Annotated in this window: 104 protein-coding genes and 1 riboswitch (1 of these 105 running past the window's edge); of the genes, 37 read left to right on the top strand and 67 right to left on the bottom strand. The window is 34.8% G+C overall.

Annotated elements, in window-relative coordinates; all coding sequences use genetic code 11:
* From FVB9532_RS14910 to FVB9532_RS14815, 20 genes are all read right to left on the bottom strand, one after another.
* Nucleotides 1–4,177, bottom strand: partial view of a CusA/CzcA family heavy metal efflux RND transporter gene (locus tag FVB9532_RS14910; RefSeq protein WP_150545975.1) — the 5' portion only. The gene continues 155 nt to the left of window position 1, outside the view; 4,177 of the gene's 4,332 nt are visible here — the first part of the coding sequence; the start codon lies at nt 4,175–4,177; its stop codon lies off the left edge, out of view.
* Between the two features lie 269 nt (nt 4,178–4,446).
* Nucleotides 4,447–4,761 (bottom strand): DUF6660 family protein, encoded by a 315-nt coding sequence (locus FVB9532_RS14905; RefSeq protein ID WP_150545974.1) that lies wholly within the window; start codon nt 4,759–4,761, stop codon nt 4,447–4,449.
* A gap of 42 nt (nt 4,762–4,803) precedes the next feature.
* The gene (locus FVB9532_RS14900; protein ID WP_150545973.1) at nt 4,804–5,274 is read right to left on the bottom strand and encodes a heme-binding domain-containing protein; all 471 of its coding nucleotides are present in this window, start codon (nt 5,272–5,274) and stop codon (nt 4,804–4,806) included.
* Nucleotides 5,275–5,306: 32 nt separating this feature from the next.
* Nucleotides 5,307–6,623 carry a DUF3570 domain-containing protein gene (locus FVB9532_RS14895; protein ID WP_150545972.1) on the bottom strand — a complete coding sequence of 439 codons (1,317 nt, stop codon included), beginning with the start codon at nt 6,621–6,623 and terminating at the stop codon, nt 5,307–5,309.
* A 7-nt stretch (nt 6,624–6,630) separates the two neighbouring features.
* Nucleotides 6,631–6,843 (bottom strand): DUF4266 domain-containing protein, encoded by a 213-nt coding sequence (locus tag FVB9532_RS14890; protein WP_150545971.1) that lies wholly within the window; start codon nt 6,841–6,843, stop codon nt 6,631–6,633.
* Complete coding sequence (locus FVB9532_RS14885; RefSeq protein ID WP_150545970.1) at nt 6,840–7,820, bottom strand: FAD:protein FMN transferase; 981 nt, start codon at nt 7,818–7,820, stop codon at nt 6,840–6,842. Before FVB9532_RS14885 ends, FVB9532_RS14890 begins: the two co-directional genes overlap by 4 nt.
* 1 nt (nt 7,821) lies before the next feature.
* The gene (locus tag FVB9532_RS14880) at nt 7,822–8,259 is read right to left on the bottom strand and encodes a thioredoxin family protein (RefSeq protein WP_150545969.1); all 438 of its coding nucleotides are present in this window, start codon (nt 8,257–8,259) and stop codon (nt 7,822–7,824) included.
* A 69-nt stretch (nt 8,260–8,328) separates the two neighbouring features.
* A complete protein-coding gene (locus FVB9532_RS14875) occupies nt 8,329–9,222 on the bottom strand; it encodes a diacylglycerol/lipid kinase family protein (RefSeq protein WP_150545968.1) in 894 nt (297 codons plus the stop codon).
* Nucleotides 9,209–11,179: an LTA synthase family protein gene (locus tag FVB9532_RS14870; RefSeq protein WP_150545967.1), complete on the bottom strand. Its 1,971-nt coding sequence runs from the start codon at nt 11,177–11,179 to the stop codon at nt 9,209–9,211. The genes FVB9532_RS14875 and FVB9532_RS14870 overlap by 14 nt, the downstream gene beginning before the upstream one ends.
* Before the next feature lie 71 nt (nt 11,180–11,250).
* The gene (locus FVB9532_RS14865; RefSeq protein ID WP_150545966.1) at nt 11,251–12,633 is read right to left on the bottom strand and encodes a sensor histidine kinase; all 1,383 of its coding nucleotides are present in this window, start codon (nt 12,631–12,633) and stop codon (nt 11,251–11,253) included.
* The gene (locus tag FVB9532_RS14860) at nt 12,630–13,298 is read right to left on the bottom strand and encodes a response regulator transcription factor (RefSeq protein ID WP_150545965.1); all 669 of its coding nucleotides are present in this window, start codon (nt 13,296–13,298) and stop codon (nt 12,630–12,632) included. The genes FVB9532_RS14865 and FVB9532_RS14860 overlap by 4 nt, the downstream gene beginning before the upstream one ends.
* Before the next feature lie 37 nt (nt 13,299–13,335).
* Nucleotides 13,336–13,932, bottom strand: coding sequence for an HD domain-containing protein (locus tag FVB9532_RS14855; protein ID WP_150545964.1), 597 nt, complete (start codon nt 13,930–13,932; stop codon nt 13,336–13,338).
* Nucleotides 13,933–14,029: 97 nt separating this feature from the next.
* Nucleotides 14,030–15,688, bottom strand: a complete 1,659-nt coding sequence (locus FVB9532_RS14850) for an efflux RND transporter periplasmic adaptor subunit (RefSeq protein ID WP_150545963.1) — start codon at nt 15,686–15,688, stop codon at nt 14,030–14,032.
* Nucleotides 15,689–15,706: 18 nt separating this feature from the next.
* Nucleotides 15,707–18,427 (bottom strand): heavy metal translocating P-type ATPase, encoded by a 2,721-nt coding sequence (locus FVB9532_RS14845; protein ID WP_150545962.1) that lies wholly within the window; start codon nt 18,425–18,427, stop codon nt 15,707–15,709.
* Between the two features lie 69 nt (nt 18,428–18,496).
* Nucleotides 18,497–19,057, bottom strand: coding sequence for a helix-turn-helix domain-containing protein (locus FVB9532_RS14840; protein WP_150545961.1), 561 nt, complete (start codon nt 19,055–19,057; stop codon nt 18,497–18,499).
* Nucleotides 19,058–19,059: 2 nt separating this feature from the next.
* On the bottom strand, nt 19,060–20,280 hold the full coding sequence (locus tag FVB9532_RS14835) for a permease (protein WP_150545960.1): 1,221 nt from the start codon (nt 20,278–20,280) through the stop codon (nt 19,060–19,062).
* Nucleotides 20,281–20,336: 56 nt separating this feature from the next.
* Nucleotides 20,337–20,864 carry a DUF3347 domain-containing protein gene (locus FVB9532_RS14830; RefSeq protein WP_150545959.1) on the bottom strand — a complete coding sequence of 176 codons (528 nt, stop codon included), beginning with the start codon at nt 20,862–20,864 and terminating at the stop codon, nt 20,337–20,339.
* A 3-nt stretch (nt 20,865–20,867) separates the two neighbouring features.
* On the bottom strand, nt 20,868–22,202 hold the full coding sequence (locus tag FVB9532_RS14825) for a TolC family protein (RefSeq protein WP_228482362.1): 1,335 nt from the start codon (nt 22,200–22,202) through the stop codon (nt 20,868–20,870).
* A 57-nt stretch (nt 22,203–22,259) separates the two neighbouring features.
* Nucleotides 22,260–25,997: an efflux RND transporter permease subunit gene (locus tag FVB9532_RS14820; protein WP_150545958.1), complete on the bottom strand. Its 3,738-nt coding sequence runs from the start codon at nt 25,995–25,997 to the stop codon at nt 22,260–22,262.
* A gap of 242 nt (nt 25,998–26,239) precedes the next feature.
* Nucleotides 26,240–26,659 carry an HYC_CC_PP family protein gene (locus FVB9532_RS14815; protein WP_449405562.1) on the bottom strand — a complete coding sequence of 140 codons (420 nt, stop codon included), beginning with the start codon at nt 26,657–26,659 and terminating at the stop codon, nt 26,240–26,242.
* Nucleotides 26,660–26,740: 81 nt separating this feature from the next.
* Here FVB9532_RS14815 and FVB9532_RS14810 point away from each other — a divergent pair, with 81 nt between their 5' ends.
* Together FVB9532_RS14810 and FVB9532_RS14805 are read left to right on the top strand one after the other, a co-directional pair.
* Nucleotides 26,741–27,121 (top strand): S24 family peptidase, encoded by a 381-nt coding sequence (locus FVB9532_RS14810; RefSeq protein WP_150545956.1) that lies wholly within the window; start codon nt 26,741–26,743, stop codon nt 27,119–27,121.
* Nucleotides 27,118–28,380 carry a Y-family DNA polymerase gene (locus FVB9532_RS14805; protein ID WP_150545955.1) on the top strand — a complete coding sequence of 421 codons (1,263 nt, stop codon included), beginning with the start codon at nt 27,118–27,120 and terminating at the stop codon, nt 28,378–28,380. The genes FVB9532_RS14810 and FVB9532_RS14805 overlap by 4 nt, the downstream gene beginning before the upstream one ends.
* A 117-nt stretch (nt 28,381–28,497) precedes the next feature.
* On the opposite strand, the gene FVB9532_RS14800 is transcribed toward FVB9532_RS14805, so the two are convergent.
* From FVB9532_RS14800 to FVB9532_RS14775, 6 genes are all read right to left on the bottom strand, one after another.
* The gene (locus FVB9532_RS14800) at nt 28,498–30,720 is read right to left on the bottom strand and encodes an NADP-dependent isocitrate dehydrogenase (protein ID WP_150545954.1); all 2,223 of its coding nucleotides are present in this window, start codon (nt 30,718–30,720) and stop codon (nt 28,498–28,500) included.
* A gap of 489 nt (nt 30,721–31,209) precedes the next feature.
* Complete coding sequence (rplS, locus tag FVB9532_RS14795; RefSeq protein ID WP_150545953.1) at nt 31,210–31,566, bottom strand: 50S ribosomal protein L19; 357 nt, start codon at nt 31,564–31,566, stop codon at nt 31,210–31,212.
* 107 nt (nt 31,567–31,673) lie between these two features.
* Nucleotides 31,674–32,354, bottom strand: a complete 681-nt coding sequence (trmD, locus tag FVB9532_RS14790) for a tRNA (guanosine(37)-N1)-methyltransferase TrmD (protein WP_150545952.1) — start codon at nt 32,352–32,354, stop codon at nt 31,674–31,676.
* A gap of 11 nt (nt 32,355–32,365) precedes the next feature.
* Nucleotides 32,366–32,968 carry a hypothetical protein gene (locus FVB9532_RS14785; protein ID WP_194716560.1) on the bottom strand — a complete coding sequence of 201 codons (603 nt, stop codon included), beginning with the start codon at nt 32,966–32,968 and terminating at the stop codon, nt 32,366–32,368.
* A 176-nt stretch (nt 32,969–33,144) separates the two neighbouring features.
* Nucleotides 33,145–34,590: a glyceraldehyde-3-phosphate dehydrogenase gene (locus FVB9532_RS14780; protein ID WP_150545950.1), complete on the bottom strand. Its 1,446-nt coding sequence runs from the start codon at nt 34,588–34,590 to the stop codon at nt 33,145–33,147.
* A 132-nt stretch (nt 34,591–34,722) separates the two neighbouring features.
* Nucleotides 34,723–36,141, bottom strand: a complete 1,419-nt coding sequence (locus FVB9532_RS14775; protein ID WP_150545949.1) for a S1C family serine protease — start codon at nt 36,139–36,141, stop codon at nt 34,723–34,725.
* Between the two features lie 123 nt (nt 36,142–36,264).
* Here FVB9532_RS14775 and dapF point away from each other — a divergent pair, with 123 nt between their 5' ends.
* Genes dapF through mltG form a run of 3 tightly spaced genes read left to right on the top strand, consistent with a single transcriptional unit; the run spans nt 36,265 to nt 38,601 of the window.
* Nucleotides 36,265–37,044: a diaminopimelate epimerase gene (gene dapF / locus FVB9532_RS14770; RefSeq protein WP_150545948.1), complete on the top strand. Its 780-nt coding sequence runs from the start codon at nt 36,265–36,267 to the stop codon at nt 37,042–37,044.
* Nucleotides 37,038–37,568: a GNAT family N-acetyltransferase gene (locus FVB9532_RS14765; RefSeq protein WP_150545947.1), complete on the top strand. Its 531-nt coding sequence runs from the start codon at nt 37,038–37,040 to the stop codon at nt 37,566–37,568. The genes dapF and FVB9532_RS14765 overlap by 7 nt, the downstream gene beginning before the upstream one ends.
* The gene (gene mltG / locus FVB9532_RS14760; RefSeq protein WP_150545946.1) at nt 37,558–38,601 is read left to right on the top strand and encodes an endolytic transglycosylase MltG; all 1,044 of its coding nucleotides are present in this window, start codon (nt 37,558–37,560) and stop codon (nt 38,599–38,601) included. Before FVB9532_RS14765 ends, mltG begins: the two co-directional genes overlap by 11 nt.
* Before the next feature lie 155 nt (nt 38,602–38,756).
* Here mltG and FVB9532_RS14755 read toward each other — a convergent pair whose 3' ends face one another.
* Complete coding sequence (locus FVB9532_RS14755) at nt 38,757–39,272, bottom strand: hypothetical protein (protein WP_150545945.1); 516 nt, start codon at nt 39,270–39,272, stop codon at nt 38,757–38,759.
* A 62-nt stretch (nt 39,273–39,334) separates the two neighbouring features.
* Nucleotides 39,335–40,948, bottom strand: coding sequence for an ABC transporter substrate-binding protein (locus FVB9532_RS14750; protein ID WP_394349669.1), 1,614 nt, complete (start codon nt 40,946–40,948; stop codon nt 39,335–39,337).
* Between the two features lie 115 nt (nt 40,949–41,063).
* Between FVB9532_RS14750 and mtaB the strand changes: the two genes are divergently transcribed.
* On the top strand, nt 41,064–42,419 hold the full coding sequence (mtaB, locus tag FVB9532_RS14745) for a tRNA (N(6)-L-threonylcarbamoyladenosine(37)-C(2))-methylthiotransferase MtaB (RefSeq protein WP_150545944.1): 1,356 nt from the start codon (nt 41,064–41,066) through the stop codon (nt 42,417–42,419).
* A 103-nt stretch (nt 42,420–42,522) separates the two neighbouring features.
* Here the strand turns inward: mtaB and FVB9532_RS14740 are convergent, their stop codons facing one another.
* Genes FVB9532_RS14740 through FVB9532_RS14730 form a run of 3 tightly spaced genes read right to left on the bottom strand, consistent with a single transcriptional unit; the run spans nt 42,523 to nt 43,997 of the window.
* Complete coding sequence (locus FVB9532_RS14740) at nt 42,523–42,969, bottom strand: DinB family protein (RefSeq protein ID WP_150545943.1); 447 nt, start codon at nt 42,967–42,969, stop codon at nt 42,523–42,525.
* Between the two features lies 1 nt (nt 42,970).
* Nucleotides 42,971–43,270: an N-acetyltransferase gene (locus FVB9532_RS14735; protein WP_150545942.1), complete on the bottom strand. Its 300-nt coding sequence runs from the start codon at nt 43,268–43,270 to the stop codon at nt 42,971–42,973.
* Nucleotides 43,271–43,280: 10 nt separating this feature from the next.
* Complete coding sequence (locus FVB9532_RS14730) at nt 43,281–43,997, bottom strand: pirin family protein (RefSeq protein ID WP_150545941.1); 717 nt, start codon at nt 43,995–43,997, stop codon at nt 43,281–43,283.
* A 116-nt stretch (nt 43,998–44,113) separates the two neighbouring features.
* Here FVB9532_RS14730 and FVB9532_RS14725 point away from each other — a divergent pair, with 116 nt between their 5' ends.
* From FVB9532_RS14725 to cls, 3 genes are read left to right on the top strand one after another with little or no spacing between them, the layout of a single operon-like run.
* Nucleotides 44,114–44,803: an alpha/beta hydrolase family protein gene (locus FVB9532_RS14725; protein ID WP_228482361.1), complete on the top strand. Its 690-nt coding sequence runs from the start codon at nt 44,114–44,116 to the stop codon at nt 44,801–44,803.
* 2 nt (nt 44,804–44,805) lie between these two features.
* Nucleotides 44,806–45,771: a lytic transglycosylase domain-containing protein gene (locus FVB9532_RS14720; protein WP_150545940.1), complete on the top strand. Its 966-nt coding sequence runs from the start codon at nt 44,806–44,808 to the stop codon at nt 45,769–45,771.
* On the top strand, nt 45,764–47,218 hold the full coding sequence (gene cls / locus FVB9532_RS14715) for a cardiolipin synthase (protein WP_150545939.1): 1,455 nt from the start codon (nt 45,764–45,766) through the stop codon (nt 47,216–47,218). Before FVB9532_RS14720 ends, cls begins: the two co-directional genes overlap by 8 nt.
* 3 nt (nt 47,219–47,221) lie before the next feature.
* Here cls and FVB9532_RS14710 read toward each other — a convergent pair whose 3' ends face one another.
* Entirely contained in the window at nt 47,222–47,932 is a 711-nt protein-coding gene (locus FVB9532_RS14710) for a TlpA family protein disulfide reductase (RefSeq protein ID WP_194716559.1), read from the bottom strand.
* A 112-nt stretch (nt 47,933–48,044) separates the two neighbouring features.
* The gene (locus FVB9532_RS14705) at nt 48,045–48,560 is read right to left on the bottom strand and encodes a DUF2892 domain-containing protein (protein WP_150545937.1); all 516 of its coding nucleotides are present in this window, start codon (nt 48,558–48,560) and stop codon (nt 48,045–48,047) included.
* Nucleotides 48,561–48,703: 143 nt separating this feature from the next.
* Between FVB9532_RS14705 and rpmH the strand changes: the two genes are divergently transcribed.
* Nucleotides 48,704–48,862, top strand: coding sequence for a 50S ribosomal protein L34 (rpmH, locus tag FVB9532_RS14700; protein ID WP_027883745.1), 159 nt, complete (start codon nt 48,704–48,706; stop codon nt 48,860–48,862).
* Between the two features lie 112 nt (nt 48,863–48,974).
* On the top strand, nt 48,975–51,830 hold the full coding sequence (gene carB, locus FVB9532_RS14695) for a carbamoyl-phosphate synthase large subunit (protein ID WP_150545936.1): 2,856 nt from the start codon (nt 48,975–48,977) through the stop codon (nt 51,828–51,830).
* 59 nt (nt 51,831–51,889) lie between these two features.
* Here carB and FVB9532_RS14690 read toward each other — a convergent pair whose 3' ends face one another.
* A complete protein-coding gene (locus FVB9532_RS14690) occupies nt 51,890–52,642 on the bottom strand; it encodes an NUDIX hydrolase (protein WP_150545935.1) in 753 nt (250 codons plus the stop codon).
* A 557-nt stretch (nt 52,643–53,199) separates the two neighbouring features.
* Here FVB9532_RS14690 and FVB9532_RS14685 point away from each other — a divergent pair.
* The 5 genes from FVB9532_RS14685 to FVB9532_RS14665 all read left to right on the top strand — a co-directional run bounded on the left by FVB9532_RS14685 (nt 53,200) and on the right by FVB9532_RS14665 (nt 62,792).
* Nucleotides 53,200–55,470: a TonB-dependent receptor gene (locus FVB9532_RS14685; RefSeq protein ID WP_150545934.1), complete on the top strand. Its 2,271-nt coding sequence runs from the start codon at nt 53,200–53,202 to the stop codon at nt 55,468–55,470.
* Between the two features lie 63 nt (nt 55,471–55,533).
* Entirely contained in the window at nt 55,534–57,849 is a 2,316-nt protein-coding gene (locus tag FVB9532_RS14680; protein ID WP_150545933.1) for a glycoside hydrolase family 3 protein, read from the top strand.
* Between the two features lie 2 nt (nt 57,850–57,851).
* On the top strand, nt 57,852–58,733 hold the full coding sequence (locus FVB9532_RS14675; RefSeq protein WP_150545932.1) for an alpha/beta hydrolase: 882 nt from the start codon (nt 57,852–57,854) through the stop codon (nt 58,731–58,733).
* Nucleotides 58,734–58,739: 6 nt separating this feature from the next.
* The gene (locus FVB9532_RS14670; RefSeq protein ID WP_228482360.1) at nt 58,740–61,088 is read left to right on the top strand and encodes a beta-glucosidase; all 2,349 of its coding nucleotides are present in this window, start codon (nt 58,740–58,742) and stop codon (nt 61,086–61,088) included.
* A gap of 30 nt (nt 61,089–61,118) precedes the next feature.
* Nucleotides 61,119–62,792, top strand: a complete 1,674-nt coding sequence (locus tag FVB9532_RS14665; RefSeq protein ID WP_150545930.1) for a sulfatase family protein — start codon at nt 61,119–61,121, stop codon at nt 62,790–62,792.
* A gap of 84 nt (nt 62,793–62,876) precedes the next feature.
* Here the strand turns inward: FVB9532_RS14665 and FVB9532_RS14660 are convergent, their stop codons facing one another.
* Nucleotides 62,877–63,572 (bottom strand): nitroreductase family protein, encoded by a 696-nt coding sequence (locus FVB9532_RS14660; RefSeq protein WP_150545929.1) that lies wholly within the window; start codon nt 63,570–63,572, stop codon nt 62,877–62,879.
* 98 nt (nt 63,573–63,670) lie between these two features.
* Between FVB9532_RS14660 and FVB9532_RS14655 the strand changes: the two genes are divergently transcribed.
* Complete coding sequence (locus FVB9532_RS14655) at nt 63,671–64,030, top strand: winged helix-turn-helix transcriptional regulator (RefSeq protein ID WP_150545928.1); 360 nt, start codon at nt 63,671–63,673, stop codon at nt 64,028–64,030.
* Here FVB9532_RS14655 and FVB9532_RS14650 read toward each other — a convergent pair whose 3' ends face one another.
* The 3 genes from FVB9532_RS14650 to FVB9532_RS14640 all read right to left on the bottom strand — a co-directional run bounded on the left by FVB9532_RS14650 (nt 64,031) and on the right by FVB9532_RS14640 (nt 66,032).
* Nucleotides 64,031–64,588 carry a sugar O-acetyltransferase gene (locus FVB9532_RS14650; RefSeq protein WP_150545927.1) on the bottom strand — a complete coding sequence of 186 codons (558 nt, stop codon included), beginning with the start codon at nt 64,586–64,588 and terminating at the stop codon, nt 64,031–64,033.
* Between the two features lie 125 nt (nt 64,589–64,713).
* Nucleotides 64,714–65,421, bottom strand: coding sequence for a DUF3307 domain-containing protein (locus FVB9532_RS14645; RefSeq protein WP_150545926.1), 708 nt, complete (start codon nt 65,419–65,421; stop codon nt 64,714–64,716).
* A complete protein-coding gene (locus FVB9532_RS14640; protein WP_150545925.1) occupies nt 65,418–66,032 on the bottom strand; it encodes a transcriptional regulator in 615 nt (204 codons plus the stop codon). The genes FVB9532_RS14645 and FVB9532_RS14640 overlap by 4 nt, the downstream gene beginning before the upstream one ends.
* Before the next feature lie 203 nt (nt 66,033–66,235).
* Here FVB9532_RS14640 and FVB9532_RS14635 point away from each other — a divergent pair, with 203 nt between their 5' ends.
* Genes FVB9532_RS14635 through FVB9532_RS14625 form a run of 3 tightly spaced genes read left to right on the top strand, consistent with a single transcriptional unit; the run spans nt 66,236 to nt 68,965 of the window.
* The gene (locus FVB9532_RS14635; RefSeq protein WP_150545924.1) at nt 66,236–67,537 is read left to right on the top strand and encodes a cytochrome ubiquinol oxidase subunit I; all 1,302 of its coding nucleotides are present in this window, start codon (nt 66,236–66,238) and stop codon (nt 67,535–67,537) included.
* Nucleotide 67,538: 1 nt separating this feature from the next.
* A complete protein-coding gene (locus tag FVB9532_RS14630; protein ID WP_150545923.1) occupies nt 67,539–68,558 on the top strand; it encodes a cytochrome d ubiquinol oxidase subunit II in 1,020 nt (339 codons plus the stop codon).
* A gap of 5 nt (nt 68,559–68,563) precedes the next feature.
* Nucleotides 68,564–68,965: a DUF423 domain-containing protein gene (locus FVB9532_RS14625; protein ID WP_150545922.1), complete on the top strand. Its 402-nt coding sequence runs from the start codon at nt 68,564–68,566 to the stop codon at nt 68,963–68,965.
* Between the two features lie 130 nt (nt 68,966–69,095).
* On the opposite strand, the gene FVB9532_RS14620 is transcribed toward FVB9532_RS14625, so the two are convergent.
* The 7 genes from FVB9532_RS14620 to FVB9532_RS14590 form a co-directional block, all read right to left on the bottom strand.
* A complete protein-coding gene (locus tag FVB9532_RS14620; RefSeq protein WP_150545921.1) occupies nt 69,096–69,485 on the bottom strand; it encodes a lipocalin family protein in 390 nt (129 codons plus the stop codon).
* Between the two features lie 71 nt (nt 69,486–69,556).
* Nucleotides 69,557–70,108 carry an acyl-CoA thioesterase gene (locus FVB9532_RS14615; RefSeq protein WP_150545920.1) on the bottom strand — a complete coding sequence of 184 codons (552 nt, stop codon included), beginning with the start codon at nt 70,106–70,108 and terminating at the stop codon, nt 69,557–69,559.
* A 311-nt stretch (nt 70,109–70,419) separates the two neighbouring features.
* Nucleotides 70,420–70,785: a 6-phosphogluconate dehydrogenase gene (locus FVB9532_RS14610; RefSeq protein WP_150545919.1), complete on the bottom strand. Its 366-nt coding sequence runs from the start codon at nt 70,783–70,785 to the stop codon at nt 70,420–70,422.
* Nucleotides 70,782–72,107 (bottom strand): DNA recombination protein RmuC, encoded by a 1,326-nt coding sequence (rmuC, locus tag FVB9532_RS14605; RefSeq protein WP_150545918.1) that lies wholly within the window; start codon nt 72,105–72,107, stop codon nt 70,782–70,784. Before rmuC ends, FVB9532_RS14610 begins: the two co-directional genes overlap by 4 nt.
* Before the next feature lie 171 nt (nt 72,108–72,278).
* On the bottom strand, nt 72,279–73,061 hold the full coding sequence (locus FVB9532_RS14600; RefSeq protein WP_150545917.1) for an ABC transporter ATP-binding protein: 783 nt from the start codon (nt 73,059–73,061) through the stop codon (nt 72,279–72,281).
* Between the two features lie 56 nt (nt 73,062–73,117).
* On the bottom strand, nt 73,118–74,140 hold the full coding sequence (locus tag FVB9532_RS14595; RefSeq protein ID WP_150545916.1) for a FecCD family ABC transporter permease: 1,023 nt from the start codon (nt 74,138–74,140) through the stop codon (nt 73,118–73,120).
* Between the two features lie 172 nt (nt 74,141–74,312).
* Complete coding sequence (locus FVB9532_RS14590) at nt 74,313–75,455, bottom strand: ABC transporter substrate-binding protein (RefSeq protein ID WP_150545915.1); 1,143 nt, start codon at nt 75,453–75,455, stop codon at nt 74,313–74,315.
* A gap of 74 nt (nt 75,456–75,529) precedes the next feature.
* Nucleotides 75,530–75,748, top strand: a riboswitch (cobalamin riboswitch).
* A gap of 31 nt (nt 75,749–75,779) precedes the next feature.
* On the opposite strand from FVB9532_RS14590, the gene FVB9532_RS14585 reads away from it, so the two are divergent.
* The 3 genes from FVB9532_RS14585 to FVB9532_RS14575 are packed head-to-tail and all read left to right on the top strand — an operon-like array spanning nt 75,780 to nt 80,371.
* Nucleotides 75,780–77,606 carry a TonB-dependent receptor plug domain-containing protein gene (locus FVB9532_RS14585; protein ID WP_150545914.1) on the top strand — a complete coding sequence of 609 codons (1,827 nt, stop codon included), beginning with the start codon at nt 75,780–75,782 and terminating at the stop codon, nt 77,604–77,606.
* 2 nt (nt 77,607–77,608) lie between these two features.
* A complete protein-coding gene (locus FVB9532_RS14580) occupies nt 77,609–79,261 on the top strand; it encodes a BSAP5a family pore-forming toxin (RefSeq protein ID WP_150545913.1) in 1,653 nt (550 codons plus the stop codon).
* A 21-nt stretch (nt 79,262–79,282) separates the two neighbouring features.
* The gene (locus FVB9532_RS14575) at nt 79,283–80,371 is read left to right on the top strand and encodes a YncE family protein (RefSeq protein WP_150545912.1); all 1,089 of its coding nucleotides are present in this window, start codon (nt 79,283–79,285) and stop codon (nt 80,369–80,371) included.
* A 105-nt stretch (nt 80,372–80,476) separates the two neighbouring features.
* Here the strand turns inward: FVB9532_RS14575 and FVB9532_RS14570 are convergent, their stop codons facing one another.
* Nucleotides 80,477–81,124 carry a SanA/YdcF family protein gene (locus FVB9532_RS14570; protein WP_228482359.1) on the bottom strand — a complete coding sequence of 216 codons (648 nt, stop codon included), beginning with the start codon at nt 81,122–81,124 and terminating at the stop codon, nt 80,477–80,479.
* 96 nt (nt 81,125–81,220) lie between these two features.
* On the opposite strand from FVB9532_RS14570, the gene FVB9532_RS14565 reads away from it, so the two are divergent.
* On the top strand, nt 81,221–82,030 hold the full coding sequence (locus FVB9532_RS14565) for a sugar phosphate isomerase/epimerase family protein (protein ID WP_150545911.1): 810 nt from the start codon (nt 81,221–81,223) through the stop codon (nt 82,028–82,030).
* Here the strand turns inward: FVB9532_RS14565 and FVB9532_RS14560 are convergent.
* The gene (locus FVB9532_RS14560) at nt 82,027–82,503 is read right to left on the bottom strand and encodes a nucleoside deaminase (RefSeq protein WP_150546035.1); all 477 of its coding nucleotides are present in this window, start codon (nt 82,501–82,503) and stop codon (nt 82,027–82,029) included. The two genes, FVB9532_RS14565 and FVB9532_RS14560, sit on opposite strands and share 4 nt — an antisense overlap.
* A 126-nt stretch (nt 82,504–82,629) precedes the next feature.
* On the opposite strand from FVB9532_RS14560, the gene FVB9532_RS14555 reads away from it, so the two are divergent.
* Complete coding sequence (locus tag FVB9532_RS14555) at nt 82,630–83,118, top strand: hypothetical protein (protein WP_150545910.1); 489 nt, start codon at nt 82,630–82,632, stop codon at nt 83,116–83,118.
* Nucleotides 83,108–83,314 (top strand): helix-turn-helix transcriptional regulator, encoded by a 207-nt coding sequence (locus FVB9532_RS14550; RefSeq protein WP_150545909.1) that lies wholly within the window; start codon nt 83,108–83,110, stop codon nt 83,312–83,314. Before FVB9532_RS14555 ends, FVB9532_RS14550 begins: the two co-directional genes overlap by 11 nt.
* A 61-nt stretch (nt 83,315–83,375) precedes the next feature.
* Here the strand turns inward: FVB9532_RS14550 and FVB9532_RS14545 are convergent, their stop codons facing one another.
* The 6 genes from FVB9532_RS14545 to FVB9532_RS14525 form a co-directional block, all read right to left on the bottom strand.
* Entirely contained in the window at nt 83,376–84,419 is a 1,044-nt protein-coding gene (locus FVB9532_RS14545) for an endonuclease/exonuclease/phosphatase family protein (protein WP_150545908.1), read from the bottom strand.
* Nucleotides 84,420–84,464: 45 nt separating this feature from the next.
* Nucleotides 84,465–85,373 carry a mechanosensitive ion channel family protein gene (locus tag FVB9532_RS14540; RefSeq protein ID WP_150545907.1) on the bottom strand — a complete coding sequence of 303 codons (909 nt, stop codon included), beginning with the start codon at nt 85,371–85,373 and terminating at the stop codon, nt 84,465–84,467.
* 16 nt (nt 85,374–85,389) lie between these two features.
* A complete protein-coding gene (locus FVB9532_RS14535; protein ID WP_150545906.1) occupies nt 85,390–85,884 on the bottom strand; it encodes a Dps family protein in 495 nt (164 codons plus the stop codon).
* 103 nt (nt 85,885–85,987) lie between these two features.
* Nucleotides 85,988–86,299 carry a phosphoribosylpyrophosphate synthetase gene (locus FVB9532_RS14530; RefSeq protein ID WP_150545905.1) on the bottom strand — a complete coding sequence of 104 codons (312 nt, stop codon included), beginning with the start codon at nt 86,297–86,299 and terminating at the stop codon, nt 85,988–85,990.
* Nucleotides 86,300–86,382: 83 nt separating this feature from the next.
* Entirely contained in the window at nt 86,383–86,511 is a 129-nt protein-coding gene (locus tag FVB9532_RS19935) for a hypothetical protein (protein WP_262714403.1), read from the bottom strand.
* On the bottom strand, nt 86,508–86,975 hold the full coding sequence (locus FVB9532_RS14525) for a thiol-disulfide oxidoreductase DCC family protein (RefSeq protein ID WP_150545904.1): 468 nt from the start codon (nt 86,973–86,975) through the stop codon (nt 86,508–86,510). Before FVB9532_RS14525 ends, FVB9532_RS19935 begins: the two co-directional genes overlap by 4 nt.
* 76 nt (nt 86,976–87,051) lie before the next feature.
* Between FVB9532_RS14525 and FVB9532_RS14520 the strand changes: the two genes are divergently transcribed.
* Nucleotides 87,052–88,995: a M1 family metallopeptidase gene (locus tag FVB9532_RS14520; RefSeq protein WP_150545903.1), complete on the top strand. Its 1,944-nt coding sequence runs from the start codon at nt 87,052–87,054 to the stop codon at nt 88,993–88,995.
* An 87-nt stretch (nt 88,996–89,082) separates the two neighbouring features.
* On the opposite strand, the gene dnaN is transcribed toward FVB9532_RS14520, so the two are convergent.
* Nucleotides 89,083–90,201 carry a DNA polymerase III subunit beta gene (dnaN, locus tag FVB9532_RS14515; RefSeq protein ID WP_150545902.1) on the bottom strand — a complete coding sequence of 373 codons (1,119 nt, stop codon included), beginning with the start codon at nt 90,199–90,201 and terminating at the stop codon, nt 89,083–89,085.
* Nucleotides 90,202–90,335: 134 nt separating this feature from the next.
* Between dnaN and FVB9532_RS14510 the strand changes: the two genes are divergently transcribed.
* Nucleotides 90,336–93,239, top strand: coding sequence for a S8 family serine peptidase (locus FVB9532_RS14510; protein WP_150545901.1), 2,904 nt, complete (start codon nt 90,336–90,338; stop codon nt 93,237–93,239).
* Nucleotides 93,240–93,642: 403 nt separating this feature from the next.
* Here the strand turns inward: FVB9532_RS14510 and gldG are convergent, their stop codons facing one another.
* From gldG to FVB9532_RS14490, 4 genes are read right to left on the bottom strand one after another with little or no spacing between them, the layout of a single operon-like run.
* Nucleotides 93,643–95,328 carry a gliding motility-associated ABC transporter substrate-binding protein GldG gene (gldG, locus tag FVB9532_RS14505; RefSeq protein ID WP_150545900.1) on the bottom strand — a complete coding sequence of 562 codons (1,686 nt, stop codon included), beginning with the start codon at nt 95,326–95,328 and terminating at the stop codon, nt 93,643–93,645.
* Complete coding sequence (gldF, locus tag FVB9532_RS14500) at nt 95,325–96,056, bottom strand: gliding motility-associated ABC transporter permease subunit GldF (RefSeq protein WP_150545899.1); 732 nt, start codon at nt 96,054–96,056, stop codon at nt 95,325–95,327. Before gldF ends, gldG begins: the two co-directional genes overlap by 4 nt.
* A gap of 9 nt (nt 96,057–96,065) precedes the next feature.
* Nucleotides 96,066–96,362, bottom strand: a complete 297-nt coding sequence (locus FVB9532_RS14495) for a putative quinol monooxygenase (RefSeq protein WP_150545898.1) — start codon at nt 96,360–96,362, stop codon at nt 96,066–96,068.
* Nucleotides 96,352–97,197 (bottom strand): SAM hydrolase/SAM-dependent halogenase family protein, encoded by an 846-nt coding sequence (locus FVB9532_RS14490; RefSeq protein ID WP_150545897.1) that lies wholly within the window; start codon nt 97,195–97,197, stop codon nt 96,352–96,354. The genes FVB9532_RS14495 and FVB9532_RS14490 overlap by 11 nt, the downstream gene beginning before the upstream one ends.
* Before the next feature lie 99 nt (nt 97,198–97,296).
* Between FVB9532_RS14490 and FVB9532_RS14485 the strand changes: the two genes are divergently transcribed.
* Nucleotides 97,297–98,250: a PhoH family protein gene (locus FVB9532_RS14485; protein ID WP_150545896.1), complete on the top strand. Its 954-nt coding sequence runs from the start codon at nt 97,297–97,299 to the stop codon at nt 98,248–98,250.
* A gap of 15 nt (nt 98,251–98,265) precedes the next feature.
* A complete protein-coding gene (locus FVB9532_RS14480) occupies nt 98,266–99,213 on the top strand; it encodes a phosphoribosylaminoimidazolesuccinocarboxamide synthase (RefSeq protein ID WP_150545895.1) in 948 nt (315 codons plus the stop codon).
* Nucleotides 99,214–99,638: 425 nt separating this feature from the next.
* Here FVB9532_RS14480 and FVB9532_RS14475 read toward each other — a convergent pair whose 3' ends face one another.
* The 3 genes from FVB9532_RS14475 to FVB9532_RS14470 form a co-directional block, all read right to left on the bottom strand.
* Nucleotides 99,639–100,430: an L-dopachrome tautomerase-related protein gene (locus FVB9532_RS14475; protein ID WP_262714402.1), complete on the bottom strand. Its 792-nt coding sequence runs from the start codon at nt 100,428–100,430 to the stop codon at nt 99,639–99,641.
* A 131-nt stretch (nt 100,431–100,561) separates the two neighbouring features.
* Nucleotides 100,562–100,735 carry a hypothetical protein gene (locus FVB9532_RS19765; protein WP_228482358.1) on the bottom strand — a complete coding sequence of 58 codons (174 nt, stop codon included), beginning with the start codon at nt 100,733–100,735 and terminating at the stop codon, nt 100,562–100,564.
* Between the two features lie 2 nt (nt 100,736–100,737).
* On the bottom strand, nt 100,738–101,337 hold the full coding sequence (locus FVB9532_RS14470) for a nitroreductase family protein (protein WP_150545894.1): 600 nt from the start codon (nt 101,335–101,337) through the stop codon (nt 100,738–100,740).
* A gap of 94 nt (nt 101,338–101,431) precedes the next feature.
* Between FVB9532_RS14470 and FVB9532_RS14465 the strand changes: the two genes are divergently transcribed.
* From FVB9532_RS14465 to FVB9532_RS14445, 5 genes are all read left to right on the top strand, one after another.
* Nucleotides 101,432–101,779: a winged helix-turn-helix transcriptional regulator gene (locus tag FVB9532_RS14465; RefSeq protein WP_150545893.1), complete on the top strand. Its 348-nt coding sequence runs from the start codon at nt 101,432–101,434 to the stop codon at nt 101,777–101,779.
* Nucleotides 101,780–101,909: 130 nt separating this feature from the next.
* Entirely contained in the window at nt 101,910–102,767 is an 858-nt protein-coding gene (locus tag FVB9532_RS14460; RefSeq protein WP_150545892.1) for an AraC family transcriptional regulator, read from the top strand.
* A gap of 78 nt (nt 102,768–102,845) precedes the next feature.
* Nucleotides 102,846–103,253: a hypothetical protein gene (locus FVB9532_RS14455; RefSeq protein WP_150545891.1), complete on the top strand. Its 408-nt coding sequence runs from the start codon at nt 102,846–102,848 to the stop codon at nt 103,251–103,253.
* Nucleotides 103,254–103,312: 59 nt separating this feature from the next.
* The gene (locus FVB9532_RS14450; RefSeq protein WP_150545890.1) at nt 103,313–104,266 is read left to right on the top strand and encodes a cation diffusion facilitator family transporter; all 954 of its coding nucleotides are present in this window, start codon (nt 103,313–103,315) and stop codon (nt 104,264–104,266) included.
* A 64-nt stretch (nt 104,267–104,330) separates the two neighbouring features.
* A complete protein-coding gene (locus FVB9532_RS14445; RefSeq protein ID WP_150545889.1) occupies nt 104,331–105,125 on the top strand; it encodes a cation efflux transmembrane domain-containing protein in 795 nt (264 codons plus the stop codon).
* A gap of 634 nt (nt 105,126–105,759) precedes the next feature.
* On the opposite strand, the gene FVB9532_RS14440 is transcribed toward FVB9532_RS14445, so the two are convergent.
* The 3 genes from FVB9532_RS14440 to FVB9532_RS14430 all read right to left on the bottom strand — a co-directional run bounded on the left by FVB9532_RS14440 (nt 105,760) and on the right by FVB9532_RS14430 (nt 108,583).
* The gene (locus FVB9532_RS14440) at nt 105,760–106,161 is read right to left on the bottom strand and encodes a DUF4174 domain-containing protein (protein ID WP_150545888.1); all 402 of its coding nucleotides are present in this window, start codon (nt 106,159–106,161) and stop codon (nt 105,760–105,762) included.
* Nucleotides 106,158–107,255 carry a DNA topoisomerase IB gene (locus tag FVB9532_RS14435; protein ID WP_150545887.1) on the bottom strand — a complete coding sequence of 366 codons (1,098 nt, stop codon included), beginning with the start codon at nt 107,253–107,255 and terminating at the stop codon, nt 106,158–106,160. The genes FVB9532_RS14440 and FVB9532_RS14435 overlap by 4 nt, the downstream gene beginning before the upstream one ends.
* Nucleotides 107,256–107,494: 239 nt before the next feature.
* Nucleotides 107,495–108,583 carry a M42 family metallopeptidase gene (locus tag FVB9532_RS14430; protein ID WP_150545886.1) on the bottom strand — a complete coding sequence of 363 codons (1,089 nt, stop codon included), beginning with the start codon at nt 108,581–108,583 and terminating at the stop codon, nt 107,495–107,497.
* Between the two features lie 113 nt (nt 108,584–108,696).
* On the opposite strand from FVB9532_RS14430, the gene FVB9532_RS14425 reads away from it, so the two are divergent.
* Entirely contained in the window at nt 108,697–109,416 is a 720-nt protein-coding gene (locus tag FVB9532_RS14425) for a DUF4294 domain-containing protein (RefSeq protein WP_394349667.1), read from the top strand.
* A gap of 6 nt (nt 109,417–109,422) precedes the next feature.
* On the opposite strand, the gene FVB9532_RS14420 is transcribed toward FVB9532_RS14425, so the two are convergent.
* The 3 genes from FVB9532_RS14420 to FVB9532_RS14410 are packed head-to-tail and all read right to left on the bottom strand — an operon-like array spanning nt 109,423 to nt 115,035.
* Nucleotides 109,423–111,465: an OmpA family protein gene (locus FVB9532_RS14420; protein WP_150545885.1), complete on the bottom strand. Its 2,043-nt coding sequence runs from the start codon at nt 111,463–111,465 to the stop codon at nt 109,423–109,425.
* Between the two features lie 9 nt (nt 111,466–111,474).
* Nucleotides 111,475–112,407 carry a PorP/SprF family type IX secretion system membrane protein gene (locus FVB9532_RS14415; RefSeq protein WP_150545884.1) on the bottom strand — a complete coding sequence of 311 codons (933 nt, stop codon included), beginning with the start codon at nt 112,405–112,407 and terminating at the stop codon, nt 111,475–111,477.
* Nucleotides 112,408–112,422: 15 nt separating this feature from the next.
* Complete coding sequence (locus FVB9532_RS14410; RefSeq protein ID WP_150545883.1) at nt 112,423–115,035, bottom strand: T9SS type B sorting domain-containing protein; 2,613 nt, start codon at nt 115,033–115,035, stop codon at nt 112,423–112,425.
* Nucleotides 115,036–115,113: 78 nt separating this feature from the next.
* Between FVB9532_RS14410 and FVB9532_RS14405 the strand changes: the two genes are divergently transcribed.
* Entirely contained in the window at nt 115,114–115,206 is a 93-nt protein-coding gene (locus tag FVB9532_RS14405) for a putative porin (RefSeq protein ID WP_150546033.1), read from the top strand.
* The last annotated feature ends 137 nt before the right edge of the window (nt 115,207–115,343 follow it).

Genomic DNA, 115,343 nt, shown 5'->3' with positions numbered 1-115,343 from the left:
TTTGCTGTTCTTGAGCTAACGGTAATGCTTCCTGCAGATAGAAATCTTTCGATTTTTTCCACTTCATAAAGCGTTGTAGACTTTGTTGGTATTGTGTTTTAAGCTGTTGCTTAACAAAATCTGCTTCATTTTGAGCGATTTGTTGCTGAATTTCGGCCGTTTTCACCCGAGTTTTTTCACTTCCCGAAAATAACGGAATTGAAACCCCAGCTTGATAGGTATAAAATCCACTTTGGTTTTGTACTTCTTGTATGCCGTATTGCACATTAAATTTTGGCAGTAAATCGGCTTTGGCAGCTCGGTAATTGGCTTCGGAAGTTTGCATTTTTTGTTGAGCTACTTGAAGTGCCGGATGATTTTCTAAAGATTGTTCAATAACGAATTCATCAGTTGTTAAAATAATCTCATCATCGACACCAAAGGTATTTTCAGTGTTCAACCATAAATTTAGTTTTTGCAATTCAATTAAATAATCGTCGTGTGCTTGCTCTTTCTTAATCGCAATTTGTAAAGCTTGATTTTTAGCAGAAGAAAATTCAAGTTTAGAAATGGCTTCTACTTCATAATTTAATTCAACTGCAGTTTTAAATTTACTATAAATAGAATCTAAACGTTGGTAAAGCTGGAATTTTTGTTTTGCGCTAAAAGCCGATGTCCAAGCTTTTTTTACTTCCCGTTCTACTTCTAATTGAGAAAGAGTTAATGCTTCTTCGGCTAATTTTACTTGAGCTTTCAGTTGTTTGCTTTTAGCCGAAATGCCAAATAGATCGATGTTTTGCTGTCCTATATTGATCCACGTGTAAACACCTTGGTTGTCTTTTACTTCTTCTCCGCTAGTGAAAATTTTTGTGGCTCCTAAATCCCAAACATTAGCTTTTTGCGCTTGTTGTTGGCTTATTGCTAATTTTTTGTTTTTTAATAACGGATAATTCTCTTTAGCGAGCTTAACAGCTTCGTCCATCCCAATTTCAAGTAATGGTTGTTCTTGAGCATTTGCGTTGAAAGGAATTATAAAGAAAAGAAACATTCCCGCAATTGCGGTGGTTTTAAATGAATTTAATTGCCGTTCTTTTCTACGTTCAATCCATTGGTAAAGAATAGGAAGAATAAAAAGCGTGAGTAGGGTAGAAGTAATTAATCCGCCAATCACTACGGTTGCTAAAGGTCGTTGTACTTCAGCCCCTGAAGAAGTAGAAATCGCCATGGGCAAGAAACCTAACACATCGGTTAATGCGGTAAGCATAATTGGGCGAACACGACGTTTGGTTCCTTTTAAAATTCGTTGCGTGAGATTTTTTTCACCTTCTTCTTTTAATTCATTTAACCCGTTGATCATTACCAGACCGTTTAATACGGCAACACCAAAAAGCACGATAAAACCAACTCCGGCAGAAATACTAAAAGGCATATCGCGTAACCAAAGGGCAAAAATTCCGCCAATGGTAGCCATAGGGATAGCGAGGTAAATCATTAAAGTTTCTGAAAAAGATTTTAAGGCGAAATAAATCAAGATAAAAATCAGGACTAATGCAATGGGAACTACCATTTGAAGTCGATTGGAGGCTCGTTCTAAATTTTCAAAAGCACCTCCATAACGAATGTAATAGCCGGAAGGTAAATCGAATTCTTTGTCTAATTTTTGCTGAATATCTTCTACCACCGATTGTACATCCCTGTTTCGAATGTTAATTCCTACATAGGTTCGTCGGTTGGTATTGTCCCGACTAATTTGCATAGGTCCGGGTTGATAGCTAATACTAGCGACTTCCCGTAATGGAATTTGGTTCCCGTTAGGTAAATCTATGTAGAGGTTCTCTACGTTCTGAATGTTTTGACGATGATTTTCATGAAGACGAACTACTAAATCATAACGTTTTTCCCCTTCAAAAATAACTCCGGCTTTTCCACCGGCAAATGCTGTTTGGATAAGTGTATTTAAATCACTGATTTGTAAACCGTATTGTGCCAGTTTATTTCGATTGTAATTCACTGTAATTTGTGGCAATCCTGTAGTGGCTTCTACTTTCATATCTGCCACGCCATCAACGGTAGCAATAATTTTCCCCATTTCTTTGGCCTTATCTGCCAAGACTTGTAAATCTTCCCCAAAAAGTTTGATGGCTACGTCTTCCCGAACGCCCGAAAGCAATTCGTTAAAACGCATTTCGATAGGTTGGGTAAACTCGTATGAAACACCGGGAATCGCGCTAATATCTTTCTTAATTTTAGCGATAAGTTCTTCCTTAGTGTCTGCGGAAGTCCATTCAGATTTTGGTTTTAGGATAATAAACGTATCTGAAATATCCATCGGCATCGGGTCGGTAGGAACATCTGCCACGCCAATCCTACTAATCACAGATTTTACTTCAGGATAATTTGCTTTGATGATTTTTTGAACTTTGGTGGTTGTTTCAATCATTTCTGAAAGTGAACTACCCGGTTTCAAAATCACGTGAAAAGCAATATCACCTTCATCGAGCTGCGGAATGAATTCGCCTCCCATTTTGGTAAAAGTAAAAATGGCTAAAGCTAGAATTAGAACCGAACTAGCCATAATCCATTTTCCTTTAGGAAGACTTTTTTGCAAAGCTTTTTCATAATTACGTTCTACCCAAAATACAAGCTTGTCGCCCCAAGAAGGTTTAGTTTTTTTGGGAACTCTAATAAATAAAGCAGAAATTATTGGAACGTAGGTCAAGCAAAGAATCATTGCTCCAATCATCGCAAAAATAAAGGTAAGTGCCATTGGGCGGAACATTTTACCTTCAACACCTTCTAGTGCTAGAATCGGGATAAAAACAATCATGATAATGAGCTGCCCGAAAAAAGCTGAATTCATCATTTTTTTAGAGGCTTTTGCCGTAATCTTATTTCGATTTTCTGTTGTAACTTGAACTTTATTTTTCTTCACATAAGCGTAAAGGAAAAAGACAGTACTTTCTACTATAATTACGGCGCCGTCTACAATAATTCCAAAATCGATAGCGCCTAAACTCATCAAGTTGGCCCAAACATCGAATATGTTCATTAAAATAAAGGCAAACAATAAAGCTAACGGAATTGTGGAAGCCACGATTAATCCACCACGCCAGTTTCCCAATAAGAGTACAAGAATGAAAATAACAATGAGTCCACCCTCGATAAGGTTATTTTTAATGGTTCCTGTGGTTTCCGCTATGAGATTGCTTCGGTCTAAAAAGGGTTTGATGTGCACACCTTTAGGTAGCGATTTTTCAATTTGCTGCATGCGTTCTTTTACCCGGCTAATCACTTCATTGGAGTTGGCGCCTTTCAGCATTAAAATCATTCCTCCAACCGCTTCGCCTTTTCCATCTTTGGTTAATGCTCCATAGCGAACGGCATTTCCAATTTGCACTTCGGCAACATCTTTGATTTTGATGGGAATTCCGTTTTCATTTTTAATTACCATTTGGCGAATGTCGTCGAGGTTTCTGGCTAAACCTTCACCTCGAATAAAATTAGCTTGATGATTTTTTTCAATATAAGCACCACCGGTATTTTGGTTGTTTTGCTGTAAAGCCGAAAAAACTTCAGAAATACTAATTCCAATCGCTTTGAGTTCTTCAGGATGTACGGAAACTTCGTATTGTTTTATTTTCCCACCAAAAGCATTTACTTCAACTACACCGGGAACGAGTGACATTTGCCTACGAATAATCCAATCTTGAAAACTCCGTAAATCGGTACTGGAATATTTTTTTTCATATTCTTTTTCTACTTCTAGAGTGTATTGGTAAATTTCTCCAAGTCCGGTAGAAATTGGTCCCATGGAAGGTTTGCCAAAGCCTTCCGGAATTTCTTCCTGTACTTCTACTAGTTTTTCAGATACTAATTGTCGCGGAAGATAGGTGCCGGCGTCATCTTCAAATACGATGGTGACGACGGAAAGCCCAAAGCGTGAAACAGAGCGGATTTCTTTTACCTGCGGAAGATTGCTCATCGCTACTTCTACGGGATAGGTAACAAATTGCTCAATATCTTCGGTGCCTAAATTAGGTGCTTGGGTAATTACTTGTACTTGATTATTGGTAATATCAGGATTGGCATCGATAGGAACTTGGCTCATGCTCCAAATTCCAAAACCAATCCACGTAACCATAAACAAACCAATAATCATTTTATTCCGAATGGAAAAATCAATGATTTTGTTAATCATGAATATGTTGTTTTTTATTTTTTAAACTAAATAGGAGGGAAGCAATGTTATTCTCTATTTACATTTTTCTTTGTTGTAAGGTATCGTCAACCTGAACTTGTTTCAGGTTCTCATCCTCAATTTTTTTATTTTAAACCAAGTATGAGATTCCGGATCAAGTTTGAATGAAGAAATTTGTATACAGTTAACACTTATAAAGGCTCAGTATTACAAATTAAGTTTAGAAAAATATTGCTTCTTGGAAAAGAATTTCAGTGAAGTACTGAAAATTAGGAATTCCGTGGAGGTTGTAAGATGCGGTTTTGAATTTCTTCTCCTGTATTTTCAAAATGTGGAAAAGTTTGGTTGAATATTTCAGGGGAAATAGCTTCAAAATCGGTTAGTTGAAGATCTATTACATGAATGTGACAGCAATGACATTGGCAAAAGGGAGAACATAAATCTGCTTCGTGATTGTGATCTTGATGATCTTCAGAAGTGAGGTGAATTCCGTTTTGTTCCTCTAAATCGGTCACATTATCGCTGTAGGGTATAAAGTTGAGCCCTAAAATATAAATGGATAATATGGCAACTAAGATTTTCATTTTCTCAAAGATATGAAAAATCTAAAAGCTTATGTATAAACTTTAGTTTTTTGATTTACTAAGGTAATCTTTTACCCAATTTGTAAGTGTTTTTGCTTGTGCTTCAGATAGTTTGGCATCATTGTGTAACCATAGGTATGAACGTAAAGGCATTTCTCCTTTTTCAATCATTTCTTCGGTTTCTTCCATTTTATGGTTCTTCCGTTTTTGTGATAGGTTTCCCCATTCAGAATAATTTAAATGGCGTTTTCCATCTTCTACATGTTCAGCTAAATAATAGTTGACGGGAGTTATTTTGTCGTACCAAGGATATGTTGTGTTATTGGAATGGCAATCGTAACAAGAAGTTTTTAGAATATTCATAACTTCAGAAGGAACATTTTCAACTTTTGCAATATCCGTATCGGGAACTTGTTGGTAAGTGTTTTCTTCTGGACCAAAAAACTGCGCAATAATGAATACAGCTATTAAGATAATTATGATGGTGTTAAAGGTTTTTCTTTTTGAAGCCATTTGTTAGTTTTTTAGAATTCTTTTTGATGCTCCTAATATACTATAAATTTAAATCCTCCTGAAATTATGCTGGCATTCAATCCTGTGTTCCTTTCATAATAATGATAATTCAGGTCGATGCTTTTTAAGGCTAATTTCCAAAGGTGGAATCCAGTAAAAATATCGGTATAAATAACTCCTAAGCCATACTGATTGGCATTGAATTTTGATAAATCGTAATCGGAGGTATAATATTCATCGGTAGATAGATGCTGCTCGTAAGGTGCAAAATAATCGGCTGCCGATTGTGAGTAAAATCGGTAGGATGGGACGAGTGTAAATTTGCTACTTATTTTTGTGGGCAATTCAATTTTTGCAGTGTGTGAATTAATGCCCCAATTATCGGTGTAGAATCTATAATATGTTCTTAGCACAAAAGTTTCGTTGAGGTAATAATTTAACCTCCCACCCAAAGCAATTTTAAAACGGGTATCAGGTAAAATTTCATTGGCATCTGCCAGTTGAAAATTTTGTATAAACGAATCTTCTACATCGGCAAAATATACTCGTTGAAAAGGTGTTGAAAGCAAACCTTCTTGCTGAACTAAATCTAGCATTAAACTTCCTTGAGCCCGTTTTGATAGAATCTGAGAAAAACTTAAACCAAGTGAATAAGAGTTTCTACTTTCATCATCAAATTTGGTGAAATTAGGATTGTAATTTTGATTTCCCGTAATGGTATATTGCGAGAATAAATTGTTGCTTAATCCATTACCGTCTTCTGAAAATGGTCTTAGTTCATAAGGGTAAATAGAATTCCAAGTATCTAAATATACATTTGCCTTTATAGATAATTCAGTATTTTTTTCGTTGAATAATTTGGTATAGCTTCCGCCAAAACCAAGTGAGAAATAATCATATTCAGAAGAAACCGAAAGTTTCGCGCTCCAAATGGTATTTCTGTCATCAGAATTATGAGTGTAAGTTCCCGTAAGGTTAGTCCATACATCTCCCGAGGAAGCACCGGAACTTTCTACAAAAGGATCTGCAGGTTGGTTTCCATCAAAAGGGTTTATATTGCTGGAAGAGGCAGAGGTATAAGCAGATACTCCACCATCTATGGTTAATACATCATCATCGTTTAATGGAATAGAAACGACAATGGTAGGAGTTACATCGGTTAGTTTTTCGGTACCAATACCTCCCGATACGGCAGCATTATTACCATCCTGTGTATAGTAACTTGCCAAGAAATCTACTTCAGTAGTTTCTAGAACCCTTTTTTTATAGGTTTGAATGGAGTCTGAAGCTTGTTGAGCTTGTGAAATAAAACCACTTAGCAACAGTATAATTACAAGAATATTTTTCATATAAGTTTTAATTACATCCACAGCCACCGCCTGTTTTTCCTCCGTTAGCTCCTGCAGCTGCTTCGCGATAAGCTTGGAAATTAGTTTCAAAACGATCTGATTTTTTAGTAGTGCTTAACAACATTTGCGGATCGTTTAGGTAAACTTTTTCATATTCTTTTACTACCGTACAAGAACTAGCTCCGGCAATAAGAATGATTATGGCTATTATTTTTTTCATTTGGTATTAATTTCAATATTGTTGGAGGTGAAAATATTTCCTTGATCGTCTATCAGGATGCATTCAATTTTAGGAAGCTGGTTGATTCTGTTAAGACCAACTTCTTTTCCCATGACAAAAACAGAAGTTGCTAAGGCATCTGCCAGTTCTGCTTTTGGAGCAAAAACAGTAGCACTTATAATTCCGCTGGAAGGATAACCCGTTCTTGGATCGATAATGTGCGTATATCTTTTTCCGTTGAAGTTCACGTATTTTTCATAGTTTCCTGAAGTAACTACCGCTTCATTTTGAATAGGCAAGAGAGCAAAAGCTTTGTTTTTATCCATTGGATTGGTAATGGCGACTTTCCAATCGCTTCCATTGGGTTGTTTCCCCCAAGTATTCATATCGCCAGAGGCATTGATAATTCCGGCAGGAACTCCTTTGCTTATTAATAATTCTTTGGCTTTATCTGCGGCATACCCTTTTCCAATGCCACCAAAACCAATTTTCATTCCCTTTAATTTTAGAAAAACAGTCGATTTATCTTTATCTACCAGAATATTTTGATAACCAACTTTACTCACAGAGTTTTTAATTTCTTCAGCAGGAGGCATTTGCTTCATCGTTCCATCAAACTTCCAGATCTTATCCATCGAAGCATAGCTAATGTCGAAAGCTCCATCAGTTAATTTGGAAATTCCTTTTGCACGTTCTATTAATTGAATTAGTTCTGAATCTACTTTTACCGCTTTTATTCCTGCATTTTTGTTGATAGCTGAGGTTTGTGAATTGGGATCCCAAGAAGAAATGAGTTTTTCTATTCTTGAAATTTCATTAATTGCTAAGTCAATATATGTATTAGCTTCCACAGAATCTTGGGCAACCACAGTAATATCAAAACGGCTGCCCATTAGTTTTAGAGTGCGTTTAACTATATTCTGTGAGAATCCCTGAACACTAACTATTAATGATATGAAAAAAATAAACTTTTTCAAATTAATGAATGAACGAATTTAGGTGGGCAATATATTCTTTCGGACTCATGTTTTTGTAGCCGGTTTGTCCTAAAACTTTTCCGTCTTGATCTAGAATAACTACAAAGGGAAAGTAACCATTTGGATTATATTTTTCTGCTAATTTGTTGTTTTTCTCTTGTTGTTCTTCCGGTAAAGCGTTTTTGCTTCTTTTAGGGAAGTCTGCTTGTAGCATGACAAAATGATCTTTTGCGTAGTTTTTAAATTCATCTGAACACCAAATATTTCGGTCTAATTTTATACAAGGCCCACACCAATCAGATCCTTGAAAAACCAAAATTATAGGTTGGTCTTTTTCACTAGCAATTGTTTTAGCCTCATTAAAATCTAATTTCCAATCTTGAGAAAAACCTATGGTGCTAAAAAGCAATAGTCCTAAAAGGAGAATATTCTTTTTCATCTTTTTTGTTTAAAAATAATTAAATAGAAAATAAATTGAGTTTTTCTATTCTTAAGATTCGCTTAAGATTTAAGTGGGACAGATCACGTGAAGTGATTTAGAAACTATTTTTATTTGACATTCATTGCCTGTTAAGAAACATTTTTCACCATCTTTTTGATACTTCCATTCTTTATGATTATTCTTTTTAATGGTTAATTGAGTAAATGGAAGATGGTTTTTTTTATTGAAAAAATCAGTTTTTCCAATTAATAAAAGAAAACCGAGATATAATTTTTCTATCAATGAAATGCTAGGAATACTAATTAAATCGAGTTGACCATCGGTGAGTGAAGCTCTTTTGTGTAAGGAGAGGTTATACCCCATTTGATTGGAGTTGGTAATGAATAACAAAAATGGTTTTACTGAAAACGTTTCTTTTTTGTGTTGAATTTTAAAAATAGAAGAGTTGTTATTTGTGGTAACCGTTTTAAAAACTGCTTTTAAATAGGAGTAAAAAGGGTATTGATTAATTTTTTGATAATTATGAATTACTTGTGCATCGAAGCCTAAGCCTAAATTACTGAAAAAATATTCTTCGTTAATTTTACCTACATCTATAGAAAGAAAGTCCCCATTTTTAATACAAGAAATACTGGATTCTATATTTTTAGAAACACGCAAGTTTCGTGCTAGTCCGTTGCCTGAACCTATTGGGATTATACCAAGTTTTATAGATGAATTGACGAGACAACTAGCTACTTCATTTATGGTTCCATCGCCACCACAAGCAACAATAATATTGGCATTTTGTGCCATAGATTCTATTGTTAATTCTTTGGCATGTAATTTATATTTGGTCTCTTTTAGCTGTATGTGGTATTGATGAGGTTGAAAAGCATTCGCTATTTTTTCATTTAAATTTTTCGGAAAACCTTTTCCTGCAGAAGGGTTCACTATAAAATGAATATTAATTTTTTTCATCTTTTGTTTTTATAGTTAAACCTTGATTTCTAAATAGCCAGTCTGCTGTCTGATAATTAGCAATTGCCAAGTTTAATAATAAACTATCTGTATCTTTTTTGTAGAGTTGATGATTGGAGGCTACGTATTGGTAGTTGTTGAACGATTTATGATCGTTTAGGATTATAAGATGGTCATCTTTTAAAAGTCCTAATTTTCTGTAATTTCCAATAAAAGCTCTTGGTTGATAATTTTTCTCAAACACATTCTGTCCATAAAAATTAGACTCATAAGACCAATTCATTAAACCAAAAAGACTAGGTAAAAGATCTATTTGTGAACTTAATTTTTTCACCTGAAAAGGCTTTTTGTTGGGGAAATTATAAATAAAGGCAGGAATATGGTAATTATTAATATTTAGCTCCCATTTACCGGCACTACTGGCGCAATGATCTGCAACAATAACAAAGACAGTGTTTTTGTACCATTCTTTTTTAGAAGCTTTTTTTAGAAATTGCTTGATGGCAAAATCTGTATATTTTACAGCTCCATTTCTATTTGTTCCCGAGGGAATATCAATTTTTCCTTCCGGATAAGTGTAAGGCCGATGGTTGGAAGTGGTCATAATAAAATGAAAGAAAGGCTGATTTTTTGGCAAAGCATCGGTTACTTTTAATACTTTATCGTATAGATCTTCATCAGAAACTCCCCAAGCATTTTCAAAATTCACTTCTTCATCTTCAATTAAGGTTCTCTTGGTAAGAATATCATCAATATTTAATAACTTTCTACCTCTATCAACAATATTGAAACCATTGTTGCTGAAAAAATGATTCATATTATCAAAATATCCATCTCCTCCATAGAAAAATGTGTTTTCATAGCCTTTATTTTTAAAAACTTCTCCAACGGTAAATAAGTGTTCATTGTTTTCTCTTTTTACAATGCTCCTTCCTGGCGTTGGGGGAATAGATAGGCTTAAAGCTTCCATTCCACGAACGGTTCTTGTTCCTGTACTGTTTAAATTCTCAAAAGAAATACTTTGAGTTCGTAAGCTATCTAAAAAAGGGGTGAGTTTTTTTTCGTTTCCGTAAGCTTTCATAAAATCAGCACTTAAGCTTTCAATACAAATCAGAATAATATTAGGGGTAATTTCCTGTTGAGTATTGGTTATGGTTCTTGAAATGGGACTAGTAGCAGTTTTGTTGATGGAAGAAATATTTAATTCATCTTGAACTATTTTAAAAGCTTTCTTATCAGAAAAGCTCAAATAAAATTCTTTATATTTTAGGTTGTTATTCCTAAAAGCAGCAAAGAAAGAATAGATTCCTGTTTTAGAAATTTCGTTGTTATACCTATTGTTAGACCATTCAGCAGATTCATTATTCACAAATAAACCAAAGCCAATAACCAATACTAAATTAACACCTAAAATAAAAGCTTTTGTTGTTCTGGAAGCATTGCTTTTGAAAGTAAGTTTAAATATTCTTTTGCGTTTTAAAAACCAGACTGTCAATAATTCTAAACCTATGATTCCCGAAATAAGGAAAGGTAGAGGATATGATTCATTAATATTTTGAATTACCTCATAGGTATAGATTAAATAGTCTACAGCAATAAAATTAAAACGACGCTGGAACTCTTCCCAAAACGTGATTTCAGCAAAAAAAGAGAAGTAAAAGATAACACTTACAATAATAAAATAAGTTGTTTGTACGGTTTTATCTACGATATTTCCTGTCCATTTTGAAGGAAAAAAGAATAAATAAAAACTCCAGAGAATAAGAAAATAAGAAAGCGTTCCTAAATCAAAGAAAGTCCCTATAACTAATGATTTAATAACCGAAATAACATCAGTTTGTGCTTCATGAAAATTCCAAGTAAGAAACACAATTCTTAATAAAAAAGAAGTCAATAAATATAAACTACCTATGGCAAAAAAGAGGGTGTATCTTTTTAATTTTTTAAATTTATTCATCATTAATTATTTAATGAACAAATCTAAAGAGGAGGCTTAAAACCTTTTATTTACGAACGCTTAAGATTCGCTTAAGATTTAGGAGAAGATTTTTTAAAGGTAATTTTAAAGGTGGTTCCTTTTAAATTGGAAGTTGATAAATTTACACTTGCATGAATGGTTTCAGCTGCTTTTCTTACAATGGAAAGCCCAAGTCCGGTGCCATTAATTTTATGGTCTTTTACCTGTTGTGTTCTATAAAAGGGTTCGAATACTTTTTGTAGGTCTTCGGGTTTAATCGTTATTCCGTAATTAGTGATTTGAAAGAAAGCTTCTGTGTTTTTTTCTGCTACTAAAATTTGAATTTTTTCTCCTTCAGCAGAATATTTAATCGCATTGGAAAGTAGGTTCTCTACAATAATTTGTGTGTGATATTTGGGAACTTTTATACTTCTTTCAGCTTCATTAATAAATTCAACTTTTAGGTTTTTTAACTTGATGGTTTCTTTATTTCGTTGAATGGATTCATCTAAAAGTATAATCAAGTCAACGTGTTCAAGTTCTTGTGAAGTATTTTTAAACCTTGCTAAGAATAAAAGTTGCTCCACCATTTCAGAAAGTCGGTCAATTTCCAGTAAAGAAGTTTTTATTCTTTTTTCGTACTCTTCCGGATTTCGCACTTTTCTAATAAGTACTTCTAAATTTCCGCGTAAAGCAGCTAAAGGCGTTCGCAACTCGTGAGAAGCATCTGAGGTAAATTGACGTTCCCGCTCCAAGGCTTCTTCAATTCTTTTTAAAAGAGAATTAATCGATGCCGAAAGGTTGTACAATTCATCTTTATTTTCGGGTAAGTTTACTCGTTCTTGTAGGTTATTTTGATTGATTCTCTCCGTAATCTGGGTAATATCTTTAATAGGGGCAATGCTCCTTCCCGCTAAAAACCTAGAGATAAAAAAGAGGACAATCACTATAATAGGATAGGAAATTAGAAGTATAACCCATAGTTGGTCGATAATTTTTTGAGAAGCTTCAAAAGACATTGCCGTAATAATATAACCGCTAAGCTTACCATCCACTTTTACAGGTTCTTGTACTTGGCGGATTAAGCGATTATTGAATATGGTATTAAAATGCAAGTGATCTTCTTTTTCAGGAAAGAATTGAAGTCGGTCTGCATTGAGGTTAGGCGATTTATCGGTAATTTTTTCTTCAGAATTGATAATCTGAACAAAAACAGGATTTACTTCCACTTCTTCATGTTCGCGTTCTTCCCACTCCTCGCGGTTAGAAAAGACCATATTCTCTAAATCGAGTTCCTCTAAATGAACTTCAGATTCGTAATTAAGATCACTATCCAAGCTTTCATAAATCGTTGTATTTAAAGAGATGAAAACTATAGCGAACACTAATGCAACTACAATCCCTGTAGCAAAAAAATAGTTGAGCGCAATTCTGGTTTTAAAGTTAAGTTTCATTCTTCTTTGGCTATATAGCCAACACCCCGTACGGTTTGGATATAGTTTTCTTCAGCAGACAAATGTAGCTTTTTTCTCAACGCATTTATAAAAACATCAATTACACCAGAATCATAATCAAAATTAATGTCCCAAACGTTTTCAAGTATTTTTTTACGGGTACAAACTTGCTCTTTATGCTTTAAAAGATATTCTAAAAGTGAAAACTCTTTTTGGGTAAGTTTTATTTCTTTTTCATTTTTAAACACTTGATGGGTAGAAGGGTTAAGCTGAATTTTACCCAACTGATAACTAAAGTTTTCATCGGTTTTTGAACGTAACTGTACTTTAATGCGTTCTAGTAATTCAGTAAAATGGAAGGGTTTTTTTATGTAATCATTGGCACCCGATTGTAAACCTTCAATGGTTTCTTCAATGGTGTCTTTTGCCGTTAAAAAGATAATTGGAGTAGTGGAGTCTTGTTTTCTAATTTCTTTACAAACTTCAATCCCCGGCAATCCTGGTAACATCCAATCTAAAATAATTAAATCAAAAGATTGTTGTAAAGCGTATTGAAGTCCTTCTTTTCCGTTTGTAAACGAGCTCACTTCGTAAGCTTCTTCTTCCAAACCTTGCTGAAGAAAATCTACGATACTTTGTTCATCTTCAATGATTAAAATATGCATAATGAAGTTGTTATCATTTTAATCAGAGAAAAAACTCCTAATAAATTTCTGAAAATTGTTGCTTTAATATTTTAAGATTGATTTCCTTTTGGGGCTGAAGCACTTTTTTCCCGTAGGCAGTAAAGTAATTATGGCACTCTAAAAAATCAATATTCAATTTTACCCATTCTTTATTACTAAAACACATTTTTAAGTGTTCGCTCCATTCTTCTCTAAGTAGTCTGTTTTTAGAGATAAAATTTTCTTTACCCAAATGTGCTAAATCTGCATCACAAAGTATTTGTTCAAGCAAATTAGTAGGTGATTGTGGCATTCTAGTAGCTAAAATACATTTTACTACTTTTTCAGTTTTGGCAGAATCAAAATTGATATTATTTAAATAATCTGAAGCTTTTTTAGCGCTTACATCTTCGTGACCTTTAAAACAATCCATATTGCCGGTATCGTGAAATAAAGCAGCTAGAAGTACAATTTCTAAATCATCTTCAGATAAATTTTCGTGAGCACCAATTCTTTTAGCACTATTAAATACTTCTTTCGTATGCTGAGAGTTATGAAAAGCTAACTCATTACATCGACTTTCTGAAAGTAGTTGTTGACAGTGATTTTTAGTTCTTTCTAATAAAGCATTCATACAGTTACATCATTTAAAAGTAACTTTGTGTCATAACAGTGGTTTTATTGATTAACTAAATTAATAAAAAAATATTGTATAAGTTGTTAATTGAATTCTAATTAATTACCTCAATAATACTGCCACAACCTAACATCGAAGCTCCGTAATACGGGTTTTTAATTTCTTTTTCTAAACTTAACCATTTGGCTCCCTGATTATTATTGGCCATTGGGCATTTTTGAATGAATAGCTTTTTGGTTTGCTCAATTTGTTTAGAAACGGTAATCATTTCTTCGGAAAGTGAAATAAAAGCTTCTCGCTGTTGTTGTATGTCATTAGATTGACTCACAGCGGAGAATCCTTCATTTAAAGATTTTATTTTTTCTGAAATATTTTCTTCGTCAACAGTGATGGTTTGTAATTCTTTCAAAGCTTTTTCTGCGGAAGTTTTTGCTTTTTCTGCATTATCATTTACCAAATCATTTTTTAATTGAAGGTAACTTTCTATTACATTAGAAAACCGTTGTTGAACTTCTTTAGAAAGTTGCAGCCGTTTATTTTCAGAAGTCATCATCGATTTTTTTCCTTGAAGTTGTGCTGCCGCATCTACGGTGAAAGTTCCGTTTGTCACAATTTCATCTCCTTTTTGCAGACCGCTTAAAATGGAATACTTGTTTCCGTTTTCAGCACCTAAATTGACTTCCCGCATTTCAAAAGTGGGCGGATTGTCATTAGTTTTTAAATAGACCAATGAACGCTCACCCGTCCACATAACAGCCGATTTTGGTATGGAAATGTTCCTTGTGTTTTCAGCTTCACTTTTTACATTGGCGGTGACAAACATTCCCGGTTTTAAAAGTTTATTTTTGTTGGCTAATTCTGCTCGTACGGTTACTGTTCGGGTTGAAGAATTGAGCAAGGGATCTATAAAACTAATTTGCGCTTCAAAGTTTTTATCAGGATAAGCTTCTGCTTTTATCTGAATTTTTTGTCCTTCTTTTAAATTCTTAATCTCATTTTCATAAGCATCAAATTCTGCCCAAACTGTAGAAAGATTGGCCACTTTAAAAATAGGTTTGCCATCCATAATGTGTGAACCTTCGTTTACTTCAATGGAAGTGACAATACCAGAAACGTGAGCATAAATCGTAATGTTGGTTTTAGGCTTTCCACTTTCTTCAATTTCTTGTAATTGTTGCTCGCTAATTCGCCAGTTATCAAATTTATTGCGAACAGCTTTGTACAACCGTGGTTGGCTTCCCCGTTTTTGATAAGCACTGATCAACTCTTGTTGTGCAGCGACCAACTCTGGAGAATAAACGCTTGCAATGGCTTGTCCCATACGTACTTTTTCACCTAGAGATTTTACATATAACTTTTCAATCCTACCGTTAAAATGAGCGGGTTGCGTAGCGGTTTTATCTTCATTAGCAGCAATTTCCCCGGAAAGTTGTAGCATTCCGTCATCACTTTTTGCATCTCCTACGATCGTTGTTTCAATATTGGCTAAAGCCATCGCATTTGATGTCATAGTGAATTGATTTTCGCTCAGTTCACTTCCAGCAGTATCTTTCGGAATTAACTCCATTCCGCAAATCGGACAATCACCAGGTTCTCTGCGTTCTATTTGAGGGTGCATCGAACAGGTCCATAATTGTTTTTTTTCAGCTTCTGTGTGTTGATGTTTTTCTTCAGAAGAAGATTCATTGAAAAAGAGGTAGCCCAGAAAAATTCCGCCTATAAATAAAACAATGTAAATCAGGTATTTTTTCATTTTATTTGTTCTAAAATGTTAATCAATATTAGCAGCTCTTAAACGAAGCGCGTTCGTAATTACCGAAACCGAGCTGAAACTCATCGCCAAAGCAGCAATCATTGGGGATAATAAAATTCCGAAAAAAGGAAATAAAATTCCAGCGGCAACCGGTACGCCAATGCTGTTATAAATAAGTGCGAAAAACAAATTTTGTTTAATATTTTTCATCACTTTATCACTTAGATTTAGAGCTTTTACAATTCCATGCAAATCGCCTTTTACTAAGGTCACTTCAGCACTTTCAATGGCCACATCGGTTCCGGTTCCCATAGCAATACCAATATTACTTTGGGCGAGGGCAGGAGCGTCATTGATACCGTCACCGGCCATGGCAACTTGTTTTCCTTGCTTTTGTAAACGTTCTACTTCTTGCTGTTTTCCATCAGGAAGCATATTTGCTTTAAAATGGTCAAGTCCAATTTCTTGAGCAACTGCTTTAGCGGTTTGCTCATTATCACCGGTAAGCATCATCACTTCAATTCCTTTCTTATGAAGGTTTTGGATAGCTTTTTTTGCACTTTTCTTAATGGGATCACCAATTACCACATAACCTAAAACTTCTGTAGAGTTAGCGAGGTAAGAAACGGTTTTTCCCTTTTCTTGTTGTTGAAGGATTTCTTGCTGAAGACTTTTTTCTATGTGGATAGAGTTTTCTGTGATCAAACGTTTATTTCCTAAGAAATAAGTTTCGTTCTCGATTTTTCCCCGTACACCTTTTCCGGTAATGGCTTCAAAATTTTCGCTTTTTAGAAATGTTATGTTTTTTTCTTTTGCGAAGGCTAACGTTGCTTTTGCTAGTGGATGCTCACTGTATTGGTTTAAAGATGCAATAAGTTGAAATGCATTTTCTTCGGAAGTACTTTTGGAATAACCTATTTTTTCAACTTTAGGTTTCCCTTTGGTAAGTGTTCCGGTTTTATCAACGATAAGCGTATCTATTTTATGAAGCTTTTCAAGCGCTTCGGCATTTTTAATTAAAACTCCATTTTGCGCACCTTTTCCTACACCAACCATAACAGACATTGGCGTGGCTAAACCTAACGCACAAGGACAGGCGATAATCAATACCGCTACAGCATTTACAAAGGCATAGACATATGCCGGACTCGGACCTACCAATCCCCAAATAATAAAGGTGATAATAGCAACTCCCACCACGATAGGTACAAAATAGGCAGAAATTTTATCGGCCAGTTTTTGAATAGGCGCTTGGCTTCGGCTGGCTTTATTAACCATTTCTATAATTTGGGAAAGTAAGGTTTCGTCACCTACCTTTTCTGCTTTCATCAAAAATGATTGTTGACCATTAATGGTTCCTGAGCTTACTTGGTCGTTTTTGTTTTTTTCTACGGGAATGGGTTCCCCGGTAATCATTGATTCGTCAATAGCACTTTCACCTTCCGTAATTACGCCATCTACAGGGATTTTTTCTCCAGGTTTTACACGTAAAATATCACCGACTTTAATCTGGTCGACTGAAATTTTTTCTTCTTTCCCGTGAACTACTTTTGTAGCTTCATTGGGGCTTAATTTAATCAATTCTTTTACAGCAGAATTGGTTTTACTATGGGCTCGCGCTTCCATTACTTGACCTAATAAAACTAAGGTGAGAATCACGGTGGCCGCTTCAAAATAAACGTGAACCGTTCCGCTTTCGGTTTTAAATTGTGGAGGGAAAATAGCTGGAAACAATAGAGCCACCACGCTAAAAACCCAAGCTACACCCGAACCAATCCCAATGAGTGTAAACATATTGAGGTTCCAAGTTTTAATAGACTTGTAAGCGCGTTCAAAAAATAGCCAAGCGGCATAAAAAACCACCGGAATCGATAAACCTAACTGAATCCAGTTCCAATAGTTCAACTCTAAAATATCATATAGCGGATTATTATTGAGCATTTCTGACATAGAAATAATAAATACCGGAAGGGTAAAGCCCAAAGCCAACCAGAATTTTTTGAGCAGCTTACGGTAATTTTTTTCTTCTGCAGAAATATCAGGTTCTTTAGGTATTAAATCCATTCCACACTTTGGGCAAGCACCGGGCGAATCTTGAACTACTTCAGGATGCATCGGGCAAGTATATTGCGTGCCTTGAGGTTTTGTAGAAACTTCTTCCACTAAATCCATCCCACAAACCGGGCAATCGCCAGGTTGATCATAGGTTTTATCACCTTCACAATGCATCGGGCAATAATAGACTCCGGTACCATTTTTAGGAGAATTTGTTTGTTTTTTTTGTGGTTGAACTTTTTCTTCGGAAGAATGAATAGAATAATTTCCACCGTCATTTTCTAAAGCTTCTTGAAATTTATTGAGTGGAATGTGGTTTTCCATCTCAATTTCAGCTTTCGCATTTTGTAAATCTACGTTGACGTTTTTTACACCGTTAACTTTGGCTAAAGTTTGTTGCACATGATTTTGGCAACCCGAACACGACATTCCATGAATATGATAAGTATGTTTCATGACTTCAGAATCTTGTTCAGGAAGATGAATCGAGTAACTCCCACCATCATTTTGTAAAGCTTCTTGAAATTTTTCGATTGGAATGTGCTGTTCCATTTCAATTTCTGCTTTCGCATTTTGTAAATCTACATTGACGTTTTTTACGCCGTTAACTTTGGCTAAGGTTTGTTGCACGTGGTTTTGGCAACCCGAGCAAGACATGCCTTGTATATGATAAGTGTGTTTCATTTTTCTATACTTTAGGTACCAAAATTAAAGCGTTTTTCATGGTTTGCTTTACAGAATTACCGATAGGATTTATATAATTTTATCGAGTGGAATACGATTCCAATCTTGACTGTTTTTGTATTCACTCATTGTCATTCCCGTTAAGTTTTTAAACTGGTTAGATAAATGATGAATGGTATTATAATTAAGTTGATAAGCGATTTCTGAAAATGAAAATTTATTCATTTGTATCAACTCTTTTACTTTTTCAATTTTGAGCTTGATAAAGAATTTTTCAATGGTTTGTCCTTCTGTTTTTTTGAAGGTTTTGCTCAATAAACTATAATCTTTATGAAGCTTATGGGATAAATAAGTAGAGATATTTTCTGCAGAATGAGACTTTTCAATGAAATGAATCAATTCAATTTTAACTTCTTCGGTGAGTTGCACTTCCGGATGCTGCATGAGTTCGAATCCATCTTTTTGTAATGCTTTTTTGAATTGAATAACATCAAAATTTTGATCTATATTCAACATTACTCTTCCTAACTGAATTTCTTCGGTTTTGGCATGGAAACTTTCAGCAATCTGCTGTACGACCATTTTACAACGGTCACAAACCATATTTTTGATGTAAAATTCTTTTTTCATATTTATAGTAAATACTTGACTATAATTCCGCCAGCCAACCAAACATAGCAAATCAAAGCAGCATATTTTAAAATGCTTTCCAACAGTTTACTTTTGGGAGCCATTTCTTTCATATACATCAAATCTTTCTTTTTGAAAAAGCCTAAATAAACAAGGTATCCAGAGATAGCCATAAAAGCTAAGTTGAGAAAGAATGTATAATCAATTTTAAAAAACTCCTGATCTTGAATATTTACTTGTGATGAATCTGGTAAAATATTCAGCAGATCAAAGCTATAATGTAAAGCTAAGGAGGTTCCTACCAAAGCAGTAAATAATAAGAACAAGATAAAGAGTGACATTTTCCACCCGTAATATTTGGCGTTGATCCGCAATACGGGAAACACGACCAAATCACTAAAAATAAAAGCCATTACTCCGCCAAAACTGACACCTTTCCCAAAAAGTAATGCTGCCAAAGGAATATTACCCATCGAACCGATAAAGGTTAAAAATGCGGTAACAGGACCAACAATAATATGTTCTAAAATGGTAAAAAAACCAAAGTCTGAGTTTCCGTTTCCGGTATTGATAAATAGGGTCTGAAAAAATGAATTAGGAACAAAAGCCGTGACAATTCCGGCGATGGTAAAACCAACAGTAACATCTTTCCAAACCATTTTCCATTCCATTCCGTATTGTTTGGCCACCTTCGCCCAACTTTCTTCCGATTTGATTTTCTTTTTCCAAGATATAGAAGAATCGTCCTCATCTTCGTCTTGCTCTGAAAGTTTTTCTCTAGCTTTTTTAATCAGTTTTTTCGGATTAATTAAGCGAATGAGCAGCCAAGAAATAAGAATAAGGAGAATTCCCCCTACATATTCGCCCACGACAAATTGCCAACCTAAAAAGATAGAAATGATGATTCCCAATTCAATTACCAAATTGGTCGATGCCAATAAAAATGCAATGGATGCCACAAAACTTGCACCTTTTTTAAATAAAGATTTGGTAGTGGCCAAAGCCGCAAAACTGCATGAGCTACTTATTAATCCAAAAAAGGTGCCTAATAAGACTCCTTTTCGTTGGTCTTTGCCCATGGCATTTTGCATTTTCTTTTCGGTTACAAATACTTGTATCATACTGCTTATCATGTAACCCAAGGCAAATGCCCAAATGGCCATCCAAAAGATCCCAAGCGTGGTATTGGCAGCTTCGCCCCATTGTTTTAGAAAACTATTCATAGCCATTTTTTTGGTTGAATTTCAAGTTAGAAGTGAGCAATAAAAAGTTTTTAAAATTACTTAATGATTCCTTCTACTCTTCCGCAGTGTAACATTTGCTCTCCATAATAAGGATTTAAAATTTCTTCTTCTGCAGAAAACCAATAAGCGCCTTTACCGTCAAACGCCATCGGGCAATATTGCTTGTAAAGTTTTCCATCGGTAATATTTTCAGCAAAAAGTGAGTTTAAATTCTCCGTTAATTTGAAAAATATTTTTCGTTGGGATTCAAGTTCTTTTTGAGCTATTTTTTCAGCTAATCTTTTATTTTCATCATTTTCAAGTTTGGTAGCTAATACTTCTGAAATCTTTTTTACCGATTCAGCATCACCTTTCACTAAGGCATTTTTCATGTCTAAATAGAGTTTAGCAATTTCGTATTGATTTTCAGATTTGAAAGCTAATGCATCACCTTTAGTATTCTTTTTCTTTTCTACTTGCTCGGTTTTATCGTCTGAAGATGTTTCATTGGTTGGCTTTCCTTCATTTTTACAAGCAGTAAAACTTAACGCCAATAGGCTTAAACATAAAATAGTACGTTTCATAATTTAGTTACTTAAATAATTAATAATTGCAGTTTGTAAATAATAGTTTTTAATCGCTTCAACTTGTTTAAGTTGAAACTTGAGTTGTAATTCTTGAATGTCCAATACATCTTGGAAATCGAGGATACCGGTTTCATATTGTTTTAGCAAAATAGCTTCGGCATCTTGAGCCTGTTCTATATTTTTTTGCTGGGTTTGATAACTTATTCTAGCAGAAATTCGTTGCTGAAGTGCTTCTTTTAAGCGAGAATCCAATTCGTTTTTTCGATTCTCTCTTTGAGCTCTTAATTCTTCTTGCTGAATTTCTAATTGACGTTCCACCGATTTATATTTATTATTGAAAATAGGAATGGAAACCGAAAGCATCGGCATAAAAATATCTTTGCCGTTATCACTAAAATTCATATTCGGTCGTTCTTCTACCGCGATGTAATCCATTCCAAGTCCGATGCTAGGTAAAGATTCACTTTCATTTAGGCTTGCTGAGTTTTTTACCGAAAGATAAAGTTGATCGTATTTTTCCAGTTCTGGATGCAATTCTAGATCATTCATCGTAAGCATGGGTTCTTCTTCGGGAATAGTAATGGAATCTTCTACCATAATGGGTTGTTCTTCTTGATGGAGAAGATTATTGAATTTACTCTGCAATGCCAGTTCATCACCCATCAGTAATTCGCGCTGTTCCCTCATTTCATTTTGACGGATTTGAAGTTTTAGCACAGCTACCGATGAAGCTTTATCTACTTCCACAGCATTTAAAGCTAAATCTTCGTAAGTACTTAATAGTTCTAAATTTTGTTGAAGAATTTCTTGTTTGGTTTTCAACGCATAAAGTTGATAGTAAGCTTGTGTTACCTGCATAGCGAGTTGGCGTTTAGCAATAACAATATCTGCATAAGCGGCATCTGCTAAAGAAGATCTGTAATTTTCACGGGCGGTAATCGTCCCAAACCAAGGCATCATTTGTCTCACAGAAACTTTTGCTTTTTGTGCTCCGGTTCTTGTTTCGGGTTCACTTACAAAATAACCGGCACCAAATTCGGTGTTGGGCAATGTATTGGCTTCATTTACTTTTTCTTTGACCACTTCATATTGAAGTTCAATCGCTTCTACTTGCGGACTATTTTCTACGGCCTGCTGAATATAATTTTCTAACAATTGCGCATTTGCATTTGCTCCCAAAATAACCAAAAAGATAAAACAAATCGTTTTTTGAAAATGTTGAATGTTGAATGTTGAATGCTGAATGTTTACAGGGTTGATATCATGCTGCCCCTCGATTCCGCTCGGGATGACCAAAAAATCTAGCATTTTATCGTCATCCAGAACTTGTTTCATGATCTCATCCTTTTTTTTATGTTGAATTTTATATTTCATTTTAAACTCTATAATTTTCTAACTTCTAACTTTTGTTTCCTCTCGCCAGCTAAACAAAACCGGTACCACAAATAACGTAATTAATGCGACGAGCATTCCGCCAAAACTTGGAATTGCCATAGGCATCATAATATCGCTTCCTCTTCCCGATGAGGTTAAAATAGGCAATAAAGCTAAAAGCGTAGTTGCCGTTGTCATTAAACAAGGTCGAATTCTTTTTTCTCCAGCTTCAATAACCGATTTACGGACTTCTTCTTTGTTTTTAGGTTTATTTTTTTTGAAGGTTTGCGTGAGATAAGTAGCCATCACCACGCCATCATCGGTAGCAATTCCAAAAAGAGCAATAAACCCAACCCAAACCGCGACACTCAAATTTATGGTTTTGATATTGAATAAATCCCGCAGGTTTTCTCCAAAGAAATTGAAGTTTAAAAACCATTCTTGTCCATAGAGCCAAATCATCACAAATCCGCCGGCAAAGGCTACCGCAATTCCACTAAAAACCATCAACGAAGTAGTGGTCGATTTAAACTGAAAATACAAAATCATAAAAATAATAAACAACGACAGTGGAACGACAATGGACAAGGTTTTTTCTGCCCGTAATTGGTTTTCATAATTCCCGGTAAATTCATAATTAATTCCGCTTGGTACTTTTAAATTGCCTTCTCTTATCTGTTGTTGAATGAGTTTTTGCGCATTTTCAACGACATTTACTTCTGCAAAACCCTCTTGTTTGTCAAAAAGTACATAACCTACCAAAAAAGTATCTTCACTTTTGATGGCCTGCGGACCTTTTTCATAGTTAATATCTGCCACTTCACTCAATGGAATTGGTTTTCCGTTTTTCACCGGAATGTAGATATTCTTCAAATCCTCGGGACTGTCACGTAACTCACGTGGATAACGTACTCGAATTCCATAGCGTTCACGACCTTCAACGGTTTGCGAAAGTTGCATTCCGCCTACGGCTACTTCCAAGACTCGTTGCACATCATCAATGCTAATTCCGTAGCGAACTAATTGGTCACGTTTAATATCGATGAGCAAGTAAGGTTTCCCTACAATTCTGTCAGCAAAAACCGCTTCCTTTTTAACTCCTTCAACTCGTTTTAAAATGTCTTCCAGTTTTAGTCCAAAAGCTTCAATTTCCTTTAAATTTTGTCCTTTTACTTTTATTCCCATTGGTGCACGCATTCCTGTTTGTAGCATGATCAGTCGTGTTTCAATGGGTTGCAATTTAGGAGCTGAAGTGATTCCCGGTAATTTAGTGACGCGTACAATTTCATTCCAAATATCATCGGGCGATTGAATTTCAGGACGCCAATTGCGGTAATATTGGCCGTTTTTATCGGGGATGAGTTGTGATGTTGTTACATCCATCAGAGTCAAGATGTCTTTGGAAGGCTTAGAAGAGTTCTCTACTGAAATCGAACCGACATGGTTCGGATTTTTCACTAAACCTCCATTTTGTAGCATAAAGTAACCTTCTTCGTTTACTTGGAAACGCTGTTTTTCGCCTTCCGCATTTAACGCATATTCCGGTTTGTACTGAATTATATTTTCGTACATCGAAAGTGGAGCAGGGTCAAGGGCCGACTCCGTTCTTCCTGCTTTTCCCACTACGGTTTCAATTTCAGGAATATTGGCTACCGCCATATCTAGTTGTTGTAAGATACGCTTGTTTTGTTCAACACCGGCGTGAGGTAGGGAAGTGGGCATTAATAAAAATGAACCTTCATTAAGCGAGGGCATAAATTCTTTTCCGGTATTTTTCATAATAAAAAAACCGAAAACCACTATGATGATAGGAATGCATAAAAAGAGTAATTTATGTTGAAGCGTCCATCGCAAAATTCTTGTGTAATAGTTTTTAAAAAGGGTGAATCCGCCTAAAATTCCGAATACCACCAAGGCTACAAAAATAAAGTTGAGCACAATATTTTGCGTAATCCCCAGCGGTCTCCAATACGTAGCCAAGAAATAAACAATGACTAAAGCTGAAATCAGGATATTGATCAAATTCGCTTTTGCTGCGGAAAGAATATTTTTTTGTTGAAGGAGTTGAACAACTCCAAAAGTAATCAAGACAATTCCTAAGTACTTACCAAAAATGATGGCTACTATCCCAAGCATAATGAGGACAATGTTGAAGATAAAACCTAGATTTTTGCGGTGATTTCTTTTCTTAAAAAGTAGTGCCGCAAATGGCGGAATAAGAAATAATGCCACGACTAACGAAGCCACCAAGGCCATGGTTTTGGTAAAGGCTAAGGGGCGGAAAAGTTTTCCTTCGGCTCCTGTCATCGTAAATACCGGAATAAAACTGATAATTGTCGTGAGAACTGCTGTTATAATAGCTCCTGAAACTTCAGAAGTAGCTTGGTAAACAATATGGTTAATAGTTAACGATCGTTTTGCTTTTTCCAGATGCCGAATAATATTTTCAGAGAGAATGATGCCCATATCGACCATGGTACCAATAGCGATGGCGATTCCTGAAAGGGCTACAATATTTGCGGTAACGTTAAAAAATTTCATCGAAATGAAAACCATTAAAACCGCTACCGGTAGTAATCCCGAAATTAAAAGAGAAGCTCGTAGATTATAAACCATAATGATGATGACCAAAACGGTAATTAAAATCTCCATGGTTAAGGCTTCGTTGAGCGTACCTAAAGTTTCCTGAATAAGCTGTGTACGGTCGTAAAAAGGTACGATAGTAAGTTGAGAAGTTCTGCCATCTTTTAACTCTTTAGAAGGTAAACCGCCTTTAATTTTTTCGATTTGTTTTTTTACGTTGGTAATCACCTCCATAGGGTTAGCGCCGTAACGCGCTACCACCACGCCACCAACTACTTCGGCACCTTCTTTATCGAGTATTCCGCGTCGAGTTTCGGGACCTAAATGCACATTTGCTACATCTTTTATGCGAATCGAGGTATAGTCATTTGAAGTCACTACCGCATTTTGAATATCTTCAATAGATTTTACATAACCCAAACCACGCACTACATATTCAGCCTGATTAATTTCTAGGGTTTGTGCTCCAATATCGCGGTTACTTTCTTTTACGGCTTTGACGATTTGCTGTAAATTAATATCATATTGACGCATTTTTTCGGGATTTACATCAATTTGATATTCTTGGACGTATCCGCCAATGGAAGCTACTTCAGAAACGCCACTCGCTCCAGAAAGCGCATATTTTACGTAATAGTCTTGAATGCTTCGTAGTTCCTGTAAATCCCAGCCGCCGGTAACCTTTTCGTTTTGATCGCGCCCTTCGAGCGTGTACCAAAATATTTGTCCGAGTCCGGTGGCATCAGGACCTAAACTTGGATTGACGCCCTGCGGAAGTAAATTAGCGGGTAGTGAATTGAGTTTTTCTAGAATTCGGCTACGACTCCAATAGAATTCAATATCTTCTTCAAAAATGATATAGATACTCGAAAAACCAAACATCGATGAGCTTCGAATGGTTTTTACACCGGGAATTCCCAATAAGGATGTAGTAAGTGGGTAGGTGATTTGATCTTCAATATCTTGAGGAGAACGACCTTCCCATTTAGTGAAAACAATTTGTTGGTTTTCGCCAATATTCGGGATGGCATCTACCGCCACAGGATTATTAGGCAAAATGCCTAAATTCCAATTAAAAGGAGCATTGGTGAGTCCCCAGCCTATTAAAAGAAGGAGAAGGAGACCGGCAATGATTTTATTTTCGATTAAAAATTTAATGCCTTTGTTCAGCATAATTTTTAGTGATTAAAGTTGATGAAATTGAAACTTAATTTGAATTCGAAATTGAAATCAAATTAAGTTCGAGTTATTTAAAACGATTTCGAGGGAATTGCGCAAGGGATAGGAGTGGCATCCTTTTTTTGTTTGTCACTTCGAGCGGAGTCGAGAAGTATTGCAAGCAAAAAAAGACCTGTCTGCAGATAGGCAGGTACAACAGATAGCCCGACCCAATAGGGTTGCGCCCAATTAAATTTTTAAATCAAGAAAGTTTCGTCTAATACGAGGAGATCGTAGACGAGTAAAGGAGGGGAATAGTTTTGATGAGGAACGGTTTGTGTTTCGTTCGTTTCAAAGAGTTGAATATAGGTGTAAATCAAAGAGGCTACAAATACCTGTTGATGTAGTTGTAATTGCGTATTGTTTTTAATATCGTCTTGTTGCTTGACAATTTTTTTATTGGTGCAACAGCCTTTTTTCTGAATTGTACACGTTGCAGCAATTTCTTTTTGGGGCTGCATCATATCCATACCCATTCCGCAAGATTTTGCTTTTTGAGCGAATGAATAATCTACTAACGTGCTCCCACAATAATGCATACTTACAGCGAAGGCCGAAGTAGAAAACAGCACTAAAAATGCCATTAAGATCGCAGTTATTTTGTGGAACGATTTCATTATGACAAAGATAAAAATAAAATCTGGAACTTTAACATTGGATATTTTCCATCACAAAGGAATAATTCCTAATTTTGAATTATGGAAGTGACAGAATTTGGAAAAATAAAACAAGCGAAGCCCAAACATCGGGCAGAAGTTTCTATGCAGACCGGCTTCCCGAGTCCGGCGACACATTACTTGGAGCGAACGATTGATTTATCTGAAGTATTGGTTAAAAATAAAGAAGCAACTTTTTTTGTACGTATAGGTGGAAGTAGTTGGGAAGATTTAGGAATTTATAAAAATGATGTGTTGATCATTGATCGTTCTAGGAGTTTTATTAGCGGAAAATTGGCTTTAGTGGTAAAAGATGGAGCGTTTGACGTGATGAAATTCCCTACTTCTGAAAAAAATAAAAAAATGGCTCCGGATACTTTTGAGCTTTGGGGGGTGATTACTTATGTGATTCATTCATTATGATTGCATTGATTGACTGTAATAGTTTTTATGCTTCTTGTGAGCAGGTTTTTCGGCCCGATCTAAAAGGAAAGCCAGTGGTGGTGCTTAGCAATAATGATGGTTGTGTTATAGCCGCTAATAGCGAAGCCAAAGCCTTAACGGACATCCCTATGTTTGAACCGGTGTTTAAAATTAAAGATCAATTACTTAACAACGGAGTAACTTTTTTTTCTTCAAATTATACTTTATACGGTGAAATGTCTGATCGGGTGATGCGCATTTTGCAAGAGTTTTCCCCTTTGGTTGAAATATATAGTATTGATGAATCGTTTATCGATCTTTCAGGAATGGAATGTCAGGATTTACGAGCTTATGGAATAGCTATTCGAGATCGGATTATGCGTTATACCGGGCTTCCTGTAGGCGTAGGAATTGCACCCACCAAAGTATTAGCGAAACTAGCCAATAGAAGAGCGAAAAAAGAAGAAGGGAATGACCATGTTTTTGTAATTGATTCTGAAGAAAAACGAATCGATACTTTACATTGGGCAAAAATTAAAGATGTTTGGGGAATCGGTCGAAAACACACAAAACGGATTCAGGACACTGGAAAATATTCTGCATTTGATTTTACGCAACTGCCTTTAAGCTGGGTTCGTAAGCATATGACGGTGGTGGGGGAACGTACTTGGCGGGAATTGCAAGGGGAAAATTGTTTACCGTTAGAACACTCTCCGAAGCCTAAAAAAGCAATAGGAACCGCCAAATCGTTTGGGAAAAAGTTGAAGAAATTATCGCTCATTGAAGAAGCTTGTTCTTATTATATTAATGAAGTAAGTGAAGTGTTGCGAAGCCAAGATTGTTGCGCCAAGTATTTGAAAATTTTTCTAGAAACCAATTATCATAGTGAGCACGATCGTCAATACTACAATAGTATAACGGTAACTTTGGAGGTTCCTACTAACAATACGTTTATTTTGAATACGGAAGGAAAAAAAGCTTTGCATCAAATTTTTAAACCGGGTTATCGCTACAAAAAAGTGGGTGTTTGTTTAAGCGGAATTGTTCCAAAGGAATATGTACAAACTAATCTATTTGCATCAACGTATGAGAAAGTGGGTTTGATGGAAGCTTTTGACCGGATTAACCAGAAATTTGGAAAAACTACCTTGGCACCGGCTTTAATGGATACCCGGAAAATCAATCAATGGGAATTAATTAAAGAAGAACGCAGTCCTCGCTATACCACACAATGGAAAGAAGTGTTATGCGTAAAGTGATTTTCTATTGTATAATTAGTTGATAGAAGAAACATTCTCGTGGAAGAGAAAATTAAAAAAAACCGTACAGAATTCTGTACGGTTTTTATAATTAAATATGTTGTTTGTAGAATAAGATTACTTATTCACAATAGCATTTAATGTTTCACTAGCTCTCATTTCTTTATAAACAAGTGCTTCATCCGGTTTGTAATAACCATCTATATTTACTGGACTTCCTTGAGCGGCATTTAATTCAGAAATGATTTTGTCTTCATTTTCTTTCATTTCTTTAGCAATTCCGGAAAATTCAGCTTTGAGATCAGCAACTTTATCTTGATTAGCTAAGGCCTCTGCCCAATATAGTGCTAAATAGAAATGGCTACCACGGTTGTCTAATTCATTTACCTTACGTGAAGGGGATTTTTTATTATCCAAGAATTTTTCTGTAGCATCATTTAAAGTTTCAGAAAGTACTAAGGCTTTTTCATTATTGTATTTTTTACCTAAGTGTTCTAAAGAAACAGCTAATGCTAAAAATTCACCTAAAGAGTCCCAACGCAAGTGCCCTTCTTCTAAAAATTGTTGAATGTGTTTTGGTGCAGAACCTCCGGCTCCGGTTTCAAATAAACCACCACCATTCATTAACGGAACGATAGAAAGCATTTTTGCACTTGTTCCTAATTCTAAAATAGGGAATAGGTCGGTTAAGTAATCACGTAGTACATTTCCGGTAACAGAAATTGTATTTTCTCCGGCTTTTACTCGTTTTAAAGTATACGTAGTGGCCTCTGCAGGAGACATGATTTGGATATCTAAACCATTGGTATCATAGTCTTTTAAGTAAGTATTTACTTTTTCAATAAGTTGGGCGTCGTGGGCTCTATTTTTGTCTAACCAGAAAATGGTTGGCCAACCGGTTTCTTTAGCACGGTTTACTGCTAGTTTTACCCAGTCTTGGATAGGCGCATCTTTTACTTGGCACATTCTCCAAATATCTCCAGCTTCCACTTCGTGTTCAATAAGTACTTTACCTTCATTATCTACCACCTGTACAGTTCCGTCTGAAGAGATTTCGAAAGTTTTGTCGTGAGAACCATATTCTTCTGCTTTTTGAGCCATTAAACCAACGTTAGGGACAGTTCCCATGGTGGTGGGGTCAAAAGCACCGTTTTCTTTACAGAATTCAATTGTTCTTTCGTAAAGTGGAGCATAACTACTATCTGGGATTACCGCTTTGGTATCTTGAGTTTCATCATTTTTGTTCCACATTTGACCTGAAGTTCTAATCATTGCCGGCATAGAAGCGTCAATAATCACATCACTTGGTACGTGAAGGTTGGTAATTCCTTTATCAGAATTTACCATAGCGATATCAGGACCGTTTTCTAAGTCTTTTTGAATGGCTGCTTCTACTGCTTTCTTTTTATCGGCAGGAAGCTTTTCAATAGCACTTAATACATCCCCTAAACCGCTATTGGGGTCGGCACCTGCTTCTTTTAATTCTGTTCCATATTTTTCAAAAACATCTTCAAAGAAAACTTTTACAGCATGACCAAAAATAATAGGGTCTGAAACCTTCATCATGGTCGCTTTCATATGAAGGGAGAAAAGAACACCTTTATCTTTTGCATCTGCAATTTGTTCTTTTAAGAATTTCACTAAAGCTTTTTTGCTCATAAAAGTCCCATCGATTACTTCGCCTTTTAATACGTGGGTCTTTTCTTTTAAAACTTTAGTTTCACCGTCTTTTGTTTTCAGTTGAATTTTAACATCCCCTTCTTTTTCAATGGTAAGTGATTTTTCATTAGAACAAAAATCATCTGCATCCATCGTAGAAACGTGAGATTTAGAATCTGAACTCCATTCTCCCATACGGTGTGGGTTTTTCTTGGCGTAATTTTTAACGGCCTGTGGAGCTCGACGATCAGAATTCCCTTCTCTAAGTACAGGGTTTACAGCACTACCTTTTACTTTATCGTATTTAGTTTGTATTGCTTTTTCTTCCTCTGTTTTTGGTTCATCGGGATAGTTAGGTAAGTTGTATCCTTTTGCCTGTAATTCTTTAATGGCTGCTTTTAACTGCGGAATAGAAGCACTAATATTAGGTAATTTGATGATGTTGGCTTCTGGTGTTTTTGCCAGTTCCCCTAATTCTGCAAGGGCATCTGCTACTTTTTGATCTTCGGTTAATATTTCTGGAAAAACAGCTAAAATTCTTCCTGCAAGTGAAATATCTTTGGTTTCTACATTAATACCTGATGAGGCGGTGAAAGATTCTATAATTGGAAGTAAAGAATGAGTAGCTAAAAAAGGAGCTTCATCTGTTTTGGTATAAATAATTCTTGGTTGTTCTGCCATTTGAATTGTATAATTTAGTTTTTAGATTAAAGAGACATTTTAATCTTAGTTAATAATTGATTTAAAAAAGTTCCTTAAAAGAGAAAGGAACCTATAGGAAAGTCACAAATATAAGTAATTTAAGCTTTTTTTGATAGGATTTATAGGTTAGATATGTGTTAATTGTGGGGTATAAATGGTGAAAGCCATTCCGTTATAAAATTAACAACGAAATGGCTTTCCGAAGAAATAAACCTGAAAAAAACAATTCATCCGGTTATCTTCTTCGTGCTTGTTAGTTATGCTAACAAGGATATTTTTGTGGAAGAAGAAAAATCCTTTTGTCATTTTCTAACTTCTGTAGTATAAATTTAAAAAAAGTTAAAAATAAAACCTAACCTGTCTAACTAATTTGTTTTTAACTGTTTATGAACATCACTTATCAACAATTGTTCATAAAAAAAGCCTTCCATTACAGAAGGCTTTATAATACTTTTAAAAGCTTGACAATTATCCGTTATAACGACGTTCTTTAATCCTAGCTTTTTTACCGGTAAGTTCTCTAAAGTAGTAAATTCTAGATTGACGAACTTTACCTCTTTTGTTAATTTCAATTTTTTGTAATGCCGGTAAGTTGATTGGGAAAATACGTTCAACCCCAACAGTACCACTCATTTTACGAATTGTAAAAGTTTGTGAAGAACCAGTACCTTTTAACTGAATTACAGTTCCTCTAAAGAACTGAGTACGGGTTTTTGCACCCTCTTTAATTTCGTAATAAACAGTAATGGTATCTCCCGCATTAAATTTTGGGAAATCTTTTTTCTCTACGAATTCGTCTTGAACAAATTTAATTAACGATTCCATCTTTTTCTATGATTTAAGGTAAACCTAAAACAACGTTCGCGATTTTCGCCAGAGGTTGATTTAGAAGCGAGTGCAAAATTAATGATTATTTTTAAATGAACAAGTTTTTATTCTTCTTTTAGTAAGTCAGGTCGAAGTTTTTTTGTTCTTGCGTAAGCTTGTTCTTCTCGCCAAACTTCAATTTTAGGAAAATTACCACTCGTAAGTATTTCAGGTACTTTCCAGCCTTTGTATTCTGCAGGTCGGGTATAAATAGGAGGAGCCAGTAAATTATCTTGAAAAGAATCGGTAAGGGCAGAGGTTTCATTTCCTAAAACTCCCGGAATTAATCGGATGACCGCATCACACAAAATGGCAGCTCCCAACTCACCTCCGGATAATACAAAATCACCTACAGAGATTTCTCGGGTTATAAAATGATCTCTCACGCGTTGATCTACACCTTTGTAGTGACCGCAGAGAATAATAATATTACCTTGCAATGAAATTTGATTGGCAATTTTTTGATTGAGAGTTTCTCCATCAGGCGTCATATAAATGATTTCATCATATTCCCGTTGGGATTTTAAACCTGAAATACATTTATCTATAGGTTCTACCATCATCACCATTCCTGCGCCGCCACCATATTGGTAATCGTCTACTTGCTTATAGTTATCTTCGGTGTAATCCCGAAGGTTGTGCAAATGAACTTCCACTAAACCTTTATCTATTGCTCTATGGAGAATAGAGGCTTCAAACGGACTTTTTAAAATATCAGGAACTACCGTGATGATGTCTATGCGCATCGGTAAAATCTTTAGTGTTTATTTTTGTTATGCTTATTGATTTCGTCTTGTAATTGACGACCAAGCTTTTGTTGCTTTTCTATAGCTTTTTTACGGTATTCATCAAATTCAGCTTCATTATCGGCTAAATTCTTTTTAGCTTCTTTGGTTAATACCTTACTTTTTTTGTATTTATAAATGAAAAACACCAACACCATTACCAAAACAAAAACAATGATCCACATAATGGTTTGATAAGTTCCTTTTTGAGTAGGTATTCCAAAAAAAGAAATTTCATCTTTTTCTTGAGTTACTTGGTTTAAATCATTCTTCGTACTGTTAAGCTGTGATTTTAAATTTTCAATTTTAGCTTCCTGTTCCTTTATGGTTTTATTGGAATCTTCAATTTCTTTATTTAATCCATTAATTCTATTAACGGTATTTTTCTGAAGTTGGGTAAGCTTGTATTTTTTTACAACTTTATAGTCTTGATAATTATTGGATTCTTCAATAACTTCTTCAAATTGAGTATTGATAGAATTATCTTTTTTAGAAGTGTTTTCTTCTTGAGCAAAACCACTTAAAAAGATACTCAATAAGCTAAAAGTGGTGATGTAGTGTTTTAGGTTGATCATCATTGCTTTTTAAATTTCAATGTAAATAACAAAAAATATATAGGTTTATTATACTTTTTCTTGCCAAAAAATAAACTACAAAGATATACAATGTCTTAAAGTTTTTACTTTTAAAAGTAAAAAACCTATCGGGCAAGCGATAGGTTTTTACATAGACGTTTACTTACTATGTTGGCTTAATAATAAGTAAAGCGTCTTACTTTGGCAATATATTTAGCCAGACGAATTACCTGATGACTATATCCATACTCATTATCGTACCAGATATAGAGTATAGCATTTTTACCATCTTCTGTTACAATAGTGGCATTGCTATCGTAAATGGATGGGGCAGAAGAGCCCACAATATCAGAAGATACTAATTCATTATCTAAAGAATATTTTATTTGTTCTACCAAGTTACCTTCTAAAGCATATTTTTTAATGATGGTATTTATTCCATCTTTAGTGATTGCTTTTTTCAGGTTTAAATTTAGAATGGCCAAGGAACCGTTAGGGACTGGTACTCTAATCGCATTAGAGGTAAGCTTCCCTTCTAATACTGGTAAAGCTTTAGCAACTGCTTTTCCTGCTCCGGTTTCAGTGATTACCATATTTAATGCGGCTGCACGACCTCTTCGGTATTTGTTATGCATATTATCTACCAAGTTCTGATCGTTGGTATAAGCATGAATGGTTTCTAAATGACCATGTTGTACACCTAAAGAATCTTCTACTGCTTTTAAAATTGGAGTAATAGCGTTGGTTGTACAAGAAGCGGCAGAAAAGATGGAAACTTTATCTGGGTTGTATTCTGTATGATTTACCCCGTGAACAATATTGGGAACGCCTTTTCCGGGAGCGGTTAATAATACTTTACTAGCTCCTTTAGATTTTAAATGACGGCTTAAGGCTTCTTCATCTCTAAACGCTCCGGTGTTGTCAATAATCAAGGCATCACTAATGCCGTATTTTGTGTAATCTATATCTTCTGGTTGATTGGCAGAAATTACGTAAACTGTGGTTCCGTTAATTATCAACGCTTTCTTCTTTTCGTCGATACTTACAGTGCCATTAAAATCGCTATGTACCGAATCACTCTGTAATAAGGAAGCTCTTTTTTCTAACACGGTAGCATCGATGGCTCCACGAGTAACGATAGCTCTTAACCTTAACTGACTTCCTTTTCCGGTTTTGCTCATTAATTCTCTAGCGAGTAAACGACCAATTCTCCCAAAACCATAAAGTACAACATCTTTGGGTGCTATACTCTTATTGCTTTTTGCTTTAGAAAGCTTATTGGCAATAAAAGCGGTAGCGTTATGTTTATCGTCTTCTAATTGATACTCGTAAGTTAATTTACCAATATCTAGTTTTGCAGGAGGAAGATCTAGCGTTTTAATAGCTTTTGCTATTTCTACGGAATCAAAAATTGAAATAGGTTTTCCGACAAATTTTCCTGCATAGTCGTGAAGGTTTAAAATCTGACTTACATTTTTATCGATAAGCTGATTTCTGAAAAGCACTAATTCTATAGATTTATCATACCATAAATCACTTACAATTTTAATAAATTCTACAGTTGCCTTTCTACGATCTGCCTGAAAGGCAAGTTCTTTTTCGTAAGCTTCGTTTTGACTCATTTTGTGTGTGTTGTGTTTGTGTATAAAATTTAAAGTCGGCGCAAAAATACATATTTCAAACGTTTTCGTAACAAAAAAATAAAAAAATCCCTTTCAATTTTGAAAGGGATTTTTTACGAAAAATTCAATGTTTTACGGTCTAAAAACATAGTTTTCTTCGTTTCCGCTAATATGTTTAAAGGTAATCTTGGTGTTTTCGTCTTTTGACTTACTATTCATTATTTTTTTAACATCATTTACACTTGTCACTTTTTGATTATCAATGGCGGTAATTATCCATTCATTTTTATCAATGTTCAAACGTGGTGATAAAGGCCTTACAATTCTTACTCCATAATTTGCTTTAAAGACATTTAGGTAATCTTTAGTTGCATTGGTGATCTCAACTCCTACAATATTTAGATTATAGGTTTCGTATTTAGTAAGTTTTACTTCAGCTTGACGTTCTTCACCATTTCTAAAATAGTTGATGGTTACTTTATTGCCAGGTCTTTTTGTGCTTATGTAAGAATTTAAATCAGAAAATTTTCGAATGTTTACCCCATCTACTTCCGTAATCATATCACCTTTTCGTAAGCCTGCTTTTTCGGCACCTTCACTTACCGAATTAATATAAACCCCTTGTGAAATAGAAAGATCATTTTTTTGGACGGTTTCAGGATTTAAGGTTCCACCGGTAATTCCTAAAATAGCCTGTTGCACATCGCCATATTCCAAAATATCTTCTACTATTTTTTTGGCATTATTACTTGGGACAGCAAAACCATAACCAATATAGCTTCCGGTTTGTGAAGTGATTGCTGTATTAATTCCTATTAATTCTCCATTGGTGTTTACTAATGCACCACCACTATTTCCCGGATTAATGGCAGCATCAGTTTGTATAAATGATTGCATTCTAGAGTCTCCTTCATTTAAATCCCTTCCTTTAGCGCTTATAATTCCGGCAGTAACGGTAGAAGTTAAATTAAATGGATTCCCCACAGCAAGTGCCCAATCACCAATTTTCACATTGTCACTATCGGCAAATGGAATGTAATCTAAATTTTGAGCATCTACTTTTATTAAAGCAATGTCAGATTGTGGATCGGTTCCTATAACTTCTGCTTTATAGCTAAGGTTATTATTTAAGGTTACTTCCAATTCACTAGCTCCATCAATCACATGATTATTGGTGACAATGTATCCGTCAGGAGTAATAATTACTCCAGAACCTGTTCCTTGTAATGCTTTTTTTGGACCACTGGACTGATTTCCAAAATAATACTGTTCAAACATGCTTCTGGCGTTGTTAACTACAGCCACATTTTTAACGTGAACAACGGCGTGAACGGTTTTGTCTGCAGCTTCCGTAAAATCGGTATTGATAGAAGAATTTGCGGTACCTGTTGCATATTTATTAGCAATAAAGGTGGCTGCTTGTTTTTGGTTGGTTTGCTCAGTAGCTAAAATAGGGGAGTGGTTGTTTTCCTCTATAAATAATTTGTAGCTTCCAAGTGTTATGGCTCCACCCAATATGGAAACTAGTAATAAACTTGATAACTTTTTCATAGGGTTGTTGGTTTTAATTCTAAAATTATAAACTTTTGCTCCTTCATATTATTGGCTTAACTGATTTTTAACGGCACATATTATAAGTGAATATGTATATTTGTCCACTTTTAAAACGAAAAAATGACCGTAAAATTTTATAAATATCAAGGAACCGGTAATGATTTTATCATGATTGATAATCGAAAAAGTTTTTTCAAAAATGATACCAAAGTAATTCATCGCTTGTGTGATCGAAAATTTGGCATAGGTGCTGACGGATTAATTCTTCTGGAAAATTCTGAAGATGCCGAAGATGATTTTAAAATGGTTTATTTTAATAGTGATGGCAATCAAAGCACCATGTGCGGAAATGGAGGGAGATGTTTGGTTCGTTTTGCTGAGTTTTTAAATATTGTTGAAAAAAATGCCATTTTTACAGCAATTGATGGGAAACATCATGCAAAAATTGAAGCTGATAAAATTCATTTACAAATGCAAAATGTAGATGGAATTGATGAGATAGGAACCGAATATTTTTTAGATACAGGTTCGCCACATCATATTGTTTTTACTTCAGATCTTCATCAATTGGATGTGAAAAAAGAAGGTGCTGCTATTCGTTATAATGAAGTTTATAAACAACAAGGAACAAACGTCAACTTTGTAGAACCGCAAAATGGGGTTCTTCAAGTAAGAACATACGAACGCGGAGTGGAAGATGAAACACTTTCTTGCGGCACCGGAGTTACTGCGGTAGCTATTGCTTCGACCTATGCAAAAAAATATAATGCTTTGCCAGTGAAAATTCAAACACCTGGAGGAAATTTAGAGGTCAATTTTAAACAAAATGGAAATCAATTTAGTGATGTTTGGCTAAGCGGTCCGGCAGAACAAGTTTTTGAAGGTACTATAATATGCTAACATTAAGCGGGAAAAATATCAACTTACGGCCTTTAGAACCCGAGGATTTAGAGTTTATTTATGAAATAGAAAATAACGAAGATCTTTGGGAATTAAGTTCAACACAAACACCGTATTCACGATTTTTAATCAAGCAATATTTAGATAACGCTCATCGCGATATTTACGAAGTCAAGCAATTACGATTGGTAATTGAGACAAAAGAAGAAGAAAGATTAGGTCTGATCGATATTTTTGATTTCGACCCACAGCACCGTCGCGCTGCGATTGGAATATTAATTGTAGAGAAAGAAAACCGAGGAAAAGGTTTTGGTGCCGAAGCTCTAAAATTATTATGTGATTATTCTTTTGAACGCTTAAAACTGCACCAACTATATGCGAATGTTGCTGAAGAGAATTTAAAAAGTCAAAAGTTATTCCGAAATATGAATTTTCAGCAAATCGGTATAAAAAAAGATTGGAACCTCGTGAACGGAAATTATAAAAACGAAATTTTATATCAATTAATCAATAATGTATATTAAAAAAATACTTTTAGCCATTGTTCTTTTAGGAATGCTAGGTTTAGGCATTTTTAGCTATTTTGTCTATCAAGCTGTATTGGCTCCCAACACGAAATTTTCTTCAGAAACCAAAGAGGTTTTTATTAGAACAGATGCTAGCTATCAAGAAGTAATCAATCAGATGAAACTGGTGGTAAAAGATTTGGAGAGCTTTGATCAGGTAGCACAGAAAAAATCTTATCCACAAAATATTAAAGCCGGTCGGTTTATTCTAAAAAAAGGAATGAGCAATAATGATATGGTGAATACGTTGCGAAGCAGTAATCAGCCGTTGGCCGTTCAATTTAATAATCAAGAACGCTTGGAAGATCTTGCCGGAAGGATTGCTGCACAAATTGAAGCCGATAGTGTTTCACTAATCAAGACAATGGCAGATTCTACCTTTTTAGCTGAAAACGATTTTAAACCTGAAACAGCTTTAGCTATGTATATTCCTAATCAATATGAATTTTATTGGAATACTTCTGCTAAAGAATTTAGGGATCGTATGCTAAAAGAATACCAGAAATTTTGGACAGATGCAAGAAAGCAGAAAGCCGAAAAAATTGGATTAACCCCTAATGAAGTTTATACACTTGCAGCTATTGTACAAAAAGAAACAGCTAAAGTAGATGAACGCAAACGTGTTGCCGGGGTTTATATGAATCGCCACAAACGTGGTATTAAACTAGATGCCGATCCCACAGTAATTTATGCGGTGAAAAAGAAAAATGACGATTTCGATACCATCATTAAACGAGTGCTGTATAAAGATTTAGAAACAGATTCCCCATACAATACTTATAAATATGCTGGTTTGCCACCAGGCCCTATTACGATGCCCGATATCTCTGCCATTGATGCAGTATTAAATTACGAAGATCACGATTATTATTACTTTGTAGCTAATCCTGAAAAACCGGGTTACCACAAGTTTGCTAAAACTTTACGTCAGCATAATAATAACCGACAAGCTTATGTACGTTGGATCAACAAAATGGGAATAAATAGATAGTTTACTTCGATGTTTCTAGTGGCAAAGCCTGCCAAAAAAGACAGGCTTTGCTTTACAATCTTTTAATTTCCTATTCTTTCTATTAAAAGAACTTTCATTTGATATCCATTACATACTAGTTAATAGAAGCAAATTTTTTATTTTGTTCTTATTAATTAGAAACAGGGTTTGCTACTATATGGATCTGCATCATGGTCAATAGTATAATTAAATTCTTTACCATCTTTTCCTCGAATATATTTTACATAATCCCAAACTCCAGAATGGGTAAGAATATATTGCCCATTTATTTTCCCATCATAAATTTCATTATAATAGTTTTTTATAGTTGGGTGAACTCCTCCTTCAACATAATCTTCTTTAGTATGTTCAAGTAGAATGGGCTCATTTTGTCCCTCATATTTTATTTGATTGGCTTTTCCGTTTTTTGAAAATTCAACCCAGATTCTCTTGCTTTTATCATCGTTGTTGGTAAAACAAACGTATTCAAAAGTTTCAGTTTTTTTAGAAGCATTGTTCTTTTCAACTATAGTAGAATCCTTAGTGTTCTCTTTTTCTATGCTTTTTTGTGAAGGATTATTTGTTTCTTCTTGTTTTTGTTGGTTGTCTTTACAAGAAATTGTAACAGTTGATACAATAAGTAGTAATGATAAAATATTTTTAAATTTCATGACCTATTTTTAATGTTTGCAAGTCAAAAATATTAACTTTTTTAGATTTTTGTTCAGTAAATTTATTTTATTTTCTTAATTTTTTTTAAATCCAATAAATTGATAGGATTAATCCCTAGGCCTTTTACGTTTTTTTGCGTAAACCGAACTACTTGGTCGTAATACAATGGTACCACCGCAGCTTCATTCATGACAATAGAATCCATTTGCTGGTATAAAGGTATTCTATCTTTTGCTTCAGAAGTATGGATGGCTTTTTTATATAAACTATCAAATGTAGCTGATTTAAAATGCGTATAATTAGGTCCGTTGGGTGAAAAATTTTCAGAATAAAAAAGTGATAAATAATTTTCAGCATCAGGATAATCAGCAATCCAACTGGCTCTAAAGATATCAAGCTTTCCGGCAGAACGTTGTTGGCGAAGTGTAGAAGGAGGCATCACATCGATATTTACTTGTATGCCAATTTTCTGTAATTCCCGCTGAATATATTCTACCAAATCTAAATAAGAAGAATTGGTACTAATGGTGAATTCGGGAGACGTATCGCCGGTTGCTGCTTGGTAAGCCGCAATCAATTCTTTTGCCTTTTGTGGATTGTATTCGTAATATTTCTTCTTTGAAAAACCCGGTAAGCCTTTTGGGATAAATCCGTTTTCTGCCGGAGTCCCAATCCCGTTTCGCAAATAGGTAATCATCGTTTCCCGATTAAAACCATAATTGATAGCTTGGCGTAATTGCCGAGCATTAATCTCCGGTGTTTTACTGTCGAGATAAATTCCTAAATATTCGGTATTTAAATATGGAGCAGAAAGCATTTCAATGCGATTGCCGTATTTCTTTTTCAATTTCCCCACAGAAGATAGCAACTCATCTTTGTAAGAAGGATCTAACCCGCTTAAAAAATCTAGATTTCCTTGAGCAAATTGTAAAAATTCACTTTGCTTATCTGGTAAAAAAGTAATGGCAACGGCTTCTAGGTAGGGGAGTTGCTTTCCATTTTTATCTTTTTCAAAATAAAGATTGTTTTTTCTAAATACCAGTTTTTCATTGGCTTCCCAGCGTTTAAATTTAAACGGACCGGTACCAATTGGATTTTCCCTAAAATCAAGTTCTTCCATTTCTTTAGGAATAACTGAACAAAACTTCATGGATAACAACCCTAAAAATGCAGGAAATGGATTTTTAAGCTGAATTTTAACTGTTGAATCATTTTCAGCAGAAATTGTTTCTACATTTTGCATGACCCAACTTCCGGGAGAAGCTAGTTTAGGATTTGTTAGGCGTTTTAAACTATAAACTACATCATGAGCATTTACCGTTCTTGTAGAATCTTTCCCGAAAATTTTGTTTTTATGAAAATAGACTTGCTTCCGAAGTGAAAAAGTATAGGTTTTCGCATCTTTAGAAATCGTCCAACGCTCCGCTAAATCAGGTTGAATAGTTAAACTATCATCTAATTGAACCAAACTATTATAAAGCTGATTACAAGGCCAAATATTACGTTGGTCTTTAGCAAAAGCAGGATCTAATGAGGTAATATTTGCGTGTTCATTATAACGAAAAACTAAATGGTCTCGATCGTTTTTACTTGTATTTTGGCAAGAGTGTAAACCAAAAAATAAGATAGTGAGAAATAATAGCTTGATAATTATATGGTTAGTGTATTTTTTCAATTTTCTTAAACCAATTTTAGATAGTATATTTGCACGCGTTTTTGTAAGGAGTAGTAAGGCTTATCGCCTAAGTTATCCATCACAATTATACTAAAAGATTAGGAAAGGAGCTGTTATGATAGATACAAATAAAAATGTAGCATTTTACACGCTAGGTTGTAAGCTTAATTTTTCTGAAACTTCGACGATTGCACGTTCATTTGAAAATGAAGGTTTTAATCGTGTGGAGTTTTCTGAAAAAGCAGAGATCTATGTAATTAATACGTGTAGCGTAACCGAAAATGCCGATAAGCGTTTTAAAGCTATCGTAAAACAAGCTCAGAAAAAAAATGAAAATGCCTTTGTGATTGCCATTGGTTGTTATGCACAATTAAAGCCGGAGGAGTTGGCCGATGTAGAAGGAGTGGATTTAGTGTTGGGCGCCACTGAAAAATTTAATATTACCAGTTATTTAAATGATTTGTTGAGTCAGCCGGCAGAAGCTCGTACAGCACAAATCCATTCGTGTGAAATTGATGAAGCCGATTTTTATGTAGGTTCTTATTCCATCGGTGATCGTACGCGCGCATTTTTAAAAGTACAAGATGGTTGCGATTATAAATGTACCTATTGCACCATTCCCTTGGCACGTGGGATTTCTAGGAGTGATACCTTGGGAAATGTGCTGAAAAACGCCAAAGAAATTTCAGACCAAGACATTAAAGAAATTGTACTTACGGGAGTAAATATTGGGGATTACGGAAAAGGTGAATTTGGTAATAAAAAACACGAACATACATTTTTAGATTTAGTAAAAGCTTTAGATGAAGTAGAGGGGATTGAACGTTTACGTATTTCTTCTATCGAACCAAATTTATTGAAGAATGAAACTATCGATTTTGTAGCGCAAAGTAATACGTTTGTGCCACATTTCCATATCCCGTTGCAGAGCGGGAGCAACAAATTATTGGGATTAATGCGTCGTCGTTACCGCCGAGAATTGTATGTAGATCGTGTGGAGCAAATTAAAACAACAATGCCTAATGCCTGTATAGGCGTAGATGTGATTGTTGGTTTTCCCGGAGAAACCGATGAACTTTTCTTGGAAACGTATAACTTTTTAAATGATCTTGATATTTCGTATTTACACGTGTTTACTTATTCTGAACGAGATAATACCTTGGCTGCTGAAATGGAAGAGGTAGTACCACAAAAAGTAAGAAAAAAACGTAGTAAAATGTTGCGTGGTCTTTCAGCAAAAAAACGAAGAGCATTTTATGAAAGTCAGTTAGGGAATACATTTAGCGTTCTTTTTGAAGGCGAAAACAAAGAAGGATATATTCACGGGTTTACAGAGAATTATGTAAAAGTAAAAATGCCTTGGAATCCGGAATATGTAAATACTTTACACCAAGTAATATTAACCGAAATTGATGAAGATGGCTTGGTTCGTTTTGATTTAGTTGAATCGAAATCGGACATAGCGGTCTAGTTATTAAATGGGTTTATTGCACTGGGCAGAGCCGAAGTGTATTTTATTGAACATGTCATTTTAATAGCATGATAAAATTCTGTGTCAAGCAGAATGAGGCTGTTTAATTGTTCCTTTTGTAAAAAATATAATCAGTGACTAAAGGTTCAATATTGTTTTTCCTGAATTCTGAAATGATCTGACCTCTATGATGTGTGTGGTGATTGGCGATATGAAATAGAATCTCTCTTACCGAGTTGCTGAAATTTTTTCCTTTTGAGTTTTGATAAGTTATTAGTTGAGCAAAATCAAATTCGTTTATAATTTGAATTGTTTTGGAGTGGTTTTGAAGATTTAATTTTGGTAAATCTTCTAAGTGGTGGAGTTGATGGAGGCCTAATTCAACTTCTTTTAGCACACGCGCATTCCAAATTTGATGAGCATTAAGGCAATGACAAAATAGCGCGTAAGTTGATGGTGGGATTTCTGACTTGTGAGTTTTAAATTCAATAATTAATTTTTCATTAAAAAAATGATGGTATTCAAAAATATCTATAAAGAAATCCTTCATTTTAAATACTCATTCCTACCGGTAATAAATCTGCATATTTTGTTTTGTTAGCACGAAAGAATTTTTTCACTTCTTTACTGGTAGGTACTATTTTTATTCTTCCTTTTTCTTTAATGTAATCAAATACTTTTGTGAGAAAAGAATTATCGTAATCTAGCTCTTTTAAGCTTTCAGGTATTATAAATTTAGAAAGGAAAATTTTCTTTTCTTGTTCAGAATACTCCAATTTTACAAACTCATCTTTAATGGTTGCTTCAAACTGTCTTAAAAAGTCATTGTTTTTAACTTCAAAATCTTCCATGGCTAACGTTTTAGTTCATAGGCACTTCAATTAAAAGAACCTTTGCTTCTTGTGTAACTTCAATATCTATACCGTTTGTTTCCCAAACTCCCATAGCATCTTTTTCTCCTAACATTTGTTCTCCAATTTTTAACTCTCCAGAAATTAAGAAAATATAAGCTCCGTGACCTTCTTTGTGTAAGTTGTAAGTTATTTTTTCACCACTTTCAAAATTTCCTAAATTAAAATAAGTTTGTTGGTGAACCCAAAGGGCATTTCCATTGTTATCGTCTTTAGGAGATACAACAGTTAAAAACTTATTTTTCCTATCTTCAGGAGTAAATTTTTTTTGATCGTAACGCGGTTCCACATTTTCTTTTTCTGTAAAAACCCAAATTTGTAGGGTGTTGGCACGTTCTGTTTTACTAGCATTAAACTCACTATGTTCTACCCCCGTTCCGGCACTCATCACTTGTACTTCGCCTTCGTGGATAACACCTTCATTTCCCATAGAATCTTTATGCTGAAGCGCTCCTTCTAATGGGATAGTGATAATTTCCATATTTTGATGCGGATGCGTTCCAAAACCCATTCCACCGGCAATAATATCATCATTAAGCACCCGTAAAGCTCCAAATTGTAAACGGTTAGGATTGAAGTAATTAGCAAAGCTGAAAGAATAATTAGCTTTTAACCAACCAAAATTGGCAGAACCGCGTGAACTTGCAGGATGAAAAACTTGTTTCATTTTTAAATAGTTATTTAATAGAAATAATTAATGTACAATCTGTAAACATTAGTAAATTTAGATTTTTTTAGTCAGTTTTACTGTTAGATAGCTGTTAAATCATGAGAAGCACTTCTATGACTCACGTTTACTTTATGCCGGGAATGGCGGCAAATCCCTCCATTTTTGAATACATACAGTTACCGGATGATCAATATACCATTCATTGGCTCAAGTGGAAGATTCCTTATAAAAATGAATGTATGCATTCTTATATAACGAGAATGCTGGAAGATGTAATACATCCTCATCCCGTTTTAATAGGAGTTTCTTTTGGTGGAGTGATTGTCCAGGAAATGGCAAAATTAATTCCAGTAAAAAGGTTAATTTTAGTTTCAACCGTAAAATCTAAACACGAGTTGCCGGCAAGGATGAAAATGGCTAGGAAAACTGGACTTTATAAAATTTTACCTACTAGTTTGGCCGGTAGGATAGGAGATTTAGAAAATTTACCTGTTGGTGAGTTCACCAAAAAACGGGCACATTTATACAAGCAATACCTTTCGGTAAGTGATAAAGAGTATTTAGATTGGGCCATTGAGCAAATGGTTTGCTGGGATCAGGAAGAACCTTTAAAAGGTACTATACATATTCACGGAGATAAAGATGTTGTTTTTCCTATTAAAAATATTGAAAATTGCATAATTCTTGAAGGAGGTACACATATTATGATTATTAATCGCTTTCGTTGGTTTAATAAACATTTACCTTCTTTAATTGAAGAAGGCAAATTAGCAGAAGAAAAAAATACTATTAAAAAAGATTGAAGATGAAGAACGTTAAAAATACATTAGTGGTAGTTGGAGCTATCGCAATTGCCGGATTAGGTATACAGGCAGTAAGTTCAATAACCCAAACTAAAGGAACAAATGCTGTAGCTGCCAAAGCCGATCCCGATAAAGAAAAAGCTGTAAAAGATTACAATGTTTATGCTTTATCGCTACCTGAGAACTTAAATTTTGCAGGAGAACATGTTCCGGTAGAAAATCCCGATATCTACGAAAGAATGGACCGTGAATTACTGGTAAATACCTATTGGCAATCTAACGGGTTGTTATTAATTAAGCGCGCTCATAAATACTTTCCTATTATAGAACCTATTCTTAAGAAAAACGGAATTCCAGAAGATTTTAAGTATTTAGCAGTGGCGGAAAGTGGCTTAACACAGATTGTCTCTCCCGCCGGAGCGACGGGTTTCTGGCAAATTATGGAAGCCACGGGTGAAGAGCATGGTTTGGAAGTAAATAGTAATGTAGATGAGCGTTATAATATAGAGAAATCTACCCAAGTTGCCTGTGAATATTTAAAAGAAGCAAAAGAACGTTTTGGAACATGGACGCTGGCGGCAGCTTCTTATAATGCTGGGAAATATGGTATAGAAAAACAGCAGGAACGCCAAGGTGTAACCGATTATTACGATTTGCTTTTAGGAAGCGAAACCGAGCGTTATGTCTTTAGGATATTAGCCATTAAAGAAGTATTAAACCATCCTGCTAAATACGGTTTTAATTTTGAAGAAAAGCATTTATATAAACCTATTCAAACTAGAAATATTTCGGTAGATACTGCTGTTACTGACTTCGCGAGATTTGCAAAAGATTTTGGCATTAATTATAAAATCTTAAAAATTCATAATCCTTGGTTAAGAGAAGCTCATCTTAACAATAAATCTCGTAAGTTGTACGAAATTAAAATTCCTGAAAAAGGAACTTACACGTACCAACCTAATGATTGAATTTGTACAGAATAATATATTTTTTACCTTAATTATCATTAATTATATTATTGCAATAGGTACAGCAATATTTATAATTCTTAATAACAGAAATCCCATAACGACCGTGTCTTATATTTTGGCATTGGTCGTTTTGCCTTTTTTAGGCCTTTTGGTTTACTATTTTTTTGGTCAGGAATACCGAAAAGATAAAATGTTTAAGCGTAAAAAGGTCTTTGATAATGAGACTGTAAAAAGATGGGAGAAAAAATTAATATTGAATGATTACCGGTTAGATAACTATGAAGCAGATTTTTTAAAGAATAAAGTGAATGTTGTAAAACTGCTTCAAAATAATCAACGTAAACCTCTGGTTTTTGGGAATGATGTTGAAATTTTAATTAATGGTGAAAAGAAATTTGAATCACTATTTAAAGATTTAGAGCAAGCAAAAAATCATATTCATGTAGAATATTATATGTTCAATGATGATAAAATTGGCTCGAAATTTATAGAAGCTCTTATTAAAAAATCTAAAGAAGGGATTGCTGTTCGGGTAAACTATGATTATGTAGCTAGCGGCATAAGCAATAAAAGCATTAAAAAAATGAAAAATGCTGGGATCGAAATTTTTCCTTTTATGCCGGTTTGGTTCCCTAATCTTACCAGAAAACTCAATTACAGAAATCACCGTAAAATCGTGATAATCGATGGGGTTATAGGTTATGTGGGTGGAGTAAATGTTTCAGATGAATACGTGAATCCTAACAAGACCGGTTATTGGCGTGATACACATACCAGATTGAAAGGAAATGTGGTAAAATCGATTCAGACCCATTTTTTATTGAATTGGAATTTTGTCTCTGGAAAAGAAATAGAAATCAATGATGAATTTTTCCCTGAAGTAGAAAAATGTGGTGAGATTCCGGTACAAATTGCAGCCAGCGGACCAGATTCTGATTATCCGCACATCATGGAAGCAATTTTCACAGCCATTAACGGAGCCGAAGATTATATCAGGATTACAACCCCTTACTTTATTCCGAACGACCAAATGCTTACTGCTTTAAAAACAGCAAGCAGAAGAGGAGTTGATATTGAAATTCTAATCCCGAAAGAAGGAGATTCTTGGGCAGCAAAATATGCAACTAACTCTTACATTTTAGAATTATTAGAATCAGGTATAAAAGTCTACCATTATTGTAAAGGAATGGTGCATGCCAAAACAATGGTGGTAGATGGTTTGCTTTCAACGATAGGCACTTCTAATATGGATTATAGAAGTTTTGAAATTAATTTCGAAATCACTGCTTTAATTTATAATGAAGTAATTAGTACTAAAATGAAAGAAATATTTGAAGAAGATACAGAGCATTGCGAAAAGGTAGATATAAAAGAATGGGAAGAAAGACCATTTGTAGAAAAAGTAAAAGAGTCTTTCAGTAGGCTTTGGGCACCATTGCTTTAATTTCTATTTAATGGTGAACACAGTTTGACCTAGCAATTTTTCTTCGTGGTCTAAAATCTGAGAAACGCCTTCAGCAACATTTTGGTAATTATACGTGTAAGATTTTTCGTAAGGTGTATCGTAGGGGAGAATTACCGTTCTATTGATATTCAAAATTTGTTTATCAGAACCAATGTAAAAAGTAGTAGGGAATCCTAATGAATGTTTCATCGTTCTAATAATAAAAGAATCGCGGTTATCTAATTCATCCACATAAACAATGTCAATAGCATTGTTGTATTCACGCGCAACTTTTTTCACTTGATGCTTTTTATCCCAGAATAAAACGATAAAGTCAATTTCATTCCTATATTTTTTAGCTATTTCATTAAATGCTGGAATTTCCCCTTTTCCGGGCACGCACCAAGAAGCATAGGTTAATAAGAAAATGGGTTTTTGGTAATCGTTGAAACAGTTTTTATTCTTACCAATGCAATTAATACTGAAGTTATCTATATAGGTTCCCACCAAGCAATGTTTGACAAGAGAATCGAATAAGAATTGAGCCCTCTCTGTTTTCTTATAACGGTAGGCTTTATTTGTTTTTTTGTTATAATCGTTAATATTTAAACTTATTGCTTCAGAAAAAAAAGTTTTGTCTTTATCAACACTATTCTGTGCTTGTGATAAAGAAAATATAAGTATAAATAAGATGATGGGTATTTGTTTTGTCATACACCAAAATATCTTTGCCGATATTAAATATACAAAAATCATCAATAAATCTAAAAGATTTGTTAATGATATGTTGTTTGGTGTGATAAAACTGTTAAGTAGTTGAGTAAAATTAGATTTTCTTCATTTGCTGCTTCATCATTCTAATTTGATCGTTCAGCATATTGTGTTTATCTAATTTTTGAGCTTCTTTTAAAAGCATTTGAGCTTCCCGTTTTCTTCTTTTGGTCATGGCAATTCCTGCTAAATTTAATTTTGCCATTGCCAAATCCTGACTCATTGAAAGTCCTAATTTGATGGCTTTCTTAAAGTATTTTTCCGCTTGACTAATATTAGTCTGAGAAACCATTAAGCCATGCAAGTAGTTATAATAACCTTGTTGTTTGGTGGTTAAAGCCGCCTCAGGGTTTTTAATTTTATCCAGCCATCTCTTAGCTCCCGGAAAATCTTGTTTTCTTAGTCTAAGAAAAGCCAACAGGATAATTTCATTTTTAAAGTATAGAAAAACAAAAATTCCCGCTAAAAGGATGAGTAAAATTCCATTACCAATATTGTTCTCCGTAAATTGGTAAACAGCATAGGCAACAGATAGAACAGCTAAAACTAACTTTATATTTTTATTGAACATGGGTTTTTATTTTTTCCGCGGCAAAGGTATAAAAAACAATCTAGAAATAATTTAAATTTCTTTTTGTGTGAGTGAAAAGATATTGTATATTTGCACGCAGTTTTAAAAGACGAAGATACTAAGAAGATTAAAGATATTTTATCATGAAAAGAACGTTTCAGCCATCAAAAAGAAAAAGAAAAAACAAGCACGGATTTAGAGAACGCATGAGCAGTGTCAATGGTAGAAAAGTCCTTGCAAGAAGAAGAGCAAAAGGAAGAAAGAAACTTTCTGTATCTTCAGAAAACAGACACAAACACTAATATGCTAAATTAGTGATTTTAAATATTTAAGGTGTTACTTATTCGTAACGCCTTTTTTTATATCCTAAAACTACTTATTTTTAAAGCCCAAACAAATAAACCTATTTCTAGTATGCCTAAAAACAAAGACCTTAAAAGTATTTTAATTATAGGTTCCGGTCCCATTATTATTGGTCAGGCCTGTGAGTTTGATTATTCTGGTACACAAGCTTTAAGATCGTTGCGAGAAGATGGTATAGAAACTATTCTTATCAATTCTAACCCGGCAACGATTATGACAGATCCCTCGATGGCAGATCATGTCTACTTAAAACCGCTTACGACCAAATCGATTGTCGAAATTTTAAAAGAGCATCCACAAATTGATGCTGTTTTACCAACAATGGGGGGACAAACCGCATTAAATCTTTGTATAGAGGCAGATGAAAAGGGTATTTGGGAAGATTTTAATGTGAAGTTAATTGGGGTAGATATCAATGCCATTAACATTACAGAAGATAGAGAGCAGTTTAGAGAGCTAATGGGGAAAATAGGGGTTCCTATGGCACCACAAGCTACAGCAACATCTTTTCTAAGAGGAAAAGAAATCGCTCAAGATTTTGGTTTTCCTTTAGTGATTAGAGCTTCCTATACTTTGGGAGGAGCAGGAGCTGGAATTGTATATAAAGAAGAAGACTTTGATGAAATGTTAAGTAGAGGTCTTGAAGTTTCGCCAATTCATGAAGTAATGATTGATAAGGCAATGATGGGATGGAAAGAATATGAGCTAGAACTTCTTCGAGACAAAAACGATAATGTTGTTATTATTTGTACCATTGAAAATATGGATCCGATGGGGATTCATACCGGAGATTCAATTACGGTAGCTCCAGCAATGACTTTAAGCGATACCACGTTCCAGAAAATGCGTGATATGGCCATTAAAATGATGCGTAGTATTGGTGATTTTTCTGGTGGTTGTAACGTACAGTTTGCCGTAAGTCCGGACGATAAAGAAGATATTATTGCTATTGAAATTAATCCGCGTGTATCTCGTTCTTCAGCCTTAGCATCAAAAGCTACCGGATATCCCATTGCAAAAATTGCTTCAAAATTAGCTTTAGGATATACCTTAGATGAACTTGACAATCAAATTACCAAGACAACTTCAGCTTTATTTGAGCCTACTTTAGATTATGTAATTGTAAAAATTCCGCGTTGGAATTTCGATAAATTTGAAGGTTCAGACAGAACTTTAGGTCTGCAGATGAAAGCGGTTGGGGAAGTAATGGGAATTGGCCGTTCTTTCCAAGAAGCACTGCATAAAGCGGCTCAGTCATTAGAGATTAAAAGAAACGGATTAGGAGCAGATGGGAAAGGATATAATGATTACGATGTAATTATCGATAAATTAACCAACCCGAGTTGGGATCGTGTGTTTGTAATTTATGATGCTATTCAATTGGGGATTCCGTTGAGTAGAATTCATGAAATTACTAAAATTGATATGTGGTTCTTAAAGCAGTATGAAGAACTTTATCATTTAGAAAAAGAGATTTCTTCTAAATATACCATCGATACGATTAATAAAGAGATTTTATTAGAAGCTAAACAAAAGGGCTATGGTGATCGTCAAATCGCTTATATGTTAGATTGTTTAGAAAGTGAAGTGCATAAAAAGCGTGAAGAGCTAAATATTAACCGTGTTTACAAATTAGTAGATACTTGTGCTGCAGAGTTCGAAGCACAAACACCTTATTATTATTCTACTTTTGAAAGTGAAGTTGAAAATGCCGATGGAACTAAGTATGTAGAAAATGAAAGTGTAGTTTCAGATCGCAAGAAAATCGTAGTTTTAGGTTCAGGTCCTAACCGAATTGGTCAAGGAATTGAGTTTGATTATTGCTGTGTTCACGGAGTTTTAGCTGCTTCTGAAGCAGGTTACGAGACCATCATGATCAACTGTAACCCGGAAACAGTTTCTACCGATTTTGATGTGGCTGATAAACTTTATTTTGAGCCTGTATTTTGGGAACATATTTACGATATCATCAAGCATGAAAAACCGGAAGGAGTAATTGTTCAGCTAGGGGGGCAAACCGCACTTAAATTAGCTGAAAAGTTAGACCGTTACGGAATAAAAATTATGGGAACCAGCTATAAAGCTTTAGATTTAGCTGAAGATCGTGGAAGTTTCTCAAAGTTATTACAAGATAACGATATTCCTTACCCTGAGTTTGGTACGGCAGAAACGGCAGATGAAGCCTTAGCTTTAGCTGATGAGTTGAACTTCCCAATTTTGGTAAGACCTTCGTACGTATTAGGAGGTCAAGGAATGAAGATTGTCATCAATAAAAAAGAACTAGAAGCACACGTAGTAGATTTATTAAGAAAAATACCTAATAATAAGCTTCTTTTAGATCATTATTTAGATGGTGCTATTGAAGCAGAAGCCGATGCGATTTGTGATGGGGAAAATGTGTACATTATTGGTATTATGGAGCATATTGAACCTTGCGGAATTCACTCGGGAGATTCAAATGCATTGCTACCTCCGTTTAATTTGGGAGATTTAGTGCTTCAGCAAATAAAAGACCATACCCGTAAAATTGCTTTAGCTTTAGATACGGTAGGTTTAATCAATATTCAGTTTGCGATTAAAGAAGACAAGGTTTACATTATTGAAGCGAATCCAAGGGCGTCGAGAACAGTTCCCTTTATTGCGAAAGCTTATGGAGAGCCTTACGTAAATTATGCTACTAAGGTAATGTTGGGAGATAAGAAGTTGAAGGATTTTAATTTCAATCCTAAACTGGAAGGTTACGCTATTAAACAACCGGTTTTCTCTTTTAATAAATTCCCTAAAGTGAATAAACAATTAGGGCCGGAGATGAAGAGTACTGGAGAGAGTATCTTGTTTATTAAAGATTTAAAAGATGATGATTTCTACGAGCTTTACGCAAGACGTAAGATGTATTTAACTCGATAAATTATAAATAAAAAAGGAGCTCCATAAGAGCTCCTTTTTTATTTCATACTATAAGCTATTTACCAGCTTTCTTGTAGTCCGTTTTCTAGGGCAGAATTGTATTTTTCCAGATCGAATTTATAAAGATCTGGCGCTTTGTGAGCTCCTCCTTTACGGGTTTCATTCAGTTTTTCTAAAATTCCATAGCGTGTCATTTTACGATAAAAATTACCACGGTTCAGTTTTTTATCTAAAATAATTTCGTAAAGCTTTTGTAATTCAGGCATCGTAAATTTTTCTGGAAGCAAATTAAGACCTACAGGTTTATAATTTAAGTCTCTTCTTAACTGAAGTAAAGCTTCATCAAAAATTTGTTGATGGTCCATCATTAAATCAGGTAATTCGCTAATTTCTTTCCATTCGCAACCATCAGAAATACCATCGATTATTGGTGTTACTGTTTTGTAATCGATTAAAGCATAATAGGCAATCGAGATAAAACGCTGTTTATGCCAAAGGTCGTCTGGGTAATCCTTAAAGAAAAATTCGCTTCTATTTTTTTTTCCGTAAGTTTTAAACTGGTTTAAAAATATATTTTTAGCTCCTGTTCTTTCTTTTAAAATTCGATTAGCACTTTTATCTAAATCTTCATCTTTTTTTAAATAGCCTCCCGGTAGGCCCCAAGCTTCAGAGTTATGTAATTTTATTAAAAGTACTTTGAGGGTAGTATCGTGAAAACCAAAAACAACGCAGTCAATAGAAATACTGGGGACAAACTCTTTTTTCAGATGTGGAGAAGCCTCTATTAATAGATTATATAATTTATTTTTCATAGCATTTATTTAGTTTCAAAAATAAGGGTAGTTTACAACTAATTCAAAATAAAATTTGTTGTAAAATATAATAATGTCTAATGAAAATGATAAAAACAAGAAAATATTAAAATACCTGTAGCGCTTAAATAAATTAAAATTCTTCAGTTCGAGTATTTTTTTTGAAAAAAAATGAGTTTTTATGGAGAACCAAAATTTAGATTCTAGTCCTGCTAGGTCTTCAATCGAAGTGGTGGTGTTGAGATTGAAAAAGTAGAATTTGCTAGAGATGACCAAATATTATTAACTCCGTAAAAAATCAAATTTATATTGTCATATAAGCAAATTTCTAAAGTTTTTTCATGAATTTTACTATGTTTCATTTTGAAACATTAAATATATTATTTAACATTGTACTCAATTGAAGCATTAAGTAAAATTGTTTACGAAAACGATGTAATATTAAGTAGCTATTTTTTCAATTTTTTGACGAATAAATTTTACTAGCATATAAATTATTAATGATAAGCCTGTATTAAATGCAGGTATTTTTTGAATTTAAAACTAAAAGTTTCGAAATGAAGCAATACAGTATTATGAAATTTACAAAAAATGCATTTCGGTTAATGTTCGTAGGAATTTCTCTTTTTGCAGCACAGCATGTAAATGCGCAAAAAGATCAAGAGCAAAAACTACCGGTACAAGATTCTATTACTTTAGAACAAGAATTAAAAGGGGATAAAAAAGGAAGCGATAGAAACGTAATGTTAAACGCGTCCAGTAATTCGGGTCCCAGAGATGTAAACATAGGTTTACCGGGTAGTGTGGGAGGTATCACCATTCTCGAAAACGATTTACCTGTAGTTTATCTTTTTTGGCCAGAATTACCTAACAAAACTTGGAGACAGAGTGTAAGTCTTCAAAGAACCGGACTTTTAAAAATGGATGAATTAGCCAGTACGATGGGTGATTTAGGTTTTGCCGTTAATTCCTATACACAAACCGGTACTGAAAAATTTCAATTAAAAGGGAAATTATCAGGAAGTCACTTTGGTTGGTTTCAAGGTGATGTAAATGTATCAGGGCCTATTTCTGATAATGGCTGGTCGTATACCTTAGGGGCATTTGTAAACTTCGATCCAAGTACCTATGATTTAGGTTATAACAATTATGCCGACCAAACCAAAATTTTTAGAGCGGGCATCACCAAACGTTTTAAAGATGGTAAGGGAGAATTTAATATTTCTTATAAATATGCAGATTCTTACACTACCACCAACTATGCAGTAATAGAATATGGACCCGATGGCGAAGCCAACGAAATAGATGATTTTAGAATTGGTCGCGATTCCTATATTGTAAGAGATGGTAAAGTACGTTTTAAAGATATTGATGGGGGTGATTATTATTGGGCATCAATGGATGGTAATGACAATACCAACACCTCTCATAATGTAGACATCTTTGGTAATTACCTTATGGACAATGGCTGGAATTTTAAATATTCTACACGTTTACATTTAGCGAAAGCTTCCTTATTGAATATTATTCCACTAAGTATTCTTAATGCCAATGCGGAGGATGGATATACTATTGCCAGTACCGGAGAAGCCTATACAGGAGCTGTAGGTACGCAATTAGGAATGAATAGCCCGGAAATATCTACAACTGCCATTATGGGAAGATTCTCCATCAATAAAAAAATAGAAGATCACCATGTAACACTCGGTATTTTGGAGCAATATTATGATATAGATAATTATTTGTCTAATCGTTCTCTTTTCTTTCAAACAGTAGAGAATCAGCCACAACGATTAATCGGTCCCAATACAGATGAATATGGGTTTTATGGCTATAATGGTGGTGCAGAATTTCACACGGGTATAGAAAACAAATTAGCGGTTTATGCTAGCGACGATTGGCAGGTAAGTGACCGATTTAAATTAAATTACGGAATATTCTTTAGACATCATCATATTGATGGAGAATACTCCTTACAACAGAGAGGTATCGATTTTACTATTCAGGATGCAGAAAAAACACCTATTAATAAAAACTGGTTCAATATAGCTGGAAAGGTCAATGCTTCCTATAACTTAACCAATAAATTTGGTGTATTGGCCAACTTTCAATATACCGAGGAAAATGGTAGGTTAGAAAGATATTCTGCTGCTTTGAGTCCAAATACTACTACTAGCAAAAGTCCACTAGGTGCTGCCGGTATATTTTATAATGGAGATTGGATTAGCTTGGTATCGCAGGTTACCTACTTAACTAAAAACAATTATCTAAAGCGTTTCAATCTAGTAAACCCTCAGGATGATACCCAGCAACAACAAACCACCACGTATTATGATATCGAAACATTAGGATGGACTACAGATGTCGTATTAACTCCATTTAAAGGTTTCAGTTTTCACGGACTATTAACTGTACAAGATCCAAAATATAAAGACTTTAATTTTTCTGCTTTTGGAAACAACTACGATTTTAGTGATAAAACCGTATTACAAATTTCTAAAGTTTTAATAGAATTAGATCCAAGTTATACCTATAAAGATTGGAAAGTTTGGGCAAGCTTTAGATACTTCAGCGAACAATATGCTAATATAAATAATGCATTGACTTTCGCGCCCAGATGGGAGAATTTTGGAGGTGTAAATTATAAATTCAACGATCATTTAAATTTTGGTCTTACGTTAGTAAACTTCTTAAATCAAGTGGGTGCCAAAGGAACCATTAATGGAGCTGAATTAATTGAAGATCCGGAACCGTATTATGGAAGATTGTTAACTGCTTCGTACATCCGTCCGTTTACCGCGCAACTTTCTGTAGGCTTTAAATTTTAAAAATCAATACCACCAAAAGCATCCAAACCTGGATGCTTTTGGTGATTATAAAATCATAGCATTATGAAAACAAAAACTTGTTTATTCCTAAGTTTAGCTTTAGGGATCCAAATAGGATTTTCACAAGAAGCTAAGGATATAAAAACCCTCACCAGTAAATCAGGAACCGTTTTAGGCTACAGTAAAAATTCTGGAGTTAAAATCATTAAAGACAATGGCGAATCTTTTAAAGATTTAAATAAGAATGGAGAATTAGATTCTTATGAAGATTGGCGGCTTCCCGTAGAAAAGCGTGCTAAAGATCTGGCGTCTAAAATGTCTGTTGAACAAATTGCCGGTTTAATGCTATACAGTAAACATCAATCCATTCCTGCCCGCGAAGTTGGTTTTGGTGCAGGAACCTATAACGGAAAGCCTTTTTCTGAAAGCGGAGCGAAAGCTTCAGCAATTTCAGATCAGCAAAAGCAATTTTTAAAAGATGATAATTTACGACACGTTTTACTTACTGCTGTAAAATCGCCGGAAGTTGCCGCTGAATGGAATAATAATGTGCAGGCCTATGTAGAGAGCTTAGGTTTGGGAATTCCCGCCAATAATAGTTCAGATCCACGAAATACAGCTACAGTTACTTCAGAATTTAATGCCGGAGCAGGGGGAACGATCTCCCTGTGGCCTGATGGCTTAGCCATGGGAGCGACCTTTGATCCAGAGTTGGTAAGACAATTTGGAGAGATAGCCGCTAAAGAATATCGTGCTTTAGGGATTACTACCGCACTTTCTCCGCAAATAGATTTAGGAACCGAGCCACGCTGGTACCGTATTGCTTATGTATTTAGCGAATCGCCAGAACTGGTAAAAGCGATGGGGAAAGCCTATGTTGAAGGATTTCAGACTTCAGGTAAAAATACTGAAATCAACAGTGGTTGGGGATACGAAAGTGTAAATGCAATGGTAAAGCACTGGCCGGGTGGTGGTCCGGAAGAAGGAGGCCGTGATGCTCACTGGGCGATGGGAAAATTTGCAGTTTATCCGGGAGATAATTTTAAAGACCATTTAAAACCTTTTACAGAAGGTGCTTTTAAATTGGATGGAGGTACTCAAAAAGCAGCTGCCGTTATGCCTTATTATACGATTAGTTTTAATCGGGATGATATTTATAACGAGAATGTAGGGAATGGTTTTAGTAAATATATGATTACAGAACTGCTTCGCGACAAATACGGTTACGACGGTGTGGTATGTACCGATTGGCTAATCACTGCCGATGAAGGAAAAACTCCGGGAACTTTTGCCGGAAAACCTTGGGGAACTGAAGCACTTAGTGTGGCTGAACGTCATTATAAAGTACTAAAAGCAGGAGTAGACCAATTTGGTGGAAATAACGAAAAAGGTCCGGTTTTAGAAGCTTACCAAATGGGCGTTAAAGAATTTGGAGAAGACTATATGCGTAAGCGCTTTGAACGTTCTGCGGTACGTTTGCTGAAGAATATCTTTAGAACCGGATTATTTGAAAATCCATATTTAAATATCCAAGAAACCAAAGGAATTGTTGGTAATGCAGAATTTATGCAGGCTGGCTACGAAGCGCAGGTGAAATCTGTCGTAATGCTAAAAAATAAAGATCAGGTATTGCCGATTAAAGAAAAGAAAACCGTTTACATCCCTAAAATTTATACGCCGATTTTAACCGATTGGTGGGGTATTCCTACTCCGGCAACATTTGATTATCCGGTAGATTTAGAATTGATCAAAAAGTATTACAAGATCACAGATAATCCAAAAGAGGCCGATTTTGCACTGGTTTTTGTGAGAAATCCACAAACTAAAGAAGCCGGTTATAGCGAAGTAGATCGTAAAGAAGGCGGTAATGGTTATGTGCCTATTTCTCTTCAATATGAAACCTATACCGCAACAACCGCCAGAGAAAAAAGTATTGCTGCCGGAGATCCTGTGGTAGATCCAGAAATCACCAATCGTTCCTATAAAGGAAAATCGTCAACCTCTTCAAATATAATGGATTTAAGAACCATTGAAGATACCAAAATGTTGATGGGCGATAAACCGGTTATTGTTTCGGTAACAGCAAATAAACCGATGATTTTTAGTGAATTTGAATCTCAAGTACAAGGAATTGTTCTCAACTTTGGGATTTCAACCCAGGCAGTAATGGATATTGTTTCGGGAAAACAAGAACCTTCAGGATTATTGCCTTTACAAATGCCAGCCAATATGGAAACGGTAGAAGCGCAACAAGAAGATGTGCCTTTCGATATGATTCCGTATCAAGATTCAGAAGGCAATACATATGATTTCGGTTTCGGTTTAGACTGGAATGGCGTGATTAAAGATAAAAGAACTTTAAAATTTAAAAAACAATAAAAATGAAAACTAAAATTATAGCTTTCTTGGGATTGTTTATGGCTGTTTTTCAGTTATCTGCCCAAGATGAGGTGATCAAACTTTACGACGGAAAAGCGCCCGGTTCTGAAGATTGGAATTGGGAAGAAGCACAAAAATTTTCCGATTTATTTAAAACTGAAGTGGTGTATAATGTGACCGATCCTTCGTTATTGGTTTTTAAACCGGAAACTCCAAACGGAACAGCAATTATAATCGCTCCTGGCGGAGGTTTTCAAACCTTATCAATCAATCGGGAAGGCATCGATTTAGCTAAAGAATTAGCTTCTAAAGGGGTAATTGCGTTTGTGTTAAAATATCGTTTAGTGCATTCTAAAACAGATTCTCCTGCAAAAGAATTAATGGAAAGTTTAAAAGATCGCGCTGATTTTGATGCGAAAAGAGTTAAAATCAAAAAATTGGCTGGGCAAGATATGCAAGCTGCTTTAAAATATGTAAGAGATAATGCAGCTCAATTTAATATCGCTAAAAACAAGGTGGGAGTGATTGGATTTTCTGCCGGAGCTACTGTAGCTTTAGAAAGTGTGCTTAGAAGTACAAGTAAAGCAACACTTCCTAATTTCGCAGCTTCACTTTATGGAGGACCTAGCGACGATTTAATGGCTCAGGATATTCCCAAAGAAATTCCATTATTTATTGCTGCCGCCAGCGACGATCAGTTAAAACTAGCTCCAAAAAGTATTGCTCTTTATAATAAATGGCTAGCAGCCGGATATCCGGTAGAATTGCATATGTATGCCAAAGGTGGTCACGGGTATGGAATGGGAACTCAAAATTTACCGGTAGATACTTGGTATAAGCGATATGAAGACTGGTTAACTCAATATAAATACCTCAATAAATAATAGTATATGAAAATGAACAAACTAAAGCTTTTAGCTTTTGTAGTATTAGGCTCTTTACAGCTGGCAAATGCTCAAAAAGCGCCTCAGTTAGGAAAAGCTTCTGTAGACGAAGTAATCCAGGCAATGACGCCGGAAGAAAAGGTAGAATTATTAGTGGGGCCCGGGATGCCTGGCTATGCAGGTTTGGTCCCTTTAGAGGGAGAGCCTGATGTACGTGTTTTAGGGCAAGCCGGAGGAAATGAAGAAGTGAAGCGTTTAGGGATTCCTAAGACCGTTTTTGCGGATGGTCCTGCCGGACTAAGAATTCAGCCAAAAAGACAAAACAATCCTAATACCTATTATGCCACTGCATTTCCTGTAGGAACTGCGTTAGCCTCTTCTTGGAATACCGATTTAATTGAAGAAGTGGGAAAAGCGATGGGAGAAGAAGTAAAAGAGTATGGTGTAGATGTATTATTGGCTCCTGCGTTAAACATTCATAGAAATCCATTAAACGGAAGAAACTTTGAATATTATTCTGAAGATCCTCTAGTTTCCGGTAAAATAGCTTCTGCTTATATCAAAGGAATCCAGTCACACGATGTAGGTACTTCCGTAAAACATTTTGCAGCAAATAATCAAGAAACTAATCGTTTATCGGTTAACGCCCATATTAGCGAGCGTGCGATGCGGGAAATTTACTTACGTGGTTTCGAAATTGCCATAAAAGAAGCCAATCCGTGGACAGTGATGACTGCTTATAATAAAATTGAAGGGACGTATGCTTCCGCTAATGAAGATTTGTTAATCAAGGTGTTAAGAGATGAGTGGGGCTATAAAGGAATGGTGATGACCGATTGGTTTGGCGGGTATCCGGGTTTCGCTGCTATTAATGAGAAAGGTAGTGTAAGTGATGTTATAGCGCAAATGGAAGCCGGTAACGATTTATTGATGCCGGGAACAAAAGCCCAAAAAGAGGCTTTACTAAAAGCTATTAAAGAAGGTAAGGTAGATGAGGCGGCTATAGATAGAAACCTGCGTCATATTTTAAATTATATTTTAAAAACGCCAACGGTAGAAAACTATAAGTATAGCGATAATCCAGACTTAAAAGCACACGCTGAAGTAACGCGTAATGCCGCTACTGAAGGAATGGTGTTGTTGAAAAATGAAGAAAAAACTTTGCCTTATACCAATAAATCAGGTACCGTTGCTCTTTTTGGAAATACTTCTTATGATTTTATTGCCGGAGGAACAGGAAGTGGTGATGTAAATGAAGCCTATACCGTTTCGTTATTGGAAGGATTAAAAAATGCTGGGTATAGCATCGATCAGGATTTAGAAAAAACCTACGTTCCTTTTGTAAAGGCAGCTACCGAAAAGGAAATGAAACGTCGTGCAGCAGAAGGTTTATTGGCCGCTGTACAACGTATTCCAGAGATGCCGCTGGCAAAAGAAATGGTAACTGAAAAAGCAGCATCTTCTGAAGTTGCCGTAATTACCATAGGTAGAAATGCCGGTGAACAACACGATAGAAAAATAAACAATGATTTCTATTTAGGTCAGGATGAAATAAAAATGATCAATACCGTTAGTGATGCCTTTCATGCTGAAGGTAAAAAAGTGATTGTGATTTTAAATATTGGTGGCGTTATTGAAACCGCCAGCTGGAAAGATAAAGTTGATGCCGTTTTATTAGCTTGGCAACCTGGGCAAGAAGGAGGAAATTCTGTTGCCGATGTAATTTCTGGAGTTAAAAATCCTTCCGGAAAATTAACAATGACTTTTCCAATGGATTATAACAACGAGCCTTCTGCAGCTAACTTCCCAGGAGTTCCTGCTAACGATCCTAAAGAGGTGTTTTACAAAGAAGGTATTTACGTAGGCTATCGTTATTTCAATACTTTTAATGTAAAACCCTCTTATGAATTTGGTTTTGGTGAGTCGTATACCACGTTCGAGTATTCAGATATAGCATTCAGCAGTAACAATTTTAAAGATGAGATCAAAGTTTCAGTAAAAGTTACCAATACGGGAAATGTTGCCGGGAAAGAAGTAGTTCAGGTATATGTTTCTGCGCCTTCAAAAATGCTTGATAAACCTTCAGAAGAATTACGAGCTTTTGGAAAAACTAAATTGCTCCAACCCGGAAAATCTCAGAAGTTAACATTCACTTTAAAGGCAAAAGATTTAGCTTCTTTTGTAGATGCTAAAAGTGCCTGGATTGCTGAAAAAGGAACCTATACCGTAAAAATTGGTGCCTCTTCTTTAGACATTAAAACTGCTGAAAATTTCAATTTAGCTAACGACATCACCGTAGAGAAAGTAAATAACACTTTTGATCTTGATGTAGATATGGAAACTCTGAAGAATTAAGATAAGTTATTCATTTAAATAAAATTATTTATGAAACTCATAAAAAATGTTTTTTATGTAATTGCAATTTTTCTAGCGGTTGCTTCTTGTAAAGAGAACAAAGAAGAAAGTCAGCAGGAAATTCAACAAAAAGAAACAAAAAAAAGACCCAATATTGTCTTCATTATTAGTGATGATCACGCTTATCAGGCCATTAGTGCATATGGCGGAAGATTGGCAGAAGTAGCACCCACACCTAATATCGATAGAATAGCTGATGATGGGATGTTGTTTAATCACGCCTTGGTCACAAATTCCATTTGCGGACCTTCAAGAGCCACTATAATGACTGGAAAATACGGTCACGAAAATGGGTTTGTGGATAATACGATAGGTAGTAAATTTGACTTTACTCAACAAACTTTTGGAGAGTTGTTGCAGGAAGCTGGCTATAAAACTGGGGTTTTAGGTAAACTACATTTAGGTAAAACCCCAACCAAAGGTTTTGATTATATCGATATTTTACCCGGGCAAGGTTCTTACTATAATCCCCTTTTTGTAAATAAAGAAGGGCAATACCAATTAGAAGGCTATGCTACAGATATTATCACTGAAAAAGCTATTAGCTGGATAGATTCCGTAAAATTGGATGACCAACCTTTTATGCTGTTCTTGGGGCATAAATCTCCGCACAGACCTTGGCAACCTGGTCCAGAAGAATTGGGGATGTACGAAGGTGTAGAAATTCCTGAGCCGGAAACCTTGTTTGATGATTACTCAGGCAATAGAAAAGTAGCATCTTTAAATTATATGTCTATCGCTGATGCGATGAAAATGGGGCAGGATATTAAAATAACCGATAAGCCACAAGCTGGTTTTAACAAAGCTCAGCAAAAAATGTGGGATTCAATATATGGTCCTATTAACGAAGAGTTTAAGAAAGCAAACCTTAAAGGAGATGAGCTCACCCGATATAAATATCAGCGTTATATGCGAGATTACTTAGCATCTGTAGCCGGTGTAGATAAAAGTGTTGGTCATGTTTTAGATTACTTAAAAGAAGCTGGTTTAGATGAAAATACGATTGTGATTTACACTTCAGATCAAGGATTTTATCTAGGAGAACATGGCTGGTTTGATAAACGATGGATGTATAAAGAATCATTAAGAACTCCATTATTGGTTAAATGGCCTGGAGTAATAAAAGCAGGAACAGAAAATAACGATCTGGTTTCGAATCTTGATTTTGCCGAAACTTTTCTGGATTTAGCGGAAACAAATATTCCTGATGATATGCAAGGAAGAAGTTTAGTACCTGTTTTAGAAGGGAATACTCCTGAAGACTGGAGAGATGCACATTATTATCACTATTACGAGCATCCTTCTGAACACGATGTAAGACGTCATTATGGAATTACTACAGATAAGTACAAATTAATTCATTTTTATTATGATATGGATGTTTGGGAACTGTATGATCTGGAGAAAGATCCTAGTGAGATGAATAATGTTTATGGTGATTCTGAATATGCAGAAGTTCAAAAAGAACTTCATAAAAAGCTCGAAGAATTACGCGTAAAGTATGAAGACAACGATAGCTTAAACCAAAAGTTTATCGAAGAATATAATGAAAAGGTGAAAAAAAATCCTCTAATTGAATATTGGAAATTATCCCCTGAAGAAAGACAGAGATTATTTCAGCGATATTCAAAAAATAAGAAATAGAACTTAGCACTTTTCAATAAAAAATCCGTCTCATTCATAAAGTGAGACGGATTTTTTATGCTTTCCTAAGAAATAGCTCTACTATTAGTTTTTAGGATTACCAATGCTTTTTTCCATTGCTTCAATTTCTATATTTGCAGCATCATTAATCGTCATTTCTGTAATAAAATCTTCTTTTGGCGTGCGTACTTTTTTCATATTCACCAACCAATCGTTCTCATTTTCGCGGTAGCCTAAAGGCAATAATAAAGTACTTTTATAGCCGGATCCTTTTAGTTGTAATAACTCATCTAATTTTTCTGGTAAAAAACCTTCCATCGGTGTAGCATCAACTTTTTGTTCCGCCGCTGCTGCAATTGCCATCGCAAACGCAATATAACTTTGCTTTGAAGCATGATGTGCGTGCCAATCTTCACCTAGTTGGGCGTACATACCCCAAAGATTGTTTTTATAATCATCCATCGTATCGTGAGGTAAACCGCGCTCATCTAAAGTATAATTAAATACTTCGGTGATACGTTCTTCGGTATATTTATCCCATGCGGCAAAAACCAAAAGATGGGAACAATCGATAATTTGGTTTTGGTTCCAAGCAATGTTTTTTATTTTTTCTAATAAGGCTTCATCAGAAATAACGATAATTTTATAAGGTTGTAAACCCGAAGAAGATGGCGATAAACGAGCCGCTTCTAAAATATAATCTAATTTATCTTGTGGTACTTTTTGACCATTCATTTTTTTGGTAGCATATCGCCACTGTAAATCATTAAGTAAACTCATAATTTTCAAAATTTTTATACAAAGTTAATTAGTTACACTTTAGTTAAGTAACTTTGTGACAAAAAGTAATAGTAACATTTGGGTAACCACTTTAACTCATGGAGATCGTAGAAAAAACTTCACCTTTAATCACTTGTTCACAAAAAATTAGGGCTATTCACGACACGATGGATGTTTTGAGCGGAAAATGGAAAATTTCGATTATTGCTTGTTTGTTTTTTCAACCCTTGCGTTATTCAGAATTATTACGCGAGGTTCAAGGAATTTCAGGTAAAATGCTGAGTCGAGAATTAAAAGATTTAGAAATGAATAACCTTATTCATAGAAGAGTAATAGATGCTAAACCGGTAATTGTTAGCTATGAAATTTCTGACTATGGAAAGTCTTTAAAACAACTCACCGATGCTATTGCCGATTGGGGTATAAAACATCGGGAAGAAATAATTAAAGAGTTTTAATTATTCTAATTCTTTAATCACTTTACATGGATTTCCTGCTGCCATCACATTGGCAGGAATGTCTTTGGTCACTACACTGCCGGCGCCAATAATACTTTTATCTCCAATGGTAACACCGGGGCAAATCGTTGCATTGCCACCAATCCAAACATTTTTACCGATAATAACGGGTTGGCCTTTTTCTACAAGAGTAGCGCGTTCATCGGCATTGGTAGGATGTACTGCCGTGTAAATTTGCACGTTGGGCCCAATCATTGTTTTATCACCAATTTCTATGTTAGCTAAGTCTAATAGCGTACAGTTAAAGTTAAAAAATACACCTTTGCCTGCTTTAATGTTATAACCATAATCGCAGTAAAACGGAGGTTGAATAAAAGTAGCTTTACTGGAATTGAGCAATAATTTTCTGATGATCTGTTTTTGCTGCTGAAGATTTTCGGGAGCATTATGATTGAGTTGATGCAATAATTTTCTAGCTTCTAAACGTTCTTTACTTAATTCTTTATCAAAGGGATTGAAATATTCTCCAGCGAGCATTTTTTCTTTTTCTGTTTTCATTTTTTAGTTGAAATTTTTGCGTTAGGGACAGAGGCTTTGTTGGAGCTCTTTTTAAATTCCTGCCTATGCAGGAATTTAAAAAAGCGACTGCCGATGGCCTGACCCGATAGGGAAACGCCCAAATATTATATAACAGTTACTACATAATTAGATAAAAGTGCAATCACGATGGCGAGTCCAAAACTAAGTAAAGTCCCAATGAGAATGTACTCGGTAAGCTTGCGGTCTTTCGATTCGGTAAGGTCGCTAAACCTAAAAATAGACTTGGCAGCAATTAAAAAACCAACGCCTTCCCAATGCTGAGTCGCAATAAATAAAAATACGAGCAAGCGCTCTAAAATACCAATGTACTTTCCGGCGTTTTCGAGTGATTCATCCTTTTCTATTTCAGTGTTAGGTTTGTAGATCGAAATCAAAGTTTTAATCATTATCGATGCTGGATTGGTCAAGAAAAAGGCACCGGTGAGGTAACACAGGAGCACAGGAGAAATTGTAAAATGAATACTTTCTCGCTCGACTAAAAAGTAAAGCCCGAAAATTACTAAAAAATGAAAGAGTTGGTCAAGAAAAAAGAGTAAACGTCGGTTATTTTCATTCTGAAAACTGAGTTTCCAAGCATCGATCGCTAGATGGGTTACGGCAATAATTAATGGAATGTACCATAATTTTAAGTTCCACAGAAAGAGAAAGTTTAGCAGTAAATGAATGCCTATATGAAAGTATAGTTTATTGGAAGCTAATTTCTTGCTCTCTTTTTCTTTTACCCAAGCGTAAGGCTGAAGCAGAAAATCGCCCACCAAATGTGCTAAAATGAGTTTGAGCAATAAAATCATAAAATCGAATTTATTTTCTGTTGAAAAATTTTGTTGAACTCGGCTAACTGACTTAAGCTTGCTCGTTTTTGACGTTCACTTACTGTGTTTTGTTTAATACCAATCAATTCTCCCAGTTGTTGCTGATTCATCTCGGGATTTTCTAGACTCAATTTAACGATTTCTGCGGAATTAGGTGTCCAATGATCCATCGCAATTAAAGTTAATTGAAAATAAACATTTAATTCTTCATCTAATGTTGAGTTTCCGGTATTGATAAGCAAATTGGTTTTTTCGCGTTTTAGCTTTTCAAAAACTTCTCCGGAACGTATGAAAGCACTTCCATTAGCTTCAGAAATGGTTTTGGCTTCATACGATTTTTCGCCAATCCCAATCGCCATTCTTGCGTCGAGTTCTTTCATCGTTTTTAAACAAGCTTTTATATAAATGCATTGCCAAAAAACCTGTAGTGGATCTTTAATTTCTATCTGAAAACTATCACCTCTAAATATCTCCCAATCTAATTGCTCTTCTCCTAGACTTTGAAGTGCAGATCGAATTTTCTCCAAATAGTCTTTGGGGAGTTTAACCGATTGTGAATTGATTATATCTCCTGTAATTATACTAGTCATAATTCAAATATCGTTTAAATAGACGATAAATGCAAATATCGTTTTAAAAGTTGATAATTTTAATTATCATTCTAAAAGTCGATATTAATTCCAAAAAAGAATTTAAAATTTAATTGTTAAACCTTAAAACTATGTAACCAAAGTCACGTGATTTTAAAGTGAGATGAAGTAAATTTGTAAGAGAACAAAACTTCGCTTTTTCTATGGAAAATCTAGAGGCCGCAAGACTTCAAATGGCAATCACACTCATTTTCCACATCGTATTTGCATGTATTGGTATGGTGATGCCTTTTTTTATGGTGATTTCTCATTATAAATGGTTAAAAACCCGAAAAGAAATTTACTTAAAACTTACTAAAGCTTGGCAGCGTGGAGTAGCCATTTTCTTTGTAACAGGAGCCGTTTCAGGAACGGCACTATCCTTTGAACTAGGTTTACTTTGGCCAGAGTTTATGAAACATGCCGGGCCTATTATTGGGATGCCATTTTCCTTAGAGGGTGCTGCTTTTTTTGTAGAAGCTATAGCCCTCGGTTTTTATTTGTACGGATGGAAAAAATTGCCGGAAAAATTTCATTGGTTTACCGGAGTAATTATAGGGATTTCCGGTGTAATGTCTGGTATTTTAGTAGTTGCTGCCAATGGTTGGATGAATGCTCCTTCTGGGTTTACCTATGAAAATGGCGTGTTTTCAGATATCAACCCCATAGAAGCGATGTTGAATGCTGCTTGGTTTACGCAAGCTTTGCATATGACGTTGGCAGCATTTGTTGCTACCGGTTTTGCAGTTGCAGGAATTCATGCATACCAAATCTATAAAGGACGAAATATAGAACTGCATAAAAAAGCTTTTCGAATCGCTATTATTTTCGCGGCTATAGCCGCTTTATTACAACCCATTAGTGGAGATATCTCAGCTAAAGATATTGCAAAGCGTCAGCCCGCTAAACTCGCCGCTTTAGAAGCACATTATGAAACAGAAAAAGGTGCTCCGCTTTATATTGGAGGAATTGTAGATGAAAAAAATCAAGAAGTAACCTACAAAATTGAAATCCCAAAAGCACTTTCTTTCTTAGCCTTTGGCGATTTTGATGCGGAAGTAAAAGGATTGAACGATTTTCCTAAAGATGAACAACCCCCTGTAGCGATCGTTCATTATTCATTCCAAATTATGGTGGGTATCGGGGTTTTGTTAGCTATTGTCGGTTTGTTTTACCTCTTAAGTTTAAAATGGAAACACTGGCAAAACCATCGAAAATTTTGGTTGTTATTCACTTTAATGGCTCCACTAGGGTTTATTGCTTTAGAAACGGGTTGGATTGTTACTGAAGTCGGAAGGCAACCGTGGATTATTTATCAAGTGATGAAAACCAAAGATGCTGTGACCCCTATGCCGGGAATTTTCTATAGTCTAATTACTTATACCGCCATTTACATTGTACTTACTTGCGTCGTAAGTTGGTTGTTAGCAAGGCAAATTAAAGTGTTGAACCAAAACGAAGCTTAATATGTTAACCGTAGTTTTATTCTTTTTGTTTTTCTCGTTGTTTCTGTATGTATTATTGGCAGGAGCAGATTTTGGAGGTGGAATCATCGAGCTGTTTTCTTCACCTAAAAATCAAGAGAAAACCAAAAAAACCATTTATCGAGTGATGGGACCTATTTGGGAAGCTAATCACATTTGGATTATTATTCTTATAGTGATCTTATGGATTGGTTTTCCGCAGTATTTCAACATTTTTGTGGTCTATTTACATATCCCAATTACCTTAATGTTATTAGGGATTACCATTCGTGGTTTGGCTTTTATTTTTAGGCATTACGATGCCGTAAAAGGGCGATCACAAGGTTCTTATAATGCACTTTTTAAATTAGGAAGTATATTGAGTCCATTATTTTTAGGAATTATTTTCGGAGGATTAATAGGTGGACACATCAATCTATTCTCAGAAAACCCTAACTTAAGTTTTAAAGAAATATATATAGATGGTTGGTTCAATATATTTTCCTTATTAATAGGTCTTTTTTACATCACACTTTGTGCATTTATTGCTGCTAACTTTTTGATTGGAGAAGCTTCAGACGAAAATGAATTAAATTTATATCGAAAAAAGGCTAGTTATTCAACAATAGCTTTAGTGCTTATTGGTTTTGTTATCCTAGTTTATGGTTATTTCAATGAAATAGCATTTGTTATTGATTTTATTGAAAATAAGTATTCGATTATTGCGGTAGTTATTTCGGGAATTGTTTTAATTCCATTGTGGGAAATGATTAAACAAAAAAGAAAAGCTTGGGCCAGAATTTTGGCAGGCGTACAAGTTTTTTTAGTGGTTTCTGCGGCGATGTTGGCACATTTTCCTGATGTTATTATCACTTCAACTAAAGAAATAAGTATTTTAGAAGGGGTGGCTCCCGATAGTGTTATTCAATTTTTAGGAATTGCATTGCTTATTGGGGGAGCTATTATTTTACCGGGACTTTATCATTTAATGAAGTCTTTTCAACTAATTAAATTATTTAAATAATATATATGGTAAAAGAAATCACTTTAATTGCCGCAGCGGTTTTCGGAATATTAGCTATTGTTTTAGGTGCTTTTGGAGCACACGCATTAAAGAAGAAATTTACAGAAGACCAATTATCCAGTTTTGAAACTGGAGTAAAGTACCAAATGTATCACGCCATTTTATTATTGATCATAGGTCTTAATTTTCCGTTGGTAAATATTCTAGAGCAGTGGATGGTTTTCTTTATCATTGTGGGGGTAATTTTATTTTCCTTCAGTATTTATGGATTATGTATCTCTTCCAGTAGGGGTAAGAAAATAAAAATTCTTGGGCCAATAACTCCGCTTGGAGGACTTTCACTAATCATTGGGTGGATCTTAATGTTAGTGGTTTTCCTAGATTATGGCTTTTATTTAGGAACGTAAGGAATCATCTAGCTATTTTTTATACTATTCCTTAAAGCAAAAGCAGGTACAATGGTGCGACCTGAAATCTACAACATAAAAAAGCTCCTTAAAAGTAAATCTAAGGAGCTTTTTTATTAGTGTTTTTTTACTACCTACTTAATTCCAATACTTGAACACTTTCGTTACCATCAGTAGATTTCCATACTTGATTTTTAGATTTATCACTCACAATAATCCAAGTTTTGTTAAGTGCAGATTCATCCTTTTTGTCAGTATTTTTAATGATGATATAATCATTATGTAATTCATACCTGAATTCAGACTGGTCGGTATAATCGTTCTGAAAAACATTATAGTTAATATCTTTCATTCCCTTTCCGTTTTTCTTAAAAGTGATGGTACCAATATTTTGTGAAGTAGTATTCTGACCTTTATCGTTAATTACTTCATATTTATCAATATTCCATGTATTAACAATATTGGGCGAACAACTCGCTAATGAAATAATGCCTACTAAAAGTAAAAGTTTTCTTTTCATAAATATAATTTTAGATAAAAAAACGATTTTAATATTTTTTAAACCCTTGATTTTACAGAGATTTAACTTTTTTAATCATTTAATTCTACCTGTACACGATATTTTTCTAATTCTTTTTGAAATTCAGCAGAATCGAAGTCAATATGATGAAATTCTTCATCTCTTTTACGTTTCAACTGCGTACGTTTCATACTTTTTAGGAAGCGGAGCACACTTTTACGTCTAGATAAAATAAGGCCGGGAACTTTCGTGCCTTTTCCGTTTTTATCTTTAGCCACCATTGTAATGTAAGAAGAATTGCAATGCTTGCTTTCACCGGTTTGAATATTTTCAGCTTCCACGCGAATCCCGATGACCATGGAGCTGGTTCCCACATAATTTACAGAAGCTTTCATCGTCACCAATTCACCAATTTCAATAGGTCTTAAAAAATCTACGGTATCGACACTAGCCGTTACACAGTATTGTCCGCTATGTTTAGAAGCACAAGCAAATGCAATTTGGTCTAATAACGATAAAATATAACCTCCGTGAATTTTTCCATTAAAATTAGAATGGGAGGGAAGCATCAATTCAGAAATAGTTACTTCAGATTCAGAAACGTGTTTAAATTCTTTACTCATAAAATAGGTTTAGTAGGTTTTTGGTGCAATTCTAGCGGACCGGGCTTTTTGCTATACCTGTTCGCTGGTAGGCGGGTCTTTTTTTGCCATTTACGAAAGCAAAAAAACGATGCCGCTGCAATCCCTTGCGTAACGTAAAAATAGAAGTTTGAAAGCTGAAACAATAGAAATCTAGATAGAAAATTAAAATTGTATGATCAAGATTTTATTTTGTCATACCCTTCTTCATCAAATACTTTAATGATAACGTTTTATCTTCAAACGATAAGTTTATTTACTAACGACTCAAAAAATCACAACTCACAAACTTTTTACCTCCTAAAATGTGGCGATTGGGAAAGTTCTACATCGGTTACAAAATATTTGGTGTCTCCCCAAAAAATAAAAGTGCCAAAGCGTTCTATATAGGTAAGTTTTACATATTCTCCTTGGTATTCTTTTAGCTTTTCGATGACATCATCATCTTTATCTAAAACAGAGAAACTAAAAATTTGAGCACCACTAATTCCTTGACTTATTTGTCCTTCCCAAGTTTTTACAATAGCTCCACGATTACTAAACTTAATTAATTCGCCGGCACGAGTTCCTTCACTGTAAGGTACAAAATAGAGAAAAGCATAATATGCCACGGCGATTACGGCAATTCCCAATAAAACATAAGCTAATATTTTTTTCATGAGTCAAGTTCGTTAATGGATTGATTGATTAATTTTGGGTCTATTTGTTTGCTGGCTTTTGCGCCAAGTTGTTTTAATTTTTCTACACGTTTTACTAAATTACCTTTACCGGTAAGTTTTTTCATCGCTTTGTCGTAGCTATTTTGTACTGTCCCAATTTGGTTGCCTACTTTCTTCAGTTCGTCCGTTAAATTTACAAACGAATCGTATAATGCTCCGGCCTGTGTGGCGATTTCAATAGCGTTTTGTTTTTGCTTTTCATTTTGCCACATACTATCAATAGTTTTTAAAACCGCCAATAAAGTAGTAGGCGTTACCAAAATAATATTTTTATCGAAAGCATCACCGTAAAGTTGAGGATATTCGTTAGAAGCAACTGCAAATGCCGCTTCTATTGGGATAAATAACAGTACAAAGTCCGGACTTTCCATATCATACAATTGATGGTAATTCTTTTTACTTAGCTCTTCTACATGATTTTTTACAGCAATTAAATGATTTTTAAGATGAATTGGTTTTTGCTTCTCTTCCGTTTCATTTACATAGCGTTCATAAGCGTTTAGTGAAACTTTAGAGTCAATAATCATTTTCTTATCGCCGGGAAGTTCTATAATCACATCGGGCATGACGCGTTTTCCTTCTTCAGTTCTAAAGTTTTGCTGTACAAAATATTCACTGTTTTTTTGTAAACCACTACGTTCTAAAACGCGCTCCAAAACCATTTCTCCCCAGTTTCCTTGCATTTTGGTATCGCCTTTTAGAGCCTTGGTAAGGTTGGTAGCTTCCTCACTGATCTTTAAATTTTGTTCATTTAAAAATTGTAACTGTTTGCTTAATTCTGCGTTGATTTTTACCGAGTTCAAGCTGTTTTTCTCTACTTTTTCTTCAAAAACCTTGATTTTCTCTTGAAGCGGATTCAAAATATGCTGGATATTCTCTTTGTTTTGATGGGTGAATTTCTCCGAATTTTGATCGAATATTTTATGGGCTAAATTTTCAAATTCTTTCTGAAACTTTTCTTGTAGTTGTTCAACTTCTAGCTTTTGTTCTTTATTTCGCTGCTGGAGGTTATCAAACTCTACATTTTTACGGGTGAGTTCATCTTTAAAAAAGTCTTTTTCACTGCGTAAACTTTCCCGTTCATTTTTTAATTCTTGTAGATTTTTTTCTGAAGTTTCTAATTGAAGTCGATAACCGGAAACTTCACTTTCCAAGCTTTTTTCAACAGATTGTTGTTTCAATTTTCCCAGGCTTTTTCCAATGAAAATTCCTATGAAAAGCATGACCACTGCAATGACTCCAAAAATGATATACGCTGTCATAAAAGCCTTTTTTCAAATGTACATAAAATTACTTCAGAATGGGAGAGATTTGTTTGGAGGGAACTAAAAAGCTTTGCGTTATTCCGTGCTTGACACGGAATCTCACTGTTTTACTTTCAGTAGAATGTGATGCTAAAACAAGTTCAGCATGACGTTAATTATAATTAAGGTTTACAAAACTCTAAAACTCTTACTTAACGGATCAAACTCGACCAAATCTTTAGGAAAGAGTTCTTGAAGTAGGTGGCTTTCAATTAATTCTTCAGGGGTTTTTTGAGTCACTTTTCCGTTACTTACCAAAATAATTTGATCGCATAATTGTAAGGCTAAATTAATTTCGTGGGTGGCAAAAACAATGGCTTTTTGTGTTTTTCGGGTGAGTTTTTTTAAGAGTTGAAGCACAAAAATTTTATGGTATAAATCTAAATGGGTGGTGGGTTCATCTAAAAATATAAGCGGTGTTTCTTGTGCAATTGCCCTAGCTAAAAATACTTTTTGTAACTGTCCGTCGCTTAAACTTCCGCAATTTCGTTGTGATTTATCCGTTAATTCTAGAAGTTGTAAAGCCTGTTGAACAGCTTTTTGGTCTTCCTTAGAAAGTTGTCCCAACCAATTGGTGTAAGGTTGTCTGCCTAAAGCTACCAATTCTTCTACCGAAAGATTTTGGGAGAAATGCGTCTCTGTAAGTACAATACTAATGAGTTCAGAAAGTTCTTGAACTGAAATAGCTTCTAAATTTTTCTGCTGAATGAAAACCTTTCCTGCTAGCGGATTTAAATTACCGGTCAAGGTTTTTAGAAGTGTCGATTTTCCTGATCCGTTGATTCCGATGACTGCTACCAATTCTGCCGCATGAATTTCAACTGATATCCCTTCCACAACCACTTTATCGGAATAGCCAATGCTAAGTTCTTTTGCTTGAAGAATAGGGGGTGTTTCCGTTTTTTGTTTCATATAAAAGCTTTAAAAAGTTCCTTTCCTTTTAAGGAAAGATGTCACAGGCGGAAAGTTTAAAAATACAATTTCTTTTTTCTCACCAATAACCAAATGACCACAGGAGCACCAATTAGTGAAGTAATGGCGTTAATGGGTAAAGTAAGGTTACTTCCCGGAAGCTGAGCAATACTGTCGCAAATAAGCATTAAAATAGCTCCGCCCAACGCCACCGCCGGAAATAAAACCAAGTGGTTACTCTTGGTAATTACTTGCCGTACCAAATGCGGAACTGCTAAACCAATAAACGCAATAGGTCCGGCAAAAGCCGTGATGCTTCCTGCTAGAAGTCCGGTAGCAAGAATGACTAAAATTCGATTTTGTTTTAAGTTGGTTCCTAAACTTTTGGCATATTTTTCACCTAGTAAAAGCGCATTTAAATTCTTGATACAGAAAATAGAAATCGTCACTCCAACCAACCAAAAAAGAGCTAGGATAAAAACTTCTTGCCAAGCAAGGTTTCCTAAACTGCCAAACGACCAAAAGATATATTTTTGCAAAGATTCTGACGGACTAAAATAAGAAAGGACGCTTACCACTGCTGAAGTTAAACTGGCAAACATCAAACCGATAATTAACAATGCCATCGTGTCTTTTACCCGAAATGAAGTCGCCAAAACAGCCAACAGCACCAAAACGCTTCCTAAACTCGCGGCAATGACTAATGTCCATTTAGAGAGAAATAAAGTAGAAAAAACTCCGCCAAAAACCGCTCCGCCTAAAATCACCATCGCCACGCCTAAACTTGCGCCACTACTTAAACCTAGTACATAAGGGCCTGCTAAAGGATTACGAAATAATGTTTGCATTAAAAGACCACTAAGAGCTAAACCGGAACCTACTAAAACAGCGGTAATCGCTTTAGGGAGTCGATAATCAAGAATAATATAGCGCCAAGTTTCTTTTTCGACTTCCGTATTAAAAAAACTACCCAATATATCTTTTAAAGGAATAGCTACCGAACCTAAACTTATATTTACCAAAAGTAACATAAGAAGTAAGAGGAAACCTAATAAAAGATAAAGCCGTGTTTTTTGCATGTAACGAAGGTAAATATTTTAGATATTATTATTTATAAACCGTATTAATTTTGACTAGCGTCATTCTGGACTTGATCCAGAATCCCATCCTGTTTTAAAAAAATGAATAATGAGACCCTGAATCAAGCCCGCCTGCCGGACGGGCAGGTTCAGGGTGACGACTTACATCTTTCTACTCCAAGGCTTTAAAAAAAGTGGTTTTGTAATCGGTTAGCAGTTCAGGGTGAAAAATTTTGATAAGATCTTTGAGTACTAAATCAGGCCGTTGCGGAGCTAATTCGTAATACAAAACCCCACCGGTTTCTCCTCGAATGCCAGCAAAACTATAGATTTTTTTCTCTTGAAAGGCTTTAAACTCTTGGTAATGTTCAGAGGCATTTAGCATTTGTTCGTAGCTCGTAAAGCTTCCCGGTGCTATCCAATAATCTGCATTTTGAGCTTTATCGAGCACGCTTTCAAAAGCGGCAGAAATACTTCCATTTCCGGTAGTTTCGGCATACAGGTAATGGGCTTTGGCTTCTTTTATAAATTGGGCTTGCCAAGAATTTCCATAAGGTAAATACCAAATATCTTTATACATCGATCCGGCTAAAACAGTAGGTTGTTTCTTGACATGTTGAACTAATTTTTTTGCGGAGAGATAAGCTTCTTCAATTTCATTAAAAATTTGTTCGGCTTTTTCTTCTTGATGATAAAAAGCACCAAAAAATTTAATCCATTCCGCTTTTCCAAGAGGATCGGTTTCTGTCCAATCACCATTGTAAACTACCGGGATTCCACTTTTTTTAACGGTTTCAAAAGTTTTGTTGCCGCCTTCTACTGCAAAACCAATCACTACATCCGGATGAAGATTTAAAAGAACTTCGGTATTGATATGTTCATTTTCGCCAATTTCCTCAATCTTTCCTTCTTTAATTAGATTTCTAGTTTTTTCAGAAGAAATATAGTCGAGATGCGGAAAACCAATCAGCGTATGTTCTTGTCCTAAACTCTCTAATGACGGAATATGCGTAGTAGAGGTCACTACAATATGTTGAATAGGAACGATTACTTTTTGATCGAACTGTAATGTATCTGGAAGTTGTATATTTTTTTCAGCTAAAACATAAGTGAATTCTTTTTCAGCATTTGGCCAAGGAGAATTAACGGTTATGATTTTAAAATCGTCGTAGTTGGTAATACTAAATCCTTCAGCATAAGAAATTTCAACTTTTTCAGCTTGGGGAGCAATTTGCGTTTCAGTTGAATTATTTTTGGGTTGTTCTTTACAATTCCACAGTAAAATTAATGCAAAAATAAAGGCTATTTTTTTCATTAGTATAAAAATTGGTTTTCGCCTGCAAAAGTAAGATTATTTCAATTTAAGTTAGAAAATGCTGAAGAAATGTTTATTTTCGCAGCGAAATTGGTTGATCGCTGAAGATATTTCAGTTATCATTAAAAGGGAATCAGGTGATTCTTAACGAAAAAACCTGAGCTGTTCCCGCAACTGTAAGCTTCGTCTGTAAAAAGATGCTTGTGGTAAAACTTCAAAAATCCACTGTCGAAAGATGGGAAGGAAGACCACAAGACGCGAGCCAGGAGACCTGCCAGTTTGTAACTAAAATCTAAAGACTTTCGGGTAAAAGGTCTCTGGTGAATGAAACATTTTATACGCTACATTTTATTTTTCGGGATGTTGAGCTCGGCATTTTCCCAAACAGATTCAATTACTGTGTTGGAAGAAGTCATGGTGGTTCCCCCTAAGTTGAAAGAATTTTCAACCGGACAAACTTTGACGAGTTTACAGGATTCGTTATTGCTTCAAAATAAACCTTCCTTAATTTCAGCCTTAAACTTTAATACGCCTATTTATTTTAAAGAAAATGGCTTGGGTATGGTGGCTTCACCTTCATTTAGAGGAACCAATGCTTCTCAAACCGCTGTTTTATGGAACGGAATTAATATTAACTCGCGATTTAATGGGCAAACCGATTTTAATACGATTAACACGGGAAGTTATGATGCGATAAACGTTCGTGGCGGTGGTGGTAGTGTGATTTACGGCACTGGAGCAATCGGGGGTACGGTACATTTAACCAATGAAATAGATTTTGAAAAAGAGTTTAGCAACCGTATTTATTTAGGGTATGGCAGTTTTAATACTTACGATGCTCGTTACCAGCTAACTGCAGCCAATAAAAATTGGAGTACTAAAATATCCTTTAGCAGAAATCAGTCTGATAACGATTTTGAGTATATCGATGCTGATCGGAAAAATATAAATGGTGAGTTTTATAACAATAGTTTAAACGCAGTTTTTGGTTATCGATTTAATAAAAATAACACCTTAAAATTTTATAGTGAAGTATTTGAAAGTGAGCGACATTTTTCACTCATACGACCTTCTGAAAACAGAACGAAGTATGAAGATGTTAGTGTAAAGAATTTGTTGGAGTGGGGAGTAAGCGGAAGAAAAATTAGCTCAATTGTTCGCTTAGCTTATTTGAATGAAGAATATAAGTATTACCCAAATATTAAAACCGATTCTTTCACTTTTGGTGAAGCAAATACGGTAATTGGTAAATATGATTTTACCTATGATTTTTCAGAAAAAATAAAATTAAATACGATTCTTTCCCACGAATATACCGATGGTAAAGGTTCGAGTATCCCTCAGAATGAACGTAATATTTCTTCTGCAGCTTTATTGTTAAAACATCTGGTTAACGAGAAATGGTCATACGAACTGGCTACAAGAAAAGAGATCACGAACGATTATGAAAGTCCGTTGCTGTTTAGTGTTGGAACCGGTTACAGCTTTACTGATTTTTATAGGTTGAAGCTGAATATTTCTAAAAATTTTAGAATCCCTACCTATAACGATTTGTATTGGGAAACAGGGGGAAACCTTGATTTAGCTGCAGAAGAAGCCATGCAATACGAGTTGGGAAATGAGTTTCAATTCAATAATTTCAAAATCACATTTACCGGATATTACAATGATATTCGGCATATGATTAATTGGGTACCGGGAAGTGATGGGTATTGGACGCCGAGAAACATCGATGAAGTGGAAACTTACGGCGGAGAATTTTTACTGAATTTTAAAAAGCAATTTGGTCAACACCTCTTGGCTGTAAACGCGACTAACGCTTATACCGTTTCAAAAAATAAAAAGACTGAAAAACAATTGATTTATGTGCCTTATCATAAAGCTACGGGTTCTGTTTATTATGCATTTCAAGAGGTGTTTATAGAAACCCAAGCTTTGTATAATGGAGAGGTTTTTACGAGAAGCGATAATAACGCTCGTTATAATTTAGATGCTTATTGGTTATGGAATGCCGGGTTGGGCTATCATATCTCTAAAAATTTCATCCTTGGCAGTAAAGTAAGAAACCTTTTAAATACCGATTATCAAAATGTAGAAGACCGGCGAATGCCCGGAACTAATTATACTATTTATTTAACCCTTAATTTTTAAAAATGAAACTTACCAAATTTATTGTGGGAGCCTTTTTAGGTTCAATTTTATTAAGCGCTTGTAGTAAAGAAGAAGATTTTAATTTTAAAGAAAAGTTACAACAAAATAGCTTAAGTAATGATACAATATTATTAAGAAAGAGAAAAAGTAACAAACCAATAATATTATCAAATAAGAAATTATCTAAATCAAATGATAAAGTACCAAAATCAGATATAGTTACATTTGATGTTCCAGGGACTTTAGATATAAGGTATTTTTTAGGTAGATCTTACGATATAACTACGACAGATATAGGCAATCCTGACGGCGTACGATTTGCTGTAGTTGATATTGAACGTTTTCTTGATGATTATCCTGGTTATTATAATTCAATTGCACTGAGAACACTTGAGGCTAAGAGTTTCTCATTTTCAAGTTTTAGTAGGTATGATAAAAAAAGTAAAGGCTCAGATAAAATATCTGGTGGATTTTCTCTGAATTTAGGACTTTTTAGCATAGGTTCGAAGCATAAGTTTACTAATGCATTTTCTTCACAAATTATTAATGAAAATAAAAGAGTTTTCGGAGAGCTAAATGTAAATATAAAAGATGCCTCATATAGGTTATTAATAAGTAGTAATACTCTAAATAAAATAAAATATCAATATCAGAATTCTTCTTTTCTTGACGAATTATATAATAGTCCAGCTACAGAATTCATCGAAAATTATGGTCAATTTGTATTAACGGATTATGTAACCGGAGGAAGAGCTAATGCCCTATTTACAGGTGTTTATAATGAGAATTCAAGTGTAGAAACAAAAGAATCTTCTATGGATAATTCAATCAATGCTTCATATGGCTTTGATGATATTGAAGGTTCAGTAGATTTTGGTTTTGGTAATAGTAATGGTAGTTCTATTGCAGAGGAAAATAATATATTTCAATTTTCTTCATCAATTAAAACTTACGGAGGCGATTATGGTTTTGGGTCTTTTACAGTGCCTAAAAGTATAGATGATATTAATATTAATTTATCAGGTTGGGCTGCTTCTTTAAATGATCCCAATAAAGCCGTACTTATTGATATAAATGATGAAGGTTTAGTACCGATATCTGATTTTATATTTGAAGATAATCTTAAAAGAAATATTAGATTGAATCGAGGTTCAATTTTTCATACTCCTAGTATACAAATATTTTGGAGACAAATAGACCATCATAAGGTTTCACCAGTAATGGTATTAAAAACTAGACTTAATGATAATTTAATTATTTCAAATAGTAATTTAGTATTAGAAATTAATCAAGTTAGAAGTGGTAATTATGACTTAAATGATGCTATCAATCATTTCGATACTTTAATAGATAATAAAACATTTTTCTATGATTTAAATGTTGTGGGTATTAATCTAATAAGACCATTCTTAGAAAATAGTACTACAAATCATTATAACATATTTGATATTAATGAGGGTGATATGCAAAAATTTTATAATTCAAATAATGGTATTCTCTATCTTTTGTATGAATCTACTGATAAAAAGTTTGCTTATGCTATCCATGACGATTATATCTTAGATACTTATGGAATAAGAGATTGGGTTGATAATATGCCTACCACTCAAGTTAGTTATCTAGAACTTGCAAATTATACAATTATAGGATTATAAATTAATTAAATGAAAACAAAAATGAAACTAACCAAATTTTTAATGGGAGCCTTTATTGGTTCAATTTTATTAAGCGCCTGTAGCGATGATGATGATTTTAATAGAGAAATAGATGAACCTCTTGGGAATTATGACAACGGAATTTTAGTTCTGAACGAAGGAGGAACAGGAACGATAACTTACATCAGTGAAGATTTACAAACAAATGAGCAAGCTATTTATCAAGCCGTAAATAATGGTGACGATATAGGAGCTTATGCGCAATCAATCTTTTTTGATGGCGATTTGGCCTATATCATCTCTAACGGTTCTAACTTAATTACTGTGGTTAATCGTTATACGTTTGAATTAATAGGAAAAGTAGATAGTGATTTAGAAGTACCTCGTTACGGAATTATTTATAATGGAAAAGCTTACGTCACCAACCAAGGTGATGTAAACGATGGAGGTGTTGACGATTTTTTAACCATTATCAATCTAGAAACGTTAGAAGTAGAGCAAACGATCCCTATTGGCGCTCAAGGTGAAGCTTTAGAGTTTATTGAAGAAAAAGATGGAAAACTCTATATTCAAAAGGCTTCTTATGACACAGGGAATAAAATTGCTGTTTTCAATCCAACTACTAATACTGTTGATAATACTATTGTAACTTATACCTATACTGGGACTTTGTACGGAGAACCAAAAGAATTTGGTTTAAATTCTTTTGAAATAGAAGATGGGTTTATATATACTTTAAGTGGTAGCTATCTTGAAAAATTTAATTTAAATACCTTAGAATTAGAAAGTAGTATTCCTTTAGCTTATGAGGATGGAGATGCTTATAATTTAGATATTGAGGACGACCAAATTTACTTTACGGTTGGCAATTCAGTTTATACGATGAGTATGAATGCTGAAGAAGCTCCGGAAGAAGCTTTGTTAACGTATACTACTAATTCTGCTTATGGCGTAATGTACGGTTTTGAAGTGGAAGACGATCGTATTTATGTAGCTGATGGTGGCGATTTTATGTCAGATAGTTTTGTGGAAGTTTATGACCTTCAAGGAAATTTGTTAGAAAATATAACCGTAGGAGTGGGGCCTAATGGTTTTTACTTTAATGATTAATTTATTGAAGTAAATAGGTGCTTTTAGATAAGCACAAAAAGCTCCCGATGTTCACATCGGGAGTTTTGTTTTAGAAAATGTGATGGTTGAGTATTCTCTAAATTTTTATTCGATCACTATTTTTTTACCTAAATATTTGGGTTCCACATTAAAAATTAAGTCTAAAATCATTTTGCTACGTGCCAATTTTTCTCTCAATTGAGTTTTTAATCCATCATTAATACTTACATCTTTTGCATTAAAGGCAATCGCATTTATCTGAAAACTTTTAGCTAAAAAAACAGCTCTTTCGTTATGAAATTCTTGAGAAATGATGGTGAAACTATTTTGCCCAAAAACTTTCTTTGCTCTTAAAACCGAATCTAAAGTTCTAAAACCCGCATAGTCTAAATAAATTTTTTCTTCTGGAATTCCTTTATTCATCAGGTCTTCTTTCATTAGTTTGGGTTCATTATAGTTTTTAGAACCATTGTCCCCACTAATTAATATAAATTCAATTTTGCCTGCTTTAAATAGTTCGGCAGCGGCCTCAATTCTATATTTATAATATAAGTTGATTTGGTGGTTACTTAGAAATTTTGAGGTTCCTAGAAGTAGTCCCACCCGCTTATGAGGAATTTTGTTGGTTTCTTTATAAATTTTATCTGACGAGCTTGAAGAGACATAGGTGTCAATAATTAAAACACCAATAATCACTGTGAAAATTAGGAGGATAAGGCTGTAAAAAATTTTCTTTTTCTGAGGCTTTTTCAAATGAAATAGTTTTAAAAGCTAAACTTACTCAATTGGTTAAATAAAAACTAAAAAAGCGTTTATAGAAAACTCAAAATTGATAACTTTAAAATAAAAATGCTTGAAATAGGAATATCCTCTTGGACGTTAGGTATAAAAGATCTTGAACAGTTAATGTTGAAGGTTAAAACTTTAGGATTGGATGGCTTATGTTTTTGTGAAGATATACAAAGCTATTCTCCAAAGGAGGTAAATGATATGGTGAAAAAATATGGATTGAAGCTTTTCGCTATAGATCCATTTTATTGTTCTCCCCGCACTGCTAAAGAAGCTACACTAGAAAATGCGATTGATTATTACTCGAAGGTGATTGATTTTGCAGTAGAAGCAAATTCACCTTGGGTAACGTTACAAGGGCTTCCTCAATGGATGGTTAATTGTAATTCTGAAAAAGAGAAGTTGAGCTTTTTAACCAATGCTTGTAAAAAACTAGATGCTTACGCAAAATTAAAAAAGGTAAAGTTAGTCTATAAAGCTGTAAATAGATATGAATCTCCTATGATGAATACGGCTTTATCCTGCAGGAGTTTTCTTGAGAAATTAGAGTATCACGAAATTGGAATAGTACTCGATAGTTTTCATATGAATATAGAAGAAACAGATGCTCTTAGGGCTATTAGGGAAACAGGACCACAACTGTCCGGTTATTGTATTTCAGATTCTAATAGGGGAGGTATTGGTAGCGGTCATATAGATTTTATAAGTCAATATCAAGTATTGCAAGAAATAGGCTTTAAAGGTCCTGTAATTATTGAAATAGTGTTACCTCACTTGACTCCAACGACCACTCCGCGTAATAAAAAAGAATGGGAAGAACTTGAGAATGAAATTAAGCGAAGTGTAAGTGTTTGGAGAGAATTGAATTAATAATCTGTTCTATTTTCTTTTTTATCCCATTCTTGAAAAACAGGTAAAGCTTCTTCTCTTAGGATAGGTTCAAATGTTATCTTTCGATCTTGTGGTTTTTTATCGATTTCTTGATAAATAAATTCATCATCAAAGCCTATAGTGGCTGCATCAGCTTGTTCCAAAGCATAAAATACTTTTTTAAACCTAGCCCAATAAATAGCTCCTAAACACATGGGGCAAGGTTCGCAAGAAGTATATAAAATACAGTCTTCTAATTGAAAAGTAGCTAAGATTTCACAAGCCTTCCTAATGGCGGTAACTTCGGCATGAGCTGTAGGATCGTTAGTAGAAGTTACTTTGTTATAGCCTTCAGCAATAATTTCTTCGTTTCTCACTACTACGGCACCAAATGGTCCCCCGGCATTTGAGTTCATCCCTTCTTGAGCGAGCTCAATGGCTCTTCGCATAAATTTTTTATCTAATTCAGTCATCATTTTTTGTTGAAATATACTGTAAAATAATTAAAATATGAGTCAATATTAATTTACTTTAAGTAAAGTTTGTTTTACATTAAGTAAAATATTTATTACATTTGAACATAACTAATATCTTAATATATGAAATCTAGATTTTTATTACCTCATCAATTGAAACTAGTGGGATGGATTTTATTTATCGCAGGAATAATTTTCATGTTTTTTGCTTTTTTAGGTAATGCTGAACCAGAACTATTTACCGTAAAGACTTTTGCAATTGCAGCTATTACTTTTGATTTAGGTAATACTCCCCATAATACTTATTTTACATTTATTGAAAACAATTTGATGGATGAGATGGTAGAACTTCTTTTGATTATTGGAGGTTTATTAGTGGCTTTTTCAAAAAATAAAGAAGAAGATGAATTTATATCAAAATTACGTTTAGAATCTTTACTTTGGGCTACTTACATTAATTATGGTATTTTAATTTTTTCAATTTTGTTTATTTATAATATAAGTTTTTTCTATGTATTGGTAGCAAATATGTTTACTATTCTACTATTGTTTATTATTCGATTTAATTGGGTCTTATTTAAATCTGCTAAATTTGATAAGGATGAAAAATAGTTTAAAGGTAGAACGTGCTAAAAAAGATTTTACCCAAGCAGATTTAGCGGAGCGTGTAGGAGTGAGCCGACAAACGATTAATGCTATCGAGAAGGGAAGTTATAATTTATCTACAATTTTGGCATTAAAAATAGCTAAGATTTTTGAAACTGAATTGGAAAATATATTTCAACTAGAAGAAACCGACTGGAAATAAAAAGGCTGTCTTTTCAGAAAGCCTTTTATAGTATTTTTATGAGCTGTTCTAAATACTTGAGTTAATTCATTTCTTTGTCTGCCTTTTCCAGTTCTTTTTTGGAGGGAGCTTTCTTTTCTTGAGAATTAGCTTTTTCCGGTTCAAAAAGAAGTTGTGTATAAATAGGGAAATGATCGGAGTGGTTGTCCTTACCTAGTTCAATTTTGTTTAACCGAAACTCTTTAGAGACAAATATATGGTCTAACGGCCATCGCATGAGAAAACTATTGGCATCATAAGTATTAAAAAAGCCTCGTCCTTTTCTTAGATCTAATAACTGACTTACTTCTTGAAAAAGGGTGGTGGTTCTGGACCAAGCTACATCATTAAAATCACCCATAACTACATGAGGTTGATTAGGGTGCTCATGAATTTTTTTAGCGATCAGCATCATTTCTGCATCACGCTTTTTAGAAGTTTTGGCATGTTGGGGCATAGGTGGCTTGGGATGAATCACATATACTTGTACCAATCTGTTTTTTAATTTTATTTTAAAGTCTAAGGAAGGTATACTATCTTCAATTAAATAGTGAGTTTGGGGTTGAAACAATTGCTTTTTTGAATAAAGCAACATGCCGTACGTATTAGGGAGTGGCACTTTAATTTGATAGGGGTATTTTTCGTGAAATACTTTATCTATAGAAGTCAACCAAGCTTGATTGGTTTCTGTAAGTAAAAAAAGATCTGGATGGTATTGTTCTATTTGTTGAATTACCTTTTGATGTTGTTTGTTTTTCTGAAGCACATTGGCCACATAAACTTTTAAATCACTTTTATCTTCCGAAGAATTATTTACTTCATAAGGAGCAAATGGCGTATAAGGATAGATTTTTATTCCTTGTACAATGAAGCATAGTAATAAAGAGAGGATGAAAATATAATCTTTCCAATTTTTTCTTTCAAACTTAAAAAAATAGATAAGTAAAATAAATAAGGTAAGAAAAGTAAGCTGTACGTGCGGAAAATCAAAAATACGAACCCACCAAGCATCTGCAGCTAAAAAAGGTAAGATAGTCAAAACTACAGCAATAACTGCTAAAATGCGAAAGATGGTTTTTAATATCAAAATAGCGGAATAAAAAAGCCCTATTATCTTGAAGGGCCTTTGTGGTTATTGTTCTTTTGTATTAACGGTAATGGTTTCAGATCTAAATTTATTCTTTCCAAAATCAAGTGTTCTTATAGGGAAAGGTATATTAATGTCGTTTTCATTATAAGCTTTTTTAATAGCTAAAATAGCTTTGTGTTTTGCGAACAAAATATCGCGTTGTTTGGTAACATCTGTCCAAAAACGCACCACATAATTTATAGAGCTATCTCCAAAACCCTCGTAAGCAAATTCAACTTCTTCATTTCTATTTTGCTTAAAAATTTCATAAATGGCATTTACCGTTATTTCTTGTACCTTTTCAAGGTCACTTTCATAACCTACGCCGCAATTTACCATCACTCTGGATCGTTTGGTGGAACTGTAATTTTTAAAAGAATCTTCTACAATTTTAGTATTGGGAATGATCACGTGGTTATTGTCACCTTGCTTAATAACAATATTTCGAAGGTTAACTTCCAGTACTTCTCCTGCATAACCATTGGTTTCTACCCAATCTCCAATTTGGATTTCGGGCAAAAAACTTAAAATCACACCAGATACCGTATTACTTAATGTGCCTTGTAAAGCTAGACCTATAGCTAAACCAGCAACTCCGGCACCGGCTAATATAGAGGTGAGTAATTTATCTAAGTTGAGTAATCCTAAGGCAATAAAAAAACCAACAGAGATAATAAGTAATTTTATAATCTTAATACTAATATCCCTAACAGAATGTTGAATACTTCTCTTAAGGAGAATTTTATTAAGTAAACGGGATATATATTTAGCAACAAATATGAAGACTATAAATACAAGAACCGCTAAAATAAAGTTGGGTAGATTCAATATTAATGAATCTAACCAACTTGCAAGTTTATCCCAAATGCCACTTATAGCATTTGAAAGATCAAAATTTGTTTTTTCTTTCATTCAGTAAAACCAACAATTATTTAATTTCCTTGTGGTTATCTTTAGTTTTCATTACCCAAGCATCTAACATCCAACTTGTTTTTTCTAATTCTCTAATATAAGCACCAATTAAATCAATAGTACCTTCATCTTCTGCTTTATCAGCAACTTCCACCACTTTTCTCAATTGGTTAAGAATCTTACCGTGGTCTTTTAATAAGGTTTTTACCATTTCCTCATCGGTCAATTCAGACTTAGATTCTTCTAAATTAGACAGTTTTAAATAATCAGATAAGTTACTGGTAGGTTGGTATCTTAAGGTTAAGATACGTTCTGCAATTTCGTCAATTTTTAAAACTGCATCATCGTACATTTCTTCAAATTTTTGATGCAAATCAAAGAAACTTTTACCTATAATGTTCCAATGAAAATTTCTTAGTTTTTGATAATACAAGTGATAATCTGCTAAAAGTACATTAAGTTCTTCAACAGTTGTGCTTATTTTTTCTTTGTTTAAATTTAAATATTCCATAGTTAAAATTTATCATTAAATTAATTTCAATACAAAATTACAATAGTTAAGAGTTGCCTCCAATTTTGTGTTCATATATTAATAAAAGTTTAACGACCAATAATTATGGATGAGTTTCTCGGTGAAGTTTGTCTAAAATGGTTTGCGATACCTGTCCGCCAGACACTCCGTAACCATCTGTTAATAGACCTTTCTTACCTGTAGAAGTGGTAATGCAATATAAAATAGAATTATCATCGGGATTACTCATTCCTTCAAATCGAAGAACCTTATCTACTTCAAATTCGTCGGCTGTATATTTTTCTTTTTCCGCTTTCAATTCTAAATATTCATCAATTAAATTAAAATCATGTTCATAGCCTTCTTCAAGTTTTAACTTGTTGATGGCTTCTGATAATGTTCCGTAATCTTTCATGGTTAACTTATTTTTCTTATCAAATTACAGCGAAAACCTAAGTTCAGCAAAAAAGGGGAGAGGTTTAATATAAGTTTAACTCCCTACTGATTTTTATTGGAGCCAAACAATCCTAAAGGTAAAACAAAAAGTAGAAATAAGAATTTACCGGTTACCAACCCAACAATAGTGATAATAGCTGCAATTAAGTAAAGCCAATATGTTTTTTTCATAAAACCCAATATAATAATGCAATGAGGAGGAAGATATAAAAAAACCAAAAATGTTTTAAAGACTTGGGTTGATTGCCCACCATAATTTTGGTGATTTTAAAATAAAAACTTCTATTTTTTGCGATATGATTATAAGCGTGATCGCTTATGGATTGAAAAATTTTATGGGAAGCATAGAGATTATGCCAAATCTTATTTCCGCTATAATAGAGACTTCTATAAGCTGAATCCGGTCCGTTGTAAACTTGACCATTAGGCTCAATAAGTTTACTGGCTTTTTTAAATTCTTTCAGCGGTATATCGGGAAAGTTTTTTGCAACTTCTTGATAGGTTCGAAATTCAATTTGTCCATTGGTTTTTAGTTCCCAACGGGTTTTCCAAAACTTGCAAAATCCACAATCACCATCCCAAACTAACATAGTTTTTTTAGGAGGGTAATGTGTATGTTCTATTTCTTTAAACATAATTTTAACCAATTAGGAATGCTATAATTGTAAAAGCTTGAGTATATTATGACAAATTTTATACGAAGATAAGCGCATGAAAAATAAATACTGTTTTTTTATAACATTCTTAAGTTTTTGTACTTGGTTAAATGCTCAGCATAATTTTTCTGAGCAGTTAGAAATTGCTGAAGCAGAAGCAAAATCTGCTCACTCATTTTTAGAAGTTGAAACCAGTAGTAATACAGGTAATTATGATGTTACCTACCACCGGTTAGAGTTTGAAGTAAATCCTGCAGTAGCATTCATTGAAGGGGAGGTGACAACCTATTTTGAAGCAAAAGAAAATTTAAACCAAGTTGTTTTTGATTTGGCACAGGGGATTAATGTAAGTGAAGTTAGCCAAGATGGTAGCTCTTTAAGCTTTCAGCATATCGATGAAGAATTAATTATAGAATTACCACAAACACAAGCTCAAGGAGTGCTAGATTCATTGACCATAAGTTATTCAGGAAATCCTGTAAGTACTGGTTTTGGTTCTTTTGAACAGTCTGAACACGAAGAAAACGAAATTATTTGGACGCTTTCTGAACCCTATGGAGCTAAAGCTTGGTGGCCTTGCAAACAAGATCTGATTGATAAAATAGATGAAATAGATGTTTTTATAACTTCACCTGCAACAAATAGTAAAGGACAGGAAAATATAGCGGTATCCAACGGATTGGAAGTAAGTCAAACCATAAATGGAACCAATAAAATTACCCACTTTCATCATTCGTATCCAATTCCGGCATATTTAGTGGCTATCGCCGTTACTAATTATTCGGTCTATAACCAGACGGTTAGTAATAATGGTAATCCTTTCCCCATTGTCAATTACGTTTATCCGGAAAACCTAAGTTCAGCACAATCTTCTACATTGGTGACGGTAGATATTATGGATTTATTTATCGATAAATTTGGTAATTATCCTTTTGAAGACGAGAAATACGGGCACGCCCAATTTGGTTGGGGAGGAGGTATGGAACATACTACCGTTTCTTTTATGGGAGGATTTAGCAGAGGTTTAATTGCCCATGAATTGGGACATCAATGGTTTGGTGATAAGGTAACCTGTGGGAGTTGGCAAGACATTTGGGTAAATGAAGGCTTTGCTACCTATATGGCTGCCATGGTAATAGAAGATTTTGATGGTGAAAATGCTTTCAACAGTGAGAAAGAGAGCATGGTAAATTACATTACTTCACAACCGGGAGGTTCAGTATATGTTCCAGCAGCAGATACGTTAAGTGTGGGAAGGGTGTTTAGTAGTAGGCTTTCTTATAATAAAGGAGCGATGGTGTTGCATATGCTTCGGAATAAATTAGGGGAAACCAATTTTTTTCAAGCACTACAAAATTATTTAAACGATCCTGATTTGGCATTTTCTTATGCAACTACCGAAGATTTAAAAAATCACCTGGAAATTCAATCGGGAGAAGATTTAGATGAATTTTTTGCCGATTGGGTGTATGGAGAAGGTTATCCTAGTTTTACCTTAACTTGGGAGCAATATGAAACAACAAATGATGTTGAAATTACCTTATCACAAATACAAAGTGATCCATCAGTAGATTTCTTTGAAATTGAGGTTCCCATACGTTTAATAGGAACCGATGGAGAAGTGTTAGATATGGTATTAAATCATTCCAGCAACAATCAACAATTTACTTCTTTTTCTAATATTTTTGAGGTGGAAGAAATCCTTATTGATCCAAATTTTGATATTATTTCTAGGGATAATACTTCGTTAGATACGGTAGAAAGCAAGTTAAGTACTTTTAAACTCTATCCAAACCCAACCAAAGGATGGGGAAGTATTCAAAAACCTAAAAATGTAAACATTTCTTTAGTAGAAATTTATAATACGCTAGGTGCAAAAATAAATTCATTTTCGCTTTCTTCTTCTTCTTTTTCAGTAGAAAATTTAGCAAGTGGGGTTTATTTTATAAAACTAAAAACTTCAGAAGGTGATCTGGTAAGGAAACTTATTAAAGAATAACTTCAAAAACCATATAAAACAAAAATCCCGATTCAATTGAATCGGGATTTTTTTATAACTAAAATTAAACTTTAGTTGGTTATTAGTTTAATTATTTAGCATTACCGGCATTACGAGCATGGTTACTTTCTCGCCGTCATCTAACCCGTCTTTTGGAGTTAGAATGCCTGCACGGTTGGGTAAACTCATTTCCAGTTGAACATCATTTGCATTCAAATTGTTCAACATTTCATTTAAAAAACGGGAGTTAAATCCAATTTGCATATCATCGCCTTGGTAATCACAAGTAAGGCGCTCTTCTGCTTTATTACTGTAATCTACATCTTCCGCAGAAATATTTAATTCTGCTCCGGCAATTTTAAGTTTTACCTGATGTGTGGTTTTATTGGAGAATATAGAAACCCTCTTTACAGAATTTAAAAACTGTGTTCTATCAATCGTTAAAACATTTGGGTTTTCTTTTGGAATGACCGCTTCGTAGTTAGGATATTTCCCATCAATTAAGCGACAAACCAATTGTGTATCGTCAAAAGTAAATTTAGCATTCGACTCGTTGTATTCAATTAATACATCGCTATCGCTATTGGCTAAAATACCTTTTAAAAGATTTAATGGTTTTTTAGGCATAATAAATTCCGCAGTTTCTTCCGCAGAAACATCTTCACGGGAATATTTTACCAATTTATGAGCGTCGGTAGCTACAAAGGTTAAACCTTCGGTAGAAAATTGAAAGAAAACCCCACTCATTACCGGTCTTAAATCGTCATTTCCACTAGCGAAAATAGTTTTGCTAATGGCGGTAGCTAAAATATCTGCCGATACTACTGTTTTACTGGGATCATCCAATTCCACTGCATTGGGGAATTCTTCACCGTTGGCATAAGCTAAAGCATATTTACCATAGCTAGAACTTAATTCAATGGTATTGTTGTCTTCCACAACAAAAGTTAAGGGTTGTTCCGGAAAAGTTTTTAACGTATCCAATAAAAGTTTGGCAGGAACAGCAATACTTCCTTCAGAATCAGATTCAACATCAAGTTCAGCAGACATGGTGGTCTCTAAATCTGAAGCCGAAACTTTTAATTTATCCTGATTTAATTCGAATAAAAAATTATCTAAAATAGGAAGAGTGTTACTGTTATTAATAACGCCTCCTAATATTTGGAGTTGCTTTAATAAATATGAACTAGAAACTATAAATTTCATGAGAATAATTTGATAAAATATTCATTAGGGTTACAAATATATTTTAATATATCAATATTTAAAGTAATTATTCATACAATTTTATTAACATCACTAAATGTTTTTATAAATTCACGGCTTCTAAAATTTATATAATGAAAAAAAACACCCTAATTGCTATTTTATTATTATTTACCATTACTGTTTTTTCACAAACGGAGAAGGAGAAAAAGCAGATCATAGCTCAATATGACCTAAAAAAACTGAATAAATTAGAAGAGAAATTCAGCAATATTTATAAAAAACAGAAAAAGGAAGCCCTTGAATATGCAGCAAAGCACAATATAAAAACCGTAATTAAAGACGAAGAAGGAAATATTTCTACACTGCAGCGAATAAAAAAAGATGGAACTCTTATTTATTACAAAGCATTTAATGAAGGTGCTGCAATTACTACAAGTACCACGAGTTTGTATGAAGGTGGTTCTTTGAATTTAAAAGTAGAGGGACAAGGTATGGAAGTAGGAGTATGGGACGAAAGTTTAGTAAGAAGTACTCATGAACTTTTAGAGGGAAGGGTAACCCAAGTAGATGATGCCTCTTTTCTTAGTGATCATGCCACTCACGTCTCTGGAACACTTATTGGCTCTGAAGTTCCTATTAATGGTCAAGGACGAGGCATGGCATTTAAAGCTAATTTACTTACTTTTGATTACAATAATGATATTCCGGAAATGGCTGCTCAAGCGGCAGAAGGACTATTGGTATCGAATCATTCTTATGGAATTGATCCTGAAGCTGTACCAAATTCGTATTTCGGATATTATGATGACTCAGCACAAGCAGCAGATGAACTTGCTTATAACGCTCCAAACTATTTAATAGTTTATGCCGCTGGGAATGAGCGAAATGACTCGTTTAATACTCAAGATAATGGTTATGATCTTATCGCAAGTAGTTCTTTAGCTAAAAATGTTCTTACAGTAGGAGCAGTAGAGCAAGTAGATAACTATACCTCACCAAGTAGTGTAACTATGTCATCTTTTAGTAGTTGGGGACCTTCTGACGATGGACGTATTAAACCGGATATTTCAGGAAAAGGAGTAAATGTTATTTCTTCAATCGCCACTAATGATGAAGCTTATGCAAGTTTTAATGGTACTTCTATGGCTTCTCCAAATGTTGCGGGAAGTCTATTACTATTGCAACAATTAAATAGAAATTTATCAGGTGGATTTTTAAAATCTGCAACCGTAAAGGCAATAGCAATTCATACAGCTTTAGAAACAGGCGTTAGCGATGGTCCAGATTATCAATATGGCTGGGGATTATTAAATATGGAAGCTGCTGCTTCGGTATTATTAAATTCCGATTTTAAGTCTATTGTAGAAGAAAATACGTTGAATAATCAAGAGATTTATAATAAGACAGTTGTACCCAATGGAGAAGAGCCTTTAGTAGTTACTATTGTGTGGACAGACCCTGAAGGTGATTCAATTGATTTTTGGAACTTGACGGAAGATGATGATACTCCTATGTTGGTCAACGATTTAGACTTAAGAGTAGAAGATGAAAACGGAACGGTTTTTTATCCTTGGAAATTAAATCCTGCTAACCCCTCTAATGCAGCAACTACTGGTGATAATAGCGTAGATAATGTAGAAAAAATTGAAATAGAAAATCCTCAAGGAGAGTATACTATTTCTGTAACCCATAAGGGGGCATTGGTTAATTCATTTCAAGATTTTAGTATCGTAGTTTCAGGAGTCGCAGAGTCTCAATTCACCTTTATCCCTAATGACACTTATCAAACATTTTGTAGTGAAGGGATTGGCGAGTTTTCTTTAAATTATTCTTCATTAGAAAACTTTTCAGAGAGCATAACATTTTCTGTATCAGGATTACCGGAAGGTATTACCAGTGATTTTTCTTCTAATGGAATTTCACAAGATCAAGAGGTGAATTTATTTCTTGATAACCTTAATACAGTTCCTGCAGGAGAATATAGTTTTACCGTTACAGCCACAGATAACCAAGGAACTATTTTAAGCAAAGATTTGACTTTTAATATCTTAGAGCCTTTAGCTGATTTTGAAGGCTTGTTTCCCTCAGAAAACATGAACGATGTAGTACTTAATCCAATATTAACCTGGGAGAATTTACCTGATAGTGAGTCATATTTTGTAGAGGTATCTAAAGATCCTAATTTTGGAACAATTGATTTTTCAGCAACTACAGAAGAAAATTCTATTGAAACCTCAGAGCTCGATCCGAATACTAACTATTATTGGCGAGTTAATGCATCCAACTCTTGTTATAATAGTGAGTATTCAGAAGGTAATTTTAAAACAATATCTATTGAATGTAATTCTCCTGTCTATGCTGAAGATACGCCGATAGTGATCGATGAAGCACAGCCTAATTTTCAACAGAGCACGATCACGATAACAGAAGATATGGATATTGAAGATATTAATGTGTATGTTGAAATTCAACATAGTTATTTAGGTGATCTCGCTATATATTTAACAAGTCCTTCCGGAACCGAGATTGGCTTGATCGATGGAGTTTGTGATAATGGTGATAATATGGAAGTTATATTCGATGATTCTGGCGATGCCTATAATTGTAGTCCAAACACTCCATCGCTTAGTGGAGTTATAAAACCTTTAGATGATTTAAACTCTTTAATTGGTGAAAATGTAATAGGAAATTGGACTTTAACTGTATTAGATTTTTACCAAGGTGATGGAGGTTCTATTGAAAATTTTGGAATAGAATTTTGTGGCTATGCAGCACCTACTATGAGTGTTAACAATCAATCGGTTGATGCGTTTAAGATTTTCCCTAATCCTACTGAAAATGCTTTTAGTATTCATGGGTTAAAAGAAACTTCCTCCTTAGCTATCTTTGATATAAACGGAAGAAAATTAATTCATGTTCCATCTATAATGAACAATCAAAAAGTAGATGTTTCCAGTTTACAAAGCGGAGTGTATTTTGTTAATATAGCATCAGGTTCAAATACCTTTGTCACCAAAAAACTAATCGTTAATTAATTACGATTTTTAGCATAAATAATCAGAGGCTGTCTACAAAGGCAGTCTCTTTTTTTGGGAATATAGTTAGCGCGTTTCTATACTTTAACGAGTAGATAGTGACCTAGCCTCTAGTTGCTGGTTTAGCCCTTTCTTCCAAGATACCATGAGAATTGTATAAGAGAATTTTTAAATAGCGGGAACAAATAATCCTTTAATTATCGACTATTGAAATTTGTAAACAGAAGAAAAGCAAGAATATCTTTAGAAGTCTACCAGATTAAAAAATTCATCTTTTAGTGGAATTTAATACAGTGAAAGCTAGCTAACGAGAAATGAATTTTAGCCTTAAACCTTATTTCTATTAAGAACCTTCACCGATTTAGGTCTTGAAGTTAAAACCGTAAAATGTATTAGAAATGATTTAAATCGCTTTCTGATACCTTTTTTTTCTAAAATAGCTAAAAAGAAAACCAAAAATCACCAACATTACCAACGGAACTAAAATATTAATCAGTTGCCATTGGGTGCGTTCTGCTTCTACTTTGTTGATGTTTAAAAACGGCAAAGTCACTTCCTTAGCTCTAATTTTTAAAAGACCTTGGTCATCTAATAAATAGTTGACTGCATTTACCAAAAACTCCTTGTTTCCGTAGGTAGTTGCCGTAAGTGGATCATAGCCTAATTCCTGCGGTTTTCCTTTTCTAAATGAATTTTTAATCACATCCCCATCAGAAATTATGAGCATTTTGGTGGGTTTACTTTCTTCCTTAAAATCCTTAAGAGGAAAAGGTTTTACCCGATTTTTATAAACCGAGGTAAACCTGCCTTCCAATAGAACCGCTAAGTTTTGGGCTCCACCAGTATACGATTTCGGATCAGGTTTTTGATTAATAATTTCGCTCAGTTGAAGCTGTCTCGGGACATCTTCTAATTTGGAAGCGTTAGAGCTTTTTAGAAGAATCGTTTTTTCAACACCGTTTTTAAGCGTATCAATAGGGTTGGCGAAATTAAACTTTACCGCTTCAATATTATTCACAATAGGATGCTTAATGTTCCCTATAGCCATCGGTTCATAAAACCAAGGATAAGGGTTAAACTGAGAATTATCTCCGGAACCTTGTGCTAAAACAATGGGAGCGGAATATACATCGTTAACCAATTCTGGATTTACCCGAATTCCATATTTAAAAAAGAAATCGGTTAAATTCAAATCGTTATAAAACGCTAACATCGAATTTTCTTTGTTGCTAAATAAACTGTCTTTTTCAGCGGTTACTGTTTCTATGAGCCATAAAGATTTCCCACCATTCATCGTATATTGATCAAGCACGAATTTTTCTTTTTCAGAATAAGCTTGGGTAGGTTTAGCTTCAATAATTAAATCGAATTCTTCTAATTGCTGAAGTGTTTTTTGCGGATCACTAGCTACAGAATCTAAAGTGAAAGGGGCGATGTAATAATACTCTCGAATACTTTTAATAAAGTCGGCAATATTGGCATCGGGCAATTCACCATTGCCCCGCATAATAGCTACTTTTTTGCTTCGCTCATTAATCAATTTATTAAATCCGTCGGTAAATACATATTCCAATTGCTGTACCGAACTATTCACGATATCTTCCTGACTATCGCCTAACTTGTTTTTAAGTAAATGAATCTTTACCCGTTGATCACCAAAATTAGCCACTGCCCAAGGAAATAGCAGGCTTTCACTTACTTTTCCATTTTGGGTGACATTGAGATTTTGCGGCGGCATGCCGGCATTGTAGAATTCAGTAGCGATTTCTTGCGCATTCCGGTTTTCTTCCAACGGATTGATAAAGTTGAATTTGATATTCGGATTGTACGCCTGATATTCTTCTAATAAATACCGGGTTTCATTCTGAAGGCGTTTAAATTCTGAAGGAAATTCACCCTTTAAAAACACATCCACAATGATGGGGTTGTCAACGCCGGCTAAAATTTCTTTAGACGTTTCAGAAAGTGTATAACGTTTATTTTCAGTTAAATCAAACCGCTGATATAGATGTGATGCTATTATATTAATAACTATTAAAACGGCAAGCACTATCGCCAAAGAAAGGTAGCTGTTTTGTTGCTTTCTCATGAGGTTTGACGTTTTAAATTCAACTTAGCTAAATAAAGAAATAAGAAAATAAAGCTTACAAAATAAATCAGGTCACGGGTATCAACGACTCCTCGACTTATACTTTTATAGTGATAACTAATGCCTAAATATTCTAAGGCATAAATATCAGACCCAAGTAAATTAATGGTAGAAAGTCCTTCCACCCCAAAATAGCATAGAAAACAAATCACCACCGCAATAATAAAAGCGACAATTTGATTTTTAGATAGGGTAGAAGCAAATAAACCAATGGAAGTATAAACCGCTCCCAAAAAAAGAAGTCCTAAGTAAGAACCAAGGGTGGCACCACTATCAAAATTTCCTTGCGGTTTTCCCAATTCATCAATGGTATAAATATAAAGCAGGGTAGGGACTAAAGCGAGTACGACGAGAAAGAAAGTCCCTAAATACTTCCCTAAAATCAAGTTGGTTAAGGTAATAGGTTTCGTGAGTAGAAGCTCTAAGGTACCTTGTTTTATTTCTTCAGAAAAGCTTCGCATAGTAATCGCCGGAATAAGAAAAATAAAAATCCAAGGAGCTATAAAAAAGAAGGGAGAAAGGCTCGCGAACCCATAATCCAGAATATTAAAATCACCCTGAAAAACCCAAAGGAAAAGCCCGTTGATTAACAAGAAAATACCGATTACCAAATACCCAATGGTAGAGGAGAAAAAGGCATTAATTTCTTTTAGAAAGATCGCTTTCATTCAATAAATTTACGTCAAACTTACAATTTTATTTACGCTCCAAGCTTCTGGCTTTGCTGCAAATTTCACTTTCGTAGCAGCCCAAACTTCTTTAAATAATTCAGAATGTCTATACTTTTGTAAGGCTTCATCACTTTCCCAATAGCTATACGTGAAAAAAATCGATTTATTTTCTCGGTCTTGGTATAATTCTAAAAATTGGCAGCCTTCAAAATTCCGAATATATTGTTTCTTTTTTTCAAAAAGAGCTTCAAAATTATGGATTTCTTCTTCTTGAAAATTCATTTTTACAATTCTAATCAGCATTGGTCTCTTCAAATTTAATGTTGATGGTATCGTTTAGTTTTAATCCAAATAATGTAGAAGCGCTTCCTACCGTACTAGGATTACTTTTATAAATAGCCAATTCAATATACCCAGAGGCATTAAAAAGCGCTAACTTTTTTCCGTCTTCTTCCCGCGTTTCTTTGGGTTTGCTAAAATTAATCGCTTCACTGTAACTCTCATGGATTTTGGTGAAACTTACAGAACGCGCATTGATTTTAAATTTTCTGCCTTTCCCGATACTTTCAAACAGTTTGCGGGAAATATTAGAAACCACATTTCCGTAGTTGTCAATATACATGACATGACCAATTAATTGATTTTGTTCTTTATTGACAAAAGGCGTAAAATCTTTTAGTTGTTTAATCTCAGGAATTGTTTTACCAATAACCTCCAAGGTACCGCCACGGGCAATATGGCAAGCTACCTTTACAAAAATATCCAGTACGGGGAAATTGGTTTCTACTGCATCGTGAATATTAATCTCCACAATCTTCTGAGGTTTTATTTCAGAAGCGATTAAAGACATAATTCCGTTATTGGCACAAATAAAAAAGTGATCGTCCAATTGTAAGGCAATATGTTTGTTTTCCGGGGTAATTTCAGAATCTACCCCAACAATATGAATGGTTCCTTTAGGAAAGCTATTGTACGTGTTTTTTATAATATAAGCAGCTTCGGTAATATGAAAAGGGGCAATCAAGTGTGAGATATCAACAATATTCACCGAATCCAGCTCACTTAAGATGGCGCCTTTAACCGCACCTGTAGAAGGGTCTTTAAGTCCAAAATCTGTTGTTAAAGTGATGATTGGCATTTATAAACTGTTAATATATTTAAGGTGTTAAACTCTTTTTTTTGCTTAAATTTGTGTTGTGCGAATTTAAAGATAAAACACTAATAAACATACCTGCTTTTGAACGAACTTATTATTGAACTTTCTGAAATTAGCCCACGTGAATTTTTTGGGCAACAAAATGCTAATATCGAGCTACTTAAAAAATACTTTCCGCAATTAAAATTAGTGGCGAGGGGCAATCAAGTTAAAGTTTATGGAGATGAAGAACGACTGGAAGAATTTGATAGGCGTTTTAATATGCTCATGGAGCATTTTGGAAAGTATAATAAATTAGATGAAAATTCTATTGAGCGTATACTTACCAGCGAGAAAAAAGAAGACTACGAAACTTCCTCTGAAAGTGGAGAAGTTTTAGTACATGGCGTAAGCGGTAGGCTTATCAAAGCACAAACGGCTAACCAACGTAGAATGGTAGAGGCCGTGAAAAGGAACGATATGGTTTTTGCCGTAGGGCCTGCTGGAACAGGAAAAACCTATACTGGAGTAGCCTTAGCCGTAAAAGCGTTAAAAGAAAAACAAGTAAAACGTATTATTTTAACCCGTCCAGCGGTGGAAGCAGGAGAAAACCTTGGTTTTTTACCGGGAGATTTAAAGGAGAAATTAGATCCTTACATGCAACCCCTTTACGATGGCTTACGGGATATGATTCCCCCTGAAAAATTAGAATCTTTTATTGAAAAGGGAGTCATTCAAATTGCGCCAATGGCCTTTATGCGCGGTAGAACCTTAGACAATGCTTTTGTTATTTTAGATGAAGCACAAAATACCACTCACGCGCAAATGAAAATGTTCTTAACGCGAATGGGTAAAAATGCTAAGTTTATGATTACCGGAGATCCCGGCCAAATAGATTTACCAAGAAGAGTGATTTCTGGATTAAAAGAAGCTTTATTGGTGTTGAAAGCGGTAAAAGGTGTCGAAATTATTTACTTAGATGATAAAGATGTGATTAGACACCGACTTGTGAAGAAAATCATTTCCGCTTACAATGCTATAGAAAACAGAGAATAACTATCCAAAAAATATATGAATACATTAACTAATACCAGCTATAATTTTCCTAATCAAACCAGTGTTTACAAAGGAAAAGTACGAGAAGTTTACCGCTTGGAAGATGATAAGGTGGTGATGATTGCGACTGATAGGTTAAGCGCTTTTGATGTGGTAATGCCTAAGGGAATTCCTTACAAAGGACAAATCCTGAATCAGATAGCTACTAAGATGATGAAGGCTACGGAAGATCTAGTTCCCAATTGGATGGAAGCTTCCCCGGACCCTAATGTTGCTATTGGTCAATTATGTACGCCTTTTAAAGTAGAAATGGTGATAAGAGGCTATATGGCTGGTCATGCTGCCAGGGAATATAAAGCAGGGAAAAGGGAACTTTGTGGAGTGAAATTACCGGAAGGCTTAAAGGAGAACGATAAGTTTGAAAGACCTATTATCACGCCATCTACCAAAGCTGATATGGGCGATCATGATGAAGATATTTCTCGTGAAAAAATATTGGAGAAAGGAATTGTTTCTGAAGAAGATTATAAAGTTTTAGAAGACTATACTTATAAACTTTTTGAACGAGGAACTGAAATCGCTGCCAAACAAGGCTTAATTTTAGTCGATACAAAATATGAATTTGGTAAAACTCCTGAAGGAAAAATTGTATTGATTGATGAAATCCATACCCCCGATTCTTCACGCTATTTTTATGCCGAAGGTTACGAAGAGCGTCAAGAAAAGGAAGAGCCCCAAAAGCAACTCTCTAAAGAATTTGTACGCCAATGGTTAATCGCTAAAGGCTTTCAAGGAAAAGAGGGGCAAGAATTGCCGGATATGACCGATGAATATATCAATTCCGTTTCCGATCGCTACATTGAGCTTTACGAAAAAATTACCGGTGAACCTTTTGAAAAAGCAGATATCGACAATATTGAAAATAGAATCCAAAACAATGTGCTGGCTTATCTCAACGAATAAGCAGTAGGGCATTAAGAATTTAAAATTCATCAGTTCGATTTTATGTGAAGCCTCTTTTTTTCATAAAATCGAACTGATAGTTAAATTATGATTTTTTCTACATCATATATCTTATCTGGCGATTATGTCTTTGAGGAAGGCTTGAGCTATTTTATTCTTAACTAGATACTTTTTAGAGAAAAGGAAAAAATTAAAACACATTTTCAAATATCATCAACCCAAATGCTACAGGTTTAGGTACAGAAGCAGCAGTTATGTTTTGAATTAACGATTATAAAAACCTAGAAAGAACTGTTTTTGCCGCAAATTTCTCATTAGGTTTAAATTACGCTATAGACTGAAAAGCTCAAAATAAGTAATTACTTTTGCTCGTACATCCTTCAGCAGGTTTCGTACATCGCTTCTAAAAATCCATCATTTAAAAACTATCTAAACGGGACTCCTTTTGCCAACGGTTTGAACCTGAAAATATAGAACGGAGCTTTTGCCTGGCTTTTGCCATTATGAAAGACGGCACCCAAATGTACTTGTGCTGCCGAAACATACATATAACCATCAACAAGGTTGTAGCTCACACCATCAGGCCAGAGCAAATTTTCATCAGAGAAAATATGGTGCACGCTTTTGTCTTTGGCAAGAATCACTGCTACACTATTGGTTTCCATGGCTGTCAAATACAAATTACCTTCGGTATCCATACTCAAACCACCATTGTTAGGTTTATCAGCGTAAGTTTCAATTCTTTTGTCCAATGCTGTTTCGTTTAAACTTTCATCCAATAAATCAACTAATCGTACACGGTAAACTTTGTTCCCATTCAAAGGTGCGTAATACAACCATTCAAAATCCTTGTCTGCCGTAATGCCATCACAACCCACCAGTAAATTTTTACCCTTTACTGCTAAAGGTTTTCCACTGACAACCGTTGGCCTATTTTCGGGTAGAGTGGTGCGATGCCCCTCCAGTAATCTTCTCGTCTTGCCTGTTTTCATATCGACAGTAATCAAGCTTGCCGCACTGCCATCACCACCGTTGCCTATGCCTTCGTCTGCAATAACAAACACACCGTGTTGGGTATCTACAACCATATCGTTGGGTTGTGAAGTCGGCACAACCGCAGTTTCGGGCAAATAATAAATGCGTTCCAAGGTATCAGTAATGGTATCCCAGCCTACAATTTTTGGCGTAACCGGATTGCGCTGCCCCATGTCGAGCATCCAGACAATGCCATTTTCATCATTTCTGATACCTAATACATTGCTTAAATAATGGTCATTCGTTTCTCGTGGTGTGTTCCATGCTTTGTTTGGAAATGGTGCAGTTGTTTTGGTTTTGCTATCGTATTTGACTACCCGAAAATTCTGATTGAAAATGGGTGATGGCTGTATACCAAATCGCCCTGATGCGTAAAAGCAATATTGCCTACCGACTGATCAACAGTTGCAAAAACTTCATTATTGACCTTTTGAGAATAAGCGTTAATACCTATTATTAAACTAAAAGCTAAAAGAGATTTTTTCATAGTTATATGGATTGAATAATGGTTTCTAAGGGCAAACGGGATTTGGGCTTAACGGACGGTTGATTCGTGTCTTCGGGATTCCTGTACCCAATAGCCACAGCAAAAAGAGAGTTGTAATGCTCCAATTTTAGGGTTTTATCGTATGCTTCTTTCTCAATACCTTCCATAGGTGAGCTGTCAATCTCAAGACTTGCACAGGCCGAAAGGAAAAAACCAAGCGAAAGATACACCTGATGCGCTAACCAGGATTTTATTTCTTTTTCGGGTAGCGGTTTTAGGAAATTGTTATAATAATCAACTGCCCCTTCCGGCAAATTTTGACGAATTTGTTCTTCAAATTTTTCAATGTTGTCAATGACACTAAACACCACCAAATGACTTGCTTCATTGATTTTTTGCTTATTGAAGAAGGAAGCACTTGCTAAGTCCTGTTTGGTTTTCTCGTCCGAAACGAAACTAAATTGCCAGGGTTGGCTGTTGATAGAGGATGGACTCAACCGCAAGATTTCTTTTAACTGATGTATTTTCTCAGCGGAAATTTTCGTGTTTGCGTTGTAACTTTTTGTTGTATATCTGCCTTTGGCCAGGTCTAAAAAACTCATTTTTATATCATTTTAGTTAACTATACTTTTTATAGTTACAATATTAACTACAGTATGTTATCTTTGCAATAACGGTCAAAAAGGATAGTATCAGATGTATTGTATAGACAACAAGCAATTTCCTTGCAGCACGAGCCTGACAATGAAATACATAGGTGGAAAATGGAAAGCGGTCATCCTCATTCATTTAATCGAAAAAAAACGATACAATGAATTGAGAAAGGAACTTTCAATGGTAACGGAGCGGACTATAAGTCTGCAACTGAAACAACTTGAATCGGATGGGTTGATAAAGCGCACTGTATACACCACCAAACCGCCATTAAAAGTAGAATATGAACTCACGGAATTTGGAAAAACACTCATTCCGTTGCTTAAAGGCATTGCCCAATGGGGAAAAGAAACGGCCAAGAGTAATAAACAGGTTAAAATAACGGAATAATAGGCAGTAGCTAGTTTAACCAAGCAAATAGTAAACCTAGCTTAAAACCGAAACTTAATGATCTCAAAGCTCGCACTAAGCATATAATTGCTCATTAGTCCCAACCAAAATCCGCTCAAATAAAAAGACCATGCGTGAACAAACAAAGAGCATTCCTGTAAAAACGATGGACGATGCGTTGAATACTGGATTTGTCATCGGAAAAATGACATTCAAAGACTTAAATGCGTTTAAAGAAGCGGCTGCAGCACACAGGGATGATTATCATTTGTTTTTTTTACTAGAAAAAGGAACCCTATCCATTGAAATAGATTTTCATACCTATACCCTAAAACCAGCTGCTGCCCTCTACATTCACCCCAATCAAGTACACCGTATGCTGTTAATTAACCAAGCAACAGTAAGCTTTTGGGCAATCAATACAGAAACCTTGAATCGGGAATACCTAACGGTATTGGAAGCTATAAACCCTGCAAGACCGGTATCCTTAACAAGGGAAACGTTTTCCATTATTGCTGAAACGGCATCCTTGTGCTTAAAATTATCAGCGCGAAAACACGAAAAACTATACCAATCGGTACTCAAAGACAGTGGGAATGCCTTAGTAGCATTAGTTACTTCACAGTATTTAGCACAAACTCAATCACCAGACAGCCTTTCCCGTTTTGAGTCTATTACCAAGGCTTTTAAATCGCGTTTGGAAGCCAATTTTACTACGGTAAAAAAACCGAGTGAATATGCGAAAACCCTTACTATTTCTACCGCTTATTTGAACGAATGTGTCAAAAAGACAACCGGGTATTCGGTTTCTCATCACATACAACAACGGGTGATGTTAGAAGCCAAGCGGATGCTCTATCACTCCGATAAATCTGTTAAAGAAATCGCAACACAATTAGGCTATGAAGATTACGCCTATTTCTCTCGATTATTTAAAAAAATAACAGGAGTAACCGCATCTGCATTCCAAAACAAAAACCACGATTAGTCCAACAGATACGTTTATTGATACAATGCAATTATTTAGAATCGTTCTAACTTTGCAAACGTATTAAATGTAGAGGTAATGATTATAGATGATTCAAAATTCCCAATAGTGTTGGTTGATTTTCAACACAGCCTGGAACAAACAACAACTGAAAACCACAATCACGATAAGGATATGGCCGCGTTTACGGGTTTGTTCGAGAGCGGAAAACCTTTTGTAATGGTTAGCACGGGTGAGGCTCCTGAAGAGAAGCACAAACATTCCAGGGAAGAAACCCGGAAAATAAACGCCTGGCGGAAACTAAATAAAGAAAAGCTCAAATGCATACAAGCAACCATACAGGTAGAACCAAACAAAGTCAAGCGTGTAGGATTAAAATTGTTTGCCTCTGTTTATGAGAAATTTTGGGGAAATCCACTACTGCTTGCCCAAAACCAAGAAGAAGCTTTAGAACTAGCCAAAAGCGTACTTCATAAAGCTTCTTGACCTTCTTACTTAAGGAAAAAAAAGCGGAGAACTAAAAAAATACCAATTCAAATTCTATTATGAACCACAAGCACCAACATTCTCACGAGCATCCTCACGAAGCACATCAGCATTCAGATACCAAAAATGGACTAACCTTAGCCTTTTGGCTAAACTTAATTTTTGCAGTTATCGAAGTGGTGGGCGGGATCTTTACCAATTCCACAGCAATTATTGCCGATGCTTTTCACGACTTTATAGATGCCGTCGCTATAGGAATAGCGGTTTTGTTTGAAAAAATATCGGGAAAGAAACGTTCTTCTAGTTATTCGTACGGTTATAAACGGTTTTCATTACTATCTGCGCTGGGCTTATCGCTATTTCTATTGATTGGAGCTGTCTTTATGATTAAAAGTGGCATAGAATCATTTATCGATCCCCAAGAAGTCAATAGTGTGGGTATGCTTTGGTTAGCGGTTTTGGGAGTGAGCATCAACGGCTTTGCCTTTCTTAGAATAAAAAATGGAACCGGAGGACACCATCATCACCATCACGCGCACGGGCATTCCCACAATCACAACAGTAAAGCCATCATGCTTCACCTTTTAGAAGATGTACTGGGTTGGGTAGCTGTTTTAATAGGTGCTGTGGTGATTTATTTTACGGGTTGGAATTGGATAGATGGGTTGCTTACCCTCGCCATTGCTGCTTTTATTTCGTACAACGCCACCAAAAATTTAATAGAAACCCTAAAAATAATGCTACAAGCGGTTCCTGAACATGTGAATATGGAAACCCTAACCTCAGAACTGAATACGATTGAAGGTGTTGCCAACATTCACGATTTTCATATCTGGAGTTTAGACGGAACCTACCATGTGGCTTCGCTACACGCTGTGTTGGACAGTGCCGATAAGCCTTCTGAAACTAAAGTCTATACCACTATTTTAGAACGCTTGAGTAACTACAATATTCAACATCCCACCATACAAATTGAAACGAATACAAAACACTGCAAATTTGTGAATTGCTGAAAACAGAAAAAGACGAACGGCTAATGCGGCTATTTAAAGTCGGTTCGTAACACTGAAAAACAAAATGAAGAAAACCCTATTTGAAATAAACCAAATGGACTGCCCTTCGGAAGAAAACCTAATCCGAATGAAACTGGACGGAATTTCAAGTATTGTGAATTTGGACTTTGATATTCCAAACCGAAAACTGACTGTTTTTCACAGCGGAGAAATCGACCAAATCGAAAAGTCTATTCTCGAACTGAATTTAGGCGGAAAGAAAATATCGACCGAACAGACCGACCAAACAGACTTCACAGAAAAGGCTAACCAAAAAAAACTACTTGGGTCTGTTCTTGCCATTGATTTTGCCTTTTTCATTATCGAAATCACAACCGGCATAATCTCCAAATCAATGGGATTGGTTGCGGATAGTTTGGATATGCTTGCCGATAGTTTTGTTTATGGAATTAGTTTATTTGCCGTTGGCGGCACACTGATTAAGAAAAAACGAATAGCCAAACTTGCCGGGTATTTTCAAATTGCCCTTGCCCTTATCGGATTTGTAGAAGTATGCCGAAGATTTTTTGGGCCTGACAAATTACCGGACTTCTCGACCATGATAAGCGTTTCCATTCTTGCACTGATCGCCAATGGCATTTGTCTTTATAGTTTACAAAAATCCAAGAGCAAAGAAGAGGCTCATATGAAAGCGAGTATGATTTTTACTTCAAATGATGTGATTATCAATTTAGGAGTCATCATTGCCGGACTTTTGGTTAATTGGTTAAGTTCCAGTACCCCTGATTTGATTATAGGAACCATCGTTTTTGTATGGGTCATTCAAGGAGCCTTTCGGATTTTGAAAATAAGTAAGTAAATGAAAAAAAACTTATAAAAATATAAAACTGCAATTTTCTAAAGAATGTTTATTTTGAGAAGTTCTTCAGTTGTTCCGCTTATCATACTCGATGTTATTTGTAACTGAAAAAAGAGACCACTGTTCTTGAAAATTACAAGTTAAATGAGCAAAGAAATTAAATTTAAAAAGAATCGAATTTTCTATTGAGTTTTAATCTACTAAATTCCTTGCTCAACCCAATTAACTCATCCTACCAATAGACATTTGTAACAAGCAAAGATAAAAATCAATGGCTGAAAGCAATCTGGAAGGACCACCTGAATTGGAATCACGTGAATGGCATTAATGTACAGAGTAACAAAGCTGCATTCACATACGGAGAGGAAGGGATTCCGGATAGTTTTTTAATTGATTCAACCGGAATAATCATAGCCAGGGATTTACGGGGAAAACAATTGGACAAAAAATTAGAAGAACTATTCAATTAATATCCGTTGCTAGCAAGTTATGTTTAAGCTATCCATTCTAAATTTCAAATTCCAAATCTCCTACAAATTTTTGAACATCATAACTTCTCGGGATGTGTTGAGGCTGTCTTCCTTACTGGCATGATCAGGGTGATGCTACTTTTTTAGAAAGGAGTTATCGATATTTACTTCATAACTTCAGCGATCTCCAAGGGGGTAATGGGATTTTCAGACCGATATTTCGTATTGTATTTTTTATCTAAGACAATCACCAAAAAATCGGTATCTGCTTGTTGTAGTTTTTTATAATCGCCAAATTTCATTAATCGATCATTGTTTTCTTTAAAAAAGGATTGGACGCTTTCGGGAGTGACCAAATAGGGCTGAATATTGCGTTCGGCGAAAAACTTTCTTCCGTTTTCAAAAATATCGTACTGTTCTTGCACCTTGGGCAAATTTCTATCGGCGGTGACCACCACCACGTAACCTGCATGTACAGGTTGGTCGTTATTGGTTACTTGGATAGGTTCTTGAGCAGTTAATATACTGCTAAAAGTGATGGCAAATACGAGTAATAAGTTTTTCATGATTTTTTGTCTTTTAGGTTAATTTGAAAATTTTCCATCAGCTCCAAGATTACTTTTTCGGTATGGGAAAATAGGGGAGAAGACGTTCCGGCAGATTTCTCGTCGACCTTATCAAAGTACTCTTGTATTTTTCCGTTTTGGTAATATTCGGTAATCATGGGATGAACGTAATAGTTTCTACAAACGCTTCTGGTATTTCCCAAAGCTTCGGCAGCTTCGTCTAAAGCTGAAATAATATGTTTGTCTTGTTCTTTCTCTTTTTCGGTATAGCCTAAATCACGCAAGGCTTCAAAATAAATTTTGGTGGCTGCCCACGTTCTAAAATCTTTAGCCGAGTAATATTCACCACAAATGGTTTGGATGTATTCATTAATCATTCCGCTATCGATATGATCTTTATCGCCATTTTCATCGTAATATTTAAAAAGTTCCCATCCGGGTATTTCTTCACATTCATTAATCAATTCAATTAAATCCTGATCGGTGACTTCAATATGATGTTCTTTCCCTTTTTTACCAATAAAATCGAAGGTGAGAATATCGTGACTTACATTTACATGGCGAGAGCGGAGGGTAGAAAGTCCGTAAGTTTGGTTGTTTTTGGCGTAATAATGATTCCCTATCCTAATATGGGTTTCTTCCATTAAACGGACGACCAAAGCCAAGACTTTTTGTTTGGGCATTCCTTCCAGCTCTAGGTCTTTATCCACTTGTTTTCTAATTTGAGGAAGCTTTTCCCCAAAGGAAGCCATTTTAAAAAACTTGGTCTGGTTTTTAAATTTTGACCATAAATCGTGGTAACGATAAACCTTCCTGTTTTTAGTATCTCTTCCTACCACTTGTAAGTGTCCGTTTTTTAAATGGGTAATTCGTACTTCTTTCCAAGCCGGGGGAATTACCAATTTCTTTATTCGTTCTAAAGAAGTCTTATCGGTGATTTTTCTTTTTTCTTTATCGGTATAGTAAAAACCGCGTCCGTGTTTATGGCGCCGGATGGTGAGTTGGTGGTCTTTTACGTAAACTAGGTTAGCTAAGGCCGCAAATTCTTCCGGCTGATGCGTTATTTTTTCAATTTTTTCGATGGTCAGGTTCATAGGTCATTTAAAAATCACCTATAAATTTAGCTAAGATTAGGATGTAATAGGTATAACAAAAAGTGAATGTTTTAATAAAACTCTACTAATTAAGAGTTTTTATAGCTTTGTTGAATTGATTTTAGCTGCCGAGCTATCTTTACTTGTTCCTTCTGCGGAGTCGGAAAGTTGTTATTTTCTTCCATAAAAAAAGCCTTCCGGTAAAGGAAGGCTTGATTGTTTTTTTGAGGAAATGAAATTTACTCAAAATAACTAAAAGTTTCTCCGTTTTTAATCTGAAGTAAACTTTCATAGATTAATTTAATCACATTTTCTACATCATCCCGATGAACCATTTCTACGGTGGTATGCATATAACGCAAAGGAAGTGAAATTAAAGAGGAAGCCACTCCGCCATTGCTATAGGCAAAAGCATCCGTATCGGTTCCCGTCATTCTACTAGCGGCTAAACGCTGAAAAGGAATATTGTTTTTCTCAGCGGTACTAATAATCATCTCCCTTAAATTATTTTGTACGGCAGGCGCATAGCTAATGACCGGTCCGTCACCAATCTTGGTTTCCCCTTCTTTCTTTTTGTCGATCATGGGAGTGGTCGTATCGTGGCAAACATCTGTAACAATAGCTAGGTTGGGTTTGATGGTTTGCGTAATCATTTCTGCCCCACGTAAACCAATTTCTTCTTGTACCGAATTAGTGATGTAAAGCCCGAAATCTAATTCTTTTCCGTTTTCTTTTAAAAGTCTTGCTACTTCAGCGATCATAAAACCACCCATCCGATTATCTAAAGCACGGCAAACAAATTTATCTTTGTTAAGTACAAAAAATTCATCGGGATACGTAATGACGCAGCCTACATGCACGCCTAATTTTTCAACTTCTTCTTTAGAAGTACAACCTACATCAATCGTGATGTTTTCAATTTTAGGAGTTTCTTCTTTGCTCTTATCACGCGTATGAATGGCCGGCCAGCCAAAAACTCCTTTTACAATTCCGTTTTTGGTATGGATGTTCACGCGTTTGGAAGCCGCAATCATATGGTCGCTACCTCCATTTCTAATCACATGAATTAATCCATTATCGGTAATGTAATTCACGTACCAAGAAATTTCATCGGCATGACCTTCGATTACCACTTTAAATTTAGCCTCAGGATTGATGATGCCGACTGCCGTTCCATAGGTGTCGGTGATAAATTCATCTACATAAGGTTTAAGGTATTCCATCCAAAGCTTTTGCCCCTCACTTTCGTAACCGGTAGGTGCCGCATTATTGAGGTATTTTTCTAAAAACTTTAGGGATTTTTCGTTTAGGATACTATTTTTTGACATAATTTTATTTGAGAATTTCTACGAAAATAAGAATTCTTATTCATTTGAATAAAGAATGATTAATTTTGGAATGATTTTAGATTAACTATTGGAGAATTACAGAATTACTACTATTGAAAAAAAACTTATTTATACTACTTGTATTTCTTACCGGATGGTCTCAGGCACAAATCCGCCAACAGTTAGTGAATTCTAAACCTGCTTTAAAAGCGAAAGAATTTAAAATGGAACAAGATTCTATGGAGGTAGACACTGTTCATCAAAAGCAATTTATGGTGATTGATGATAAAGTAATGGAAGCCATAGATTTGGATGAGGTTTTTTTGGTGGGTCCATTTAAATTTAAAAATAGGGAAGAGCGTAGGCGTTATTTAATTCTTCAGAAAAAAACCAGGCATGTGTGGCCTTATGCGATTTTAGCTTCAGAAAGATTAACCCAACTGAATGAGAGGTTGAATAAGATAGAGTCGAAATCGAAAAGACGCAAATATACGAAGATCGTACAAGAATATATTGAAGACGAATTTACGGAAGAATTGAAAAAACTTACTAAAACGGAAGGACAGATTCTAGTAAAATTAATGTACCGCCAAACCGGAACTACTACTTTTGATATTGTAAAAGAATTAAAAAGTGGGTGGCGCGCCTTTTGGTATAATACAACGGCAAGTCTTTTTAATATTTCTTTAAAGGAAGAGTTTAAACCGGAAGAAGTAGAAGAAGACTTTTTAATAGAGCACATTCTAAGAAGGAATTTCCAGAAAAAACTTTTGGAAGAAAAGAAACCAGCCATCGATATAGATTTTTTAAAAGCAGTAGGGAAGTGGCAATAACTACTTTTAATTAAAAGTCTTAATCACAAATTCACACCTTCTATTAATTTCGTGTTGTTCTTCGGTACAAGATTCTTCGGTTTCACAATATATGATAGGTTGAGTTTCACCGTAACCGACCGCTGTGAGTCGGTTTAAATCAATTCCTTTTTCATTAAAATAAGCAAGCACGGCATCAGATCTTTTTTGAGAAAGCTCTAGATTGTAGTTATTGTTTCCCCGAATATCAGTATGTGTTCCTATTTCAATTTTCATTTGAGGATATTTTTCTAAAAGTGCAATTACTTTATTTAGTGTTTTACGTGATTCTTTTCTAATGTACCACAAGTCGTAATCAAAATAAATAGGTTCGGTTTTTATAAAGATTTTATGGTCTTTTTTAACAATGCTAGGTTCATCGTTTATAATTTGATTGATATGTTCTTGTTTTGCTTTTTCTTCTTCAATTTTTTGTTGTTTTAAGCGCTCTTTTTCGTGTTCTAATTCTTGTTGCTTACGCTCAGCAATTACTTTTTCACTTAATAGGTAGAGATCAACTTTATTTTCTTTTTTCCGTTGTGAAGAGGCATTGAAGGTTTTATGGTCATCGGTATATTCAGCTTTGCTAGCGGAAATTTCAAAAGAAGAATTACAATTTATTTTAAATGAATAGGCGCCTGTGCTATTAGTGATAATACTATCGGTAGGCATTTTATTTTCAAATAATACCACTTTCGCTTCAGCAAGTAATTCTTTAGTGGTTTTATCAAAAACTCTTCCTTTTAAAAATTGGTAGCAATCTTCAATAAGTAAAGCTTTGGTTTCTGTAATTTGATAAATATCGTCGCTTCCTTTTCCTGAAGGTCGGTTAGACGAAAAGAACCCTTCTTTGGTGGAAGTATTGATGTAAAAAGCAAAATCATCATAACTAGAATTTATAGGAAGCCCTACGTTATCTGGTTCTTGAAATCCGTTGGTGCTAGATTTAGCGATAAACACATCGAGCATTCCAAAACCGGTATGACCGTTAGAAGAAAAGTAAAGATTACCTTCTGCATCAATAAATGGGAATTGTTCATTTTTATTTGTGTTAATTAACTTCCCTAAATTTTTTGGTGCTGAAAAATCTTCGGTATTTACTGCATAAATGTCAAAACCCCCAAAGCCCCCCGGTTGGTTAGAAGCAAAATAAAGTGTTTTGCCATCCTTGCTCAATGTTGGGTGCTCACACGAATAGTTTTTATGATTAAAAGGAAGCAAGGTGATGTTGGTCCACTTTTCATCTTCTAATTCTGCTTTATAAATTTGAAGTTGAGTTACTTTAGCGGTGTCTTTTTCTTTTTTACCATTCAAATAATTATTTCGGGTAAAGAAAACCGTTTTGCCATCTTTGGTAAAGGCAGCATTGCTTTCGTGAAGTTTGGTGGTTAATTCTTCTGCAAATAGCCTAGGGGATTCTGTTTCTAAACTATCTAAAGGAATACTGTAAAGGTTTAAATAGGGCTGGTTATTCCAATAGTATAAGTTAGCAAAAATTCCTTTTTGTTCTTTGGTGGAAGCAATTAAAACTTGGTCTTGGTAAACTCCGCTAAAAAACTCAGATTGCTCTGTGTTTAGAGGTAGGTTTTTTAATAAATAGCGTTCTCCCATAGCTTCCACATTTTTAAGGTAAATCAACGATTCTAGGTAATCATTCTTTGCAGAAGCTTCCAGAAGGTAATTTTGAAACAATTGATCGGCCAGCTCGTATTTCTTTTGTGCTTTTAAGCTTTGATAATAATAAAAGAGATGAGTATCATCCATAAGGGACTTCTCTTTTTTTAAGAGAAAACGATACCATTTTTCAGCATTTTTAAAATCAAATGTATAGTAGTAGGCATCGGCTAAATTTCGGATAGCTTCCGTAGAAGATTCGTAACTGATGACATCTTCATAGAGAGGAATAGCTTTAGCATAATAAGTTCTCGCAAAATATTTATCGGCTTGTTGGATAGTGAAATCTTGAGCTGTAGTAGTTAAAGAAATTAAACTCAAGAAAGTGAATAGAATATATAAAAAAGGTTTTTTCATAACAAGGAATTAAAAGAATCGAGGTGATTTGTTATGACCTTTAAACAAATCTAAATTATACAAAAGAAAAATTTCGTGGGTTCCGCTCGTGTAATTTCCTAAATTGGTAGTGGTATAATCATAAGCATAACCAAATTTAAGATTGGTGGTAATGCCTATACTCATTAATGCGCTAATAGAATCGTCGTAACGGTAAGAAACGCCAGCTTCAAATCGATTTAGATATAATAAATTAGCTGAAAGATCGATCATCGCAGAAGATCCTTGAACTGCTCTGAGCAAAAAGGAAGGTTTTACTTTTAAGCTTTGAGAAACTTTAAACACATAACCTCCGGTTAAATACATATGTATTTCTTCACTACCCACGGCCTGAATGCTATTGGCATTATTTAAATGTTTACTGGTTAGAAAGTTAGGAGTTGATATGCCTAAATAATAGGTGTCGGTAAATAAAAAAGCTCCAGTCCCTAAGGTAGGGTAGGTCTGATTGATATTTTGACTAAATGCCGGATCGGTATTAGGTCCTCCACTTTCTAATCTAAATTTAGAAAAATCGGTATCTAAAAATGTGGCTCCTGCCTTGAGGCCCAAGGAGATTTTAATTTTTTCTGAAACTTTTAAGATGTAAGCTAAATCGGCAGTTAAGTTATTTTCTTTAAGTGCACCTTCACCAATTTCATCATTTACAAAAGAAACTCCCGCTTCTAGTTGATTACTTAACGGTAAATGGGAGAAAAAGGAAAAACTAGTAGGGTTCCCAATAATATCCACCCATTGTTTACGGTAAAAACTTCCAAAATGTAAAGTCTCCGGGTTGTCGTTTACATATCCCGGATTGATGATTTTCTGGTTATACATATAATTTGTAAACTCAGGATCCTGTTGAGCAAAAGAGTTGAGGTAAAAGGTGGAGGTTATAAGAATAAGTAATTTTATTTTCATCTACTGTTTTTTAAATTATCTATTTACATATAGTCTCCCCTGTTTTGAAGAAATGTTGTCTTTGTTGAAGTTCACTATATAAAAATAGACGCCGTTGGGCACGATACCATCCGATAATACCAAATCGCTTTCTGCCTCACCATTCCAATAAGGACGGTTAATATCTCCTTCATATAAAAGCTTACCGTATCGATTATAAATTTCGTAGGTATAATCGGGGTATAAATATTGGATGTCCGGAATTCTAAATACGTCGTTTATTCCATCATTATTAGGTGAAAAAGCATCGGGAATAAAAAAGTCGTATTCATCTTCACAGGCAGTAAGAGAAACCCTAACTTCTAAGCCATCGACTGTTTCGCAATTGGTTACCGAATCGTAGGTATAACCAACATAAACTTCGGTTTCAGAAAGTAGTGTATTCTCACTTAAAAGATTTCCGTTTTGGTCGTACCAGTTGATTTGATATTGGTTAAATTGTGCCGTGTTAGCACTTAAGTCTATAATACTAGGCTCATCAACACCACAAAATTCGTTTCCTGCCGGAAGTAAAGTGGCTATAGGAACTTGATTAATAACAACGCTTACAGATGTTTTATTAGAATAGCAACCCTTGGTATCGAGTTGTGAAACCCAATAAGTGCCGTTTGATAAGGGGGTATCGTTAGAAAGTGAATTCTGACTATTTTCTGAAGTGTACCAAAATATAGTGGATTGATTTGGTGTTAAATCTGAAACAGTAGCGGCGTCAACTTCACAAAACTCTTGTAATAAAGGAGGATCAGGAGGGTTGGGTAGTGGATTAACTTCAAAAGTAAAATCGTTATTTATAGTGGTAGAGCATCCTGTTTCAGCATTAGTAATTTCGTGAATGATAATCGTAGTAGCACCGGTATTAGTGAGTAAGCTTTCTGAAATTACTAATTGAGCATTTGTGTTGTTTACACTTATAGTTTCTATTTGATTGCTTATTGAATTTGCGCCTGTTATAGAATATTCAATTCTTAATTGATCTATCCCTGTAAGATTCCCTATAACTGCTATAGCATCATCTCCCCAACAAATATTTTCTACGTTTAGAGTAATGAACGGATCAGGATTTTTGAAAATTTCAAATTCAAAATTAAGATCAGTAGGATTGGTGATACATCCATTTAGCGTAGTGATTTTTGTAATTTCAAATTGATTATTACCTGTATTAGGAAGTAAATTCGCCGGTATTTGAAGAGCTGAAGATCCATTTGAAAAATTAAGTGTTACATCGTTAGCAGAAAAATTGTTTGCACCGGAGATATCATAATCAATAACCAAATCTTCATTAAAATTACTGTTGTCAATATCAAGTTGAATAAGAAGATCTTCTCCTAAACAAAAATCAACAATATTTATATTTATATCATCTTCAAAAATAGGGTACACTTCAAAGCTTGTTTCTAAATCGTATAGAAGTTCACAGATAAGATCATTAGGGTCGCTTAAAATTTCTACAGCTGTGATTTCAATGGAATAAATGCCTGGGGTAGGAGTAAATGTACTTGGAAGCACAAAACTTTCTGGATTAGTTAATGAAATTACAGTGCTCTCGTCAGTTAGGTTTACTGGTCCGTTTACATTATAAGTTATGATAAAGGAATTACTTGGTAAATCATTCAAATTGGGAAGCCCATTTATCGTTGCTACTATAGGAAAACCGCTAATATCATTCTCACAAATAGATTCAACTTCTAAAGTTGCATTAGAAAAATCGAGTTTCCTTCTAAGTTTGATAATAACAGAAAGTACTTGAAATTCACAAATAGGATGGTTGGGGATGGCCGTGTAACTAAAGCTATATTCTCCATATCCAAAATTATTAAAGATATTCTGTATATCGATGATAGTGTCACCATTACCATTAATTTCGTTAGTTCCCGAATTATCACTCCAATAACCATTAGAAGGATTAGGAGGAAGGTAAGTATTTAAATCTAAGTTGCTTTGATTTGCAATTTCATCTAAACCGCAAATTTCATATTCTATTGCGCCTGAAGAAGGAACGGGGAGGGGATGTACCGTCAACTCAACGGTAACTATATCAGTAGGGCAACTATTTTGTGACTCCACATTATAAGTAAAAGTATAAGTTCCCGGACCCTGTATGGTAGCATCAAAAATGTTGTTTTCCAATGCTCCGGTATTACTTACATCTATCCAATAGCCATTGAGAAAAGGATTAGGATTACTACCTATAAATTGAAACAAATCTACATTAATATCATTTTCACACGCATTTGCACTATAATTATCTTCACCGGCATAACCTCCTATTATTAAAGTTAAAGTAGAAGAGCTATTGGGACAATTAGTAGTGTCTAAGCTATAGGTGAAGGAATAAGTACCGCTTTGACCTATCTCCCAAATGTTAATTTCGTTCTGAGCTGAATTCGTGAAGATATTCAGATTATTATTGTCTATCCAGGTTCCTCCACTAATAGGATTACCATTGAGCGCATTTAACAAATTAAAATTTTGATTATCCATATTGGAATAATCGCAAATAATAATGGAGGTATCTTGTCCAGCGCATTGGCCGAACGCACAAAATTTTACTAATAGTAGACTAATTAGTAGCGGGTAAGCTTTAATCATTCTAGAAATTTGAATACTTAAGCTAATATAACTTTTTTATTATATACTAACAATTAATAATATAAAAATCCCTCCTTTATCTTTAATCGCAACAACAACTACTCTGCCCCCTCACAACCTTACCGTAATTTTGTGATCCGCTTTGGTTTGGTGTGGAACTTCTTTTTGTAGTAATTTTTTTGGGGTTCAATGCTTCTGGAAATTAAGGCATTACCCGCTAAGGTTAAAAAAGCTTAAAATAAACTTAAAGAAAAGTTTGTTTTTAGAGGAAAAAGGGTTGTATATTTGCACCCGCTTTAGGGATAGGG

This window comes from Mesonia oceanica (assembly GCF_902499555.1).
GTDB lineage: Bacteria > Bacteroidota > Bacteroidia > Flavobacteriales > Flavobacteriaceae > Mesonia > Mesonia oceanica.
This window is presented reverse-complemented; position numbering and strand designations above follow the sequence as displayed.

Bases quoted from the DNA above. Each gene is read 5' to 3' on its own strand.
- FVB9532_RS14905 (WP_150545974.1), bottom strand. From the start codon at position 4,761: ATGAAAATCTTAGTTGCCATATTATCCATTTATATTTTAGGGCTCAAC.
- FVB9532_RS14900 (WP_150545973.1), bottom strand. From the start codon at position 5,274: ATGGCTTCAAAAAGAAAAACCTTTAACACCATCATAATTATCTTAATA.
- FVB9532_RS14895 (WP_150545972.1), bottom strand. From the start codon at position 6,623: ATGAAAAATATTCTTGTAATTATACTGTTGCTAAGTGGTTTTATTTCA.
- FVB9532_RS14890 (WP_150545971.1), bottom strand. From the start codon at position 6,843: ATGAAAAAAATAATAGCCATAATCATTCTTATTGCCGGAGCTAGTTCT.
- FVB9532_RS14880 (WP_150545969.1), bottom strand. From the start codon at position 8,259: ATGAAAAAGAATATTCTCCTTTTAGGACTATTGCTTTTTAGCACCATA.
- FVB9532_RS14875 (WP_150545968.1), bottom strand. From the start codon at position 9,222: ATGAAAAAAATTAATATTCATTTTATAGTGAACCCTTCTGCAGGAAAA.
- FVB9532_RS14870 (WP_150545967.1), bottom strand. From the start codon at position 11,179: ATGAATAAATTTAAAAAATTAAAAAGATACACCCTCTTTTTTGCCATA.
- FVB9532_RS14865 (WP_150545966.1), bottom strand. From the start codon at position 12,633: ATGAAACTTAACTTTAAAACCAGAATTGCGCTCAACTATTTTTTTGCT.
- FVB9532_RS14860 (WP_150545965.1), bottom strand. From the start codon at position 13,298: ATGCATATTTTAATCATTGAAGATGAACAAAGTATCGTAGATTTTCTT.
- FVB9532_RS14855 (WP_150545964.1), bottom strand. From the start codon at position 13,932: ATGAATGCTTTATTAGAAAGAACTAAAAATCACTGTCAACAACTACTT.
- FVB9532_RS14850 (WP_150545963.1), bottom strand. From the start codon at position 15,688: ATGAAAAAATACCTGATTTACATTGTTTTATTTATAGGCGGAATTTTT.
- FVB9532_RS14845 (WP_150545962.1), bottom strand. From the start codon at position 18,427: ATGAAACACACTTATCATATACAAGGCATGTCTTGCTCGGGTTGCCAA.
- FVB9532_RS14840 (WP_150545961.1), bottom strand. From the start codon at position 19,057: ATGAAAAAAGAATTTTACATCAAAAATATGGTTTGTGACCGTTGTAAA.
- FVB9532_RS14835 (WP_150545960.1), bottom strand. From the start codon at position 20,280: ATGAATAGTTTTCTAAAACAATGGGGCGAAGCTGCCAATACCACGCTT.
- FVB9532_RS14830 (WP_150545959.1), bottom strand. From the start codon at position 20,864: ATGAAACGTACTATTTTATGTTTAAGCCTATTGGCGTTAAGTTTTACT.
- FVB9532_RS14825 (WP_228482362.1), bottom strand. From the start codon at position 22,202: ATGAAACAAGTTCTGGATGACGATAAAATGCTAGATTTTTTGGTCATC.
- FVB9532_RS14820 (WP_150545958.1), bottom strand. From the start codon at position 25,997: ATGCTGAACAAAGGCATTAAATTTTTAATCGAAAATAAAATCATTGCC.
- FVB9532_RS14815 (WP_449405562.1), bottom strand. From the start codon at position 26,659: ATGAAATCGTTCCACAAAATAACTGCGATCTTAATGGCATTTTTAGTG.
- FVB9532_RS14810 (WP_150545956.1), top strand. From the start codon at position 26,741: ATGGAAGTGACAGAATTTGGAAAAATAAAACAAGCGAAGCCCAAACAT.
- FVB9532_RS14805 (WP_150545955.1), top strand. From the start codon at position 27,118: ATGATTGCATTGATTGACTGTAATAGTTTTTATGCTTCTTGTGAGCAG.
- FVB9532_RS14800 (WP_150545954.1), bottom strand. From the start codon at position 30,720: ATGGCAGAACAACCAAGAATTATTTATACCAAAACAGATGAAGCTCCT.
- rplS (WP_150545953.1), bottom strand. From the start codon at position 31,566: ATGGAATCGTTAATTAAATTTGTTCAAGACGAATTCGTAGAGAAAAAA.
- trmD (WP_150545952.1), bottom strand. From the start codon at position 32,354: ATGCGCATAGACATCATCACGGTAGTTCCTGATATTTTAAAAAGTCCG.
- FVB9532_RS14785 (WP_194716560.1), bottom strand. From the start codon at position 32,968: ATGATCAACCTAAAACACTACATCACCACTTTTAGCTTATTGAGTATC.
- FVB9532_RS14780 (WP_150545950.1), bottom strand. From the start codon at position 34,590: ATGAGTCAAAACGAAGCTTACGAAAAAGAACTTGCCTTTCAGGCAGAT.
- FVB9532_RS14775 (WP_150545949.1), bottom strand. From the start codon at position 36,141: ATGAAAAAGTTATCAAGTTTATTACTAGTTTCCATATTGGGTGGAGCC.
- dapF (WP_150545948.1), top strand. From the start codon at position 36,265: ATGACCGTAAAATTTTATAAATATCAAGGAACCGGTAATGATTTTATC.
- FVB9532_RS14765 (WP_150545947.1), top strand. From the start codon at position 37,038: ATGCTAACATTAAGCGGGAAAAATATCAACTTACGGCCTTTAGAACCC.
- mltG (WP_150545946.1), top strand. From the start codon at position 37,558: ATGTATATTAAAAAAATACTTTTAGCCATTGTTCTTTTAGGAATGCTA.
- FVB9532_RS14755 (WP_150545945.1), bottom strand. From the start codon at position 39,272: ATGAAATTTAAAAATATTTTATCATTACTACTTATTGTATCAACTGTT.
- mtaB (WP_150545944.1), top strand. From the start codon at position 41,064: ATGATAGATACAAATAAAAATGTAGCATTTTACACGCTAGGTTGTAAG.
- FVB9532_RS14740 (WP_150545943.1), bottom strand. From the start codon at position 42,969: ATGAAGGATTTCTTTATAGATATTTTTGAATACCATCATTTTTTTAAT.
- FVB9532_RS14735 (WP_150545942.1), bottom strand. From the start codon at position 43,270: ATGGAAGATTTTGAAGTTAAAAACAATGACTTTTTAAGACAGTTTGAA.
- FVB9532_RS14730 (WP_150545941.1), bottom strand. From the start codon at position 43,997: ATGAAACAAGTTTTTCATCCTGCAAGTTCACGCGGTTCTGCCAATTTT.
- FVB9532_RS14725 (WP_228482361.1), top strand. From the start codon at position 44,114: ATGACTCACGTTTACTTTATGCCGGGAATGGCGGCAAATCCCTCCATT.
- FVB9532_RS14720 (WP_150545940.1), top strand. From the start codon at position 44,806: ATGAAGAACGTTAAAAATACATTAGTGGTAGTTGGAGCTATCGCAATT.
- cls (WP_150545939.1), top strand. From the start codon at position 45,764: ATGATTGAATTTGTACAGAATAATATATTTTTTACCTTAATTATCATT.
- FVB9532_RS14710 (WP_194716559.1), bottom strand. From the start codon at position 47,932: ATGACAAAACAAATACCCATCATCTTATTTATACTTATATTTTCTTTA.
- FVB9532_RS14705 (WP_150545937.1), bottom strand. From the start codon at position 48,560: ATGTTCAATAAAAATATAAAGTTAGTTTTAGCTGTTCTATCTGTTGCC.
- rpmH (WP_027883745.1), top strand. From the start codon at position 48,704: ATGAAAAGAACGTTTCAGCCATCAAAAAGAAAAAGAAAAAACAAGCAC.
- carB (WP_150545936.1), top strand. From the start codon at position 48,975: ATGCCTAAAAACAAAGACCTTAAAAGTATTTTAATTATAGGTTCCGGT.
- FVB9532_RS14690 (WP_150545935.1), bottom strand. From the start codon at position 52,642: ATGAAAAATAAATTATATAATCTATTAATAGAGGCTTCTCCACATCTG.
- FVB9532_RS14685 (WP_150545934.1), top strand. From the start codon at position 53,200: ATGAAGCAATACAGTATTATGAAATTTACAAAAAATGCATTTCGGTTA.
- FVB9532_RS14680 (WP_150545933.1), top strand. From the start codon at position 55,534: ATGAAAACAAAAACTTGTTTATTCCTAAGTTTAGCTTTAGGGATCCAA.
- FVB9532_RS14675 (WP_150545932.1), top strand. From the start codon at position 57,852: ATGAAAACTAAAATTATAGCTTTCTTGGGATTGTTTATGGCTGTTTTT.
- FVB9532_RS14670 (WP_228482360.1), top strand. From the start codon at position 58,740: ATGAAAATGAACAAACTAAAGCTTTTAGCTTTTGTAGTATTAGGCTCT.
- FVB9532_RS14665 (WP_150545930.1), top strand. From the start codon at position 61,119: ATGAAACTCATAAAAAATGTTTTTTATGTAATTGCAATTTTTCTAGCG.
- FVB9532_RS14660 (WP_150545929.1), bottom strand. From the start codon at position 63,572: ATGAGTTTACTTAATGATTTACAGTGGCGATATGCTACCAAAAAAATG.
- FVB9532_RS14655 (WP_150545928.1), top strand. From the start codon at position 63,671: ATGGAGATCGTAGAAAAAACTTCACCTTTAATCACTTGTTCACAAAAA.
- FVB9532_RS14650 (WP_150545927.1), bottom strand. From the start codon at position 64,588: ATGAAAACAGAAAAAGAAAAAATGCTCGCTGGAGAATATTTCAATCCC.
- FVB9532_RS14645 (WP_150545926.1), bottom strand. From the start codon at position 65,421: ATGATTTTATTGCTCAAACTCATTTTAGCACATTTGGTGGGCGATTTT.
- FVB9532_RS14640 (WP_150545925.1), bottom strand. From the start codon at position 66,032: ATGACTAGTATAATTACAGGAGATATAATCAATTCACAATCGGTTAAA.
- FVB9532_RS14635 (WP_150545924.1), top strand. From the start codon at position 66,236: ATGGAAAATCTAGAGGCCGCAAGACTTCAAATGGCAATCACACTCATT.
- FVB9532_RS14630 (WP_150545923.1), top strand. From the start codon at position 67,539: ATGTTAACCGTAGTTTTATTCTTTTTGTTTTTCTCGTTGTTTCTGTAT.
- FVB9532_RS14625 (WP_150545922.1), top strand. From the start codon at position 68,564: ATGGTAAAAGAAATCACTTTAATTGCCGCAGCGGTTTTCGGAATATTA.
- FVB9532_RS14620 (WP_150545921.1), bottom strand. From the start codon at position 69,485: ATGAAAAGAAAACTTTTACTTTTAGTAGGCATTATTTCATTAGCGAGT.
- FVB9532_RS14615 (WP_150545920.1), bottom strand. From the start codon at position 70,108: ATGAGTAAAGAATTTAAACACGTTTCTGAATCTGAAGTAACTATTTCT.
- FVB9532_RS14610 (WP_150545919.1), bottom strand. From the start codon at position 70,785: ATGAAAAAAATATTAGCTTATGTTTTATTGGGAATTGCCGTAATCGCC.
- rmuC (WP_150545918.1), bottom strand. From the start codon at position 72,107: ATGACAGCGTATATCATTTTTGGAGTCATTGCAGTGGTCATGCTTTTC.
- FVB9532_RS14600 (WP_150545917.1), bottom strand. From the start codon at position 73,061: ATGAAACAAAAAACGGAAACACCCCCTATTCTTCAAGCAAAAGAACTT.
- FVB9532_RS14595 (WP_150545916.1), bottom strand. From the start codon at position 74,140: ATGCAAAAAACACGGCTTTATCTTTTATTAGGTTTCCTCTTACTTCTT.
- FVB9532_RS14590 (WP_150545915.1), bottom strand. From the start codon at position 75,455: ATGAAAAAAATAGCCTTTATTTTTGCATTAATTTTACTGTGGAATTGT.
- FVB9532_RS14585 (WP_150545914.1), top strand. From the start codon at position 75,780: ATGAAACATTTTATACGCTACATTTTATTTTTCGGGATGTTGAGCTCG.
- FVB9532_RS14580 (WP_150545913.1), top strand. From the start codon at position 77,609: ATGAAACTTACCAAATTTATTGTGGGAGCCTTTTTAGGTTCAATTTTA.
- FVB9532_RS14575 (WP_150545912.1), top strand. From the start codon at position 79,283: ATGAAACTAACCAAATTTTTAATGGGAGCCTTTATTGGTTCAATTTTA.
- FVB9532_RS14565 (WP_150545911.1), top strand. From the start codon at position 81,221: ATGCTTGAAATAGGAATATCCTCTTGGACGTTAGGTATAAAAGATCTT.
- FVB9532_RS14560 (WP_150546035.1), bottom strand. From the start codon at position 82,503: ATGACTGAATTAGATAAAAAATTTATGCGAAGAGCCATTGAGCTCGCT.
- FVB9532_RS14555 (WP_150545910.1), top strand. From the start codon at position 82,630: ATGAAATCTAGATTTTTATTACCTCATCAATTGAAACTAGTGGGATGG.
- FVB9532_RS14550 (WP_150545909.1), top strand. From the start codon at position 83,108: ATGAAAAATAGTTTAAAGGTAGAACGTGCTAAAAAAGATTTTACCCAA.
- FVB9532_RS14540 (WP_150545907.1), bottom strand. From the start codon at position 85,373: ATGAAAGAAAAAACAAATTTTGATCTTTCAAATGCTATAAGTGGCATT.
- FVB9532_RS14535 (WP_150545906.1), bottom strand. From the start codon at position 85,884: ATGGAATATTTAAATTTAAACAAAGAAAAAATAAGCACAACTGTTGAA.
- FVB9532_RS14530 (WP_150545905.1), bottom strand. From the start codon at position 86,299: ATGAAAGATTACGGAACATTATCAGAAGCCATCAACAAGTTAAAACTT.
- FVB9532_RS19935 (WP_262714403.1), bottom strand. From the start codon at position 86,511: ATGAAAAAAACATATTGGCTTTACTTAATTGCAGCTATTATCACTATT.
- FVB9532_RS14525 (WP_150545904.1), bottom strand. From the start codon at position 86,975: ATGTTTAAAGAAATAGAACATACACATTACCCTCCTAAAAAAACTATG.
- FVB9532_RS14520 (WP_150545903.1), top strand. From the start codon at position 87,052: ATGAAAAATAAATACTGTTTTTTTATAACATTCTTAAGTTTTTGTACT.
- dnaN (WP_150545902.1), bottom strand. From the start codon at position 90,201: ATGAAATTTATAGTTTCTAGTTCATATTTATTAAAGCAACTCCAAATA.
- FVB9532_RS14510 (WP_150545901.1), top strand. From the start codon at position 90,336: ATGAAAAAAAACACCCTAATTGCTATTTTATTATTATTTACCATTACT.
- gldG (WP_150545900.1), bottom strand. From the start codon at position 95,328: ATGAGAAAGCAACAAAACAGCTACCTTTCTTTGGCGATAGTGCTTGCC.
- gldF (WP_150545899.1), bottom strand. From the start codon at position 96,056: ATGAAAGCGATCTTTCTAAAAGAAATTAATGCCTTTTTCTCCTCTACC.
- FVB9532_RS14495 (WP_150545898.1), bottom strand. From the start codon at position 96,362: ATGCTGATTAGAATTGTAAAAATGAATTTTCAAGAAGAAGAAATCCAT.
- FVB9532_RS14490 (WP_150545897.1), bottom strand. From the start codon at position 97,197: ATGCCAATCATCACTTTAACAACAGATTTTGGACTTAAAGACCCTTCT.
- FVB9532_RS14480 (WP_150545895.1), top strand. From the start codon at position 98,266: ATGAATACATTAACTAATACCAGCTATAATTTTCCTAATCAAACCAGT.
- FVB9532_RS14475 (WP_262714402.1), bottom strand. From the start codon at position 100,430: ATGCTCGACATGGGGCAGCGCAATCCGGTTACGCCAAAAATTGTAGGC.
- FVB9532_RS19765 (WP_228482358.1), bottom strand. From the start codon at position 100,735: ATGAAAAAATCTCTTTTAGCTTTTAGTTTAATAATAGGTATTAACGCT.
- FVB9532_RS14470 (WP_150545894.1), bottom strand. From the start codon at position 101,337: ATGAGTTTTTTAGACCTGGCCAAAGGCAGATATACAACAAAAAGTTAC.
- FVB9532_RS14465 (WP_150545893.1), top strand. From the start codon at position 101,432: ATGTATTGTATAGACAACAAGCAATTTCCTTGCAGCACGAGCCTGACA.
- FVB9532_RS14460 (WP_150545892.1), top strand. From the start codon at position 101,910: ATGCGTGAACAAACAAAGAGCATTCCTGTAAAAACGATGGACGATGCG.
- FVB9532_RS14455 (WP_150545891.1), top strand. From the start codon at position 102,846: ATGATTATAGATGATTCAAAATTCCCAATAGTGTTGGTTGATTTTCAA.
- FVB9532_RS14450 (WP_150545890.1), top strand. From the start codon at position 103,313: ATGAACCACAAGCACCAACATTCTCACGAGCATCCTCACGAAGCACAT.
- FVB9532_RS14445 (WP_150545889.1), top strand. From the start codon at position 104,331: ATGAAGAAAACCCTATTTGAAATAAACCAAATGGACTGCCCTTCGGAA.
- FVB9532_RS14440 (WP_150545888.1), bottom strand. From the start codon at position 106,161: ATGAAAAACTTATTACTCGTATTTGCCATCACTTTTAGCAGTATATTA.
- FVB9532_RS14435 (WP_150545887.1), bottom strand. From the start codon at position 107,255: ATGAACCTGACCATCGAAAAAATTGAAAAAATAACGCATCAGCCGGAA.
- FVB9532_RS14430 (WP_150545886.1), bottom strand. From the start codon at position 108,583: ATGTCAAAAAATAGTATCCTAAACGAAAAATCCCTAAAGTTTTTAGAA.
- FVB9532_RS14420 (WP_150545885.1), bottom strand. From the start codon at position 111,465: ATGAAAAAACCTTTTTTATATATTCTATTCACTTTCTTGAGTTTAATT.
- FVB9532_RS14415 (WP_150545884.1), bottom strand. From the start codon at position 112,407: ATGAAAATAAAATTACTTATTCTTATAACCTCCACCTTTTACCTCAAC.
- FVB9532_RS14410 (WP_150545883.1), bottom strand. From the start codon at position 115,035: ATGATTAAAGCTTACCCGCTACTAATTAGTCTACTATTAGTAAAATTT.